Raw genomic sequence first — 111,942 nt, forward strand, 5'->3', positions numbered from 1 at the left:
CGCCGCGAAAAGGTTCAGCCCGTCCGTGAAGCCGTCGATTTCCAGTGGCGCGCGGAACAGCTTGAAGTTCTCGATGCGAAGTCGCTGCAGCTTCATGCGCCGGCTCCGGTGCGCGCAGAACCTTGCAGGTCGAGGATGCGGGCCAGCGTGAGCAGTGCATCGCGCGCCAGTTCCGCATCGGCATCGCCCTGCTGCGCGCGCAGTTCCTGCAAGGCCTCGCCGACGAAGCCGTCGGCATGCAGCGCCTGGATGTCTTCTTCCGTCGGCTCCAGCCGCAGAGCCTCGCCGTCCCACACCAGCGCACGCGCGCGGGCACGGGCAGCATCGAGCGCGGCGCCCAGCCTGTTGTGGCCGCCGAGGTCGCAGGCGCCTTGCGCGCGCAGCTGCAGCACGTCGCCGCTGCCGACGCGCTCCAGCTTCTCCACCAGTTCGTCGATGTCGGAAGGCACCGCGAGCCGAGGCTCCAGTTGCTGCCAGGCGAACTGGCCGGTGCGAATCGGCTCCACCGCCGGCACGGCGCCGGCCTCCGCGATGGTCACGAGCAGCGCCTGCCCCGAATCGTTGGCCCTGAAGCGGTCGGTCTCGGGCGTGCCCGCATACCAGGTGCGCTCGTCGATCTGCCGGGTGCCGTGCCAGTCGCCGAGCGCGAGATAGTCGAGCCGGGCCTGCGCGGCGCGCCCTGCCGCGATGGGATTGGCCGAGTCGATGTCCTCCGACAGGATGCCCTGCACGCAGCCGTGCGCCAGCCCGATGCGCGGCAGCCCTTCCTCGCCCTGCGCGGTGGCAAACCAGTCGGTGAGGTCGCCGTAGGTGTGGCGCTGCGTGAGCGGCGCCGGCAGCAGCGTGAACTTGCCGGCCACCGTGCGAGCCGTGGGCTCCAGGCAGCAGACGACGTTCGGCGCGATGGCGCCCAGCCGCTGCGCGCGGCTCCAGACCGATTCGCTCAGCGCGGAATCGTGGTTGCCCGGAATCAGTAGCCAGGGGCCGGCAAAGCCCTGCATGGCGTTGAACATCCGGCGGACGGTCTTGTCGGACACGGTCTGCAGGTCGAACACGTCGCCCGCGACCAGCACGGCGTCGACCTGGCGTTCGGCGGCGATGCCGGCCAGCAGCTCGACCACCTTGAAGCGCGCCTCGAACAGCGCCGCGGCGTCGTCGGGTTCGAACTGCGAGAACACGCGGCCGATCTGCCAGTCCGCGGTGTGAAGCAAAGAAATCATGCGCGGCCCTCCCTTGCCTCTCGCGTCTTCAGGTCATCTAAAAAACAGCGAGCATCTTAGAGGGCCGGGGACGCGTCGAGCTTCGCCCGGCCCTGGGGGCAGGCGGGCGGCTAGGGCCGGGAGTCGATCCCCGACGCGCACTCTTCCAGCAGCGCGGCCGATTGAGTGACCTGTTCGGCGATCCGGGCACGCAACAGCGGCCAGTCGAGACTGAAGGGGGCAAGCAGGAACCATTGCGTGGTCAGCGCCAGCGCGGTGCCAAGAATGAGGAACATCCACTGCAAGAGTTCCATTGCCGCTCCAGTTCAGAGTGAGGGCGAGAGTCTGCGCATTCCACCGGCGGCGCGATATCACCAATTCGGGGGATGCCTTTCGCCAGAGGGCCGCCCCGCCGCGGTCACCTCGCAGGCAGGTACTGCCGCGGATCGACCGCGTTGCCGCGGTGGCGGATCTCGAAGTGGAGCTTGGCGCGCCCGCCGTCGGCGCCGCCGATCTCGGCGATCTTCTGGCCCTTTTGCACCTGCTGGCCCTGCTTCACCAGCATCGAGCGCACATTGGTATAGACCGACATGTAGGAGCCGCCGTGATCGACCATGAGCACGCTGCCGTAGCCGCGCAGCGTTTCGGTCACGGCCACCTTGCCCGCGCCGATGGACATCACCGGCTCGCCGAGGCTGCCGCCGATGTCGATGCCCTTGTTGCTGCTGCCGTTGAAGCCCGCGATCACCTGGCCCTGCGCGGGCCAGGTCCAGTCGCTTCGCCGCGATGCGGGTGGTGCGGCCGGTTCCGGCTCCGGCACCGCGACCCGGGGCGGCCTCGAACGCTCCGGGCGCTCGGCGCCTGCGCTCCTTGCAGCGGGCGGCTCCGACGATGCGCCGCCCGGCGGAACCACGCGCAGCACCTGCCCCGCCTCGAGCCGATCGGGGTCCTGCAGGTTGTTCCAGCGCGCAACTTCGCCCGGCGAACGCCGCGCCTTTGACGCAATGCGATAGAGCGTGTCGCCCGGCTGGACGACGTACTCGCCCGGTCCCGCCACCGGCGCCTTGGGTGAGGTGGAGCACGCTGCCACCATCAATGCCGCGGTCAGCGCAATGCCCGCGCGCCAGTTCCTTCCTGTCACAACCACTAGCGGATTCCTTCCTTGATGACCTGAATCTCGCGCTCCCCGGTGCTCCGGGGACCGCGTTCGAAGAATCCTGGAAGGCTACCAGCAGCCGCGGGGTGTTCAACCCGCCTCCGGTTCTTCTCCTGCCGTGCGCCTTGCAATGCACATCAACGACAGCGCGCTCGCTGGGGAAGCCGGGTCGCGGCCGGACAGCACATGGCCCATGCGGTATTTCCATTGGGCCCGCCCGAGCTCGCCGGCGAGCGCCTCGGCGCCTATCCGGTGGTTGTGCGGATGCACGCGGACATCGAAGCCCAGCGGCTGCAGCGTGGATTCGAAGAACTCCTTCGTCACGCCGTCGCCGGGCCGGTGATGCACCTCGGTCTTCAGCCCCCACGACTGCTGGCTGCCGGTCTTGTGGAAACCGCGCCCTGTCATGCGGTAGACCCACAGCCGCGCGTCCCACAACAGCCTGGCCAGACCCTTGTAGTCCCATGCCGTCAGCTGGGGATCGTGATCGGTGATCAGGATGCCGTCAGGCTTCACCAGGCGGGCGCCTTCCCGCAGCACCGCTGTCATGTCGTCGCAGTGGTGCAGGGTGGCATTGATGGCCACGATGTCCGCCACGTGCGAGCGGAACGGCGTATGCGCCGCATCCGCCAGCACCGTGGTGTAGCCGAGGCCCGCAGCCAGCTTCAGCGAGCCCGGGGCCACGTCCACGCCGATGAGCAGCCGGGGCTTTCCGCCCAGCGTGGCGAAGACATTGCCAGGCCCGCAACCCAGGTCGATGACGACCTTGTCCGTCCATTCGCCCCCGGCGGCGAGCCAGCGGCTGCGGAAGTGGGCATCGCGGTGACAGAAGTCCAGATATTCCTGCGCCCAGGCCGCATTGCCGAAATATGTGGCATTGGCGGTCAATGCGTCTGAATTGTTCGGGAGAATTGATTTCCAATAGTGTTCGCAAGGCGTCAGGGCAGCATCTGGCAATAGGATTTCGTAAAGCATTTTCGACCTTGGAAAGAATTGATTCGCGCGGAAGCGGGCGCTTCTTTCAGTCTTTTCATATCCAAGGTTTTGTACAGTTATTTTTTATCCGGTTACAGACGGGGTGAATTGATAACAGCCGCCGCCGGGAGGATGTTTCATTTTTCGACAGCAAAGACGCCCCGTTTTTCGCATGACTACAGAGAGCGGACGCGAGACCAACGCGCTCACGCCAGGCCGCCCCATGCAAGGCGCTTTGCTCCGGAAATTCGGCATTTCTCCCCAGGAGTACCCCGCTTCAGCCCCGCCTTTTGGCCTTCGAAAGTGCCTCGCGCACAGGCTTGCGCCCCCTAAATCCCGCATCAGTTACCTCAAACTGGATGATTCGGGTAGTACGTTTTAGAAATAACCATATCCGTTTGTAACCTAACCATAAAGTACCCACATCGGCCGGTAGAAAGCTCCTAGTATGAAGTCACGAAAAGAACACAACAAATGCTCCCTCATTAATTGGGCAAATGGAAATTCCATTTGCCCAATTGCTTCCATTGTATTGCTTCCGGGATATTCAAATGGAAATTCGAAGTATTTCGCAGCCACAGGAAAGCTCTCCGGGTCTCGCCCTGGAAGACCTGTTCGTGCCGCGATGCAAGCCGGAAGGACCGGCCGGAGGCTGCACCGGTTCGCTGGCGCTCGAGCCCGGCTTTGCCCGGCGCTGGAGCCAATGGCTCGCCGCCACCGGCCAGCTGCCGGATGCCCTCTTCGCGGGCGCATGGCTGCTGCTGCAGTCGCGCTGGCTCGGAAGCCTCTGGCCCGTGCTGCACGAGGCGGGCGTTGCCCCGGCGCGCTGCACGACCACCGTCGCGTTCGACGCCACCAAGGCCGCGGGTACCTGGCTGGCTGAACTGGATCTCGCCCGCCGCGCAGCGTCGCAATCACCGCAGCCCATTGCGCCGCCGGACTCGCTCTGGCTGCGCGAAGAGGTCCACGCCGACGCTCCCGTGCGGCTGCGCTTCGACGCCGCTTCGGCATTGCTTCATATAGATGCAGCCGCGGGCTCGATGGACGCCGCCGCAATCGAACAGTTGCTCGCTGCCCTTGCCGACACCGCCCAGGACCTGCTGGAGCATCCCGATGTTGCCCTCGACGACATTCGCACGCTGCCGAGCACCGACCGCGCCGATCAGCTCGCAGCCTGGAACACCGCCCTCGCCCCGGTGGACCCTGTCACCACGGTAACCGGCGTGTTCAGCCGCCAGGCCGCGGCCGCCCCCGATGCCATTGCCATCGCACAAGGCGATGCGCAAATGAGCTATGGCGAACTCGACCGGCGATCCGACGCACTCGCGCGGCGCCTCCAGTGCCTGGGCGTTCGCAGCGGCGACAGCGTAGGCCTGCTGCTCGACCGCTCGATGGCCGCCATCGTGGCCCAGCTCGGCATCCTCAAGGCTGGCGGCGCCTACGTGCCGGTGCCCACCGATTTCCCGCCCGAGCGGATCGCCTACATGCTCGGCGAGGCGCGTGCGCACCACGTGCTCACCATGCAGGCGCACCACCACCTGGTCCCCCCCCACCACGGCGTTTTGCTGCTCGACGAGTACGAAGATAAGACAAATCGAAGTGCATGGAACCCACCGGCGATCGACGCCGAATCGGTGGCCTACGTCATGTACACCTCGGGCTCGACGGGCACGCCCAAGGGCATCGAGATCTGCCACCGGTCGATCCTGCGGCTGGTGGTGGGCGTGGACTACGTCGCGCTCGCTCCGGGCCGTGCCATGCTGCACGCGGCGCCGCTGGGCTTCGACGCGGCCACGCTCGAAATATGGGGTCCGCTGCTCAACGGCGGCTGCTGCGTGGTCCACGAAGAGCGCGTGCCCACCGGAGCCGGCCTCGCGCGCACCATCGCGCGCCACGACGTGCACACGGCATGGCTCACCGCCGCGCTGTTCAACGCCGTGATCGACGACGACCCAGCCCATCTCTCGGGCCTGCGGCACCTGTTCACCGGCGGCGAAGCGCTGTCGGTGCCGCACGTGCGGCGCGCGCTGGCGGCCCTGCCCGGCCTCACGCTGAGCAACGGCTACGGCCCCACCGAGTGCACGACCTTCGCGGCCACGCACCGCATCGCGTCGCCGCTGCCGGAAGACCTGCGTTCGATTCCGCTCGGGCGTCCCATCAAGGACACCGTGCTGCGCGTGCTGAGTCCCTCGATGGCACTGTTGCCGACGGGCTTCGTGGGAGAACTGTGCATCGGCGGCCACGGCCTGGCCCGCGGCTACCTGCGGCAGCCCGCGCTCAATGCCGAACGCTTCGTGCCCGACCCCTTCGGCGGTACGGACGAGCGGCTCTACCGCACCGGCGACCTCGCGCGCTGGCTGCCCGACGGCACCGTGGAGTTCATCGGACGCCGCGACGGCCAGGTGAAGATCCACGGCCACCGCATCGAGACCGGCGAGGTCGAAGCCGCGATCCTCGCCCACCCGGACATCCAGTCCTGCGCCGTGGTCGCGCGGCCCGACGAGAGCGGCCAGCTACGCCTTGTGGCCTATCTCGTCGCGCGCTCGCAGAAGGTTTCGTGGGACGCCCTGCGTGCGCACCTCGCGGCCCGCCTGCCCGCGGCGTTGATTCCCGCCGCCCAGGTATGGCTCGCGCAGTTGCCCGTCACGCCGAACGGCAAGCTCGACCGCAGGGCGCTGCCCGAGCCGGCCGGCGAACGCCCCGAACTCGCCCAGCCCTTCGAGGAAGCGCGCGACACCGTCGAACAGCAGGTGTGCGAGGCCTTCGCCCGCGCACTGCACATCTCGAAGGTCGGGCGCAACGACAACTTCTTCGACCTCGGCGGCGATTCGCTGCTGGTGCTGCAGGTGCTCGCCGACCTGCAGCGCGGCACCGGCCTGCCGTTGTCGACCAACCTTTTCTTCCGCAATCCCACGCCAAAAGCGATAGGTGCGCGGATGCAGCAGGCGGGTGATCTGCCCGCCTCGGCCGCTGTGGTCGTCTCGGAGGATCGACCGACCACAGCGGCCACCCTTGCAGCGCGGCCGGACGCCGGCATTCACGACGCCATCGCCCTGGTTGCCACCGCCGGACGCTTTCCCGGCGCGGCCGACGTCGAGCAGTTCTGGGACAACCTCGTTGCCGGGCGCGACACCATCAGCTTCTTCGACGACGCCACGCTCGACGCCGGCGTGAGCGAGGCCCTGCGCAGCGACCCGTCCTACGTTCGCGCACGCGGTGTGATCGACGGCATCGAGGACTTCGACGCTGCCTTCTTCGGCATCAGTCCGAAGGAAGCGCAGCTGATGGACCCGCAGCAGCGCGTGTTCCTCGAGATCTGCTGGGAATGCCTGGAGCGCGCCGGCTACGTGCCCGATGCCGCGCCGGGCCCGGTCGGCGTGTATGCCGGCATGTACAACGCGACCTACTTCCAGCGCCACGTGAGCACCCGGCCCGACCTCGTGGAGCCGGTCGGCGAATTCCAGGTGATGCTGGCCAACGAGAAGGACTACATCACCACGCGGGTGGCGAACCGGCTCAACCTCACCGGCCCGGCCGTCAGCGTGCATACCGCCTGCTCGACCTCGCTCGTGGCCGTAGCCCACGCCTTCCATGCGCTGCGCACGGGCCAGTGCTATATGGCGCTCGCTGGCGGCGCATCGGTCAACTGCCCGCCGCGCAGCGGCTATCTCTACAACGAGGGCTCGATGCTCTCGCCCGACGGCCGCACGCGCAGCTTCGACGCACAGGCCCGTGGCACGGTCTTCAGCGACGGCGCGGCCGTGGTGCTGCTCAAGCGGCTGGCCGACGCGCAGGCCGATGGCGACACCATCTACGCCGTGCTGCGCAGCGCCTGCGTGAACAACGACGGCGGCTCCAAGGCCAGCTTCACGGCGCCCAGCGTCGACGGGCAGGCGGCGGTGATCCGCGCTGCGCTCGCGGCGGCCGACGTCGATGCACGCAGCATCTCTTACGTGGAGGCTCACGGCACCGCCACGCCGATGGGCGACCCAATCGAGGTCGAGGCGCTGGCCTGTGCCTATGCCGAGCACACCGACGCGCTCGGCTACTGCACGCTCGGCTCGCTCAAGAGCAACGTCGGCCACATGGTCACGGCGGCCGGCGCGGCCGGTCTCATCAAGACGGCACTTGCGCTGCACCACGAACAGATTCCGCCGACCGTGCATTTCAGCGCGCCGAACCCGGCGATCGACTTCGCGCGCACACCCTTCCACGTCACGGCGAGCCTGCAGCCGTGGCCGCGCGCCGACCAGCCGCGCCGCGCAGGCGTCAGTTCCTTCGGCGTCGGCGGCACCAACGCGCACGTGATCGTCGAAGAAGCGCCACCGCGGCAGGCTTCGCCGGCGGCGGCGGGCGACCACGTGCTGCCGCTGTCGGCGCGCTCCGAGGCCGCGCTCGACACAGCCACCGAGCAGCTCGCGGCGCACCTCGAGGCGCACCCCGAACTGCCGCTGGCCGACGTGGCCCACACCCTCGCGGTCGGCCGCAAGGCCCACACCTTCCGCCGCGCGGTGGTGGCCAGCGGAACGGCCGAAGCCATCGCGGCCCTGCGCAGCGCCGACTCGCCCAGCCGCGCCAGCGGCCGCACCGCCTCGCGTGCACCGCAGCTCGTGCTGATGTTCCCCGGGCAGGGCGCGCAGTACGCAGGCATGGGCAAGAACCTCCGCGCGAACGACCCGGTGTTCGCCGCCGCGTTCGACGACTGCATGGCCGCTTTCGACGGGGCGACCGATTTCGACCTGCGCGAGCGCATGTTCTCCGGCGACGCGCAGTCGCTGGTGCCCACGGCCGTCACGCAGCCCGCGATCTTCACGCTCGAATACGCACTCGCGCGGCGGCTGCTGGCGCTGGGCGCGCGGCCGCATGCGCTGATCGGCCACAGCGTCGGCGAATTCGTCGCAGCCGTGCTCGCGGGCGTGATGCGGCTCGAAGACGCCGCCCGGCTCGTGGCCCGCCGCGGTGCGCTCATGCAGGCCCAGCCAGCGGGCGCGATGCTGTCGGTGCGCCTGGGCGCGGCCGAACTGGCCGGCCGGCTCGGCCCGCAGCTGTCGCTCGCCGCCGAGAACGGCCCGGCGGCCTGCGTCGCCGCCGGCCCCTTCGATGCCATCGCGGCGCTGCAGGCGGCGCTGGAAGCGGATGGCATTCCGGCCCGTCCGCTGCAGACCTCGCATGCCTTCCACTCCGCCATGATGGACGCGGCCGTCGAGCCCTTCAAGGCACTGGTCGGCAAGGTGGCGCTGCGTGCGCCGCAGACGCCGATCTACTCGACGCTGACCGGCCAACCGCTCGAAGACACCGAAGCCACCAGCCCGGCCTACTGGGCCCGGCACCTGCGCGAAACCGTGCGCTTCTCGCCAGCCGTACGCTGCGCGATGGCGCAGACGGCAAACCCGCTGTTCGTGGAAGCCGGCCCGCGCAACATGCTTTCCACGCTGGTGCGCCAGCACGGCGCGGGCAGCGTCGTGCCGCTGCTGCACGGCGAGCCGGCCGAAGAGGCTCGCACCCTGCGGCTGGCGTTGGGCCGCCTGTGGACCTGCGGCGCCGAGGTCGAGCTGTCGCGCCTCGCTGCACGCAACGGCGCCCAGCGCGTGTGCCTGCCCACCACGCCGTTCGAGCGCAAGCGCTTCTGGGTCGACATCGCCGCACCCACCCTTCTCCCCCTTTCCACCGCGGCCGCGTCCATCAGCGCCGCCGTCGCGGCCCCTGCCTCTTTCATTCCATCCATTCCCCTGGAGCCGATCGTGACCGCAGCAGCAACGCCCTCGCCTCTTCCCCCTCCCGCCTCGTCCATGGACGCACGCCTGCGCACCCTGTTCGAGGACATCTCCGGCCTCGACATGGCACAGGCGGAGGGACACGCGCCCTTCGGCGAGCTGGGCCTGGATTCGCTCACGCTGACCCAGGCGGCCACGCAGATCAAGAAGCACTTCAAGGTCAACCTCAGCTTCCGCCAGCTGATGGAGAAATACCGCTGCTTCGACTCGCTCTCGGCCTTCCTGCGCGAGAGCCTGCCGCCTGAGGCAGCGCCTGCGCCGGCCGTTGCACCCGCCGTCGTGGCAGCGCCGGTGGAAAGTGCCGTCGCCGTGCCGCAGGCCGCGCCGCGCCAGCCGATGCCCGTGTACATGCCGATGCAAGGGGGTGCCGCGGGCGACGCGCAGTTGTCCCAGCTGATTGCGCAGCAGATGGAACTGATGCGCCAGCAGCTCGCACTGCTGTCGGGTGCGGCGCCGGCCGCGCCGCTGATGACGCTGCAGGCCGTGTCGGTCCAGCCGGTGGCTGCAGTTCCGTCCGAGGAGCCCGCGCAGAAGGAGCCGGTGCGCTACGACGTGTCCAAGGCCTTCGGCGCCATCGCGCGCATCCACACCCAGCGCATGGCCGAACCCAGCGGCCGCCAGAAGGCACGCCTCGCCGCCTTCATCCGGCGCTATGTCGAGCGCACGCGCAAGAGCAAGGACTTCACCGACGCCAACCGCCCCCACATGGCCGACCCGCGCGTGGTCAACGGCTTCCGCCCGATCACGAAGGAGATCACCTACCAGATCGTCATCGAGCGCTCCAAGGGTTCGAAGATGTGGGATCTCGACGGCAACGAATACGTCGACGCGCTCAACGGCTTCGGCATGAACATGTTCGGCTGGCAGCCCGACTTCGTGCAGGAGGCCGTGCGAAGGCAGCTCGACCAGGGCTACGAGATCGGCCCGCAGCACCCGCTGGCGGCCGAGGTCACTGCGCTCATCTGCGAGCTCACGGGCAGCGACCGCGCCGGCCTGTGCAACACCGGCTCCGAAGCCGTGATGGCCGCGCTGCGCATCGCGCGCACCGTCACCGGCCGCAGCACGGTGGTGGTGTTCACCGGCTCCTACCACGGCACCTTCGACGAGGTGCTGGTGCGCGCCGGCAAGGGCGGCAAGGGCCTGTCGGCAGCGCCGGGCGTGATGAGCGGCATGTTCGGCGACATCCGCGTGCTCGACTACGGCACGCCCGAGGCGCTGGCGTTCATCCGCGAGAACGCCGACGACCTGGCCGCCGTGCTGGCCGAGCCGGTGCAGAGCCGCCGCCCCGACTTCCAGCCGCGCGAGTTCCTGCACGAGGTGCGCGACATCACCGCGAAGAGCGGCTGCTGCCTGATCTTCGACGAGGTCATCACCGGTTTTCGCACCGCGCTGGGCGGCGCCCAGGAACTGTTCGGCGTGCGCGCCGACCTTGCCACCTACGGCAAGGTGATCGGCGGGGGCTTCCCGGTCGGTGTGATCGCCGGCAAGCGCGAGTTCATGGACGCGCTCGACGGTGGCGCCTGGCAGTACGGCGACGACTCGATCCCCGGCGTGGGCGTGACCTACTTCGCCGGCACCTTCGTGCGCCATCCGCTCGCGCTCGCCGCGGCCAAGGCCTCGCTCACCCACCTGAAGGAAGCCGGGCCCGCGCTGCAGGCCGGCCTCAATGGCAGCACCGCCGCCATGGCCGCCGAGCTCTCGGGCTGGTGCAGGGAAGTCGGCGCGCCTGTCGAGATCCGCCACTTCGCGTCGCTGTGGCGCGTGAGCTGGCTCGAGGACCACCCGCTGCAGGACCTGTTGTTCGCAATGATGCGCAGCCGCGGCGTGCACATCCTGGACAACTTCCCGTGCTTCCTCACGAGCGCGCACAGCGCCGAGGACATCGCATTCATCCAGAGCGCATTCAAGGAATCGGTCGCCGAGATGCAGGAATCCGGGTTCCTGCCGCGCCGCGCCGTGGCCATCGCCGGCTTCGACGCGCACAAGCCGACCGAGGAAGGCTCGGTGCTGGCCCGCGACATCGACGGCCAGCCCTTCTGGTACGTGCCCGGCGCGCCCACCCCCAGCCAGCACATCTTCAATGGAAAGGCCGCAGCATGAACGCCGTTTTCAAGCCCACCGTCAGCGACGGTGCCATCGAATGCATCATTCCCACGACGGAATCGCAACGCGAAGTCTGGCTCGGCGCAACCCTGAGCACCGAGGCCTCGATGGCCTACAACGAATCGGTCCTGCTGCGCCTGCGCGGCGCGCTGGACGAGGAGGCCCTGGCGCGTGCCATGGACCGGCTGCTCGAACGCCACCAGGCCTTGCGCGCCACGATCTCGCCGGACGGCACATGCATGCTGGTCAGCCATCCGGGTGAGAACGTCCTGACCCGGCAAGACCTGAGCGGGCTCGAGCCTGAAGCCCGTGCGCAGGCACTGCGTTCGGCCCATGGCCAAGCGGTGTGCACGCCCTTTTCGCTCGAACATGGCCCGCTGTTCCGCGCCGTGCTGTACCGCCTCGGCAATGCCGAGCACGAACTCGTGATGTCGGCGCACCACGTGGTCTGCGACGGCTGGTCCTGGGGCGTCATCACCGAGCAGCTGGGCCACCTGTATGCCGAGCAGAGCGGCACCGGGCTGAAGCTCAAGGCGGCACCGCTCTTCTCCGACTTCGCCGCCGAGGAAGCTGCCGCGGCCGCGCATCCCGACATGCAGGCGCACGTGGACTACTGGCTCGGGCGCTTCCCCGGCAACACGCAGCCGGTGCTCGACCTGCCGCTGGACCGCCCGCGCCCGGCCGCACGCACCTTCAATTCGCGCCGCACCGAGCGCCTGCTCGACAAGCGCCTCGTCGGCACCCTGCGCGTGACGAGCACCAAGGCCGGCGCCAGCCTGTTCACCGGACTGCTCAGCGGCTTCGTCGCGACGCTGCACCGCCTCACGGGCCAGGAGGACATCGTCGTGGGCGTGCCGGCGTCGGGCCAGCTCGCGCATGACGTGCCCGGACTGGTCGGCCATTGCGTGAACCTGCTGCCGCTGCGCATCGCCACGCACGCCGGCATGCGCTTCGACGCGCTGATGGACGAATGCAACACCGCCGTGCTCGACGCCTTCGACCACCAGGCGCTCACCTATGGCGCGCTGCTGGGCCAGTTGTCGCTCGAGCGCGACCCGAGCCGGCTGCCGCTGGTGAGCGTGGCGTTCAACGTCGACCCCGACGTGGCGAGCAGCGCCGAGGCGTTCACGAGCCTCGACGTGGCACAGGACACCATCCCCCGCCGCTACGAGAACTTCGAACTGTTCCTGAACCTGCGCCCGCTCGATGGTGGCCTGATGGTGGAGGCGCAGTACAACACCGACCTGTTCGATGACGTCAGCGTACAGCGCTGGCTGGACATGTTCGAGTGCGTGCTGCAGTCGGGCTCGCACAAGCCGGACGAGACGGTCGGCCGGCTCGAAGTGCTGTCCGTCGACGCCGCGCGTTCGCTGATCGCGCTGCAGCCCGCCCGCGTTCCGCTGGTCGGCATGCCGCTGGCGCATGCCGGCTTTGTCGCGCGCGTGCCTCGGCAGCCCGATCGCCCGGCGGTGCGCGACGGTGCGCGAAGCTGCAGTTACGGCGAACTCGATGCGCTGTCGAACCGCATGGCGCGTGCATTGCACGCGCGCGGCGTGGGCCGCGGCCAGCGCGTGGGGCTGTGCCTGGAGCGAAGCATGGAAATGGTCGTGGCGATGCTGGGCATCCTGAAGGCGGGCGCGTCCTACGTGCCGCTCGATCCGGCTTTTCCGCAGGCGCGGCTCGACCACTACGCCAGCGACGCACGGCTCAGCCTGATGCTGACCTCGTCGGACGTCGCCGTGGCGCCGCGCCACTGGTGCGCCGACGCGGGCCAGCGGATCTTCGAGATCGACCGCGACACCTCATGGCGGCAGCTTGCCGGCGAGACCCTGCCGCCGAGCACGGACGACCCGGGGCCCGAAGACGCCTGCTATGTGATCTACACCTCCGGCTCGACCGGCTTGCCCAAGGGCGTCATCGTCCATCATCGGGGCGTGGCGCACCTGCTGCAGTGGATGCAGCGCGAATCGGACGTCGGCCCGGCCGACCGGATCGCCGCCGTCACCACCCTGTCGTTCGACATGGCCATACCCGACCTGCTGCTGCCGCTGGCGGCTGGCGCCGAACTCGTGATGGTGCAGCGCGAGGTCGCGATGGACGGCAATCGCCTGGGACAGGCGCTCGACCAGGAGCAGATCACGCTCCTGCAGGCCACGCCCGGCATGTGGCAGCTCCTGCTCGATGCCCAGTGGGCCGGCGGCGCCCCCGGCTTTCGCGGCTGGACCGGTGGCGAGGCGCTGCGTCCGAGCATGGCGCTGGCGCTGTGCGAACGCATGGAGGGCCTGTGGAACGGCTATGGACCGACCGAGACCACGGTGTACTCCACGGCCTGGCACGTTCGCCCCGAAGAGGTCGCGTCGCGCGGCGTGTCGATCGGCCGGCCGGTCGACAACACCGAGATCTGGATCCTCGATGCCGAACTGCAGCCCTGCCCCATCGGCGTGCCGGGCGAGATCTGCATCGCCGGCGAAGGTGTCTCCCTGGGCTACCTCGATCGTCCAGAGCTGACCGCCGAGCGCTTCGTCACGGTGCGCATCTTCGGCACCGCGAAGAGGGTGTACCGCTCGGGCGACCGCGGCCGCTGGCGCAACGACGGGCTGCTCGATCACCTCGGCCGGCTCGACTTCCAGGTCAAGGTGCGCGGCTACCGCATCGAGCCCGGCGAGATCGAGGTGCGCTGCTGCGAGGTTGCGGGCGTCTCCCGCAGCGTGGTCGTTGCGCGCGAGGACAACCCCGGCGACGTGCGCCTGGTGGCCTACCTTGCCCTGGTGCCGGACGCCGGCTTCGACCTCGATGCGCTGATGGTGCACCTGCGCAAGCACCTGCCGGCCTTCATGCTGCCGCAGCACGTGGTGACGCTCGATGCCCTGCCCACGCTGCCGAACGGCAAGGTCGACCGCGTCTCGCTGCCGCCGCCGCAGGCGGCCGCGCGCGAGGAGGTGCGGCGCGGCGCCGGCCCGTGCAACGACCACGAGCGCAAGGTGCTTGCGATCATGGAGAAGGTGCTGAGCCTGCCGGGCCTCGACATGGACGACAACTTCTTCACCGTGGGCGGCCATTCGCTGCTGGCCGCGCGGCTCACCACGCTGTTGAGCCGCGAGTTCCAGGTCACGCTGCCGCTGCGCTCGCTGTTCGAGTCGCCCACTGCCGGGAAGCTGGCCGCGGCGATCCAGGGCCTGCAGGGCGCGGGCGTCGGGCTGCAGGCTCCCATTGCATGCCGCCCGGAGCGCCGCAGCGCGCCGCTGACGCTTTCGCAGGAGCGCATCCGCTTCATGGAGCAGTTGCACCCGGGCCGCTCGGTCTACAACGCGCCTTCGGCGCAGCGGCTGATCGGGCAGCTCGATGCAGCGCGCTTCGAAGGCGTGCTGCGCGAAGTGATCCGGCGCCAACCCTCGCTGCGCACCCGCATGGACATCGACCAGCAAAGCGGCAAGCCGGTGCAGCTGATCGCGGAGTCCGTGGAATTCGCCCTGCCGCTGGTCGACCTGCGCGGCCTGCCGGCCGACCAGCGCGAGGCCGAGCTGGCCGAGCGCATGCAGGAGCTGGCGGACCGGCCGATCGACATCCACAGCGCGCCGATGATGCACGCGACCCTGTTCCAGGTCGACGACAACGAGCACGTCTTCATGTTCGTGCCGCACCACCTGATCTGGGACGGCTGGTCCTTCGACCTGATGCAGCGCGAACTGGCCGCGCTCTACGACGCCGCCGAGCGCGGCCGTCCGCACAACCTGCCCGCACTCGCCACCACCCACGGGGACTATGCCGAGTGGCTGGAGAAGTGGATGACCGAGCCCGCCTGCGAGGAACAGCTCGCGTTCTGGCGCGGCCGGCTCGAAGGCGCGAAGGCCGTGCGGCCGCCCGTGACCGACATGCCGCGCCGCGCGGGCAAGAGCGGCCAGGGCGGCGCGCACTGGATCAGCATCGACCTGCAAAGCACACAACGGCTGCGCGAGATCGCGCGCGACATGGACGTGACGCTCAGCATGCTGACCTTCGGCGTCTACGCGCTGACCATGGCCCAGGTGACCGGCAACGACGCCATCGTCATCGCCAACCCGGTGCGCGGTCGCCAGCAGGCCGAGACGGAAGACGTCATGGGCTACTTCAACAACGTGCTGCCGGTCTCGCTCGCGGTGGACATGGCGCTGCCGCTGCCCAGCTTCATGCACTACGTGAAGCAGGAGCTGCTGTCGATGATGAACAACCAGCAAGTGCCGTTCGAGCGCCTGATGGCCGAGCCGGGCTATGCGGGGCAGATCAAGACCTCGGGTCCCTACCAGTCGATGTTCTCGTTCCAGGACGCGCGCGAACGCTCGCGCTCCATCGGCAGCCTGCAGACCCGCCAGATGCACGTGATGCAGCATGGCGCCACCGACGACATCGGCGTGTGGCTGATGGACAAGCCGCACGGCCTGGAAGGCGCGCTGATCTACAACGCCGACGTGTACCTGCGCGAGACCGGCGCCCAGATGCGCGAGCGCTACCTCGAGGTGCTGCGCCGCGTCGCGGACCACCCGGGCGCCACGCTCGCGGAGATCGCCAGCACCGAAGGCTCGGCCAGCGCGCTCTACCTGCGCAAGCTGGCCACCGGCGACACGGACAAGGGCGCGCCGGCCGGCGCCGGCCACGGCGACGAGCGCAAGGCCAGGCAAGGCCTGCTCAGCCCCGAGCACGCGCAGCTCGCCCAGATCTGGGCCGGCGTGATCGGCATCGACGTGAGCGAGATCCGCGCCAGCGACAACTTCTTCGACCTCGGCGGCGACTCGCTGCTGGTGCTGCGCGCCGTGCAGCAGGCGGCACAGACGCTGGGGCACCGCGTGGAGCCGCGGCGCTATCTGTTCGAAAACCTCGGGCAGATCGCCTCGTCGGCGCAGGCCGCGCCGCAGGGCGTGCCGTCCGACCTCGCGGAACTGGCCGCCGACACGGCCGCACACGCGCAGCGCGGCGGCCTTTTGGGCGCCCTCGGCAGCTGGCTGCGCAAGGGGTGATCATGGACAACTCCGACTACGCACTTTCCATCGACGCGCCGATCTGCCGGTATGTCGACCTGGACAGCTTCCCTGCGCTTCCTCCCGCGCAGATCCTGTCGGAGGAAGAGTGCGCGCGCGCCGCCAGCTTGCGGTTTCCCATCGACCGCCAGCGTTTCGTGGCCGCACACGTCGCCCTGCGGCAAGCGCTCTGCGAGTACACCGGCCTGCATCACGCTGCACTGCACCTGGCCACCGGCTCGTTCGGCAAGCCCTCGCTGTCGGGCCATACGCGCACCCAGTTCTCGCTGAGCCACAGCCAGGGCCTGGCGCTGGTGGCCATCGGCGGGCGCGGCCCTCTGGGCGCGGACGTCGAACTGCTGCGCGCGGTGCCCGACGCGGCGGTGCTTGCGGCGGAATATTTCACGCAGCGCGAACAGGAAGCGCTGGCCGCCCTGCCCGCGCACGAGCGCGACAAGGCCTTCCTGACCTGCTGGACCCGCAAGGAAGCCTGCCTGAAGGCCATCGGCGTCGGCCTGCTGGTGTCGTCGCAGAGCTTCGAGGTGGGCATTGAACCGGACTGCCGCAACGTCGAGCTGCTGGTGGCCGGCCGCATCCTGCGGCTGGTTCTGGGGCCGGCGCCCACGCGGCTCGACTGCGTGGGCTCGCTCGCCGAATGGCGCCAGACCGAAGCCCGCGCCAGCCGTTCGGGGCGGTTGCTGGAGGCGCACGCATGAGCCGCCGAGCCGTTCTCAAGGCGAATACCGCAGCGCGTAGCGCGGAGGTTATCCAATGACTCGGTTCACGCCACTCATGTTCGGGCCGGCCTCGCGCCAGATCTTCGGCGTGTTCCATCCGGCCGAGGAAGACCGGGCCGAGAACACCGCCGTGCTCCTGTGTCCACCGTTCGGGCAGGAGGGCCTGCGCACCCATCGCTTCTTCAAGGTGCTGGCCGAGCGTCTCTCGCGGAACGGCATCGCCACGCTGCGCTTCGACTTCTATGGCTCGGGCGATTCGCCGGGCGACGAGAACGAGGGCGAACTCGACGGCTGGCGCCGAGACCTGTGCTCGGCGCACGAGGAACTGCGACGCCGCGCGCCGGGCGCTGCCATCGTGTGGGTCGGCGCCCGGCTCGGCGCCACCCTGGCCGTGCTGGCCGCGCGCGGCGGACGCTGCGACCCGGTGCGGCTGGTGCTGTGGGAGCCGGTGATCGACGGGCGCCGCTATGCGCGGCTGCTGCGCGAACAGCACGTGGCCGCCATCGACACCACCTTCTGCATCCCCGACCGGGCCTGGCACCGCAGCCTGGCGCAGGAGCCCGATGCCGTGCCCGAGGAAGCCCTCGGCACGGTGCTCTCGCCCGCGCTGCGCGCGCAGCTGGCGGCGCTGGTTCCCGAATCACTGCCGCTCACGGCGCTGCACGACACGCTGGTACTGGCCGAGCCGGACGACGAACGCACCGCGCAATGGGCCGCCGACCAGCAGTCGCGCCACATGCCGGTTCGCCTTGCGTACTTCCGGCACCAGCTCGACTGGACCTCCGACCCCTACCCCAACAGCGCGATGGTTCCGGCCGACGCGCTCAACCGCCTCCAGGGGGCTCTCCATGAATGACGCGACACAGACACCGGTGTGCTTCGGCCCGGGCGACGCGCTGATGGGCATGCTCACCGCGCCCGCGCAGCAGGCGCCGGGCGACGTCGCCTGCCTCATGTTCAACATGGGCGCCAACCACCGCGTCGGGCCGCGCCGCATCAACGTGAAGCTGGCGCATGTGCTGGCCGCGCGCGGCGTGAGCAGCCTGCGCTTCGACCTCGGCGGCATCGGCGACAGCGATGCGCTCGACACTTCGCCCGATCTGCAGGCCCGTGCCGTGCACAGCCTGCGGGCCGCCATGGACGCCAGCGAACGCATGCTGGGCGCCCGGCAGTTCGTGATCGTCGGCATGTGCTCGGGTGTCGAGCATGCGATGCTGGCAGCCGCGGCCGACCCGCGCGTGGTGGCGCTTTCGCTGTTCGACGGCTTCGCCTTCCCGGAGCGGCGCGCCCGCTGGGAGCGCAACGTGCGCCGCGCGCTGGCCGCGCCCGCGCACCCGTCCTTCCCAGGCAAGGCCAAACGCTGGCTTCAGCGCCACCTCCTGCCCAGCCATTCGACGACGCCGCTGCCGGGCTTCTTCGCGGAGAAGCGCACACCCGAGGTCAATGCAGCCTGGTTCGGCGCCACCCTGCGGCGCCTCGTCGAACGCCAGGTGGCGGTGCAGTTGCTGTATTCGGGGTCGCTGCACGTCTGCGACCACGGCCGCGACCAGCTCGGCGCCTTCGCCCGCCAGCCCTTCACGCAGGCGCTGCAGTACGAATTCATCGCCGAAGCCGACCACACCGTCTGCACGGAACAGGGACAGCGGCTGTTCCTCCAGTCCGTCGGCTAGGGGGCCGCCGACCGCTGCTTCGGCGCAAGCACCGAGCGCCGCAGCCAGAACCGTCCGATGGCGGCTGGCGCCGACCGGGCCATGCCCGCCACCCTGGCCGCGCCCTGACGCACGGCTCAGCCCCTTTCACCCAGTCGTTCCCCATCCACCCACCGTCAACCGGCCGTCAAGGAGATCACCATGCAACGCCCCGATCCAGCGACGCAGACATGCGGCGCACGCGCCCTTCCAGCCAGAGCCCGCGCTCTGGCACCGGCACAGGTCGATGGCCGGCTGCGATGGCTGGGCCTGTGCCTGCTGCTGTCGCTGGGACTGGTCCTGCTCTCCGGCTGCGCGCCGGGCTTCGGCGGCGTGGGACCGCTCGGCTTCACCAGCACCACGGGCGACAGCACCGCCTCGGCCGACAGCGGCAAGGTCATTCCGATCACGCCCGACCTGATCCGCTCGCAGATGGCGCAAAGGCCCAAGACCACGCCCGACGGCATGAAGCGCCTGCTGGCCGCGCCGCCGGTCTACACCATTGGGCCCGGAGACGTGGTCGGCATCATCGTCTACAACCACCCGGAACTGCTGCCCAACGCCGGCGCGGTGATCGCGCAGCAGACCGACCCGACCGGCGTTGCCGTGGCGCCCGGCTTCATCGTCGACGCCAAGGGTGAGATCAGCTTTCCGTTCATTGGGCGTGTCAAGCTGCAGGGCCTGACCGAAAGCGGCGCGTCCGAGCTGGTCGCGCGGCGCATCGGGACCTACATCAAGGAGCCGCAGGTCTCGGTGCGCATCCAGTCGTTCCGCAGCCAGCGCGCCTACGTGCAGGGCGAGGTGCGCACGCCCGGCCTGCAGATCTTCACCGACGTGCCGATGACGCTGTCCGAAGCCATCGGCCGCGCCGGCAGCTTCACGCAGAGCGGCGACCGCTCGCGGGTCACGCTGACGCGCGGCGGCGTCTCGACGGTGATCGACCTGCCGATGCTCCAGTCCATGGGCCTGGACGGCAACAGCATCGCGCTGCGCAACGGCGATGTGGTGAATGTCGGCTCCCGTGACGACAGCCGGGTCTTCGTGATGGGCGAGGTGCGCGGCCCCGGCGCGCTGCTGATGCGCAACAACGGCCGCCTGAGCCTCAACGAGGCGCTGGGCGATGCCGGCGGCCCCGACTTGCTGTCGGCCAGCACGGGGCAGATCTACGTGGTGCGCAACGCGCCCGACAACCTCGACACGCAGCAGATCTTCAACCTCAACGCGAGGAACCCGGCAGCTCTGGCGCTGGCCGACCGCTTCGAGCTGCAGCCGCGCGACGTGGTGTACGTCGACCACGTGCCGCTGGTCACCTGGAACCGCGTCATCAGCCTGATCCTGCCGTCCGCCCAGGTCGTCAACCTCGGCCGCGACACCGCTCGCCGGTAAGCACGCAGCCTCGCCCCGCAACACGAAAAGGTGAACCCCATGAACGCGCGCTGGCAACCTTCGCTTCCCGCACCTGCGGCTTCCCCCATGACGGTGATCGAGACCACGGCCTGGCCCCGGGAGTCCCGGTTCCACGAGTACCTCGACATCCTGATCGACAGCCGCTGGCTGATTGCCTCCATCGCCGCGCTGGCGCTGCTGGTGGGCGTGGGCTACGCGCTGTTCGGCCCGCGCATGTACGAGGCCAACATCCTGATCCAGGTGGAAGACCCCGACCGCTCCGGCGGCAACTTTCCCGGTGACGCCAACGGCGGCGGGGGCATCAGCGTGAAGACGCCGACCGCCGGCGAGACCGAGATCCTGAGATCGCGCATGGTGCTGGGACAGGCGATGGAGAACACGCGGCTGTACATCAGCGCGAAGCCGCGCTACATACCGGTGGTGGGCGAGTTCATCGCTCGGCATTCGAGCCAGCTCTCCAGCCCCGGCGTGCTCGGATATGGCAATTTCGTCTCGGGCACCGAGCGGATCGCCGTCGCGCAGATGGATGTGCCGAGCGCTTTCGAGGGCAAGAAGTTCACGCTGATCGCGGGCAGCGAAGGCAACTACACGCTGACCAACCCGGACCTGGAAACGCCGCTGAAGGGCACGGCCGGCGTGCCGCTGGAGGCCTCCGTGCCCGGCGGCACCCTGCACCTGCTGGTGGGCTCCTTCGAAGCCCGGCCCGGCGGCGCCTTCGAGCTGGTGCGCTACTCGAAGCAGCTCACCCTGCTGGGCCTTCAGAAAGACCTGCGCGTGGTCGAGAAAGGCAAGCAGTCCGGCGTGATTGACGTCAGCCTGCAGGCCCCGAACCGCGCCCAGCTGGCCGACGTGCTCAACGAGATCTCGCGCCTCTACCTGCGCCAGAACATCGACCAGAAGACGGTGCAGGCCGAGCGCGCGCTGGCCTTCCTGGGCACCGAGCTGCCCAAGTTCAAGCAGCAGCTGGAGCAGTCGGAAGACGCCTACAACCAGTACCGCAACCAGAACGGCACCATCAGCCTGGACGACGAGGCCCGCAATGCCCTGTCGCAGAACGTGGACCTGCAGGCCAAGCTGCTCGATGCGAAGCAGAAGCGGCTGGACCTGGCAAGCCGCTTCACCGCCGCGCACCCCGACCTGAAGACGCTGGACGCGCAGATCGCATCGCTCAAGAAGGAGCTCGGCTCGGTTGACGGCCGCATCCGCCGCATGCCCATGCTGCAGCAGAACTCGCTGCGCATGCAGCGCGACATCAAGGTCAACACCGACCTCTACGCCACGCTGCTGAACAGCTCGCTGCAGATGCGGCTGGCCAAGGAAGGCAAGGTTGCCAACGTGCGCGTGCTCGACCTGGCGCTGCTGGCCGAGAAGCCGGTACGGCCGAAGCCGCTGATCGTCGTCGCGCTGGCGCTGGCGGGCGGCCTGTTCCTCGGCGGCGCCGCGGCGATGGCCCGCAAGAACCTGAAGCGCTCCATCGGCAACCCCGGCGACATCGAGGCCGTTACCGGCCTGCAGGTGTACACCTCGATCCCGATGAGCACCCAGCAGCGCGTGCTCGACCGCGCCGTTCGCAAGGGCAAGCCCGGCATCAAGGTGCTGGCGGCGCTGCACGTGGAAGACCCTGCGCTCGAGGGCCTGCGCCGGCTGCGCACTGCGCTGAAGTTCGTGACGATGGGAGCGCCCAACAACCGGGTGCTGATCTCGAGCGCCACGGCCGGCGCGGGCAAGACCTTCGTGTCGTCGAACTTCGCCACGCTGCTGGCCGCGTCGGGCCAGCGCGTGCTGCTGATCGACGCCGACCTGCGCCGCGGCAAGCTGAGCCAGGAGTTCGGCCTGCAGGGCAAGGAGGGCCTGGCCGACGTCATCGCCGGTGGCGTGCCGCTCGAGGACGCCATTCACCAACATGTGCTGCCGCATCTGGACGTGATGGCCGCGGGCACCCTGCGTCCGGACCCCGCCTCCATGATGACCAGCGACACCTTCGCGCACACGCTGTCGACGCTGTCCGCGCGCTACGACATCGTGATCGTCGATGGTCCTCCCGTCCTGCTCGCGTCCGAGACCGCCGCGATGGCGCCGAGCATGGGCACGGTGCTGCTCGTGGCCCGCGCCGACGAGAGCGAGCTCGGCGAGCTGGTGGAAAGCGCCAAGCGGCTGGCTCACGTGGGCGCGGCCTTCCACGGCGCGGTGTTCAACGCGGTCGACGCCTCGAAGCGCCACTCCCGCAGCTACAGCTACGGCTACTACGCCTATGCCCCGACCCGCCGCGAACCCACCTACGCGCTGGACACGGCCGACACCGTCATGCCCAAGCGCATCCAGCCGGAGCACGCAGAATCATGAACACGCTGCGATCGACATCCTCCACCGGCCGAAGCGCCGGTGGCACGGCGGCCAACACGGCCGCATACGGGCCGCTGGGCGGAACGCCCTCGCTGCGCCGCGCCAAGCGTGCGGCCGACATCCTGATGGCCGGCTCGTTCTTCCTGTTCTTCGGCTGGGCCTACGCGCTCATCTGGCTGGGCGTGCTCTACACCTCGGGCGGCCCGGCCATCTACATGCAGCCGCGCTACGGCAAGGACGGCCGCGTCTTCAAGTTCTACAAGTTCCGCTCGATGGTGGCCAATGCCGACGCGGTGCTGGCACGCCACCTGCGCGACAACGAGGCCGCGCGGCGCGAATGGGCCATGTACCAGAAGCTGCAGAACGACCCGCGCATCACCCGCTTCGGTGCCTTCCTTCGCAAGTACAGCATCGACGAGTTCCCGCAGTTCTGGAACGTGCTCAAGGGCGACATGAGCATGGTGGGCCCGCGCCCCTGCATGTTCGCGCAGAAGGACCTGTATGGCGAGTACTGGGACCACTACCGCGCCGTGCGCCCGGGCATCACGGGCCTGTGGCAGATCAGCGGGCGCAACGAGATCAGCTACCGCCGGCGCGCGGCGATGGACGCGGAATACGTGGCCCATCTGTCGCTGTGGCGCGACTTCGTGATCCTGCTGAAGACCTTCGGCGTGGTCGCCGGCGCACGCGGGTCCCGGTAGCCGGCTTCGATTCCGTCTCCCTTGAACTTCATCAACCCCTTCACGAAAGCTCATATGCGAATCTTTGTTGCAGGTCATCGCGGCTTGGTGGGTCAGGCGACGGCAAGGCGGCTGCGCGAACTGGGCCACGACGTGGTGACACGAACCCACAGCGAACTCGACCTCCTCGACCAGGCGGCAGTGGCCCGTTTCTTCGCGACGGAGCAGATCGACCAGGTCTACCTGGCAGCCGCCAAGGTCGGCGGCATCCACGCCAACATGACCTACCCCGCGCAGTTCATCTACGAGAACCTGACGATCGCCACCAACGTCACGCACCAGGCCTTCGTGTCGGGCGTGAAGCGGCTGCTGTTCCTCGGCTCCAGCTGCATCTACCCGCGCATGGCCGAGCAGCCGATCCGCGAGGAGTACCTGCTCAACGGCAAGCTCGAACCCACCAACGAGCCCTATGCGATCGCCAAGATCGCGGGCCTCAAGCTGTGCGAGAGCTACAACCGCCAGTACGGGGCCAGCCACGGCATCGACTACCGCAGCGTGATGCCGACCAACCTGTACGGCCCCGGCGACAACTACCACCTGGAGAACAGCCACGTGGTGCCGGCGCTGATCCAGCGCTTCCACCTGGCCAAGATCAGCAACGCGCCCAGCGTGCTGATCTGGGGCAGCGGGCGCGCACGGCGCGAGTTCCTGTACGTCGACGACATGGTCGAAGGCTGCCTCGAGGTGATGAACCTGTCGCGCGCCGACTACGACCGGCAGACCGACGCGATGCGCGGGCACATCAACCTCGGCACCGGCGAAGACGTGTCGATCGCCGAGCTCACCGAGCTGATCAGCGAAGTCGTGGGCTACACCGGCAGCATCCGCTACGACCTCGCGCAGCCCGACGGCGCGCCGAGAAAGCTGCTGGACGTGTCGCGCGCCGCCAGCCTCGGCTGGCACGCGACCGTGCCGCTGGCAGAGGGGCTTCGCCGCACCTACGCCGACTACCAGAAGGCGCCCCGGCCACTCGAGGAAAGCAACCCGGTCCAGGCGCACGTGCACGCCTGAACCGTTCCAACCCATCCATCGACCCACCCACGGCAGGCCCGCCATGCGAACCCTCTCCTTCTGGTCCGGCATCGTCTGCGCCATGCTGTGCGGCCTGGTCGATCCGGTGTGGGGCTATGCGGCGGTGTTCGCGCTGTCGCTGATCCAGCTCTCGATGTTGGGCTCCTCCGGCGGCAGCGTGTTCCTGCTGATCCACTACGCGACGATCCTCACCTACTTCTCGATCGCGCCGGCGATGCAGATCTCGCAGGACGTCGAGTTCTGGGAGGCCGGCGTCATGCGCACGGACGCGTACACCCAGGCGCTGATGCTCCTGTTGCTGTACATGGCCGGCGTGGAGGCCGCGCGGCTGGGCGTGCCCGACGCGCCCGAGCACCTGCCGGGTGGTCACGACCGGCGGCTGGTCGGCGTGGCCCACCCCCTTCTTCTGTTGCTGAGCTGCTCGCTGGCCGCCTTCGCCTCGCTGTTCATCAGGCCCGAACTCAACTTCGTGGCGCGCGGCGTCGTGGGCGGTGCCAGCGGTGAAGACAACGTGCCGATCGACTACATCTTCTATTCCACGCTGCCCAAGCTGGTGGTTCTGCTGTGCTTCGTGGCGCTGGCCATCCACGCGGTGCGCCGCCGCACGCTGTGGTCGTGGTGCGCGGCGGGCCTGGCGTTCGGCCTGGCGCTGGCCGCGGCCAACCCGGTGAACACGGCGCGGCAGGTCCTGCTGATCGGGCTGCTGCCGCTGCTCATCCATGGGCTGGGGCGCGGCCGGCGCTGGCTGCTCGCAGGAGTGATCTTCGGTTCCATCGCCGGCCTGGGCCCGGTGCTGAACCTGATCTCGCGCGGCAGCATGTGGGGCGAGGAGCTCACGACCTTCCCGTTCAGCCAGGACTTCGACGCCATGTTCGTTGTCGCGGGCATTCTGGAGCGCGCGCCCATTCCGGACCTCGGCTGGGGCCGCTACCTGCTCTCGGCGTTCTCTTTCTTCCTGCCGCGCGACCTGAAAATGTTTCCCGACTTCGACCCGCTCGGCTGGTCGGCCATCCTCGGCAACTTCTCCCAGAGCAACCTGTCGCTGCCGCCCTTCACCACGGCGTACTTCGACTTCGGCCTGGCGGGGCCGGCGCTGTTCGGCTTTGCGATCTCGGCGGGCTTTCGCATGGTCGACCGCGCCATCGATCCGAACCGGCCGCTGTCGGGCGCCTACCTGTCGGCGCTGGTGCTGCTCGCGGCCTACGTGCCGTTCATGCGCGGCCCGATCCTGGGCTGGGGTCCGTTCGCGGCTTCGGGCCTGATCGCCGCTCTCATTGCCGGCGCCCTGAGTTCCCGCGCCCGCCGCCCGCTCCCGCGCGCCGTGCGGCATGGCCTTCCGAGTGCATGAAGAGGGGCATCGCCATGGCCACCTACCTCTACTACGACACCGTGCGGCTCAACAAGGCGGCCGGCGGCGTGCTCAATGTGTCCGAGGTGCTGCTTCGCCACATGCGGCTGTCGCAGGACGACCGGGTCGAACCGGTCAGCGAGCGGCATCCGCGCCTGTTCGCCCTGGCGCAGCGCCTGAAGATCAGCCGCTTCATCCTCGACACGCTGCTCTACAACTTCCACTGCCTGCGCACGCTGTTGACGGGGGAGCGGCTGTACTCACTCTTTCCCAACTACTTCCTGCCGGTCACGCTTTTCGGGCGGCACCGCAATTCGATCGTCATCGTCCACGACCTGCAGTACAAGGCCTACCCGCAGTACTTCAAGCGCAGCAAGCGCCTCTTCCTGGACTGGAGCCTGTGGCGCGCGGCACGCAGCGCGGCGGACGTGGTCTTCATCAGCCGCAGCAGCCAGCGCGACTTCGAGCGCCACTTCGGCCGCTGCGAGCATTCGACAGTCATCTTCAACCCGGTGGACGCGCCCCGGGTCGCCGCGACGCCCGCCGCGACGCCGAACGAGCGCTACCTCATCGCCGCCTACCACTACTACCCGCACAAGAACTTCGGCGGCATCCTCACGCTGTTCGAGCGCATGCGGCGCGCCGGCCTCGTCGACTACCTCGACATCACCGGCAACGGCGCGGCCGAGGTCGAGCGCATGGTGGCCGCGCTGGCGCCCGAGGTGCGCGGCTTCGTGCGGCACCGGGGGCTGGTGTCGCGCGACGAACTGCTGCGGCTCTACCAGGGCGCCACCGCTTTCATCTCGCTGTCCACCTTCGAGGGCTTCAACCTCTCGGCGGCCGAAGCGGCGACGCTGGGCGTGCCGCTGCTGCTGTCGGACATTCCGGTGCACCGCGAGTTGTTCGAGGGCTACGGCTTCTTCGTGGGGAGCGCTTCCAGCGACCCCTTCCGGCTCGCCAAGCACCTTGCCCACCACGAACGCACGCATCCGGTATGGGCGCATGCCGCCGCCTGCGCGCCCGCCACCATCGCGGGCCGCTACCTGATGCTCAAGCGCGGCACGCTGTCGCTCGCCAGGGCCATGCCATGACGAAGCGGCCGCTCCGCGCCATGCGATTTCTCGCGGCGCTGCTGTCGTTCCAGCTGGCGGCACTGCCGCTGGCCGGCCGTGCGCAGCCTGCGGGCGGCCCGGTGCCGGGCTTCGGCGTGATGGTGCATTACCTGCCCGACAAGCAGTCGATCAGCGAGATCGGGCGCTTCGACGTCGAAGCCTTCGCGTCGGCACTGGCGGACATGCGCGCCTCGCACCTGATCCTGACGCTCGGGCAGAACAACGGCCAGTACATCGCGCCCAATGCCGCGCTCGAAGCGCTCTGCCCGGCCAGCGCAGGCAACCGTTCGCCGCGCGACCTGCCGATGGAAATCGGCCAGGCGCTTCGCAGCCGCGGCATTGCGCTGATCCTCTACCTGCCGTTCCGCGCGCCGCAGGGCGACCGCGCGCTGATGGAATGCCTGGGCGACGTGTCCGAACAGGAGCCGCCGCCCGCGCGCTTCATCGCCGCCTGGTCGAGCGTGATCCGCGACTGGTCGGAACGCTACGGCTCGCTCGTGAGCGGCTGGTGGTTCGACGGCACCTACAACACGAAGGGCATCACGCCGGCCGGCTGGGAGCTGCTGTGCAGCGCAGCCCGCGCGGGCGGGGGCAACCGCTGGCTGGCCTTCAACGCGGGGGAAGGCGCGGAGCACTTCAGCGCGAAATCGGCGCCCTGCCAGAACCTGATGGCCGGCGAGTACATGCAGCCGCCCGCGCGTCTCTCGGCCCCGCCGTCGGAGCTGGCGCTCCACGTGCTCACGCCGCTGAGTGCCTCGTGGGGCCGCGAGGCGCCGGCGCGCTTCTCGGCCACGCAGCTGCGCAACTGGATCTCGGAAGCGGCCGCCGCGCGCGGCCTCTTCACGCTGGACATGCCCGTCGATGCCACCGGCCGTTTTCTTCCCGCGCATGTCGCGCTGATGAAGAGCGTCACGGCGCGCACCCCCTGAATTCAACGAGTGCTGTCACATCCCCTCACCCCTCAAACAAGAGCCATGAATCCATCCTTGCCCTTCATCGTCGTGGAAGACCGCCAGAACAAGACGCTCGCGCTGTGCCGCGAATCGGCCGCGCTGGCCGGCGAGCCGCTTCTCGTGCTCTCAAGCACCGACGCCGGCCCGGCCTACGAACGCTTCTGCCGGTCGTACGTGCATCTGTCGAGCAACTCGCCCGAGTTCGAGAAGATCTGCTTCCGGCGCTACTTTCTTCTAGCGCGGTTTCTGGAATCCAACCCGGAAGTGCGCGAGTTCACGCTGATCGACAGCGACGTGCTGCTCTTCCAGGGGGCCGGGCCGCATGTCGCCCGGCTCGCGGGCAAGGCCGATTTCTCGGGTTCCTGCATGCAGACCTCGGACGGCTGGAACCACTGCCAGATCTCGCCGCACGTGAGCTACTGGACCGCGAACGGCCTGCGCCAGTTCGTGGCCTACGTGCTCGACTGCTACGCCACCCCGTCGGGACGCAGGAAGCTGCGCGAGATTGCCGCGCGCTTTGCCGCGCGAGGCGTGCGCGGCGGCGTGTCGGACATGACACTGCTCTACCTCTGGGCCCACGCCACGGGCAACGACGCGCCCATCAACCGCGTGCTCGACGGCACCGTCATCGACCACAACATCAACGGCATGCACAACCAGCTGCAGCGGGAGTTCAAGGTCCTGGGCGGCGCCAAGCGCATCGCGTACCGCGAGGGCAAGGCCTGGCTGACGAGCACGACCGGCGACATGACGCGCGTGGTGGCGCTGCACTTCCAGGGCAGCGCCAAGATGGCCATGCCCTACGCACTGCGCGGCCACACGTACGCCGTGGCGGTCGTGACCTTCGTGCTGCAGATGGCACGCCGCGCCAGGAACAATGCGTTCCGGGCCGCGGCGTTCGCGCGCCGGGTCTTCGACCCGCGCCGCGCGCCCCGCGCCTCGGCCAGCAAGCAACCGTGAACCGGCCTGCGCCATGAAGCACTTCAGCCCGCAACTCGCACTGCCCGGCGCCCGCATGGCCTGGCTTTCGGGCGTGGGCGCGCTGGCTTCGCGGCTGTATGTGTACCTGTCGGGTTTCCTGGCCATCTTCCTGATGGCGGCGAGCATTTCCCCGGCGCGCTTCGGCGAGTACTCCATCTACCAGTCGGTCATGGAAGTGGCGCTGGTCGTGGGCACGCTGGGCAGCTCGCTGCTGTTCTCGCGCAATGCGGCCACCGTACCGCCGGGCGTCACGCGCGGCGACGTGGTGCGCACGCTGGCCATCGGGCTGCCGCTGGCCGCGATGCTGGCGACCGTGATCCTCGCGGTGCAGCACATGCCGGTGGGCGACGCGCCCTTCCTGCTCGTGATTGCCACGCTGGCGGTCTTCGCATTCAACAGCCTGCGCCTCTCGTTCAGCCGCGGCCTCGGCCACGCAGGGCTGCTCAACCTGGAGACCGGCATCCGCTCGACCATCCTGGTCGCCGGCGTGGGCCTCTGCGTGGCGGTGCGCTTCGAGCTGGGCGTGGCGCACCTGCTGCTCATCAACCTGTTCGCCGTGGTGGTGGTTCGCCTGGCCATCGGCCTGCCGGGCAACGGAGCGGCGCCACCGGCCGGGCGGGCTGCGCTCGGGCTGGCGTCGCAGGCCGGCGCAACGATGTACTCGCTGCTCATGTTCCTGCTGCGCAAATCGGACCTGCTCATCGTGGCGTACTTCATGCCGCTCGGCTACGTGGGGGCCTTCAAGATCGCCTTCCTGCTGGCCGAGGCGCCGTCGCAGTTCGTGCAGGCTTTTCTCGTGACGAAGACACCCGCGATGCTGGAGACGGATGCGCACAACTTCTCCGCGGAAAAGCTGCGCCTCGCGAAGTATTCCTTCCTGCTGGGCTGCGGGCTCTTCGTCGGGCTAGCCGCCCTCATCTCGGTGGCTGCGCCGCTGCTCAAGCTGGGCAACGAGGCGCGCTCCATCTTCCTGTGCATTGCGCCGTACTTCCTGCTGCGCACCTACACGATCCATCACGAAATGGTGCTCTCGCTGAAGACCTCGATGGGGTCGCTCGGCCGGTGGGCGCTGCTGGAGGTTGCCCTGCGGCTGGCGTCCTACGTCGCGGTGGCGGCGATGTTTCCGGGCAAGCCGCACTACGTGTTCTTCATCGCCTGTGCGACCGACCTCGCGCTGTACGAAACACGCATGCGCCTGCATCTCGGCTTCTTCCCCCTGCTGCGCCTGCTGGCGCGGAGGCAGGCATCGTGAAGATCCTCCTCTACTCGATGAACTTCGCGCCCGAGCTGGCCGGCATCGGCAAGTACTCGGGCGAGATGGCTGAGTGGCTGCACGGCCGCGGACACGAGGTGCGGGTGATTGCGTCGCCGCCCTTCTTTCCGCAATGGTCGGTGTTCGAGGGCTACTCGGCGTGGAGCTGGCGCAAGACTGGCTGGAACGGTGTCACGGTCTGGCGCGCGCCCACCTGGGTACCGTCGAAGCCCCGTGCGCTGGGGCGCATCGGGCACCTGCTGTCCTTCACGCTGTCGAGCATTCCGTCACTGCTGGCGCAACTGCGCTGGAAGCCCGACGTGGTGTTCGTCGTGGAACCGCCCATTTCCTGCACGCCGGCCGCCCTGTGCTTTGCGAAGCTGCTCGGCATCCGGTCGTGGCTGCACATCCAGGACTACGAGGTGGACGCGGCATTTGACCTCGGCTGGGTGCGCGGCGAACGGGTGCGGCGCTTCGCGCTGGCGGCCGAGCGCTGGCTCATGCAGCGGTTCGACCGGGTCTCGAGCATCTCGTCCACGATGTGCGCCAAGGCCCTGGAAAAAGGCGTGGACGAGGCCCCACTGGTGCTGTTTCCGAACTGGGTCGACGTGGAGGCCATCCAGCCTGTCGCAAGGCCGGCGGTGGCCGAAGGTGTGCCGCCGCAGGGCTATCGGGCCGAGCTGAACATTCCGGCCGACGCAGTGGTGGTGCTCTATGCGGGCAGCCTCGGCAGCAAGCAGGGCATCGAGCTGCTGGCCGAGGCGGCGCGCCTGCTGATCTGCTCTCACGGCATCCACTTCGTGTTCTGCGGCAACGGACCGAGCCGCGCCTCGCTGATGGACGCCTGCGTCCGGCTGACCAACACGCATTTTCTCGACCTGCAGCCGGCCGAGCGATTCAACGAACTGCTGGGCATGGCCGACATCCACGTGCTGCCCCAGCGCGCCGATGCCGCGGACCTCGTCATGCCGTCGAAGCTCGGCGGCATGTTCGCGAGCGGCCGCGCCGTGATCGTCACCGCGCACGCCGGCACCGCGCTCAGCGAGGCCGTATGGGGCCGCGGCGTGGTGGTCGAGCCTGGCGACGCGGCAGCGCTGGCCGATGCCATCGAACAGCTCTCCATGTCGCCCGCGACGCGCGATCTGCTGGGCTCGGCCGGCCGCCGCTTCGCGGAGGAAGAGCTGGACCGCGACACCATCCTGCTGCGCCTCGAAGAGGAACTGCAGCGCTGCATCGCGCGCTGACGAAACGCGCCGCACACCAGGACCACGACCATGCGCGCACCCAGAATTCTCGTGACCGGCGGCGCCGGATTCATCGGCAGCCATACCTGCGTGGCGCTGATCGCGGCGGGCTACCTGCCGGTGGTGCTCGACACGCTCGTCAACAGCGACGCGCGTTCGCTGCAGCGGGTGGCGTGCATCACGGGCGTCGAGCCCGTCCTCGTGTGCGGCGACGTGCGCGACGCGGTGGCGCTCGACCGGGTGTTCGCGGCGTACGACGTCGCAGCGGTGGTGCATCTCGCCGGCCTGAAGGCGGTCGGCGAATCGATGGCCGACCCGGTGAGCTACTACGACGTCAACCTCGCCGGCACGCTGGCGCTGGTGCAGGCCATGGACCGGACCGGCGTGCGCACGCTGGTGTTTTCCTCGTCGGCCACGGTGTACGGCGACTCGCAGCCCTCGCCGATCGCGGAAAGCGCGCCGTACGCTGCGGTGAACCCCTACGGCCGCACCAAGGCAATGGTGGAAAGCATGCTGGCCGACCTGGCTCGGGCCGACGCGCGCTGGAGCATCGCCTGCCTGCGCTACTTCAACCCCATCGGCGCGCACGAAAGCGGGCTGCTCGGCGAGCGGCCGCACGGGCCGCCCAACAACCTGATGCCCTACATTGCGCAGGTCGCGGCCGGCCAGTGCGAATGCCTGGTGGTGCATGGCGCCGACTACGACACCGTCGACGGCACCGGCGTGCGCGACTACGTGCACGTGATGGACGTGGCCGAGGGCCACGTGGCCCGCCGGCCCGGCATTCTCATGGCCAACCTCGGCACCGGCCGCGGCGCGTCGGTGCTGGAGGTGGTGTCGGCCTTCGAGCCCGCGAGCGGCCGCCGCATCGCGCTGCGCATCGGGCCGCGCCGACCAGGAGACGCACCCGCCTACTGGGCCGATGCGCGCGGCGCCTGGCAGGCCTTCGGCTGGCGCGCGCGCCGCGACCTCGACCAGATGTGCGCGGACAGCTGGCGCTGGCAGGCCGCGAATCCGCATGGTTTCGACGACCCGGCACCGGCCCATGCCTCGGGCCTGCCGCGCTTCCAGGACAACACCAGCACGAGCATCAACTCCAAACCGGGACACAGCCATGCCTGAAAACGCATCCTCATCTCCTGGCGAGCAGGCCGCTGGCCGCTCGGGGTATCCACCGGGTGTCTGCGCGCCCGCCGCGCCGCTATGGCCCGGCTTCCTGAGGGGGCAGGAAAACGCGCCGGTGCGCGTGCTGCTCGTTGACGACGACGAGTTCATGCGCCGGGTCATCGCGCAGGAACTGCTGTCGGACCTGCGCATCCAGCTCGAAGGCCAGGCCGGCAGCCTGCGCGACGGCCGCCGGCTGCTCGTCACGCACGAGTTCGACGTGTTGATGGTCGACCTGCGGTTGGGCGACGGCAGCGGCTTCGAGCTGATCCAGGAGGCCCGCGAACTCCACCGCGCGGGAGAGATCATCGTGATTTCCGCGATGGAGGACGAGGCGCACGTGCTGCATGCCTTCGAACTGGGCGCCACCGGCTACCTGCTGAAGGACGCCTGGCTGCAGAGCTTTTCCCAGGCCGTGCTGCAGGTGGTCAACGGTGGCGCGGCCATCACGCCGCGGCTGGCGCGGCGGCTGCTCTCGCGACTGATCCATCGGCCCGGCAACATGCCGCCGTCGGTGGAGCCGCCCGCGCGCGAGGCGACACTGACGGCCCGCGAGTGCGAGATCCTGCGCTGCGTGGCGCGCGGCCACGTCACCGACGAGATCGGCACCAAGCTCGGCATCTCGGGCCAGACCGTCAACGCGCACATCAAGAACATCTACAAGAAACTGCACGTGCATTCGCGTGCGCAGGCCGTGAGCTACGCGGCGTACTCAGGGCTGATCTGAAGCCCTCGTCCCACTCCCTCAAAAAGAAACGCAGGCAGGCCATCATGACAACCCCTCTCATCCATCCCGTGGTTCTGTGCGGCGGCAGCGGCACGCGGCTGTGGCCGCTGTCGCGCAAGGCGCTGCCCAAGCAGTTCGCGCCGCTGGTCGGCGGCAAGAGCCTGCTGCACCTCACGCTCGAACGACTGTCGGTGCTGAACCGCGACATCACCTGCATCACGTCGGAAGACCATCGCTTCCTGGTGAAGGAAACGCTGGAGAACGCCAATGCCACGGGCCGGCAGATCCTGGAGCCGGTGGCGCGCAACACCGCCGCGGCCATGGCCTCGGCCGCGCTGCTGGCCGATCCCGGCGACCTGCTGCTGTTCGCGCCGGCCGACCACCACATTCCAGACACCGCGCTGTTCGCCCGCACCGTGCGCACCGGCGTCAAGGCAGCACTGGCCGGCAAGATCGTCACCTTCGGCGTGGTGCCGAGTTTTCCGAGCACCGCCTACGGCTACATCGAGGCCGGCGAGCCCTCGGCCGACGGGCGCAGCCAGGCCGTCGCGCGCTTTGTGGAAAAGCCGACGGCGGCGGTGGCCGAAACACTGATCCTGCACGGCGGCTACAGCTGGAACGCGGGCATCTTCCTCGTGCAGGCGCGCACGCTGGTCGCGGCGCTGCGCGAGCACGCGCCCGACATCCTCCTGGCCTGCGAACATGCCACCGCCGCGGTGGCTGCCGACGGCAGCTTTCTGCGGCTGGAGCCCGTTGCCTTCGAGGGCTGCCGCGCCGACAGCATCGACTACGCCGTGCTCGAAAAGCACAAGGACATCGCGGTCGTGAAATTCGAAGGCGCCTGGAGCGACGTCGGCAGCTGGAACGCGGTTGCCAGCCTGCATCCGGCGGACGATGCGGGCAACCGCCTGAGCGGCAAGGCCAGCGCGCTGAATTCGCGCAACACCTTCATCCACGCGCCGCACCGGCCGGTGGTGGCGCTGGGCACCGAAGACCTGATCATCGTGGACACGCCCGACGCCGTGCTGGTGGCCGGCGTGGGCTGCGCCGAGCAGGTGGCTGACGTCGTGCGCAAGCTCGTGCGGGAAGGCTGCGCCGAGGCCACCCAGCACCGCCGCGTGGTGCGGCCCTGGGGCGCGTACGACAGCATCGACCTGGGCGAGCGCTTCCAGGTCAAGCGCCTGACCGTCAAGCCCGGCGGCAAGCTGTCGCTGCAGATGCACCACCACCGCGCGGAGCACTGGATCGTCGTGCAGGGCACGGCGCGGGCCACCTGCAACGGCGAAGTCACGCTGGTGCGAGAGAACGAATCGATCTACCTGCCCTCGGGAGCGATCCACCGGCTGGAGAACCCGGGCAAGACCGTGCTCGAGGTGATCGAGGTGCAGACCGGCGGCTACCTGGGCGAGGACGACATCGTGCGCTTCGACGACACCTACGGCCGCTGCGGGCCGGCCAGGATACTGGCGGACGCGTCGGCCGGATCGGGCGCGACCGCGGTGCTGCAGGCGCCCGTGGACCACTGAATTTCCGCGTTCAGCCGAATCCGAATGTCATCGGGGCAGGTACGGCGTGATGTTCTTCAGCGCATTGGCAACGTAGGCTTCCTTCTCGCCCACGGGGGCGACGTAGTGAAGCGCCGCGGTGGCGGCTTCGAGCCCCTCGGTGCGGGCGATGATCCAGCCGGCCAGATAGGGAGAAGCAAGGCAGCCGCCCGCGGTGGCGACATTGCCGCGCGCATAAAAGGGCTGGTTCAGCACTTCCACCCCCGCCTCCTGCACCCACGGCTTGGTGGTCAGGTCGGTGCAGGCCGGCACGCTGCCCACGAGGCCCAGCTTTGCCAGGATCAACGTGCCCGAGCACTGGGCCGCGATCAGCTGGCGCGCCGGATCGAGCGCGAGGCGCCCCATCAGCTCGGGACTGGCGACGACATCGCGCGTCCGGATGCCGCTGCCGACGACGACCGCATCCGCATGGCGCGCGTCTTCGAGCAGGGACTGCGCACGAACAGTCACGCCGTTCATCGACGTGACTTCCGCCGTCGGGCAGCACAGGCTCACGCGCCAGTCCGGCTTCTTGATCCGGTTGAGGACGCCGAGCGCGATGAGCGAATCAAGTTCATTGAAGCCGTCGAAGGTAAGGATCGCGATGTGCATGGTGTCCGTGGAGTTCGTGCGTTGGAAGAAGGGGCGCGCCCATCGTAGGAGAGACGATCAATACAATCAAAAAATTGTCATGGATACATCCCGCGATGGCCGAAGCCCGCTACAAGCAACTGGTCGATCAACTCGCTGCCGAGATCCGCGCGGGGCGCCTGCAGCCCGGCACCCGCCTGCCCACGCACCGGCGGCTGGCCGAACGCCACGGGCTGGCGCTGGTCACTGCATCGCGCGTCTATGCGGAGCTCGAGGCCATGGGGCTGGTCAGCGGCGAGGTCGGCCGCGGCACCTTCGTGCGCGAGACCGTGCGGCCTCGCGGACTGGGTATCGACCAGCAGGCCGTGGCCGCGGGCCTGGTGGACCTGAACTTCAACTACCCCTCGCTGCCCGGACAGGCCGAGCTGCTGCGCGGCGCATTGCGCCAGCTTGCCGCCGGCGGCGAACTGGAAGCGATGCTGCGCTATGCGCCCCATGGCGGCCGGATGCACGAACGCGCCCGCGTTGCGCGGCACCTCGAGTCGCGCGGGCTGGCGGCCGAACCGTCGAGGGTGCTGATCGTCGACGGCGCGCAGCACGGGTTGGCAGTGACGGTCATGGCGCTGCTGCAGCCGGGCGACGTGATCGCGGTCGATGCCCTCACCTACCCGGGCTTCAAGGTGCTCGCCGAGGCGCAGCGGCTGGAGCTGGCACCCATTCCGGCATCCGGCCAGGGACCCGACCTTGACGCGCTGGAGCGCCTGTGCACGCAGCGCCGCGTGCGGGCCGTCTACACCATGCCGACCTTGCACAACCCGCTCGGCTGGGTGATGAGTGCGAGCCGGCGCCGCCGCCTGGCCGCCATCGCGCGGCGGCACGGCCTGCTCGTCATCGAAGACGCGGCCTACGCCTTTCTGGCCGACGACCCGCCCCCCCCGCTGGCAACGCTGGCACCGGAGACGACCGTGTACGTCTCGGGCTTGTCCAAGAGCGTGGCGACCGGGCTGCGCGTGGGCTTCGTCGTAGCCCCGGAAGCCTGGGTGCCGAAGATCGAACGGTCGATCCGGGCCACGACCTGGTGCAACCCCGGCGTGACCACGGCAATCGCCTGCGCGTGGCTGGAGGACGGCACCGTCGGCCGGCTCGAATCCGAGAAACGGCACGACGCCGCGACGCGGCAGGCCATTGCCGGCGACGCGCTCGCCGGGCTGCGCTGCGTGCGCCACCCGGCGTCGTACTTCGTCTGGCTGCCCTTGCCGGAAGAAACGCGCGCCGACCGCGTCGCGGCGGCGCTGATGCGCGATGGCGTGTCGGTGTCGACGGCCGAGCCTTTTTCCGCCTCGCAGCACGTGCCGCATGCGCTGCGGCTGGCGCTCGGCTCCGTCGGGTTGGACAGCCTGCGCAGTGCATTGCGGACGGTGCGCCGGGTGATTGCGGAACAGTCCTTCTGAGAGTGCCTGCAGAGGCGACACGGCCGTTTCATCGGGGGTGTCCATGCCGGCGAGTGGTGACGAGGAGCCATCGCAAGCTATATTGCCTGCTCCCCAACCTGAGAGAAATCACCATGGCAAAAGCCTACTGGGTCAGTGCATACCGTGCTATCAAGGACGCCGACAAACTTGCGGCCTACGCAAAGCTGGCCGGCCCGGCAATCACCGCCGGTGGCGGACGCTTTCTGGCGCGAGGGCTGCCGGCCCAGGTCTACGAATTCGGACTGGCCCAGCGCACCGTGTTGGTCGAATTCGACAGCATCGATCATGCAAGATCCGTTCATGACAGCCCCGACTACCAAGCGGCGCTGGCTGCACTGGGCGACGGTGCCGAACGGGATCTGCGGATCATCGAAGGGGTGTGAGCAATCCCCGGCAAGGCGGGCGCGGAATGCGCGAATTTTCTTCTGGAGGACCGATGAACTACCAAGGCAGCTGTCACTGTGGCCGGATCGCTTTCGAAGTCGAGGGCGACATCCAAGGGGCAATGGCATGCAACTGCTCGATGTGCCAGCGCAAGGGGTCGTTGTTGTGGTTCGTGCCGCACGACCGGCTCAGGCTGAAGACGCCAGCCGAGGACATGAGCAACTACATGTTCAACAAGCACGTGATCTCGCATCGCTTCTGCCCGGTCTGCGGCATCCATCCCTTCGGCGAAGGCACCGATCCCAAGGGCAACAAGATGGCGGCCATCAACATCCGCTGCCTCGAGGGCATCGACCTTGAGGCGGTGCCGGTACAGCATTTCGACGGACGTTCGAAGTAAACCCGGTCCCTTGCTGCAACTCCGTCAAAGCCATTCGCACTCACAACAGGAGCGAGGGATGGAAAAGGGTGCAATCTCAGTGAGCAGAGCGGAACTGGGCGACGTTGCAGATCTTCTCGCCATCCTGAACGGCGCTACCCAATACAAAGTCGAGCGGGGGCTACATCCACGGCCTCGCCGTCGAAAGTAGCGTTCACGGACAAGGCATAGGTGCGATGGTTATCGAGTGGGCGCGGCACCAAACCTTCCTGCAAGGGCGGCAGTTCCTTCGGCTGGACTGCAGCGCCAGGAACGCCGGTCTCTGCAGGTACTACGAGCGGCAGGGGTTCATTCAAGTCGGTCAACGGGTTCTGCAAAGCGGCTACATAGCGGCGCTATACCAGTGCGAAGCGTCTCACTGCTGAGAAATGCCTGGTTCACCCGAGCGTTCTTTTGCTGGCGAGCGCAAGGGCGGCACGGATGCGGCTGCGGCTGCGGCTGCGGCGCGCAAAGAATGACGCGACTCATCGAGCTGCCGAAGGCAGTTGCTTTACTTCTTCGCCGACGCTAAAAGCCATCAGGTCCTGGCCGACGACGAGCGGCCCGTTGTACGTCTTGCGCGTCTGCTCGATCAGCGCGTCCACCGTCGGACGAGGGAATTTGGTGTCGGACAGGAACACCAGGTGGCTGTAGACCGCCAGCTTTGGCTTCGCTGCGGTGAAGACCGCACCCGCATCGGCTGGTGTGACGTGGTGGGCAACGATGGCCTGGAAGCCTTGGTTCGAAGCGAGGGCTTGCTCGTTGACCATGCACACTTCGTGAATCAGCAGATCCACGCCGGTGGCGAACTTCACGAGATTGTCGCTGCGCCGCGTGTCGCCTGAGATCAACACGGAGTGGCCGTTGTAGTCGATCCGGTAGCCATAGGCCGGCTTGATCTTGTCGCCATGGTCGACCTCGAACGCCGTGACCCTGACCCCGCCATGCTCGAACACCGCGACACCGTTGCCGCTGAACTCGCGAGCATCGATCCGCGCAGCGTCGGCCGAGAGATGCTCGTCGGCGACCCGGGTTGTCACGTCGTCGGCGTAAGCGGCCTCCAAGCCCCGGGCCAGGGGTAGCACCCCGCTCGGGCCGATCAGCCTCAGAGGCTGTTTGCGTCGACCGTAGGGGGTGTCGATCCAACCGGTGAGCCAGATGTCGGGCAGGCCGACGGTATGGTCCGAGTGGTAGTGGGTAAGGAAGACCGCATCGAGCTTGCCAATTGGTACCCCAGCCTGCCACAGGCGGATTGATGAGCCGCGACCGGCGTCGAACAGGAGGTTCTGCCCGCCTGCGGTAACCAGAGTGCTCATGGAAAAGCGCTCAGGGCTGGGGTTGGGCGAGCCGGTACCGAGCAAAGTAACCTTTATCTCGCCATCGTCGGCGTAAGTCCAACCGGTGAAAAGCAAGGCCAAGGCGACCAGAAGGGCGCGGAAGAGAGGGCTCATGGAGAACATCCTGATATGCGAATGGGGGAGTAGTCCGGCGCTGCGGTGCCGACGTCCGGGCCGCGACGGGCAGGACGTTCAGGTGTCGCGTTTCGTCCTAGATGCGAAATATATAGTTAGTTTATATAACTACTTTTGATGAGGTCATGAGCGTTTTCACCTATAACGCCAACATCGATGCATGCGCACCGATGACCCGCTGCGAGGCGCAGCGATCGTTCATCCATGCGGTGAGCGGAGGTGATGCCTTCGTTGCCCGCTCCGCAACGCGCGCGTCACCAACCGTGGAACCGTCCCCAGGTCTTCAGCGCGCCCTCTTCCGACAGCGCGTGATATTCGGGAAACTGCGCGCCCGTCGCGCAGGCGTGGTTCGGCAGAATGCGCAACCGCGTGCCGATGGGAAAGCGCGCCGCGATGTCCGCGTCCGGCGCGCCTTCGCGCGAAAGGATGCCGTGCTCCTGGTTGGCACCGCTGAGCACGTAGCCATCCAGCACCTTGCCGTCGATACCGCAGACCTGCCCGTAACCGAAGTCGCGCTTCTGCTTCTGCGTGCCGCGGTCGCGGCTCATGGCCATCCAGCCCGCGTCGACGATGGCCCAGCCCTTTTCGGCCTGGTGGCCAATCACCGTGGTGAGCACGCTCAAGGCAATGTCGGCCTCGGTGCACACGCCGACGTTGCGCATCACGAGGTCGAAGAACACGTACACGCCGGCCCGCACCTCGGTCACGCCATCGAGCGCCTGAGCCATCAGCGCCGTGGGCGTGGAGCCGACGCTGACCACGGGACATGGCAGGCCCGCGCCGCGCAGACGCTGTGCGGCGCGCACGCAGCCCGAGCGCTCCTGTTCGGCCATCGCCCTCAGGGCTTCTGGCGTGTCCAGCTCGTAGCTGGAGCCGGCATGGGTCATCACGCCGCCAAGGCGCATGCCGCCGTCGTGCAGCGCGTGTGCCACGTCGAGCAGCGCGTCTTCCTCGGGGCGGATGCCGCTGCGGTGGCCGTCGGTGTCGACCTCGATCAGCACGTCGAACACTTCGCCGTTCGCGCGGCCGAACGCGGCAATCGCCCGCGCCGATTCCACGCTGTCGGTGATGATGCCGAGCGCACAGCCTCGCCGGCGCAGGTCCAGCGCATACGGCAGCCGGTGCGGCGCCATGCCGACGGCATAGAGGATGTCGGTGAAGCCCCCGGCGAGGAACTGCTCGGCCTCCTTCAGCGTGGAAACGGTGATGCCCTGCGCGCCCGCGCCGCACTGCGCCTTGGCAACGTCGATGCATTTGCTGGTCTTCACGTGCGGGCGAAAGCGCACGCCGAGTTCGTTCATGCGCTGCTGCATGCGCGCGATGTTGTGCTGCATGCGCGCCTGTTCGATGAGGGCGGCAGGTGTGTCGATGGTGGAAAGGGTACTCATGGCCACCGACTGTACGTTTCAAGGCCGTGCCTGTGCTTCAATGCACGGTCATCAATCGTTAAGCAGAAGTTAATGATCCAGATCGAGGACATGCAGCTCGCCGCCGCCCTTTTGCGCGAACCCTCACTGAGCGCGGCGGCCCGCGCGCTCGACGTGACGCCGCCCGCGCTGTCGATGCGGCTGCGCAAGCTCGAAGCCGCGCTGGGCCTGTCGCTAGCCACCCGCACCGCACGGCGGCTGAGCCTCACGCCAGAAGGCGAACGCTTCGCGCGCGAGGCCGCCGCGCTGCTCGGGCAGATCGAGGGCCTGCGCGAATCAATGCAGCGTGACGACCGGCGGCTCACCGGCGCGCTGCGCATCGCCGCGCCCTTCGGCTACGGCCGGCAGTACATCGCGCCGATGCTGGCGCGCTTCGCCCGGCTGCATCCGGGGCTGCGCGTGCAGCTCGACCTGCGCGAAACCCCGTGGCCCGACCGGCACGACGCCGACGCGGTGATCCACATCGGCACGGTGCGCGATTCTTCATGGGTGGCGCGCACGCTGAGCGCCAACGAGCGCTGGCTGTGCGCGAGCCCGGACTACCTGCGCCTGCACGGCGTGCCGCGTGCACCGCGCGATGTGCTGGCGCACGGCTGCATCTGCATCCGGGAGAACGACGAAGACGTGACGCTGTGGCACGTGCGTCCGTCCAAAGGCGCAGCGGGGTCATCGGGCAAGCGGTCGGCCGCGCGGGAAACGCTGCGCATCTCGCCCGCCTACGTCACCAACGACGGCGGCGTGGCCCGGCAATGGGCCGAGCAAGGCATGGGCCTCGTGCTGCGTTCCGAATGGGACGCGGCCGACGCCGTCGCGCGCGGCACGCTGGTGCGCGTGCTGGCCGACTGGCAGTTCGACAGTGCACCGGTCACGCTGCTGGTACCGAGCCGCAAGGGCCGCACGGCGCGCGTGCAGGCCGTCGTCGGGTTCCTGGTCGAGAGCTTCGGGGATGCGGGAAAGCAGCTGGGCGCATAGCGATAGCCGGATTCGTCCACTGCCGCCCGCAACAGGACTACGATGTTTTGCGGCCGCCTTGCCGCCGCTGTCCAACCAACAACCTGAAGGAGACCGATCCCATGTCCAACCATGTCTACAAATCGCTCGAACTGACGGGCTCCTCGCCGACGGGCATCGAAGATGCCGTGCAGGTGGCCATCGCCAAGGCGCACGAGACGGTGCGCAATATCCAGTGGTTCACCGTGACCGAGACACGTGGGCATGTGGTCGACGGCAAGGTGGCGCACTGGCAGGTGACGTTGAAGATCGGCTTCACGCTGGAGTGAAGCGACGGACGCGGGGCGGCACGCTGCGCAGGCCCGCTAGCGCAAGTACCCCAGGTCCCGCAGGTCGGAGCGCACGGCCGAGCGATCCACCCCTTGTATCGGCAGGCTCACGAGCAGTTCCAGCCGGCGGCGCAGCGAGAACAGCATCTGGATCGCGTCGTGCGCGATCTTGTCGAGGTCGCTGCCATCGGCCACGTCCGGGTAGGCCCACAACGCCGCGTCGGGCTGGCCTGGCCATGGCGGCTGGCGGGATTCGGTGGTCGCATCCAGCGTGATGACGAAGTCTGCCGCCGCTGCATTCGCGCGCACCAGTTCGTCCCAGCTGCGCGGCGGCCGCAGCGGCACGGGGATGCTCGTGCTCTTCAATGCGGCGACGGCTGCGGGATGGAACTCGCGGGCGACCTGCCCGGGTTGACCGCAGGAAAATGCCGAGAACCGCTTCGGGTCCAGGTGCGCGAGGCACGCTTCGGCCAGGATGCTGCGTAATGAATTTCGTCGCGAGACGAAGATCACGCCGATACGTTTTTGCATGGAACCTTGACTATAGCCAAGCGCGCTGAATCCGTCCTGACCACCGCACTGCACAACGGCCGGCGAACGGTGCAGACTTGGGGGCATGGACAAGCATTTTCTGAACCCGCTTTTCGCGCCCGCCTCCATCGTGGCCTTCGTCGGCCACGCCGACGATCCGGGCGGCCAGACTCCGGCGGGCCACACGCTGCGCGAGGCCTTTCGCACCGACCGCTTCGACGGCACATTGCGCTTTCTGGACGTGCGCACCAAGGGCACGCTCGAAGAGTTGGCCCAGACCCATGCCGACCTCGCACTGATCGCGCTGGCGCCGCGCGACGTGGCGGCCGCGCTTGAAATCGCAGGGCGCATCGGCTGCACGGCGGCAGCGGTTCTTTCGAGCGGCATCGGCGCGGACCAGGCGGCTCAGTGGCGCAAGATCGCGCAGCGCGAAGGGGTGCATCTGCTGGGGCCGAACTCGCTGGGTTTCCAGCGGCCGCTGCTGCATCTGAATGCGAGTGCAGCCGGTCCGCTGGCCAGGCCGGGGCCGCTCGCACTGGTGTCGCAATCGGGTGCGCTCACGGCCTCGATGCTCGACTGGGCGCGGCAGAACGGCGTCGGTTTTTCCAGCGTGGTGTCGCTGGGCCCGCACACCTCTGTCGACATTCCGCAGGTGCTCGACTTCCTCGCCAACGACCAGGCCACGCACAGCATCATCGTGTACCTCGAAGGTATTGCCGACGCGCGCCGCTTCATGAGCGCGCTGCGCTCGGCCTCGCATGCCAAGCCGGTGGTGGTGCTCAAGGCCGGCCGCAAGCCCGCGGGCAACGAGGCCGCGCAGACACACAGCGCGGCCATCGTGGGCAGCGACGACGTGTTCGATTCCGCCTTGCGCCGCGCGGGCGCCGTGCGCGTGCGTTCCTTCGTCGAACTGTTCTCGGCCGCCAAGTGCCTGGCCTCGCGCTACCGCCCCGTGGGCAAGCGGCTTGCGGTGGTCACCAACGGCGGCGGCCCCGGTGTGCTGGCGGCCGACTGGATCAACGAGATCGGGCTCGACCTGGGCAAGCTCTCCGCGCCCGCGCAGAAAGTGCTGCAGCCCGCCCTGCCCCCGCTCGCCTCGCTGGCCGACCTGATCGACCTTTCTGAAGAGGCCCTGCCCGCGCACTACCGCGCCGCCATCGACGCAGCCTCGGCCGACAGCCAGGTCGACGGCGTGCTCGCCATCTTCTCGCCCAAGGCCGGCGCCGACGCGGCCGCCACCGCGAAAGCACTGGCGGACATTCCGCGGCCGATGAACAAGCCGCTGCTGGCCTGCTGGATGGGCGACTCTTCCGTCGGCAAGGCGCGCTCGGTGCTGGCCGAGGCAACCATCCCGAGCTTTCGCACGCCAGAGGCCGCGGTGGGCGCCTTCGGCAACATCGCGGCCTTCTACCAGAACCAGCAGTTGCTGCAGCAGACGCCGCCGCCGCTGTCGGCGCTGGCCAAGCCCGACATCGAGGGCGCGCGCCTGCTGATCGAAAGCGTGCTGGCCGAGCGGCGCCGTGTGTTGACGGAGATGGAATCGAAGTCGCTGCTGTCGTCCTTCCACATTCCGATCACGCGCACGATGCTCGCGCGCAGCGCCAGCGAGGCGATGATGATCGCGACGCAGCTTGGCTTTCCGGTGGCGCTGAAGATCGATTCGCCCGACATCCCGCACAAGTCGGACGTCGAGGGCGTCGCGCTCAACGTGATGAACGGCACCGGCGCGCGCGACACCTACATCGAGATGATGGAGCGCGTAGCCCGCCTCGCGCCCGAGGCGCGCATCAACGGCGTGACCGTGCAGAAGATGGTGCGGGCGCGGCGCGGCCGCGAGATTTACGTGGGCATGGTGACCGACGAACCCTTCGGCCCGGTCATCGTCTTCGGTGCGGGAGGCACCATGATCGAGCTGCTGAACGACCGCGCAATGGAGCTGCCGCCGCTCAACCAGTTTCTCGCGCACCGGCTCATCGAGCGCTCGCGCGTGGCGCAGACGCTGGGTGAATGGCGCGGCGCGAGTGCCGTGAACATGGAAGCGATCGAAGACGTGCTGCTGCGCGTGTCTGAAATGGTGTGCGAGCTGCCCGAGCTGCGCGAGATGGACATCAACCCGATCATCGTGGACGAGTCGGGCGCGGTGTCTGTCGATGCGCGCATCGTGATCGGCAGCAGCACGCAGGCGGCGGCGGGCCACCTGGGCAACGGCTACCAGCACCTGGCGATCATGCCGTACCCCGCGCGCTACCGGCGCGAGTGGCCCCTGCCGGGCACCGGCGGCGGCACCTACATCGTGCGGCCGGTACACCCCAACGACGCCCAGATGCTGCAGGCGCTGGTGCAGGGCCTGTCACCCGAGAGCCGCTGGTTCCGCTTCGTCTCGCGCTTCCACGAACTGCCGCCGTCGATGCTGTCGCGCTTCACGCTGATCGACTACGACCGCGAGATGGCGCTGGTGGCGGTGATGCTGGAGCGCAGCGTGTCGCCCGAAGGCACCGTGCTCGAGAGCGAGCACATCGTGGGGGTGTCGCGCTACGTCACCAACCCCGACCAGACCAGCTGCGAGTTCTCGCTGGTGGTGGCCGACGAGTTCAGCGGCAAGGGCATCGGCTCGCGGCTGATGGAAAGCATCATCGACGTGGCGCGCGACAAGGGCCTCGCGGAAATCGACGGGCTGGTGCTGGCCAACAACCCCGACATGCTGAAGCTGGTGCGGCGGCTGGGCTTCACGGTGAAGCCCTTCCCCGAGGACCCGGACTTCAAGCTCGTGACTTACATGCTGTAGGGCTCGCCTTCTCTTGAAAAAAACGGGCCGAAGGCCCGTTGAAAAGTCGCCCGTCGAATTGCAGAAAGCGCAACCCGACTCCGACTCACCTCGAACTCAATGCCTCAGGGTCTCCCCTCTCTCTCCATCCTCCAGTTCAAAGCGCCCGCCAACCGAGTTCCGGCGCGATGCGGCCAGACAAGTCGGTCAGGATCTGTTCGTATTCCGCACCGCTGAAGTTGTAGGGCAGCTCCACACGCAATTCGCTCACATGCGGCAGCACCGGGTCGTGCCGCAGGCGCTCCAGGATTTCGTCGGAGGTACCCACGAGGTCGCCCGCGAACAGCGTGCGCCGCTCGCCCTGCGGCGTCAGCGTGCGTTCGACGCGGCCGGCCGCAAACTCGCGGTAGCGCTTGCGCGTGGCGGCATCGGCGCCATCGAGCGGCACGATCACGCGGCCCAGCGCCACCCTGCCCCTGCGCCCATCCGCTTCGCTGGCGCGATAGCGCTCGACGAGGCCCAGCTGCGCCTGCAAAAAGTCGTCGGTGGTCTCGCCCGACAGCACATTGCCCAGCAGCAGGTTGAATGCATTGCGTCCCGCCCACTCGACCGAGCGCAGCGAACCGCCGCCGTACCAGAGCCGGTCGGTCAAGCCCTGTGGGTACGGTTGAATGCGCGGCCGCACGCGACCGCCGGCCGACTCGACAAAAGTCTGCTCATCGCCAAGCAGCGTGTCCTCCAGGTTGGCCTTGAGCCGCCCGACGCGCTTGTGCGTGAAGTCGATGGTGTTCGGCGCCGCGTCGTAGAAGCGGTTGCCCAAGAGCGCGCCATGCTGCGGCGCGCCCGCGCTCAGGCCCACCTGCAGCCGGCCGCGCGAGAGCACGTCGACCGTGGCGAGGTCTTCGGCAAGCCGGAACGGATTCTCGTAGCCCATCTGGATCACTGCCGCGCCCAGCTCGATGCGACGCGCACGCTGCGTTGCGGCGGCCAGGAAGGTCGCGGCCGACGACACGCCGCGCTCCAGGTGCCGCTGCCGCACCCATGCACCGTTGAAGCCGAGCTTCTCGCCGAATTCGAAGAGCTTCAGCGCGGCTTCGAGTCCGGTGTGCGGATCGCCCTCGGCGTAGTTGCCGGGCGTGAGGAATGCAAGATGGCGGATGCTCATGGCGCGAACTTCGGCAAACCGGGCGGGTTGGTCTCCGACTTCGGCAAGGCTTCTTCCACGAGGCTCCAGCGCGCCAGGGCCTTGGCGTAGGTGCCGTTGCGGATCAGGCCATTGGCCGCGGTGGTCAGCGCCACCGCGAGGCCGCTGCCCTTGCGCGTGGCAATGGCCACGTCCGACTTCAGCGGCCAGCCCGCGTTGACCGTTCCGACCAACCGGATCTGCCCGTTCCTCGCAGCCTCATAGGCCTGCGGCGCATTCGGATTGAAGTTGGCATCGACCCGCTTGGTGACCACCGCCAGCGTGCGCGTCACATCATCGTCGTAGTACTGGATCTCGACGGGCTTCAAACCCGCCGCAACGTTCTGCCGGTTCCACTCGAGCAGGATGCGCTCCTGGTTGGTGCCGGCGCCGGTCGTCAGCTTGAGGCCCGCCACGTCCTTCGGCTCCTTGATCGACTTGATCGCGCTGTCGGTGCGCACATAGAAGCCATGCAGGCCGAGGCGGTAGGTCGAGAAGTCGAACTTCTCCTTGCGCTGCTCGGTCACGCCCACGTTGGAGATCACCGCGTCGTACTTACCCGAGCTCAGGCCCAGCGGCCAGTCGGCCCAGGCGATGGGCTGCAGGTCGAGCTTCAGGCCCAGCGCATCGGCGATGAGCAGCGCGAAGTCGGCGTCGAAGCCGACGACCGTCTTCGCGTCGGTGGCGTAGGTCGAGATGGGTGGGGCGAACGGCGCAATGGCGACGGTCAGCACGCCTTCTTTCACGAATCTGAAGCTCGGTGGAATGGCATTGACGGCTTCCGCGTCCTTGCCGGCGCGCAGACGGCTGCGCTGTTCGGGGCTGAAGTCGAACTTGTCGGCAGCCTGCACCGCGCCGGCAACCAGCGCGAGTGCGACGAAGCTGCGGGCGATCCAGGCGCCCGGTGCGTACTTGAAAGTCATGCCCATCGCTCAGTTCTTCGGCAGGCCTGGCGGATTGGTGCGCGAGGCCTCGATGGCTTCGGAATTCAGGTTCCAGCGCGAAAGCGCCTTGGCGTAGTTGCCGTTCCTGATCTGCGCGTTCAGTGCGAGCGTGATGGCGTCCGCAATGCCCGAGCCCTTGCGTGAAGTGACTGCAATCTCGGCGTTCTGCGGCCAGCCGCCGGAGAACACACCTGCGAGCTTCGTCTTGCCGTCGCGCGCCTCATAGGCCGCGATGGCGTTCGGGCCCACGTACGCATCGGCGCGGCCCGACTGGATCGCCAGCCGCTGCACCACATCGTCGTCGTAGTACTGGATCTCGACCGGCTTCAGCCCGGCCGCCACGTTCTGCTTGTTCCAGCGCAGCAGGATCTGCTCCTGGTTGGTGCTGGCCGACACGATCACCTTCAGACCCGCGATGTCCTTCGGCTCCTTGATGGCGCCAAGCTTGCTGTCGGACTTCACGTAGATGCCGATCTGGTCGTTGCGGTAAGTGGAGAAGTCGAACTTCTCCTTGCGCTCTTCGGTCACTGTCACGTTGGACACCACCACGTCGAACTTGCCCGACTGCAGGCCCAGCGGCCAATCGGCCCAGGCGGTGGACACCAGCTCCAGCTTGCGGCCGAGGCTGTCGGCCACCAGCTGGGCGATGTCGGGGGCGTTGCCCACGGGCGTCTTCGTGTCGGTCGCATAGGCCGCGAACGGCAGGCGGCCGGTGGTCGTGCCGACGACGAGCACGCCCTCCTTCTGGAACTTGAAGTCCTTCGCGAGCTTGACGGCCTCGTCGAGCTTCTGCGCGCGCGGCCGGCCGGCCTGCTCGGGGCTCAGGTCGGCGGCGGGTTGCGCCAGGGCAGCCAGGGGCAGCAACGTCGCCAGAAGAGCGGACAGGATGTTTCGTCGATGGGTCATGAAGAGCGATGCAGTAGAGAAAGAAAAGGATGAGGAATCAAAGAACCTTGGCCAGGAACTCGGCCGTGCGCGGATGCTCCGGCGCGTTGAACACCTTGTCGGGCGTGCCGGTTTCGAGAATGCGGCCGCGCTCCATGAAGACGATGGTGTCGGCCACCTCGCGCGCAAAACCGATCTCGTGCGTCACGATGACCAGCGTGGTGCCCGAGCGCGCCAGCTCCTTGATGACGGCCAGCACCTCGCCCACAAGCTCGGGGTCGAGCGCCGAGGTGGGCTCGTCGAACAGCAGCACCTTGGGCTTGAGCGCGAGCGCGCGCGCGATGGCCACGCGCTGCTGCTGGCCGCCGGAAAGCTGGCGCGGATAGGCATGCGTCTTGTCGCCCAGGCCCACGCGCCCCAGCAGCTCGGAGGCCAGTGCCTCGGCTTCGGCGCGCGGCAGGCCGCGCACCGACACCGGCGCCTCGACGATGTTCTCCAGCACCGTGAGGTGCGGGAACAGGTTGAAGTTCTGGAACACCATGCCCACATCAACGCGGCGCTTGAGGATTTCCTTCTCGTGCAGCTCGTAGAGCGTGTCCGCGTCGCGGCGGTAGCCGATGAGTTCGCCGTCGATGGCAATGAAGCCGTCGTCCACGCGCTCCAGGTGATTGATGACCCGCAGCAGCGTCGACTTGCCCGAGCCCGACTGGCCGAGGATGACCGTCACGCTGCCCTGACCCACGGTGAGCGTCACGTCGTCGAGTACCTTGAGCGTGCCGAAGCTCTTCGAAACGCCGTGGATCGTGACCTCGCCGCCCTGCGTGAGCGGATCGGTCCAGCGCGGCACCTGCGCGGGGGCGTCGGCGGCGACCGGCGCTCCGGTCACGGGTGCCACGGTCGGCGCCTTCGATCGCCACAGGCCGCGCACCACGCCACCGAGCCACGAACGCGGCGGATGGCGCAGCGCGCCGCGCGAAAAATACCGCTCGATGTAGTGCTGCGCCACCGACAGCACCGTGAGGATGATGAGGTACCACACCGTCGCCACCATCAGCAGCGGAATCACTTCGAGGTTGCGCCGGTAGATGATCTGGATCGTGTAGAACAGCTCGGGCAGCGCCAGGATGTAGAGGTTCGACGTGCCCTTGGCCAGCCCGATGATGTCGTTGAAGGCCGTCGGCAAGATCGTGCGCATCGCCTGCGGCAGCACGATACGCAGCGACTGCCTTCCGCGCGACAGCCCCAGTGCAGCCGCCGCTTCGAGCTGCCCCTGCTCCACCGAAAGGATGCCGCCGCGCACGATCTCCGAGGCAAAGGCCGCCTGGTTCAGCGTGAGGCCCACCAGTGCCGCCACGAACGGGCTGATCAGCTGCGTGGTCGGGTACGAGAAGAAGGTGACGTCGGTGCCCGGAATGCCCAGCGCTACGGTCTCGTAGAGGTAGCCGAGGTTGTTGATGATCAGCAGCAGCACGATCACCGGAATCGACCGGAAGATCCACGTGAACACCCATGACAGCCGCGCCAGCAGCGGCGAGCGGGAGACGCGTGCCAGCGCCAGCCCGGTGCCGAAAAAGAAGCCGAGCAACGCGCCCAGCGCCGTCAGCAGCAGCGTGCGGCCCAGCCCTTCGAGCACCGGCTGCGCAAAGAACCATTCGGCGAACACGCCCCAGCCCCAGCGCGGGTTGGTGAGCGTCGAATGCAGCACGATGCCGATGACCGCCACGGCAAAGATGGTGCCGGCCGTGCGGGCCGGGTACTTCGCCGGCACGACGCGGAAGTGCGAGTAGTCGCCCTTGGCGGGTGCTGGCGCTGCTGCCGCGCGCGGCGGTTGAGGCGCGCGAACGGGCGCAGGGCTGCGCGGCTCGCTGCCGGCGTCGAGGACGGTCGTGTTCATCGCTGTACCGCCTCGGCTCGTTGCGCGGCCGGACGGCCGTGATGGCGCTCCGTGTCCAGGTGCTTCTCGAAAGGCAGCTTGCGCGGCGTTTCGGGGTCGATGGGCGGATCGAACAGCGCCGTGTAGCCATGGCCGAGGTACAGGCCCACGGCCTCGGGCTGGCGAAAGCCCGTCGTCAGGTAGATGCGCTCGTAGCCCTGCCGCAGCACCTGCGCCTCCAGCTCGGCAAGCACCTTGCTGGCCAGACCCTGCCGCCGCAGTGGGCCGTGCGTCCACACGCGCTTGAGTTCCGCCGTGCGCTCGTCATGCCGCATGAAGGCGCCACCGCCGATGGCGATGCCGTCCCGCAGCAGCAGCACGAAGTTGCCGCCGTGCGACGGCGCAAACACCTCGGCCGGATAGCGGTCTATCTCGCGCGGCGCGCCGGGCTCGCGCAGCACGTCGCCATAGCGGCTGTCGTACTCGAACGAAAGGCCTTCGAGCAACGGCTTCGCGCGCGGGTCGAGCGGCGTGGTGTAGAGGAAGTGTTCGTTCATGCGGTTCGTCTCCGTCTCCTTGTAGTTCTTTCCCATCAGGCGACCTTCTTTTTCGCGGCGGGCGCGTCGTCTTGCGCGGCGTAGCGGCTCGCCTTGCGTGGCAGTCCCAGGTGGTCGCGCAGGGTGACGCCAGGCAGTTCTCGCTGGTAGCGCCCGCGCGCCTCCAGCACCGGAATCACGAACTCGATGAAGTCGTCCAGGCCCTGCCCCAGCACCGGGAAACCGAGGATGAAGCCATCGGCCGCGCCCTCGTCCACCCAGCGGATGATCTCGTCGGCGATGCGCTCGCCGGTGCCTACAAACTGCGTGCGCGGCGTGGCCACTTCGAGCGCCACTTCGCGCAAGGTCTGGCCATTGGCCTTCGCGTTGGCCTTGATGCGGTCGGTGGTCGAGCGAAAACTGTTGCGGCCGATTTCGCCCAGCTCGGGGAACGGCGCGTCCAGCGGGTACTGGCCGAAGTCGTGATGGTCGAAGAAGCGACCCAGGTAGGCCAGCGCCTCCTCCACCGTCAGCAGCTCGCGGATGGCGCGGTACTTGGCCTCGGCTTCTTCCTCGGTGGCCGCGACCACGGGACCGATGCCGGGGAATATCTTCACGTCGTCGGCCTGACGGCCCTGCGCGACCGCGCTGGCCTTCACCTGCCGCAGGAAGCTGCGCGTGTCTTCCAGCGACGGTGAATGCGTGAACACCGCATCCGCATACTTGCCCGCGAGACCGACACCCGCGTCCGACGATCCAGCCTGGAAAATCACCGGCTGGCCCTGCGGCGAGCGCTGGATGTTCAGCGGGCCCGATACCTGGAAGAAGCGCCCCTTGTGGTCCAGCGTGTGGAGCTTCTCGCGCTCGAAGAACTGCCCGGTCTCGCGGTTGCGCGCGAAGGCATCGTCGTCCCAGCTGTCCCACAGGCCCTGCGTGACGGCAAGGTACTCGTCGGCGATCTCGTAGCGCAGTGCGTGCTCGGGGTGGCTGCGGCTGTAGTTCTTCGCGCTGCCTTCGAGCGGGGTGGTCACCACGTTCCAGCCCGCGCGGCCGCCGCTGATCAGGTCGAGCGAGGCGAACTGGCGCGCCACCGTGAACGGGTCGCTGTACGAGCTGGAAACGGTACCCGCGAGGCCGATCTTCGAGGTCACGGTGGCGAGCGCCGAAAGAATCGAGATCGGCTCGAAGCGGTTGAGGAAATGCGGGATCGACTTCTCGTTGATGTAGAGCCCGTCTGCCACGAATGCGAAGGCGATGCCGGCCGCTTCGGCCTTCTGCGCGGTGCGCACGAAAAAGTCGAGGTTGACGCTGGCGTCGGCCGGCCCGCCCGGATGCTTCCATGAATTCATGTGGCTGCCGGCACCCTGCAGCATGACGCCGAACTTGATGTTGCTCATGACGATCGTTCTTGTGAGGTTGAAGGAAAGGCTCAGGCCAGCGCCGGTTCGCGCGCCTTGGCAAGCAGTTCGACGCAGGCGTGGCGCTCGGCGAAACCGGCCACGGGGATGTCTATGACGAACTCCTCGATGCCGTAGCGCTCGCTCAACGCGTCGAGCGCGTCGCGCACCTCTTCGCCGGAACCTGCGATCACATGCGGGCGGCGTTCTTCGGTGCGGTAGTCGCTCACGCCGGCCTGCCGCGCAAACTCGGCGGCCGCCTCGAGGCTCGGCAGGTTGACGCTCTGGCCCGTGGGCAGGTGCACGCGAAAGCTGCGCAGCGCACCGACAAGCTCCGCGGCCTTCTCGTGCGTCTCGGCCGCGAAGGCGAAGAGCGCGAGCAGCGGCGCGCGGCCCGTCTCGGCGCGGTAGGCCTCGATCGATTGCGCAAGATTCACCGGGTCGCCGTTGAAATGCCCCGCATAGACAAAGTCCCAGCCGAGGCGCGCCGCCAGCACCGCACTTTCAGGACTGCCGCCGAGCAGCACGCGCTGCGGCAGCTGCGGGGGATTGGGCGTGGCCACCACGCCGGCCAGCGCATGGCCGGAGGCAATGCCATCGTGCAGGAAGGCATCGAGCTCGGCCAGGCGCAGCCCGAAGTCCTCGCCCTTCGCCTTCACCGGATCGTGCAGCCATTGCAGCGCCTTGCTCGTCAGCGGCAGGCCGCCGGGCGCCTTGCCGATGCCCAGGTCCACGCGCCCCGGTGCCAGCGAAGCCAACACGCGGAAGGTCTCGGCCACCTTGAACGGGCTGTAGTGCTGCAGCATGACGCCACCCGTGCCCACGCGGATTCGCGAGGTCTTCGCGAGCACGTGCGCTGCCAGCACCTCGGGGGCGGAGCCCGCGTAGTTCCTGTTGCCGTGATGCTCGGCGAGCCAGTAGCGGTGGTAGCCCAGCCGCTCCGCGCTTTGCGCGAGCGCAATGGTGTGCCGGAACGCTTGAGCGGCGTCGGCGCCTTCTGGGATCAGGCTCTTGTCGAGCAGGGACAGCGAGTAGGACACGGTGTGCGGCGAAAGACGCCTCGGAAAGAATTGATGCAAATTCTCCGAGGCATCGCGCGCACCGTTTGCGCTGAATTCCTATATCGATATTTGCTGAATGCTCAGTCGCGCACTTGGGACAGGATCGATTGCGCGGCCTCATGCGCGCTGAGGGTTGCGGTGTCGATGACGAGGCGTTGGGTGGTCCAGGGCGCGTAGTCGTGGCGCTGCACGGACGCCCACATCGGCGGCACGAGGCCCGGCACGTCGACGCTGCGCTGCTCGACGCGGCGCCGATGTTCGGCGATCTCGCGCGCGATGGTGGTCTTGCCCGTGCCCGGCAGACCGCCCAGGACGATCAGCATCTTCTCTTGTCTCCAGGTTCATGGCCCTGGCGCCAAGTTCACCACGAATGCGGCAGCAGGGCCAGCACCGCGGCCGCATGCAGCCGCCGCAGCGCCCGCACAGGCACATAGCCGTGTGGTGCCCGGCGCGCCACTTCGCGTGCCGAGCGCGGCGGAATGCGCCAGGCATTGGCTGTCAGGGCAAGAACTTTGCGGCCCTGGGCCGACGGAGAAAGATGAAAGGTACGCAGCGGCATGGCAATGGTCGAACGAACGCTTCGGCCGATTCTGCGCGGTGCCACCGCCTTTCCAAAGACGGATTCCAAGTTACCTGATGAGGTTCGCGATGGAGGGGCTCAGGCGAAGTCGGTCGATGGCGTCTCCCAGGGATTGCATATGCGTGCGCGGCTTTCTTCGTTGGGTGGCTTCGCCCGCCAATCCTGAGCGGGCTGTGGTTCGGGTTCGGACGTGGGGCGAGCCGGTAGAGTTGCACCGTTCCATCGCACAGCTTTTCTCCCGAATGAAAAACCTCACCATTGCCCCCGCCACGCCTGAAGAAATCCGCTCTGGCGAGCTCGGCCTCAAGCTGCGCCACTACAACTATGGCTTCGTCGGCGAGTACCCCGAACAGCAGTACATCCGCCTCAACGCAAGGGACGAGAACGGGCGTCTCCTCGGTGGCCTGCGCGGCTTCGTGTTTCTCTACTGGCTCAACATCGAAGTGCTCTTCGTCGAAGAAGACGCGCGAGGCTCGGGCCTTGGCACCCGCCTGCTGGCCGAGGCCGAGCAGCAAGCCATCGCGCTGGGCGCGAAGAACGCAAAGCTGGACACCTTCGAGTGGCAGGCGCGCCCGTTCTACCTGAAGCACGGCTACGAGGAGTACGCCCGCATCGACGATTACGCACCCGGCTTCTACCTGGCGTACATGAAGAAGTCGCTGCTGCGCTGAAGCGGCCTACTTCGGCGCCGGCTTCCCAGCCCCGACCGCATGGCTCTCCAGTCCTTCCTTCGGCAACAGCAACGCCAGCGCGACCACACCCAGGCTCACGGCCAGCATTGCCACGAAGGTGAGATGCAGCGAACCGCCCAGCGCCAGGCGAATGCCCGCGTCGTTGGCCTCCGAACCCTGCACCCCCTGCAGCAGCAGGCGCAGCTGGTCGTCGGTGAACATCGGGCTGCCATCCCCGCGCGTCAGCCCGAAATTGAAGACTGCGCCGAAGAAGGCCGCGCCCAGCGCACTGCCGAGGTTGCGGGAGAACACGTTCGACGCCGTGGCGATGCCGCGCTGCGCAAGATCGACGCCTTCCTGGATCAGGATCAGCGAGCTCAGGCTCATCACGCCCATGCCCAGGCCGATGACGAAGGAGCCGATGGCGGGCAGCACCGGCGAGCTGCCTGACGCGAGCAGGACGAAGGCCGAGGTGCCCACCGGAATCAGCGCTGCACCGACCACCACCATGCGCCACAGGCCGATGCGATGGAAGGTGCGCGAGGTCAGCGTCGCGCCGATGGGCCAGCCGAGCATCACCATCGTGAGCGTGAGGCCGGCCGTGACCGACGAGCGCTCGAGCACCACCTGCACGTACATCGGCAGGAAGGTCGTGATGCCGATCAGCACCATGCCGGCCAGCATTGCCGCGCCGTTGACGGCGGCGATCATCCGCGCGCCCCAGAGCTTCAGCGACACCATCGGGTCGGTGGCACGGCGCTCCTGCGCGATGAACAGCACGAGCGTGACGACGAACAACCCGGCCCACGCGAGCGCCACGCCCGAATTGCCGACGCCGAATTCCGTCAGCGCGATCATCAGCGCCGCGATGCCGATGGTGAACAGCACCGCGCCCACCATGTCGATGGACGAGCGGCGCACCGTCGGCGCTTCGTGCAGGAAGAGCCAGAAGCCAGCCGCGGCCGCCAGGCCGATGGGCACGTTGACCCAGAAGATCCAGGCCCAAGACAGCTTCTGCACGATCAGTGCGCCGATCATCGGCCCCACCACAGCCGACACGGCCCAGACGCTCGCAAGCCAGCCCTGCACCTTGCCGCGTTCGCGCACCGGATAGAGATCGCCCACGATGGTGAGCGCCACCGGCTGGATGGCGCCCGCGCCGATGCCCTGGATGAGCCGGAAGCAGATCATGGCCGGCATCGACCACGCGAAACCCGCCAGCACCGACCCGAGGACGAAGACGGCGATGCCTACGAACATGATGGGCTTGCGGCCGTACAGGTCCGAGAGCTTGCCGAACACCACAGTCATCGCGGTCTGCGCCAGCAGGAAGGAGGCGAACACCCAGCTGTACAGATGCAGTCCGCCCAGTTCGGAGGCGATCTGCGGCATGACGGTGGAGACGATGGTGGCTTCGATGGCCACCATCGCCATGGAGGCCATGATCGAGGCGATGACGAGGGGGCGGTTTGTTGTTCTGTTGGTGGAAGTCATGAGCCGTGCATGCTATAGACGGCTTGAGCCCTTGTCCGGCGCTCAAGCTCTAGGGGCTTCCGAACGAGGTGCCGTCGTAGATATAGCGGCGCGACCACGGCAGCGTGTTCGCCGGCCGCCCTGCCTTGCGGCCCACGACCTGGTAGATGGCCACGTCGTCGTTCTCGAAGGCATAGGCGCAGCCCGCGAGGTAGATGCGCCAGATACGGAATTTTTCTTCGTCGACGAACGCGCGCGCCTTCTCGCTGTTGGCTTCGTAGGCGTCGCTCCAGCAGCGCAGCGTGCGCACATAGTGGCGGCGCAGGTTCTCCACGTCGAAGGCTTCGAGGCCGCCCTGCTGCATGGCCTGCAGCGCGAGGCTGATGTGCGGCAGCTCGCCGTTGGGGAACACGTAGCGGTCGATGAAGTCGCCGCCGCCGTACGACATGCCGCCGCCGGCGGGGTCGGACGAGGTGATGCCGTGGTTCATCACCACGCCGTCGTCTGCAAGCAGCTCCTGCACGCGCCTGAAGTACGCAGGCAGGTTCCTGCGGCCCACGTGCTCGAACATGCCGACGCTGGTGATGCGGTCGAACCGGCCGGTCACGTCGCGGTAGTCCTGCAGGCGGATCTCGATGCGGTCCTGCAGGCCGGCGGCCTTCACGCGTTCGGTCGCCAGCTCCAGCTGGTTCCGAGAGAGCGTCACCCCCACGCAGCGCGCGCCGAACTTCTGCGCCGCACGGATCGCCAGAGCGCCCCAGCCGCAGCCGATGTCGAGCAGCGTCTGGCCCGGCTTCAGTTCGATCTTGGTGAGGATGTGGTCTATCTTCTTCAGTTGCGCAGTGGCCAAGTCCTCGTCGCCGTTCTCGAAGTAGGCGCATGAATAGACCATGTTCGGATCGAGCCACAGCCGATAGAACTCGTTGGAGACGTCGTAGTGGTACTGGACGGACTTCCTGTCCGACGACCTCGTGTGCGCGAAATGGCGCGCCATGTTCCGCAGCGCCCCGCCGTGCTTGTCGATCGACGTCCTGGCAAGGCCGTAGGCGATGTCGATGACGTCGCTGAGCTTGCCCTCGATGTCGATCTTGCTCTTGACGTAGGCCTCGCCGAGGTTGTCGAGCGTGGGGTGCAGCATCAGCGGCAGCGCGGCGGGCGTCTTCACGTGCAGCGTGACCGAGGGCCCGCTGAAGGTGCCGAAGTCGTAGGACTGGCCGTCCCACAAGGTAAGCCGCACAGGCAGGTTGGCGCGTTCGCGGACCACGTCGCTCCATCGTGCCAGCTTCTTTTGCCAAAGCATGCATTACTCCGTGTTGCTGCAGCGAACAAAACAATAGCGAAATTCCGCGAAACCTGCATGGCAGGGGCAACGCGCGAAACCGCGGCAGGTGCTATCGGGCGCCGCCCGTCCTATCGGCGTGGGCATCGCCTCCGGGCGCGTCGCTCGCCTCGACGAAGATCCGCCTGATCATGGGGAAGCGCGCGCGCACCTGCTTCTCGATCGCCGCGATGGCATCGGCCGCGTCCCCGGTGGGCGTGTCGTCCTTGAAGTCGACATCGACGACCACGAGCACCTCGTCGGGGCCGACGTACATCGAAAGCACTCGGCCCACGCCTTCCACGCTGGGCTGCTCCATCACCACCGCACGGATCGCCTTTGCGGTTTCCGGGCGCACGCCCTCCCCGATCAGCAGCCCGCGCGACTGCGCGATGAGCAACACTGCCACGCCCGCGAGCAGCACGCCGATGACGACCGAGGCCACGCCGTCGAGCACCGGCATGTCCAGTGCATGGCTGGACCAGATGCCCAGCGCGGCCACCGCCAGTCCCACCAGCGCGGCCGAGTCTTCGGCCAGCACGGTATAGGTGGTCGGGTCCTTGCTGCGGTCGAGCGCCTCCCAGAACGGCACGCCGCGGGCCTGCGCGCGGAACTGCCTCAATGCGACGAGGAAGCTCGTGCCCTCGAACAGCGCCGCCGCCGCAAGCACCACGTAATTCGATGTCGGGTCGCGCATCGGCTCGGGCTGGCGGATGTGCTGGATGCCTTCGTAGAACGACACGCCGCCGCCCAGCCCGAAGATCAGCACCGCGACGATGAGACTCCAGAAGTACAGCTCCTTGCCGTGCCCGAACGGGTGCTCGGCGGTCGCGGGCCGCTTGCTCAGGCGCAGGCCCACCAGCAGCAGCACGCCGTTGAAGGTGTCGACTGCCGAGTGGATGCCTTCCGACAGCATGGCCGAGCTGCCGGTGATGCCCGCGACGATGAACTTGGTGACCGCGATCGCCACGTTGGCGCCGATGGCGCCATAGATGGCGATCTTCGAATCAGCCATGCGGCGGCGCGCCGGCCATGCAGCCCGTCCGGTTCACGCAGCCTCCATCGAGGCCGCCCCCATCGCGTCGTTGCCCGCCTCGCCGAGCCAGCGGCGCTTGTCGCGCAGCGGCGGCGCGCCGAACATGCGGCCGTACTCGCGTGCGAATTGCGACGGGCTTTCGTAGCCCACGTTGTGCGCGGCGCTCGCCACGTCGGCGCCGGCGATCAGCATCTGCCGGCGCGCCTCCTGCAGGCGCAGCTGCTTCTGGTACTGCAGCGGGCTCATCGCGGTGACGGCCTTGAAGTGGTGATGGAACGACGACACGCTCATGTGCACCGCCCGCGCCATGTCTTCCACCCGCAGCGACTGCGCGTAGTTGACGCGCAGCGCGCTGATGGCTTTCGCGATGCGCTGGGTGTGGCTGTCCTGCAGCGCGATCTGCCGCAGCCGCGCGCCCTCGCCGTTGACCAGCAGGCGGTACATGATCTCGCGCTTGATGAGCGGCGCCATGATCGGCACGTCTTCCGGCGTATCGAGCAGCCGCAGCAGGCGCAGCACGGGTTCGAGCACCGGCATGGCGATGCGGTTGACGTACATGCCGCGCGAGGCTGGCGCATTGGCCTTGGCGGGCAGCTTCTCGTCGCCGATGAGCTCGCCGATTTCGTCGAGGGCCAGTTCCAGCCGCACGCCGAGGTAAGGCTCCTTCTCGCTCGTCACGCACACCTGGCCGCACACCGGCAGGTCGACCGAGGTGACGAGGTAGTGCATCGGGTCGTACACGTAGATGTCGTCGCCCACGATGATCCGCTTGGAACCCTGCGCGATCAGGCCCAGCGCCGGAGACGCGAAGGCGTGCTTGGGGCCTTCGGGCTTGCTGATGCAGAACACCTGCAGGCCGGGCACGGCGGTGATGACGGTGCCGTCCTGCCCGCGCGTGATGTGCTCGATCAGCGCCACCAGTTCCTTGCGGGCTTCGTCGAGTTCGGGCTCCAGCGGCATCGGCTGGGCGATGACGGCGGCGATTTCGGGTGTTTCGTCGGACATGTTCGAGGCCTTGTCATGGTTGGGGGCCAAAGGGGCGGCCACCATGGAGGAATGAGCGGTTCGAAGCTTAGCGCTCCTCCATCGGATTCGCACGCGCCACGCGGGAGGTCTGGAGAATCAGGCAAATACTTTGCAGGAACGCACTCGCCATGGGCCAGGCGCCGGCGGGATACTTTTCCGCAGTCGCCCGGGCTTGTCGGCCCCTTTCGGCGCCTGCCTCCAACGCAAAGGAACCTCTCCATGCAATACCGCAAATTCGGCCGCACCGGCCTCCTGGTTTCCGAACTGTGCCTCGGCACCATGACCTTCGGCGGCTCCTCCGGCATCTGGGGCCAGATCGGCAACCTGCAGCAGTCGGAGGCCGAAGGGCTGGTCGGCCGCGCGCTCGACGCCGGCATCAACTTCATCGACACGGCGGACGTGTACTCCGAAGGGCAGTCGGAAGTCATCACCGGCCAGGCGCTGAAGAACCTCAAGGTGCCGCGCGACAGTTTCGTGCTGGCCACCAAGGTGCTCGGCGAAACCGGCAGCAGGGGCGTCAACTCCGCGGGCGCCTCGCGCTTCCACATCATGGACGGTGTCAAGGCCAGCCTGCAGCGCCTGCAGCTCGACCACATCGACCTGTACCAGATCCACGGCTTCGACCCCATCACGCCCATCGAGGAAACCGTGCACGCGCTCGACAACCTCGTGCGCCAGGGCCACGTGCGCTACGTGGGCGTGTCGAACTGGGCGGCCTGGCAGATCGCGAAGGCGCTGGGCATCGCCGAGCGCGACCGGCTCGCGCGCTTCGAGTCGCTGCAGGCCTACTACACCATCGCCGGGCGCGACCTGGAACGCGAGCTGGCGCCCATGCTGCGCAGCGAAAACGTCGGCCTGATGGTCTGGAGCCCGCTCGCGGGCGGCCTGCTGAGCGGCAAGTACGGCCGCGACACGCAGGCGGAAAAAGGCAGCCGCCGCACCACCTTCGACTTTCCGCCGGTGAACGTCGAGCGCGCCTACGACTGCATCGACGTGATGCGCCAGCTGGCCGAAGCGCGCAAGGTTTCGGTCGCGCAGATCGCGCTGGCGTGGCTGCTGCACCAGCAGGTGGTGACCAGCGTGATCGTCGGTGCCAAGCGCGCCGAGCAGCTGGACGACAACATCGCCGCCACGGCCATCAAGCTCACGGGCGACGAGCTGGCCGCGCTGGACAAGGTGAGCGCGCTGCCGGCCGAGTACCCGGGCTGGATGCTGGAGCGCCAGGGCGGCGTGCGAGCCAAGCGGCTCGTCGAATCAGGCCAGCGCGGCTGATTCCTCCGCCGCGGCACGGCGCGCGGCATGGGCCGCCGTCGCGCGCAGTGCACGCAAGTCGATGTGGCGCGCGGCCTGCGCGGCGCCGGGTTGCTGCAGATGCGGCACCACGCCGAGCAGCGGCGCGCCCAGCCGGGCACGCAGCGCCTGCAGGTTGGCTTGCGGCGCCAGCATCGAGGGATCGACAACGCTCGCCACCCAGCCCGCCAGCACGAGGCCCCGCGCGCGAACCGCCTCGGCGCTCAGCAGCGCATGGTTGAGGCAACCCAGCCGCAGGCCGACCACGAGGATCACGGGCAGGCCCAGCGCCACGGCGAGGTCGGCGCTGTCGAGGTCGTCGCCGAACGGCACGCAGAAGCCACCGACGCCTTCGACCACCACGGCATCGGCGCGCGCCGAGAGTTCCGCGAAGGCCGAGAGCATCGGCCGCAGCGTGATGTGCACGCCCTCTTCCCTGGCCGCCAGGTGCGGCGACATCGGCGCGCGCAGCAGGTACGGGCTGCGCAGCGCCAGTGGCGCGTCGACGTTGCCGGCCGCGCGCAGCTGCTCCACGTCTTCGTTGCGCCATTCGCCGTCGCGTTCTTCGAGCCCTGCGGCCACCGGCTTCATGCCGACCGCGCGCAGGCCGGAGCCGGCCAGCAGGCTCAGCATGGCGCTGCTGACCAGCGTCTTGCCGATGCCCGTGTCGGTGCCGGTGACGAACCAGTTCATGCGGCCTCCTTCCAGGGCTGCGCCAGCGCATCGCCCAATGCATCGACGAGCCGGGCGACGTCGGCTTCGCCGTGGCTGGCCGACAGCGCGATGCGCAGCCGCGCGGTGCCGGCGGGCACGGTCGGCGGGCGGATCGCGCCGACGCGCAGGCCGCGCGCATCGAGCTGCGCCATGGTGCGCATCGCGCGCGCGTTGTCGCCGACGATCAGCGGCTGGATCGCGGTGGGCGACTCGGGCAGCCATGCGCTGCCGTCCGCTGGCAGCACGGCGGTCAGGCCCCGGCGCAATTGCGCGATGCGTTCCCGCAGCCGTGAACGGCGTTCGGCGCCCTCCTCGCCCTCGATCAGCGCCAGGCTCGCGAGCAGCGCGTGCGCGATGGCCGGCGGTGCGGCCGTGGTGAAGATGTACGGCCGCGCGCGCTGCACCAGGTAGTCGACGACGGTGCGATGCGCCGCCACGAAGGCGCCCGACACGCCCGCGGCCTTGCCCAGCGTGCCGATCAGCACCAGCCGCTCCGAGCGCAAGCCCATGGCTTCGAGCACGCCGCGCCCCGTGGCGCCGAGCACGCCGAAGCCGTGCGCGTCGTCGATCACCAGCCAGGCATCGTGCCGCTCGGCCAGCGCGAGCAGTTCGGCCACGGGTGCGATGTGGCCGTCCATGCTGAACACTGCATCGCTGACGATGAGCTTCACGGGCGCGTCGCAGGCGGCGAGCTGCGCGTCGAGCGCGGCCACGCCGCAGTGCGGATAGCGCTCGACGCGCGCCTTGGCCAGCCGGGCGCCGTCGATCAGCGAGGCATGGTTGAGTGCTTCCGAGAAGATGACCGCCTCGGCGCCGCCGAGCGCCGACAGCACGGCGAGGTTGGCCATGTAGCCCGTGCAGAAGAACAGGCTCCGCGCTTCGGGGATGAAAGGTGCCATCCACTCGGCGAGCCGCTCCTCGAGCTGCGCGTGGGCGCGCGAGTGGCCAAGGATCAGGTGCGAACCACCGCTGCCCGTGCCGTACAGCGCGGCGCCTTCGGCCCATGCCTTCGCCAACGCGGGGTGCGCGGCAAGACCGAGGTAGTCGTTGCTGCTGAAGCCGAGCATGGTGCGCGGCGCGGTGGCGCCGGCCAGCGTGAGGATCTGCTCGGGCGCGCAGGCGGTTTCGGCGATCTGCCGGCGGCGGCGCAGCGACTGCGCGTCGAGCGCGTGGATCTCGCCCTGCAGGCGGTCAAGCAAGCGCGACATCGCGGGCTCCTTCTTCCTGGTTCGTGGCCATGACGGCTTTCAGCGTGGCCAGCGTGCCGTCGACCAGCTGATCGATCTCGCCGTCGCCGATCGTGTACGGCGGCATGAGGTACACGGTGTTGCCGATCGGCCGCATCAGCAGCCCGTGCGCGCGCGCCGCCAGGTGAAAGCGTTCGGCGAAACGCGCGCCCGGCTCGCGCACGTCGAAGGCCGTGATCATTCCGCGCTGCCGCAGATGATCGACCGCCTGCCCTGCAAGCCCGCCGCGCAAGTGCCGCAGCAGGCGCGCGGCACGGCCGCGGTTGCATTGCAGCGCATCCTCGCTCTCGAAAAGATCCAGCGTGGCAATTGCCGCGCGGCAGGCCAGTGCATTGCCGGTGTAGGAATGCGAATGCAGGAAGCTGCGCACCGCGTCGTCGTCGACGAAGCCTTCGTAGATGGCGTCGCGCGTTATCACCAGCGCCAGCGGCAGGTAGCCGCCGCTGATGCCTTTCGACAGGCACAGGAAGTCGGGCCAGATGCCGGCCTGCTCGCACGCGAAGAAGCTGCCGGTGCGCCCGCAGCCCACCGCGATCTCGTCGGCGATGAGGTGCACCCCATGGCGATCGCACAGGGCGCGCAGCCGACGCAGATACTCGGGGTCGTGCATCGCCATGCCGGTGGCGCATTGCACCAGCGGCTCGACGATCACTGCGGCGATGGTGTCGTGCTGCTCGGCCAGCAGCGCTTCGAGCTCGGCGGCGGCGCGGCGCGCGACGGCGGCCGCGTCCTCGCCGGGCCGGGCGTTGCGCGCATCCGGCGAGGCGACGAGGTGTGCATCAGCGAGCAAGGGCGCATAGGCATCGCGGAACACCGGCACGTCGGTCACGTGCAAGGCGCCCAGGGTCTCGCCGTGGTAGCCCCGCTTCAGCGCCACGAAGCGCCGCTTTCCGCCGCGCCCGGCGTTGCGCCAGGCATGAAAGCTCATCTTCAGCGCGATCTCCACGGCCGAGGCGCCGTCGGACGCGTAGAAGCAATGGCCGAGCGCGTGGCCCGTCAGCGCGGACAGGCGCTCGGCCAGTTCCACCGCCGGCGCGTGCGTGCAGCCCGCGAGCATCACGTGCGACAGCTTGTCGAGCTGGTCCTTGAGCGCGGCGTTGATCGCCGGATGCGCATGGCCGAAGAGGTTGACCCACCACGAGCTGGTGGCATCCATGTAGCGGCGGCCTTCGGCGTCGAAGAGCCACACGCCGTCGCCGCGCGCAATGGGCAGCGGCGGCACCGCTTCGAGGCGGATGCTCTGCGTACAGGGATGCCAGACATGGCGCCGGCTGCGTTGCTGCCAGCGTGCATTGGCATCGGAGCCAGGGGAAGAAGCTGTGGTGATGGGCACTCGCGCGGTCCTTTCGTGAAGGGCAAGGCGCGGGATCGTATCGACGCGTCGAAGGCGCGGCAAACGACGAAAACGGCGGCGGAATGACGCCGGTTGCCCGATGTTGGACGGCATAGAAGCCGCGTTCGGCGCAGCGTCGCCGAACAAGCCGGCAACCCGCGTCCACCGCCGGGTGGCGGGAAATCGCAAGTCGTCCGGCTGGCGCCAGAAACAGGTCAGGAATGTCCGGTTTTCGCGGCTTCCCGAGGAGAAATCCGATTTTCGGACATGCCCGATGGCTGGTTTCAGGAGGCCGCGGAACTCGCACGTTCAGGCCGGGTTCCTCTTCACCCCGCTCAGCCGCGCTTTTCGGCGTTGCGCTTGCGCGTGGCGGCGGCCTTCTTCGCCGAGGCCGAGCGTTCGGCCGCGGTGCGATGGGCGGCGGCAGCGCCGCCCAGGCGCCCGCCCTTGCGCGAGGGGCCGTGGTTCTCCGCCTTGCCGCGGCCGGAACCCGACTTCTTGCCGCCGCCTGTCTCGGCGTTCACCGTGGCCCAGGCGCGGCGCTCGGCCTCGCCCTTGCCCACACCGCGGTGCTCGTAGCCCTCTTCGATGTGTTCGGCCTTTCGCTTCTGCTTGTCCGTGTAGGACGACTTGTCGCCTCTTGGCATGGCATTGCTCCTGCGGGTTGAGAAGCCCCCCATGCTGGGCGCACGGCGCGCGCAAGGGGTAAGAAGACGCACGCGCTGCGCGTCAGCGAAGTCTGTCTTCCACCCCATGGCGTGCGTCGACCGGCTGCCGCGCGGCTTGGACGACGCACGGGGTCGGTCCGTTCCCACAGGCATCCTCCATCGGCCGCAGGACAAACGGATGTCTTGTCCACCCCTACCCAGGAAGCCCCATGACGAGCCACAGGCAGCACCCGAAACACAACCCCGACGCCATCACCACCGACGAACACGACACCGTGCCCACGCAGCACAACAAGGCGGGCAATCAGCCCGCCACGCCAAGGAACGAGCCGCGCCGCACGCCGGAAAGCCGGCACGACCGCGAGAGTCACGTCGGCGCAGGCAACCAGCTGCAGGCGCGCCGCGGCGGCGGCACGCGATGACGGCCGCGATCACGGCCCAGGCGATCTTCTTCGCGTGCGCAGCGTGATCGAATAGCGCAATGCCTCGGTCGGCGCGATGGCGTGCTGCCACGCCCACCGTGCCGGACCGCGCAGCATGTAGATCGAGCGCGGCTCGACAAGAAACTCCAGCGTGCTCGGTCGCGAGGCCGCCGCGCCGGGCGCATACGGCCTGAACTGCATGACTGCATCGCCGAGCAGCGAGATGCCGACGATGTCCTCGAAGTCCGGTACGTCGCGGTGCCAGCCGAGCGGCGTGCCAGGCCGGTATTCGGCGATGAGCATGTGGGTGAGGTCTTCGGGCGCGAGGCCGGCCCATGTGGCCGCCTTGGCCCGCAGCGGGTGCAATGCCTCGGGCAGCGGCGGGCCGGGCTTGAGGCGGTTGGTGTCGAAGTCGTAGCTGCCGCCGAAGCTGGTGCCGCGCCGCCGCGCCGTGTATTCCTTGTAGCGCATCTCCCTGAGCGGCAGGCCCTGGACGATGTGCAGCAACGCCGCCTCTTCTTCGGGCGACAGGAACCCGCTTTCATAGCGCAGCCCCTCGATGGCGGCCACGGGCGCCTCGCCGAAGAGGTCAGGCTGGCCGGCGTGTTCGAGGCGTCTAGCTGCGCGCATCTTCTTCATCGCCTCCGCCCAGTTGCACATGCCACCAGCGCGGCAGCAGCTCCCGGATTTCTGCACGCGCGAAGCGGTCGTCGAGCAGGTGCAGCACGCCACGGTCCTGTTCGGTGCGGATCACGCGGCCGGCCGCCTGCACCACCTTCTGCAGGCCCGGGTACAGGTAGGTGTACTCGTAGCCCTTGCCGAAGCGCGTCTGCATGCGCTCGCGCGTGATCTCGTTGAGTTCGTTGTACTGCGGCAGGCCCAGGCTGGCCACGAAGGCGCCGATCAGGCGGCTTCCCGGCAGGTCGATGCCCTCGCCGAACGCGCCGCCGAGCACCGCAAAGCCGATGCCTTGCCCGCCCTCCTCGAAGCGCGCGATGAAGCCGTGGCGGTCGGCCTCGCGCATGCCGCGCGTCTGCGCCCACACCGGCACGCCAGGATGCCGCAGCGAGAAGGCGGCGCAGGCTTTCTCGAGGTAGTCGAAGCTGCTGAAGAAGGCCAGGTAGTTGCCGGGCAGCCGCTCGAACTGCGCGCCGATGATGTCCGCCACGTTGCGCAGCGACCCCGCACGGTCGCGGAAGCGCGTCGACACATGCATCGCCACCTCGACGCGCAGCTGCTGGCTGTTGAAGGGCGAAGCCACGTCGAGCAGCGCGGTGCCTTCGGGCAGGCCGAGCGCATCGCGGTAGAACTCGAAGGGCGACAGCGTGCCCGAGAAGCAGGTGACCGACACCGCATCGCCGAAGCGCGCCTCCAGGAATGGCGCCGGCACGAGGTTGCGAATGGCGAGGCCGCGATCCTGCTGCGCCGCACCCAGCGTGCGCTCGAACACCGAGTGGTCGCCGAAGGCCTCGGCCAGCCGGGCGAAGTGCAGCGCGTCGAAGAAGAAGCGCTGCAGCGGCCCCTGCGAAGCATCGGGCGTGGCGGCGAAGTACTCGGCCATGGCGGTGTTGGCAGCCTGCAGGGTGCGCAGGAAGCGCTCGGGAATCTCGTCGCCGGTTTCGTAGTCGGCCACCTGGGCCTGCTGCACCGTGTCCCATTCGCGGAACAGCCGGGCCAGCGGATCGCGCAGCGCGGCCGGCGCGACTCGGTGCGCCTCTTCGAGCGCCGCGCCTTCGAGCTGCGCGGTGTACATGCCGCGCGAGCGCTCCAGCAGGTTGTGGGCCTCGTCCACCAGCACGGCCACGCGCCAGTCGGCGTCACGCATGGTGGCGTAGAGGAAGGCGCTGCTGTCGAAGTAATAGTTGTAGTCGCCGACGATGGCGTCGGCCCAGTGCGCCATTTCCTGCGCGAGGAAATAGGGACACACCTCGTGCACGAGCGCGATGTGGCGCAAGGCTTCGCGGTCGAGCCACGCCACCTGCGCGGCCTGCTCGCGTGCGGCTGGCAGGCGGTCGTAGAAGCCCCTGGCGAGCGGGCAGGCATCGCCGTGGCAGGCGCGGTCGGGGTATTCGCAGACCTTCTCGCGGGCGGCGAGTTCGAGCACGCGCAGCCGGCCCTGGCCCTGCCCCCTGTCGAGCACGCGCAGCGCGTCGAGCGCCACCGGGCGGCCGGAGGTCTTGGCGGTGAGGAAGAACACCTTGTCGATCCTGCGCGCGGCGCGGGCCTTGAGCAGCGGGAAGATGGTGGCCAGCGTCTTGCCGATGCCCGTGGGTGCCTGCGTCATGAGGCAGCGCCCGCCCATGGCCGCGCGGTAGACGGCCTCGGCCAGTTCGCGCTGGCCCGTGCGGAAGTTGCGGTGCGGAAATTCGAGCCGGGCCAATGTTTCGTCGAGCGCGGCGCGGTGGCCGGCTTCACTCGCGGCCCAGGCGCTGTAGCGCCCGCACAGCAGTTCGAAGTGCTCCCGCAGCGCTTCGCGGGTGTGATGCTCTTCGAGCACCGTCTCGTCGCCGGTGGCGAGGTCGAGGTACACCAGCGCCACCGTCATTTCGTCGTGGCCGTCCAGCTCGCACAGCATCCAGCCGTAGGTGCGGGCCTGCGCCCAGTGCAGCGCGCGGTGGTTGCCACGGATGGCGTCGAAGTCGCCGCGGAAGGTTTTTATCTCTTCGACGCGGGCCTTGCGCGCTTCATAACCGTCGGCCCGGCCGCGCACCCGGACCGCACCGCAAGTGGCTTCGAGCCCGACTTCGCAGGCGTAGTGCTCGGGATCGCGCCGGTGCTGCACCAGGGCGTGGCCTGCCATGCCTTCGAGCGCGCTGGGCGCGGGCACGAACCGCAGGTCGAGGTCGCCCGCCTTCGCACCGAAGGCGCACAGGGCCTTGACGGAAACGACATGTGCGGCAACGGTGGCCGCGTCATTCTGCGGGTTGGAGGGTGTGGCGCCCATCTGGCAATGCTGTATGAATTCACAGTATAGCCACAGGGGTGCCGACGATGAGGCTTCCTCGCGCACGTCAAAATTGCGACGGGTCCTTCTCCGACAGGGCTCCCCCGATTTATCGGCAAGACTCGATAGGTTTTGCTTACAAATGCGCCTGATGAAAACTCCCACCGCGATCGACCCCGACGACTTCGAGCGTCTGCTGAGCCGCAACCTCAAGCTCCCGCTGATCGGCGGCGTGTTCGGTGCGGTGGTGTTCGTCGGGCTGATCCTCTTCCTGCTGTCGACCATCGGCTGGGTCGAGCACACCGACCGCGTCACCCGTGTCGCCAGCGAGCTGCAGCACCAGAGCGTCGACATGGAGACCGGCATGCGCGGCTTCCTTCTCACAGGCGACGACGCCTTCCTGGAGCCCTACCAGAGCGCCCTGCCCCGCATCAACGGCGACACGGCCACGCTGCGCAAGCTGGTGTCGGACAACCGCCAGCAGGTGGAACGCGTCGACCGCATCGCCGCCATCCAGAGCAACTGGAACGAGCTGGCCGCCCAGCTGATCGCCGCGCGCCGTGCCGGCCCGGCCCCCCAGCTCGAGGTGCGCCTGGGCCAGGGCAAGCGGCTGGCCGACGCCATGCGCGCCGAGTTCACGGCGTTCATGGAAACCGAGCGGGCCCTGCGCTTCCAGCGCAACAACGACGCCAACCGCACCGCATGGTGGGTGGTCGGCCTGTTCCTCTTGTTCACGCTGGTCATCACCGGGCTGGCGGCCTACTTCGGGCGGCGCCAGCTGGTGCTGCTGTCCGACAGCTACGACGTGGTGCTGAAGGAGCAGGCCGAGCACGCGGACAGGCTCGCCCAGGAGGCCTGGCTGCGCAGCGCGCAGACCGAGCTCGTGGGAGAGCTGGTAGGCGAACTCAGCGCACCGGACATGGGCCGCAAGATCCTCGCGTTCTTCTCGCGCTACCTGGGCACGTCGGTCGGCGCGATGTATGTGCGCGAGCGCCACGGTCCGCTGCGTCGGGCGGCGAGCTATGGCTTTTCGAGCTCGGCCGAGGCGATGCCGCAGGTCTTTTCCCCCACCGAGAGCCTGGTGGGCCAGGCCGCGGCCGAGCGGCGCCGCATGCTGCTCGACCCGGTCGATGCCGACTACCTGAAGGTCAATTCGGGCCTGGGCGAGATGTCGCCCAAGGCCGTGCTGCTGGTGCCCGTTGCCAGCGCCGGCATGGTCAACGGCGTGGTCGAGCTCGGCCTGCCCGGCACGCTGGACGAGCGCGGCAGCCAGCTGATCGACACGGTGGCCGACGACATCGGCAGCTCGCTGGCGGCGGCGCGCTACCGCGAGCAGCTGCAGGACGTTCTTGCCCAGACCCAGCAGCTCAACGAGGAACTTCAGGTGCAGCAGGAAGAACTGCGCACCGCCAACGAAGAGCTCGAAGAACAGTCGCGCGCCCTGCATGCCTCGCAGGCCATGCTGGAGAACCAGCAGGCCGAACTGGAGCAGACCAACAGCCAGCTCTCCGAACGCACCGAGGCGCTGGACCAGCGCAACACCGCGCTGCGCCGCGTGCAGCGCGACCTGGAGGACCGCGCCGACGAGCTGCAGCGCGCCAGCCGCTACAAGTCGGAGTTCCTCGCCAACATGTCGCACGAGCTGCGCACGCCGCTCAACAGCGCGCTCATCCTCGCCAAGCTGCTGGGCGACAACCCGCAGGGCAACCTCACGCTGGAGCAGGTGAAGTTCGCGGAGTCGATCTACTCGTCGGGCAACGACCTGCTGGTGCTGATCAACGACATCCTCGACATCGCGAAGGTCGAGGCCGGCAAGCTCGAAGTGGTGCCCGAAGACGTCGCGCTCGCCAAGCTGGCCCGCAGCCTGGAGAGCACCTTCGGCCCGCTGGCGATGCAGAAGAACCTGGGCTTCCGGCTCGAGGTGCGGCCCGACGCGCCAGCCTCGCTGGTCACCGACCGGCACCGGGTCGAGCAGATCCTCAAGAACCTGCTGTCGAACGCGCTCAAGTTCACCGACAGCGGCGAAGTGGCGCTGGTCGTTTCGCCGACGTCGGACGGTGGCGCCGCCTTCGCGGTCTCCGACTCGGGCATCGGCATCGATGCGCAGCAGCACGAGCTGATCTTCGAGGCCTTCCGCCAGGCCGACGGCACCACCAGCCGGCGCTACGGCGGCACCGGGCTGGGCCTGTCGATCTCGCGCGACCTCACGCAGCTGCTGGGCGGCACGCTCACGGTGCAGAGCGAGCCGGGCCGGGGCAGCACCTTCACGCTGCAACTGCCGGCGAAGGCGCCGCAGGCTTCGCCGGGGCTGCCGCAACAGTCGTCGTCGGTCTACACGCCCCGGCCTGCACCTGCACCGTCCGTGCCTTCCGCTGCGCCGCCGGCGCCAAAGCCCCCTCCCCCGGTGCCCGCACCGCAGTTCGCCGACGACCGCAGCCTCCCGCGCGACCAGGTGCGCCGCGTGCTCGTGATCGAGGACGAGCCGCAGTTCGCGCACATCCTCTACGACCTGGCGCACGAGCTGGGCTACCGCTGCCTGGTGGCGCATGGCGCGGCCGACGGCTTCGAGCTGGCCACGCAGTTCCTGCCCGACGCGATCCTGCTCGACATGCGCCTGCCCGACAGCACCGGGCTCGGCCTGCTGCAGCGGCTGAAAGACTCGCCGCACACGCGCCACATTCCGATCCACGTGGTGTCCGCCGCCGAGAACGCGCAGAGCGCGGCGCTGCAGATGGGCGCCATCGGCTATGCGCTGAAGCCGGCCACGCGCGACGAGCTGAGGAAGGTGTTCGGCCGGCTGGAGGAAAAGCTCACGCAGAAGGTCAAGGTCGTGCTGCTGGTGGAAGACGACGAGCTGCAGCGCGAGAGCGTCATCCGGCTCATCGGCGACGAGGACATCGAGATCGTTGCCGTCGGCTCCGGCGAGGAAGCGCTGGAGCTGCTGCGCACCCGCGTGTTCGACTGCATGATCACCGACCTGAAGCTGCCCGACATGCAGGGCAGCGAGCTGCTCAAGGCCATGGCAGCTGAAGAGATCGTGTCGTTCCCGCCGGTCATCGTCTACACCGGGCGCAACCTTACGCGCGACGAAGAAGCCGAGCTGCAGCGCTATTCGCGCTCGATCATCATCAAGGGCGCCCGCTCGCCGGAGCGCCTGCTCGACGAGGTGACGCTGTTCCTGCACAAGGTGGAGGCAGAGCTGTCCAGCGAGCGCCGGGGCATGCTGAAGACGGCGCGCGGGCGCGACCGCATCTTCGAGGGCCGCACCATCCTGCTGGTGGATGACGACGTGCGCAACATCTTCGCGCTGACCAGCGCGCTGGAGCAACGCGGCGCCATCGTGGAGATCGGCCGCAACGGCCGCGAGGCGCTGGAGCGGCTCGACCAGGTCAGCGAGATCGACCTCGTGCTGATGGACGTGATGATGCCGGAGATGGACGGCCTCGAAGCCACGCGCCGCCTGCGCGGCGACCCGCGCTTCGAGAAGATGCCGGTGATCGCCATCACCGCCAAGGCCACCAAGGACGACCGCGAGCAATGCCTGGCTGCCGGCGCCAACGACTACCTCGCCAAGCCGGTGGACCTGGAACGCCTGTTCTCGCTGCTGCGCGTGTGGATGCCGAAGATGGAGCGCCTGTGACCACACGCCCCGGCACATCGCAGGCTGCGCAGACGCCGCCGCTGCACCCGCTGAGCGACACGGAGATCGAGCTGCGCCTGCTGATGGAAGCCATTTACCTGAAGTACAGCTACGACTTCCGCAACTACACCGTGGCCTCGCAGAAGCGCCGCGTGCTGCATGCGCTCGAGCAACTCGGGCTGCCGAGCATCTCGGCGCTGCAGGAACGGGTGCTGCGCGAGCCATTGCTGTTCGGCCGGCTGCTGCAGTTCCTGACGATCCCGGTGAGCGAGATGTTCCGCGACCCGGCCTACTTCCTGGCCTTGCGCGAGCATGTGGTGCCGATCCTGCACACCTACCCTTCCGTCAAGGTCTGGGTGGCGGGTTGCAGCACGGGCGAGGAAGTGTTCTCGCTGGCCATCCTGCTGCGCGAGGAAGGCCTGCTCTCGCGCACGCAGATCTACGCCACCGACATCAACCCCGCTTCGCTGGAGAAGGCGCGGCTGGGCATCTTTCCGCTGGAGGCGATCCGCGGCTACACCGCAAACTATCAGCGCGCGGGCGGACGCAGCGCGTTCTCCGACTACTACACCGCCGCCTACGACGCCGCGCGCTTCGACCCTTCGCTGTGCGCCGACGTGATCTTTGCCGACCACAGCCTGGCCACCGACAGCGTGTTCGCCGAAACCCAGCTGGTGTCGTGCCGCAACGTGCTGATCTACTTCAACCGGGAGCTGCAGGACAGGGCGCTGGGCCTGTTCCACGAGTCGCTGTCGCATCGCGGCTTTCTCGGGCTGGGCTCGAAGGAAAGCATCGACTTCTCGGGCTACTCCAACCGTTTCGACACGCATGCGCGTGCCGAGCGCATCTACCGCAAGGCCACATGAACCGCCACCTTCGCTCACCCGTTCGCAAGCGCGTGGACGCCGTGGTGCTCGGCGCCTCGGCCGGCGGCATCGATGCGCTCTCCGCGCTGCTGCACGGCCTGCCCGCTGGTTGGCATATTCCGATGGCGGTGGTCCTTCACCTGCCCGAGGGGCACGAGAGCCACCTCGCCGAGATCTTCGCGCAGCGCCTGCCTATTCCGGTGCACGAGGCCGCCGACAAGATGCCGCTGGCGGCCGGCAGCCTTTACTTCGCGCCGCCCGGCTATCACCTGTCGATCGAGCGCGAGCGCACCTTCTCGCTGAGCTGCGAGCCGCCGGTGCTGTTCTCGCGGCCGTCCATCGACGTGCTGATGGCCTCCGCCGCCGACGCCTACGGCCCTGCCCTCGCCGGCTTTCTGCTGACCGGCGCGAACGAAGACGGCGCCGAGGGCCTGCGCCGCATCCATCTGGCCGGTGGACTTACCGCCGTCCAGGAACCGAAAGAAGCACAGATTCCCACCATGCCCCAAGCCGCCATAGCGCGCCACGCTCCCGACTACGTGCTTCCCCTGCGCGAACTGCGCAACTTGCTGCTTCAACTGGAGGCCGCCCATGAACATTGACGTCCAGAGCAAGCTGCTCATCGTCGATGACCTGCCGGAAAACCTGCTGGCGCTGGAGGCGCTGATCCGCGCGCCGGGGCGCATCGTGTACCGCGCCGCCTCGGCCGACGCCGCTCTCGCGCTGCTGCTGGAGCATGAATTCGCGCTCGCCATCGTCGATGTGCAGATGCCGGGCATGAACGGCTTCGAGCTGGCCGAGCTGATGCGCGGCACCGAGCGCACGCGGCACATTCCCATCATCTTCGTGAGCGCGGCCGGGCGCGAGCTGAACTACGCCTTCCAGGGCTACGAGAGCGGCGCGGTCGACTTCCTGCACAAGCCGCTGGACCCGCATGCGGTGGTCAGCAAGGTGCACGTGTTCGTCGACCTGTACCGGCACCGCAAGGCGCTGCGGCACGAGATGGAATCGCTCGCTGCCGCGCACCGCAAGCAGGAAGAGCTGGTGCAGCAGCTTCAGCAGACGCAGCACGAACTGGAGCGCGCTGTGCGCATGCGCGACGACTTCATGTCGATGGTGTCGCACGAGCTGCGCACGCCGCTCAACACGCTGTACCTCGAGGCGCAGCTGCGGCAGCTGCACCTGTCCAAGGGCAATCTCGCCAACTTTGCGCCCGAGCGGCTGCCCGCGATGATCGAGCGCGACCAGCGGCAGATCCGCAACATGGTGCGGCTGATCGACGACATGCTCGACGTCACGCGCATGCGGCGCGACGCGCTGTCGATCAAGACCGAGCCGGTCGACCTGGCCGCGCTGGCGCGCGCAGTGGTGGAGAACCTGCGCCAGCAGGCCGAAGCCGCGGGCTCGGCCATCACGCTGATTGCGCCCGCCGAACTGCACGGCGTGTGGGACGAGTTCCGCATCGAACAGGTGCTGACCAACCTGCTGACCAATGCCCTGCGCTACGGCGGCGGCAAGCCGGTCGAGATGGTGGTGCAGCAGATGGGAGGCACCGCCCGGGTGGCCGTGCGCGACCAGGGCATCGGCATTGCGCCCGAAGACCAGGAGCGCATCTTCAAGCAGTTCGAGCGCACCAAGGACAGCCGCAAGCACGCGGCCGGGCTGGGCCTGGGCCTGTACATCACGCACAAGATCGTGAGCCTGCATGGCGGACAGATCGGAGTGGAAAGCGCGCCGGGCGAAGGCTCGCGCTTCGTGGTCGACCTGCCGCTCGAGCCGCCGGCCATACTTCCCTCTTCAACCTGAAGGAAAGAAACCCCTCGTGAACGTGCTGATCGTCGACGACAACAAGGCAGCGGCCGACCTGCTACAGGAACTGCTGGGCCTGTTCGGCCACACCGCGCGCTGCACCTACACGGCGCAGCAGGCGCTGGACACGGCCGCCGCCGAGAGCTTCGATGCCGCGCTCATCGACCTCACGCTGCCCGATTTCCCGGGCACCGAGGTGGCGCGGCGGCTGCGCGCCAGCACCACCCAAGGCACGCCGAAGCTGTTGATCGCGATCTCGGGTTTTTCGGCGGAGGACACGGGCGGCGAGGCGGCCGAAGGGCTGTTCGACCACCACCTGCAGAAGCCGATCGACATCGACAGGCTCGGCGGCCTCCTGGCGCAGGGCTGAGCGCGGCCGGCAGCCGGCTAGTGGTAAACCACTATCGGTAAATTGGTGAACCACTTTTAGACTGGCTCACCACATGGCGACCATTCACGAACTCCCCCGCCTGCCTGCGACCGAGCCGGATTCCGACCGCTCCTACCAGAAGCTCGCGGCCAGCATCGCCGCCCTCATCACCGAAGGCGAATTCAAGGTGGGCGACCGCCTGCCATCCGAGCGCGCACTGGCCGACCGCTTCGGCGTGAGCCGCACGCTGGTGCGCGAGGCCATCATCGTGCTGGAGATCCAGGGCAACGTCGAAGTGCGCGGCGGCTCGGGCATCTATGTCTGTGCGCCGGCACCCGGTGCAGTGGCGCCGGCCTCGGCCTACACCCTGTCGCCCGGTCCGGGCCCCTTCGAGCTGCTGCGCGCGCGCTGCCTGATCGAGGCCGAGATCGCGGCGGTGGCCGCCGAGAGCCGCAAGGACAGCGACCTCGACCGCATCTACAGCGCGCTGGCCGAGATGCGCGAGAACATGCACGACAAGGAGGCCAACGAGGCGGCCGACCGCCTGTTCCACCTGCGCATTGCCGAGTCGACCGGCAACAGCGTGCTGCTGCAGATGGTGACCGCGGTGTGGGACCACACCAAGGCCCCGATCTGGTCGCAGCTGGAGGCCCACTTTCATACCCCGGCGTTGCGCCGCGCGTCACAGGACGATCACCAGCGCGTGTTCACCGCCCTGCTGGAGCGCGATGCAGACGCGGCCCGCAAGGCCATGCGCGCGCACATCGAGCGCGTGATCAGCGAATTCGCGCAAGCCTGGCGCTGAGCAGGCACCCGGCGTCCGGCCTGCCGGCCGGCGCCACCCGAACCACGGAGACAAGACCATGAGATCCACCGTCCTTCGGCGATGCCGCATCGCCGCGCATTGCTTCGCCCTGACATTGCTGGCCGCTACCGCGGGTGGCGCGTCCGCCCAGCCGGCGCCCGGCGCCAGTCCACGCATCGACGCCATCCGCAAGGCCGGCGAACTGCGCGTGGGCGTGCTGCAGAACGCCCCCTGGCTGATGGAAAACACCACCGGCCAGGGCGAACCGTGGAGCGGCCCGGCCTGGCTGCTGGCCACCGAATATGCGCGGCAGCTCGGCGTGAAGCTGCGCACCGTGCCGGTGTCGCACGAAACCAAGGTGCCGGTGCTCGCGGCCAACCAGGTCGACATGACCATCAGCCCCCTGGGCGAAACGCCCGAGCGGCTCAAGGTGGTCGACTTCGTCATCTACTCCGCCACCAGCGTGTGCATGTTCGGTCGCGCCGACAACGCGAAGCTGGCCAAGGCCGCCTCTGTGGACGACCTCAACCAGCCCGACGTGACGATCGCCTATTTCACCGGCGGCGCCGAGGAAGGCTGGGTCAAGGAGCGCTTCCCGAAGGCGAAGCTGCGCGCCGTCGCCAGTTCGGGCGCCACCGCCCCCATCGAGGAAATCATGGCGCGCCGCGCCGACGCCGCGCCGATCAACCGCGTGCCATGGGTCGGCCTGCAGCAGAAGGTCAAGGGACTGGCCGTGCTGCCGAAGGACAACAACTGCCAGTCGAGCACCGAGAAGGCCTCGCCCGTCGGGCTCGCGGTGGACAAGAACCAGCCGGCGTACCTGAACTGGCTGCGCGAGGTCGCCAAGGCGCAGAAGGCGCGCCTGGACGCGGACGAGGCCCGCATCGTCGGCACGCTCAAGTGAGCATGAATCCCAGCAACATCAGGAGACAGACAGCATGACGAAGATCAAGACCTTCCTGGCGCGCGCATCGCGCGGTGCCGTGTTCGCTGCAGCACTCGCGGCCCTGGGCTCGACGGCCCTGGCGCAGACCCCGCCCGCGCCGGGTGCCAGCCCCCGCATCGACGCCATCCGCAAGGCCGGCGTGCTGCGCGTCGGCGTGGTCAACAACCCGCCCTGGCTGGTGCAGAACACCAGCGGCGACGGCGAAGACTGGGCCGGCCCGTCGTGGATGCTGGGCAAGGAATTCGCCAAGCTGCTCGGCGTGAAGATGATGCCGGTGGCGGTGAGCCACGAAACCAAGGTGCCGGCGCTGGTGGCCAACCAGATGGACATCATGATCGGCCCGCTGAACCAGACGGCCGAGCGCGCGAAGATCATCGACTTCGTCACCTTCTCCAGCACCGGCGTGTGCATGTTCGGACGCGCCGACAACCCGAAGTTCACCGGCGCGAAGACGCTCGAGGACTTCAACAGGCCCGAAGTCACCATCGCCTATTTCTCGGGTGCCGGCGAAGAGCCGCTGGTGCGCCAGCAGTTCCCGAAGGCCAAGCTGCGCGGGGTGGCCAATTCAGGCTCGGTCGCGCCCATCGAGGAAGTGATGGCCGGGCGCTCCGACGTGGCGCCGCTCAACCGCATGCTGTGGCCCAACATCAGCAAGAAGGTGAAGGGGCTGGCCGCGTTCCCGAAGGAAAACGACTGCCAGGACAGCAAGATCTTCGAGATCCAGTCCGGCATGGGCGTGGCCAAGGAACAGCAGGTGTACCTCGACTGGCTGCGATCGGTGGCGCAGCGCATGCAGCCCGCGCTGACCGCGGAAGAGCGGCGCATGACGCAGAACCTCAAGTAAGTCGAGCGCCTTCGGGCGCTTCCTCCACCTCCCATCGAAGTCTTTCGGGCCGCCGCCATCAGAGTGGCCCGCGGGGACTCCCTTGCCCATCATTTCGAGATCTTCACCATGTTGAATTGCCAGATCCACGGTGCCCGCGACCTGCGCGTGGAAGACGTGCCCACGGAAACGCTCTCGCCCACGCAGGTGCGCGTCGGCGTCAAGGCCGTGGGCATCTGCGGCTCCGACCTGCACTACTACCAGCACGGCCGCGTCGGCGACTTCCTGATCCGCGCCCCGCTCACGCCGGGCCATGAAGCCTCGGGCCAGGTGCTGGAAGTGGGCGCGCAAGTGACCTCGGTGCGCGCCGGCGACCGCGTGGCGCTCAACCCCTCGCGCACCTGCGGCCACTGCCGCTTCTGCCGCATGGGTGCTTCCAACCACTGCGAGAACGTGCACTTCTTCGGCAGCGCGAGCAAGTGGCCCCACATGCAGGGCGCGATGCGCGAGCAGGTGGTGGTGGAAGCGAGCCAGTGCGTGCCCGTACCCGACGGCCTGTCGTTCGAACTGGCCGCCTTCGGCGAGCCGCTGGCGGTGGCGCTGCATGCGGTGCAGGAGGCCGGCTCGCTGCTGGGCAAGACAGTGATGGTGATCGGCACCGGCCCCATCGGGGCCCTGATCCTCATGGCCGCGAAGCTGGCGGGCGCGAGCCGGCTGATCGCAGTGGACATCCAGGACCAGACGCTGGCCGCCTGCACCCGCGTGGGCGCCACGCAGACCATCAACGCCGCGAAGGACCCGGCGGCACTGGACGCGCTGGCCGAGGGCAAGGGCCAGGTCGACGTGAGCTTCGAGGTGTCGGGCAACTACGCAGGGCTGGCCAACTGCATCCGCCTCACGCGCCCGCGCGGCACCGTCGTGCAGGTGGGCACACTCAACGGCAGCAGCGAGGGCTGCCCGTTCAACCAGGTCATGGTGAAGAGCCTCACCTATGTGGGCACCTTCCGCTTCATCGGCGAGTACGCATGGGCGGTCGACTACCTGAGCCGCGGCGTGCTCGACGTGTCGCCGCTGCTGACCGACGCACTGCCGGTGTCGCGCGTGCACGAGGCCTTCGCGCTGGCCGCCGACCGGCAGCGCGCCATGAAGGTGATGGTCACGTTCTGAAGAACGTGCCCGCCCTTCCCTTCATCACCTCACGGGGATTCTTCCCATGAACTTCGATTTCTCGCCGATCGCGGACAACTGGCGCTTCTTCGCCAGCGGCCTGGGCATGACCGTGCTGCTGAGCATCGTCAGCGCGGCCACGAGCCTGCTGGCCGGGCTCGTGATTGCGCTGTTGCGCCTGTACGGCCCGCGCTGGCTGCGGCCGCTGCTGGTCTTCTACATCGACTCGATGCGCGCCATTCCGGTGCTGGTGGTGCTGATCTGGATCTACTTCGCATTTCCGATCATCGCGAACGTGACCTTCCCGCCCTTCTGGGCGGCGCTGGTCGCGCTCACGCTGCACATCGCGGCCTACGCGGCGGAGGTGATCCGCGCAGGCATCGAGTCGATCCGGCCGGGCCAGACGCGCGCCGCACTGGCGCTGGGCATGTCGGGCGCGCAGATTTTGCGCAAGGTGCTGCTGCCGCAGGCCATCGTGCGGATGCTGCCGGCCTTCGGTTCGATCCTCACCATCGCGATCAAGGACACGGCCATCGCCACCGTGATCGCGGTGCCCGAGCTGATGCACCGCGCCGAAACCGTGGCCGGCCAGAGCTACCGGCCGGTGGAGGTGTTCACCGCGGTGATGGTGGCGTACTTCTGCATCCTGTTTCCCGTCACGCGGGGCGTGGACCGGCTCTATCGCCGCTTCGCGCACCTTGGCCGCTCGTAGGAAAGACACAGCCATGACATTCGATTGGTCCGTGATCTGGACGCACCGCGCCGCGCTGCTCGAAGGCGCCGCCCTCACCGTGGGCCTGACCGTGCTCACGATGCTGCTGGCAGTGCCCGGCGGCATCGTGCTCGCGCTGATGCGCCTGTCGCCCAACAAGCTGCTGCAGTCGGTTTCGCTCGGCTTCGTGGAGTTCTTCCGCAACCTGCCACTGATCCTCGTCATCTACTGGGCCTTCTACGTGATGCCCATGGCCTTCGACGTGCAGTTCTCGGCCATCACCACCGCGCTCGTGGCGCTGGTGCTGAACGTCGCGGCCTACAACGCCGAGACCTTCCGCGCAGGCATCAACTCGATCCGCAAGGGGCAGATGGAGGCCGCGCTCGCCATGGGCATGTCGCGCCGCCAGGCGATGTTCAAGGTGGTGATCCCGCAGGCCGCGCGCCGCATCCTGCCGGTGATCGCGAGCACCTGGATCTCGCTGTTCAAGGACACCTCGCTGGTCTCGGTCATCGCCGTCAGCGAGCTGGCCTACACCTCGATGCAGATTCGTGCGCAGACCTTCCGCGTACTGGAGATGCTCACCGCCATGGCCGTCATCTACTGGCTCATGGGCTACCCGCAAGCCAAGCTGGTGGACTGGATCCACCGCAAATACGGAGTCAAGGAATGAACGCAACCACCCCAACCGCTCTTTCCCCGGCGCGCAAGAACGCCGACCAGCCGCCCGTGCTGGTGTACGAGAACGTCCGCAAGCTGTACGGCGACTTCGTGGCGCTGCGCGGCGTGTCGCTGCAGGTGCACAAGGGCGAGGTGATGTGCCTGATCGGTCCCTCGGGCTCGGGCAAGTCCACGCTGCTTCGCTGCACCAACGCGCTGGAGACCATCGACGGCGGGCGCGTGCTGGTCGACGGCGTGGCGCTGCCCTCGCAGGAGTCGCAGGTGCGCAAGGTGCGCCAGCGCATGGGCATGGTGTTCCAGAGCTTCGAGCTGTTCCCGCACAAGTCGGCGCTCGACAACGTGGCGATGGGCCCGGTCACAGTGCTGGGCATGCCCGAGGACAAGGCCCGCGCCCGCGCGATGGTGCTGCTGGAAAAGGTGGGCCTGGCGAACAAGGCCGGCAACTTCCCGGCCAACCTCTCGGGCGGCCAGCAGCAGCGCGTGGCCATTGCCCGCGCGCTGGCGATGGAGCCCGAGGTGATGCTGTTCGACGAGCCCACCTCGGCGCTCGACCCCGAGACCGTCGGCGAAGTGCTGAGCGTGATGCAGAAGCTCGCGCAGGAAGGCATGACCATGATCGTGGTGACGCACGAGATGGGCTTCGCGCGGCGCGTGGCCGACTGGGTGGTGGTGTTCGAAGCCGGCGCCATCATCGAACAGGGCCCGCCCACGCAGATCTTCGACAACCCGACGGTGGAGCGCACCCGCGACTTCCTCGGTCACCTCGGCTGGAACGGCTGAACCACTCACCCCCTGAAGCCACGCATCATGAAAATCACCAACGCGCGCGTCATCGTCTGCAGCCCCGGGCGCAACTTCGTCACCCTCAAGATCGAAACCGACGAGGGCCTCACCGGCATCGGCGATGCCACGCTCAACGGACGCGAGCTGGCCGTGGCGGCCTACCTCACCGAGCACGTCATTCCCTGCCTGATCGGGCGCGACGCGCAGCAGATCGAGGACATCTGGCAATACCTCTACAAGGGCGCCTACTGGCGCCGCGGCCCGGTCACCATGACCGCCATCGCCGCGGTCGACACCGCGCTGTGGGACATCAAGGCCAAGGCCGCGAACATGCCGCTGTACCAGCTGCTCGGCGGCAAGAGCCGCACCGGCGTGATGGTGTACGGCCACGCCAACGGCCGCGACATCGAACAGACGGTGGACGAGGTGCTTCGCTACAGGGACGAAGGCTACCTGGCCATCCGCGCGCAGAGCGGCGTGCCGGGCCTGGAAAAGGTGTACGGCGTGGGCCGCGGCACCATGTTCTACGAGCCGGCCGACGCTGACCTGCCCAGCGAGCACGACTGGTCGACCGCCAAGTACCTGGAGCACACGCCGAAGCTCTTCGACGCAGTGCGTAGCGCCGTGGGCCCCGACATCCACCTGCTGCACGACGTGCACCATCGCCTGACGCCCATCGAGGCCGGGCGGCTGGGCAAGTCGCTCGAACCCTTCAACCTGTTCTGGATGGAAGACGCCACGCCGGCCGAGAACCAGGAAGCCTTCAGGCTCATCCGCCAGCACACGACCACGCCGCTGGCCGTGGGTGAGATCTTCAACAGCATCTGGGACTGCAAGGACCTGATCGAAAACCAGCTGATCGACTTCATCCGCACCACGGTGGTCCACGCGGGCGGCATCACCCAGCTGCGCCGCATCGCCGACCTGGCTTCGCTCTACCAGGTGCGCACCGGCTGCCATGGCGCGACCGACCTGTCGCCGGCTTGCATGGGCGCGGCGCTGCACTTCGACATGTGGGTGCCCAACTTCGGCATCCAGGAATACATGCGCCACACCGATGAAACCGATGCAGTGTTCCCTCATGCCTACAGCTTCGCCAACGGCATGCTGCATCCAGGCGAGGCACCGGGCCATGGCGTGGGCATCGACGAGAAGCTCGCCGCCAAGTACCCGTACCAGCGCGCCTACCTGCCGGTGAACCGGCTTCAGCACGACGGCACGCTGTGGAACTGGTGAACGGGGAAAGCGCCATGGCACGTCTGCATCCCGGCACCCTGCCCTCGCTGCCCGCCGACGTGGCAAAACCGCGCTATGTGCGCGATGCGCTGCAGGCCGGCATCGTCCACCTCGGCGTGGGCGCCTTCCATCGCGCGCACCTTGCGGTCGTCAACGAGGCCGCGCTGCATGCCAGCGGCGACCTGCGCTGGGGCACGGTGGGCGTGTCGCTGCGCGCGGCCGATACGCGCGATGCGCTGCAGCCGCAAGGCGGCCTCTACACGCTGGCACTGCGCGATGCGGCCGACGACGGCAGCCCGCGCGAGGCGCTGCAGGTGGTGGGCAACCTGCTCGACGTGCTCGTGGCGCCGGAAGACCCGCTGGCCGTGCTCGAACGCCTCGCCCATCCGGACACGCGCATCGTCACCCTGACGATCACCGAGAAGGGCTACCACCACGACCCGGCCACCGGCGCGCTGCGGCTGGACGACGCCGGCATCGTGCACGACCTCGCGCACCCGCAAGCGCCGCGCACGATGCCCGGCTTCGTCGTGCACGCGCTGAACCTGCGCCGCCAGCGCGGGCTGCCGCCCGTGACGCTGCTGTCCTGCGACAACCTGCCCGCGAACGGCGACACGCTGCGCGGCATCGTGCTGGCCTTTGCGCAGCAGGTCGACGGCGCATTGCACGGCTGGATCGGGGCGCACTGCACCTTCCCCAATTCGATGGTCGATCGCATCGTGCCGCGCACCACCGACGCCGATCGCGAACGCATCTCCGCGCGCCTCGGCGCCGAAGATGCATGGCCGGTGATCGGCGAGCCCTTTCTCGAATGGGTGGTGGAAGACCGCTTCGCCAACGGGCGCCCCGGCTGGGCCGCGGGAGGCGCGCGCTTCGTCGAGCATGCGGAACCCTTCGAGCGGCTGAAGCTGCGCATGGTCAACGGCAGCCATTCGGCGCTCGCCTACCTGGGTACGATGGCGGGCTTTCGCACGGTGGACCGCGCGATGGCGGAGCCGGCCTTGCGCAACTTCATCGATGCGTTGATGCGCGAAGAGATCGCCCCCACGCTGCCGGCCATGCAGGGCCTCGACCTGGACAGCTATCGCGCGCGGCTGCTGCAGCGCTTCTCGAATCCCGCGCTACAGCACCAGACGAAGCAGATCGCAATGGACGGCTCGCAGAAGCTGCCGCAGCGCCTGCTCGGCACCGTGCGCGACCGGCTCGCTGCCGGACAGCCCATCGACCGGCTCGCGCTCGCCATCGCCGCATGGATTCACTACCTGCGCGGCGTGGACGAGACCGGTGCCACGCACGACATACAAGACCCTCTCGCCGAAGCACTGGCCCACCGGCTCGTGCAAGCCGACGCGGCACCGTCGGTGCAGGAGCGCGTTGCCTTCTTCGCGGGGTTCGCGCCAGTCTTCGGCGAGCTCGGCGGTGAACCGCGCTTCGTCGCGGCAGTGGCGCGCCAACTGGCCGTGCTCGAGACGCGCGGCGTGCTTGGTTCCCTGGCCGTCTTCGACACGACGGCCAGCGGCTGACGTCCGGCTCTGCGGCGGCGCCTCAACGCTTCTTGCGGCGCCCCTTGTAGGCGGGCATGGCCTCGTAGCGATAAACGCGGAATCCGTCCTTCTGCATGAAGCTGACCGGCTCCCAGCCGCGTGCCAGCGCGCAGTCGGTGATCTGCGCCATCTGCACGCCCAGGTAGTCCTGCAGGCTGTCGGCCACAGCGAGTTCGAATTTCTTCAGTTCGCGGTCCAGCGATTCCACCGCCGCAATGGCGGCCTCGACGCGGGTGAAGGGACGCACATGCGTCATCCCCTTGCTGCTCGCCGCAGTGCGCTCCTTCGCGGGATGTTCCGCGCTGAAATTCACGCTGGCTCCGCCTTCCATGCCGTTGAGGCCACCGATGGCACCCATGCTGCTCATTGCGTTCATGCCACGACCCGGCTCGCGCAGCCGGCCTCGAACTGTTCCACCATGTTCCTCGCTCCTACGGCGTTTCAGCGCCGGTCGAGCGATACAAGGCAAGCAGCATGCCCTGCGAAAAACTGCTGGCGGGCATCCAAAAACCAGCGCCTTCGCCGCACAAATGTGTACTTGCGTGACTTTTTGGTCACTTCCCAAAACAAAATTGGCATGCCAGTGGGCATGCCATGCTTCATCAAGCCCTGAGGCAGCGGCCGCGCAGCGTCAACGCGCGATCTCCCGGCGCGACAGCATCACGTCGCCGCTGTTGGTGTTGAAGGCGATGGTCGGCGCGCTGACATCGCTGAGCGGCGCGCCCAGCCCGATCTCTCCGCGCCCGTGCAGCACGCATTCCTCGCGCCGCAGGGCGATCTCGGTGCTCGGTCCGCCGTTGCCATGGAAGCGCACCCAGGTGCCATAGGTGCTGACGTCGATCAGCACACAGCTGCCCTGTCGCAACTCGATGCGCGCATGCAGCCGCGAGACGCGGGGATCGTTGACCACGAACTGGGCGTCATTGACGCGCCCGAGATGGATCGGGAGTTCTTCGGTACGGAACATCGAACGAACGTCGAGCCAGGCCAGTTCGATCTGGCCGAACGTGGAGTCCGGCATCCGCAGCGGAGCGAGCGCCGCAGGCACGGTGAGGAAGCTCGTCACCTCCTCCTGCCAATCGATACGGTGCACCACGGACATCTCGCTGCGGCCGCGGATGTTGATGAGGCCCAGGTCGCGGTGTTGCACCGTGCCTTCGCGCAATTGCGAGATGACCGCGTCAGTCACCCAGATCTGGCCGGGACCGGCCAGGTCGCTCAGGCGCGAGGCCAGGTTGACGGCGTCGCCGTAGCAGTCGCCCTCGACCTCGACCACCTCGCCGCTGGCCACGCCGATCTGCAGCGCCATGCGCAACGGCACAGGCCACGCGAGCAGCCGCTTCTGGTGATAGCGCTGCAGCTCGACGACAGCGTGCGTGGCGGCTGCACCACTGGAGAAGATGGCGAACACGCCGTCTCCGAGCGACTTCACCACTCGGCCGCCATGCGCCTGGCACACGCCGCCGATCCATTGCGTCAGCCGCGTCACGGTTTCCGTGGCCCGCGCATTCCCCATGGCCTCGAAGACTCTCGTACTCCCCGTCAAGTCCGCGAATACGACTGTGGAATTGACACCCATATTGTTGTGATTCTCGATTTTTCTATCGCAGGTTGTGAACGTTCAGGCTCTCTACCTTCCTCCGCAAACAGCTCTCCTGGCTATATCCATCGCGCACAAAAAGAAACGGCGTGCGCTCTCTTCGTGTTGACCACTGGGTATACCCCGTTGGGCACGGAGCAGACATACCAAGGGTCTTTTGGCCGCTTGTAGTACTTTTGAAAACAAAACACAACGACGGCGAAAAACACTAAGCCAAGGGTGTTGTTTACAAACAAGAAACATCGTTTCAGATCTTGTGGAACTCCTGACTGAGGCTTAAGGTAGCGGCCGTCCTGGCTTCCCACACGCATCCCGTCCATGCTTCTCCGCCTCCTTCGCCTGCTGAACGTACCCGGCTCCGGATCCCGCCAGGCGACGGAGAGCCAGCTGGGGCGCATTCGCACTGCGATGCTGTCGGTGCTCCAGGGCCATGGCGGCCACTCGGTGCAGCGCGTCAGCCAACGCGTGCGCTTCGCGGCCGACGTCGAGGCACTCTGGTACCTGCGACAGGACGTGATGATGGCGCTGAGCGCCATCGATGGCGAAACCGCCGCCCGCCGCCAGATGAAAGCCATCAACAGCATGTTCAAGGGCGGATTGCCGGGCTCGATGGGGCCTCGTGCGCACCAGCGCTTTACCAGCAACAACAGCTGAAGCTGCGGCGGCCCTTCGGGGCCGTTTTTCTTTTTTCGATTTCTTCTCCCTGCCCGTGGTCAATGGGCGTGTTGATGATCATGTTCGTGGTGGTGCCCGTGCGCCGACGCGTGCAAGTGGCCCCAGACGAGGAAGACGTCGCGCCCTTGCGCCGCCATCGACACCTTCGCGCCCACCGGCAGCAGCACCTTCGTGGGCACGTGGCCGAACGGCAGGCCCGCCAGCACCGGCACCTTGAGCGAAGCGCGCAGCCGGTCGATCACCGTGTCCAGGCCAAAGCCGCGGTCGTAGCCCGGCACCTTGCGGATACCCGTGAACTGCCCGAACACGATGGCACGCTGGCGCGCCAGCACGCCGGCCATCTTCAACTGGTCGAGCATGCGTTCGATGCGGTACGGATGCTCGTTGGTGTCCTCGATGAAGAGCACTCCCTTGTCGACCGCGGGAAAGTACGGCGTGCCGAGCAGGCTGGCCAGCACGCAGAGGTTGCCACCCCACAGCACCGCGTCCTGCACCGGCTTGAACTTCAGGTCGGCATCGCGCGCCGGCATGCGCCAGCCGGTGCCTTCGCCCTGCCCGCTCACGAGGTCGTCGAAGCAGGCTTCCATGATGTCGTCAGGACCGGCCTCGGCGCCGAAGTCTTCGCCGAGCGCAGGGCCCGACCAGCTCACGGCGCCGGTCTTGGCCAGCAGCGCGCTCTGCAGCGCGGTGAAGTCGCTGCAGCCGACGAACTCGGTGCCCTTGCCGATCGCCTTGGCCACGGCCTTGTAGGGAATGGCATCCAGGATGCGCGTGAGGCCGTAGCCGCCGCGCGCGATGAGCGCGACGTCGGCACCGCTTGCTGCGGCGCGCGAAATCGCGGCGAGCCGCGTGGCGTCGTCGCCCGCGAAGCGTTGGTACGCCGAGAGTGCCGCCTCGTCGATTTCGACTTCATGGCCCAGCGCCTGGAGCCGCTTGACGCCGCGCCGGAACGCGGCCTTGTCGCGGACCGCGCTGGCGGGGGAATAGATATAGATGTGTTTGCTCACGTGTTCGAGTATCCCATTGCGTTTCGCGCCTGCAGCACGAACGTTCGAGCTTGCGCCGGCGCAGGTCCCGAGGACGTGGCGATGGGGCCGAGCGCGCGCAGCGCGGCTTCGTAGCCCCGATCGGGGAAAGGTGCGCGCCATGCGCCCCCGATTTGCTCGCCGCCGTCGGGCACGAGCAGCATCGCCGCGAAACGGCCGGGCGCCGCGGCCTGCAGCAGCGCGGCCAGGTCGGTCGCGGCCGCGCTGTGCGCAAGCACCATCGCGCCGGGCTGCATGCGATCCAGCCATTCGAGCAGCACGTCGCGGTGCCATTCAAGGCGATGCGGCGCTTCGCGCTTGGGCTTGTCGCTCTTGCCGAAACCGATCAGGTCGGGCACGAGCGTGCGCAGCCCGGGCAGGCCCACGAGCTGCCGGAAGAAGTAGCCCCATTCGCCCGGGCCGTGCAGGCACAGGCAGCAGGCTGCTTCGCCTTCACCGCCTTCACCGCCTTCATCGACGTAGTGCATGCGCCAGCCCTGCTGGCTCGGCAGGTCCTGCACGTAGTGCGGCGCGAAGGCGTAGCCGGCCAGCGCGTCGAAGCGTTCCTGCGGCGTGCGCAGCGCGTCGTCGCGCAAGGGTTCGGCCTGCGCGCGCGCGGCGCTCCGGCGCTGCTGGAAGAAGGCCTGCAGCACCGCGGCGCACTCCTGCGCCAGCACCCCGCCCTGCACCAGCGTGCGATGGTTCAGCCGAGGTTCGGCGAAGAGATCGAGCACCGAACCGGCTGCACCGGTCTTGGGATCGGTCGCGCCGTACACGACGCGCGCCAGCCGCGAATGCAGCATCGCCCCCGAGCACATCGCGCACGGTTCCAGCGTGACGAACAGCTCGCAGCCATCGAGCCGGTAGTTGCCGAGCGCTGCGGCACCGGCGCGCAACGCGTTGATCTCGGCATGCGCGCTCGGATCGTGCTGTGCGACCGGCGTGTTGCGGCCTGTCGCGATCAGCTGGCCGTCCTTGACCAGCACAGCGCCGACGGGCACTTCGCCAGCCTCGGCGGCAAGCTGCGCCTCGGCGAGCGCGAGCGCCATCCAGTGCACGTCGCCCGGCATCGGTGCGGGATTGGCCTCAGTTGTCATCCGGCATCTGGCGCGCCTTGGTCGCCGCGTCGAGCGCTTCCTTGACCTGCCGCTGCACCTGTTGCGCATTCACAGGCGCTTCGCCTGCTGGTGCAGCAACGCCGGGCACGGCCGGCCGCGAAGAAGAAGCCATGCTCGTCATCTGCTTCTTCGCAACCAGCCCGGCGATCACGAGTGCCAGCACGAGGCCGATGAGTCCGAGTCCGCGCATCTCAGCGTTCCTGCGCCACGGGCGCATCGGCCGTCATGCCGAGCCGGCCCATCCACACGGCAAGCGCCTGCTCGTCCGGCGTGCCCGCGCTGTAGACCGCGTGCATCGCGGCATGCGACTCGCGGCGGTGCTGGTTGAGCTTGACCTTGCATTGCAGCGCCGTCACGCGCAACTCGAAGCCCGTGATGCCGGCCAGCATCTTGAGCTGGAATTCCTCGCCCAGGTCGCGCCACTGCTGCGCATAGGCGGGCTCGTGGTCGCCGATGAGTTTCTTGAGCAGCGCGTCCTTGTCCGCGGACTCCTCGATCAGCCGGGCCTCGACGGTGCAGTGCACGGCCAGGTAGTTCCAGGTCGGCACGCGGGCCAGGTCAGGGTACACCGAAGGTGACAGGTACGAATGCGGACCGAGGAAGATGACGACCGCCTTGGGTCGCGCCTGCAGGTAGCGCCAGTGCGGATTGGGCTTGGCGCAATGCCCCAGCAGCACCAGTTCGTCGCCTCCGCGCGGCTCGGCCACGAGCGGCAGGTGCGTGACGTACGGCAACCCGTCGTCGTCGTTCGAGATCAGGCTCGCGAACGGGTGCGAGCGCATCAGCTCCAGCGCGATGGCCGGGTCCTTGGCATTGAACTGCGGGGGCATGTACATGGGCGTTTTTCCTCGTGGCGAGGCCCGATTGTCCCCGAGCCGCCCCTATCTTGTACGCGGCGCCTCCAGCAGTTTCACCATCGCGGTGTAGCCGCGCGCCTTGGCCAGCTGCAGCGGCGTGTTGCCCTGGCGGTCGGTCAGCTTGAGGCTGGCGCCGGCATCGATCAGCGCGGCCAGCGTGCGCTGATGGCGCGGGCCGCCGTCGCCGAGCACGATGGATTCGATCACGGCCGTCCAGTGCAGGTTGTTGACGTGGTCGAGCGGCGCACCCGCCGCGATCAGCCGCCGCACCACCTCGTCGTGCCCGAGGTGCGCGGCCGCGATCAGCGCGGTGCCGTCGTAGCGGCTCGTGGTCTGCCCGGCCTTGGCGCCGAGCGACAGCAGCAGGGAAAGCGTCGGCGTGTCATCGGCCACCGACGCGATGGTGACGGCGTCGTAGCGGTCGTCGTCGAGCAGGTCAAGGTTGGCGCCGGCCTTGGCCAGCAGCTTGATCGCCTCGCGCTGCCGCGCATGCGTGGCAACATGCAGCGGCGTGCGGCCGCGCGTGTCGCGCGCATCGAGGTTGGCGCCCGCGGCGGCCAGCGCCTTCAGCTTCTGCAGGTCGCCATGCCATGCAGCCTGGTGCAGTCCCTCGTAGGCCAGCACCTCCGCTGCCAGCGGCGGCACCTGGGCGAGCGCTCTGATCGGCACGCCCAACCCGAGCGCGATCGCCAGCACACCCGGCCAGATGCCGCGCGCCTTCATCAGAGCAGGCCCTTGACCTTTTCCAGCGCCGCGTTGGCGCACTGGTCGTCGAGATGGCCGCCGGGTGCGCCGCCCACACCGACCGCGCCGATCACTTCATTGCCCGACTTGACCGGCACGCCGCCGCCCAGCAGCAGGAAGCCCGGCAGGTAGACCAGATTGGCCGCACCTGCGTTCTTCTGCGCGCCTTCCATCATGGCCTGCGTCGGGCTCTTGGCCGAGGCCGAGGTCCAGGCCTTGCGCTCGCTCGAAGCCAGCGTGTGCGGGCCAGCGTTGTCGGCGCGCTGCACGGCACGCACGGTGCCGGCGCGGTCGACCACGGTGGCCGCCACGTTGTAGCCGTTGGCCGCGCAGGCGGCCACGGCTTCGGCCGCGATCTGGTTGGCCAGCGCGAGCGAGATGTTCTTTTCGGTGCGCACGGCCGAAGCCGCGGGTGCGGGCGTCTGGGCCTGGACCGCGGAAGCGGCAAGCAGGACGGCGAGGCCGCCGAGGCGAAGGATGGAATGCATTGTTCGTTTTCTCCAGTGGATGCGGGTGGTTGCGCCGGCTGTTGCCGACGGCTGCGCCACTGTAGAAAACCCGGCGCGCAACGGCCATTCGTACGGCTACGCGCGGTGCTCCGTAGTTCTACGGAGCGCTGTCCACCAGCACGGCGTAGCGCCGGATCAATTGCGCGAGCGAATCGCAGCCGAGCTTGGCGAACAGGTTGGCGCGGTGCGTCTCGACCGTGCGCGGCGACAGCGCGAGCGTGCGCGCGATCTCCTTGTTGGTCAGCCCCTGCACGATGAAGGCGAGCACCTCGCGCTCGCGCTCCGACAGCTGAGCCACCCGCTCGCGCGCGGCGTTGTCCGCCTGCGAGCGTTCGCGCGAGCGCACGTGCTGCCGCACGGCCTGCTGCAGCGCTTCGAGCAATTGCTCGTCGTCCACCGGCTTTTCGAGAAACTCGGCCGCGCCGGCCTTGAAGGCGCGGCGGCACATCTCGACCGTGCCGTGGCCGGTCAGCATGATCACGGGCTGGTCGACGCCCTGCGCCACCAGACGGTCGAGCACCGTCAGGCCACTGATACCGGGCATGCGCACGTCGAGCACGATGGCGCCGACACTCGCGCGGTCGAACCCGTCGATAAAGGCCTGCGGGTCGGCCCAGGCCTGAACGCGCAGGCCGACCGTACCGATCAGCAGCGACAGGCTGTCGCGCACCGCCTGGTCGTCGTCGATCAGGTGGACCAGCGGAGATTGCGGTGGATGGATGCTCGGCGTGTTCATGGGGACGGTGCGACCAGCGGCAGCAAAAGAGTGAAGCGCGCGCCGCGCGGCGAGGCGTTGGCTGCGCTCAGGCTGCCGCCCATGCCGCTGGCCAGGGTTTCGCTGAGGCTCAGGCCGAGGCCCAGTCCGCCTTCGCGCGTGCTGAAAAAGGGCTCGAAGAGGCGCGGCAGGGCCTCGGGGGCGATGCCGCGTCCGTTGTCGGTCACGGTCAGCACGCCCTCCTGCCCATTGCGGCCGACCGAGACGACGAGGCGCCGCTCGGCCGCCGGCACGAGCTCGAGCGCCTGAAGCGCGTTCATCAGCAGGTTGTGCACGATCTGCTCGAGGGCCACGGCCTCGGCCTGCACGCGCACCGGCGCCTGCGCGGTGGCGTCGAACTGCGCGTTGATCGTGTGCTTCGCGAACTCCGGCGCCAGCAGGTGCATGGCGCTGCGCACCACCTCCTGCAGCACCAGCGGCTTCGCGTCGCCCGCGGCCTCTGGACGCTCGATGACGCGGCGCAGGCGTCCCACCACGCTGGCCGCGCGGCGCGCCTGCTCGACGGCCTGCCCCATCGCGTCGCGCGCCGTGGCCAGGTCCGGTGGCTCGTCGTCGAGCAAACGGCGCGCGGCCTGCGCGTTGGCCAGCACCGCCGTGAGGGGCTGGTTGAGTTCGTGCGCCAGCCCGGCAGACAGTTCGCCCAGCGCATTGAGCCGCGCGACCTGCCCAAGCCGCAGCAGCTCTTCGGCCCGCCGCCGCGCCACGCGCTGGCGCTGCGCGGCCCACAGGCCCACCAGCAGCGCAGCCGCGGCCACGGCCCAGCCAGCGATGCCGCGCCACGGCAACTCGCCCCATCCCACCTGCCGCTCGGCCACGAGCTCGAAGGGTTGGCTCGGCGAGGCCAGCGCCTTGGTCAGCCCGAAGCGCCATCCGTTCGTGGCCGGTGCACCGGGTTGCAGCACGAGTTGCTGCCCGTCGCGCTGCAGGCTCACCCTCACGGGGCTGCGCTGCGGGTTCATCGGCCAGTCGCGCCACGGCACGGAGCCGGCCAGGTCGACGTCGAGTGCGTAGCTGAACGGCGTGGCGCCGATGACGAGCACATAGCGGCCATGAGCCAGGTCGAGCGCGGCCAGTTCGGGGCGCTGCAGGCTACGCGAACGCGCCTCGGCCGCGGCCAGTGCGCCGGCCTGCGCGCCGTCTGCCCAGGGCTCGTCGCGGTCGCGCCGCTGCACGCGCAGGATGGACGAATACACCGAAGGCAGGCGCTGCTCCGGATGGTCCGCGCCGGTGCTGGGCTCCAGCAGCGCGAGCGTGGCCAGCACGGCGTCGTACTGCACCATCTGCTGGCTCATGAGCCGGTGCGCGATGCGCACATCGGTCTCGAAGTCCTGGTGCACCTGCGCCAGTTCGGCGCGCGCGAGCCACACCGCGCCAGCGGCGGTGAGCACCAGCCATGCCAGCCACCAACCACCCTGCGTGCGCAACCACTGTTTCATGGCGCGGATTGTGCCCGGCGCGGCGAGCCTGTCCGGGGTTGGCCGAGAATGCGGGCCCAGACATGGCTGACGTACAGGACTCTCTTTTTCCCGATCTTCCGCGCCCTGAAGAGGCGTCAGCGGCCGCGCCGGCGCCCGCCAAGGCGGAAGCCGAACCGCCCGCGAAGAAGAAATCGCGCACCGGCACGGTCGAGCCCGCCCCCACCGATCCGGCACTGGTCGAGCTGGCCGCTGCGCTGCCGCCCAAGCTGCGGCTCGGCACCTCGTCGTGGAGCTATCCGGGCTGGGCCAACCTGGTTTGGGATGGCGAATATGCCGAGACCGTGCTGTCGAAGAACGGCCTCTCCGCGCTGGCGAAGCACCCGCTGTTTCGCACCGTGAGCCTGGACCGCAATTTCTACCGCGCCCTCACCGCCAGCCAGTACGCACGCTACGCGGCAATGGTGCCGGACGACTTCCGCTTCGTGGTGAAGGCGCCGAGCCTCGTGACCGACGCCACCGTGCGCGACGAAAGCGGCCGCGGCATGCAGGCCAACCCCGTGTTCCTCAGCGCCGAGATCGCGCGGCAGGAGTTCGTGCTGCCCGCGCTCGAAGGGCTGGGCCATCGCATCGGCGCGCTGGTGTTCCAGCTGAGCCCGATTCCCGGCCACCTGCTGGCCGACCAGCCCACGCTGCTGGCGCGCATCGCCGAGATGCTCGACTCGCTGTCCGACCTCGCATCGGTCGCGCCCGATGCGGTGATCGCCGTCGAAGTGCGCGACCCGCAGCTGCTGAACCCCGCCTTCGCCGAGATGCTGCGCAGCGTGCGTGCCACCTTCTGCATGGGCCTGCACGCCAAGATGCCCCCCATCGAGGAGCAGTTGCCGATGCTGCGTGCGCTGTGGCCCGGTCCGCTGGTGTGCCGCTGGAACCTGCACCGCCGCCATGGCCGCTTCGGCTACGAGGACGCAGAAAAGCTCTACGGCCCCTTCGACAAGATCGTCGATCCCGATCCCGAGACGCGCGCGGCGCTGGCCAAGGTGATCGCGGGAACCACGCGCGCGGGCCAGAACGCTTTCGTCACCGTGAGCAACAACGCAGAAGGCTGCGCGCCGCTGACCATCGCCCAACTGGCACGCGACCTCATCGGCCTGCCGTCGCGCTAGCCGATGTACTGCTTGGCGGCGACCGTCATCTCGACTTCGACCGTCGCATTCTTCGGCAGTGCATACACGCCGACCGCCGTGCGCACGTGCACGCCGGCCTCGCCGAACACACGGTGCAAGAGGTCGGAAGCGGCATCGGCCACTTCGCTCTGCTGCGTGAAGTCGGCCGTGCATTGCACGAACACGCCCACGCGCAAGACCTTCTCGATGGCATCGAGCGAACCGAAGGCCCTGCGCAGCAGCGCCAGGCTGCGCAGCGTGCAGATCTGCGCGCCTTCGCGGGCCTTGTCGAGCGACACTGTGTCGCCGACGCGGCCGGTGACCACCACCGTGGTGCCCACGCGCGGCACCTGGCCGCTGAGGTAGACCGTGCGGCCGTCGCGCACGAGCGGCACGTAGTGGCCGCCGGCAATGATCTCGCCGTCGAAGCTGTGGCCCAGCTCCGCGGCAATCTGGTCGGCGATCTGGTCCCGGGTCTTTTCTGCTGTCATGGCGCTTCCGTGAAAGGGAGGTTCATTGTCGCCAGCCCTCTCACCGCGCAACAGATACAGAGACTGCAGATCAGCGGCAGAACAGATCAGCCCTCGAACGCGAGAAACACCCGCCCGCCCTCGATCTTCACCGGATAGCTGCGCAGGTCTTCGGTGAGCGGCGCGCACATCGCCTTGCCCGTGCGCACGTCGAAGCGCCCCTGGTGCAGCGGGCATTCGATTTCGTGGCCCTCGAGAAAACCATCGCACAGCCGCGCATGGCCGTGCGTGCAGATGTTGTCCGTGGCGTGAATGCCGTCCTCGGTGCCGTAGAGGGCGATGTCGCGCCCCTGCACCTCGATGCCCACCACGTCGTCGGAGGGAATGTCGTCGACGGCCGCGGCGTCGACCCAGGTCATGGTGCTCATGGTCGCTTTCAGATGGGATAGATGATGGAGTTCGGGATCATTTCGCTGTCGAACACGCACAGGCGCGACGCGAACTTCAGGCCTTCAGGTGTGGGCACCACGGTGTCGATGTAGCGGCCGACGTTGAACACCGTCGAAGGCCCGTCGAGCTTGGTGCGGAACACCGCGTAGTTGGCCTCGCTGTGGATCGTGCCGTCTTCGTCGACCTTGTGCACCAGTGGCAGGCCAACGACGTGGCGCTGGTAGTACGGATCGTGGAACAGCGTCTCCTTGATGCCGTAGACCCGGTCTTCCAGCATGCCCCGGCTCTCGAACGAGAGCGTGGCCAGGGGCAGATTGCGCTCGTGGTTTTCACGCGGCTGAAGGCGGTAGCTGCATTGCTCCGTGAAGAACGCGGGCCACAGGTCCCAGTGACCGGAATCGACCGCATGGGCATAGGCCGCATAGAGGCGCGAGAGCTCCAGGTAGGCGTTGGCGTCGAGGTTCTTCATGCTTCCATCACCTCGCGCCAGTAGCGGTACATGCCGCGAATCAGTGTCTCCGTCACCATGTGGTCGGTGTTCTCCACCTCGCGCCCGCCGAGTTCGGCCAGCGTGCGATGGAAGGGCTTCTGCTCGAAGCCTTCCTGCGAGAACTCGATGACTTCGCCGTCATCGGCCGAGACGAAACCCGCGGGGCCGAACAGGTTGGCCTGGCGCAGTCGCCGTTGCGTCATCTCCTCTGTGTCGTCCTCGAAGCCGAAATGCGTCCAGACGAAATCGAAGGCCTCGTGTCCCACGGGCTGGATGTGCCGGGTCGAGACGCTGTTGACCTGCTGCTGGAGGATCAGGCTGGGGAACAGCGTCATCATCACCGCGGTCGGCCCGCCCCACCAGGGCTCGGGCACGATGTCGAGAAAGCGCGGGTCCTTCAGCTGCATGCTCTCCTTGAAGCTCGACACCTGCGTGACCTGGGCCGCCTTGCCGCCGGTGCCGCGCGTGGAGATCATCGCGGCGTGGCGGCCGTGCGCGTCCATCTTCAGTTCCGACCTGTTGTCGGCGCGCCAGAGCCCGAAGGTCACGAACCAGGTGTGCAGCAGGCCCGGGTGGTACGGGTCCTTGATGTTCTCCTGCATCAGCTTCCAGTTGCCTGGAATGCGCTGGCGGCTGTAGCCGAGGATGGTGAGCTTGCGGCCGTCGAACAGGCGGTCGAAGTAATGCAGGATGTCGGGCCCGAGAAAGTCCTCGAGCGACTCGATGCCGTGGTCGAACGATGCGAACACCACGCCGCCGCGCGAGGCCACCTTGAGCCTGGTCAGGCCGTGCTCCTCGGTCTTGAAGTCGGCCGGCATGCCGCCGTTGACCTTGCCGTCCTGCTTCACGCCGCGGCGGAATGGCACGCCCTGCAGGTCGCCCTTGAGCGTGTAGTTCCACTGGTGGTAGGGGCAGACGAACTCCTTGCGGTTGCCATGGCGCTCGCGGCAGAACTGCATGCCGCGATGCGCGCAGACGTTCTCGAAGACGTGGATCACGCCCTCTTCGTCGCGCGACATGACGACCGAACGCTCGCCGATGGCAGTGCGCTTGAAATCGCCGGGGTTCGGAATCTCGGCTTCCAGACCGACGTAGCACCAGTGCTTTTCGTAGAAGAAGCGCTGCAGCTCCTTCTTGTGCAGCGCCTCGTCGGTATAGGCCATGAAGGGAATGCGACTGCTCTTTTCGCTTTCCCATTTCAATTCGATAGGGAACACGGTTTGCGTGGTCATCGCGGGTCTCCTTTTTTCTCGTGGTTTCTTGCTTCAGATGCCTTGCAGGTAGAAGGCATCGGCGTGGATCTGCTCGGTCGCGAGGCCGCGGCCACGCACCAGCTGGGTCACGGCCTCGACCATCGGCGGCGAGCCGCACAGGTAGGCGCGCCAGCCATCGAGGTTGCCCGGCCAGTCGGCGCGGATGGCATCGGTGATGAGGCCCACGCGCTGGTTGTTCCTCGCGGGGCCGGTGACGACCACCACGTGCACATTCAGCCCCGGATGCTGCGCCTGCAGTTCGCGCAGCTCGCCCAGGCCGTAGACGTCGGCATCGGAGCGCACGCCCAGGTAGAGGTGGACAGGCTGTGTCAGCCCGGTCGCTACGGCGCCGCGCACGATCGAGAGGATGGGCGCCAGCCCCGTGCCGCCCGCCGCGCAGAGCATGGGCCCGCGGTGTTTGGTGCGCAGGTAGGCGGTACCCAGCGGCCCGCTCACGCGCACCGAATCGCCAACGCGCAGCTGCTCGAAGATGTGCGCCGTGACCCGCCCGCCGGGCACCCTGCGCACGTGGAATTCAAGCTCGGCGTCGCGGCTCAGTCCGGCCATGGAATACGGCCGCGCCAGATCAGGCGCGAACTGCAGCTGCGCATACTGCCCCGGGGAAAACTCCAGCGGCTTGTTCGGCTTGAGGCGCAGGCGGCGGATGTCGTGCGTGAGCACGTCGATGCCGGTGACCGTCGCCTTCAGGATGCGCGCCGGATGCACCACCACTTCGTCGGGCTCCGGAATCTCGATGGCGCAGCTTTCGGTCAGCGTGCTCTGGCAGGCCAGCACGTAGCGCTCGCCCTGCCCGTCCGGTCGGATCGCGTCCTGGCCGCCGTCAAGCAGCTGGCCCGACACTACTTTGCAGCGGCAGGTGCCGCAGCGTCCCGACATGCAGCTGTACGACACCGGCACATGGTGTTCCCGCAGCACTTCGAGCAGGTTCGCGCCGGGGCGAACCTCGAGGGTGCGGGCAAGGGGGTGAATGTGAAGGTCCATCGTGGGGTTCTCTTGCGCCGGTGTGGATCCGGCTTGTCTCCGGGACCGATGATGCTTGGCCCCTGTCGATTGACCAATAGAATTTGGTGAATCATCTGCATCACTGTGCTGAATAAAGGTGCGCCATGCAACTCAAGGACATCGACCTCAACCTGCTGCTGGTGTTCGACCGCATGCTGGCCGAAAAGCGCGTGTCGGCCGTGGCTGAATCACTCGGGCTTTCGCAGCCGGCCATCAGCAATGCCTTGGCGCGGCTGCGCAAGCTGCTGGGCGACGAACTGTTCCTGCGCACCGCGCGCGGCATGGAGCCCACGCCCTTCGCGCTGCAGTTGGCCGAGCCGGTGGCCTACGCCATGGGCGCGCTGCACACGGCGCTCAACCAGCAGGTGGTGTTCGACCCCGCCACGAGCACGCGCGGATTCACGCTCGCCATGACAGACATCGGCGAGATCTACTTCACGCCGAGGCTGATGGAGGCGCTGTCGGTGGCGGCGCCGGGCGTGACGATCAGCACGCTGCGCAACAACACCGCGACCAACCTGCGCGACGAGTTGGAGGCCGGCCACGTCGACATCGCCATCGGCCTGCTGCCGCAGCTGAAAGCGGGCGTGTTCCAGCGCCGGCTGTTCCTGCAGCGGTACGTGTGCCTGTTCTCGAACGCGCATCCGCTCGCGCACAAGCGCAGCGTTTCGCTCAAGGACTTCAGCGCGGCCGACCACGTGCAGGTGCTGGCTGCCGGCACCGGCCACGGCAAGGCAGACGACGTGATGGCGGCACAGGGCATCCAGCGGCGCATCCGGCTCAAGGTGCCGCACTTCGTGGCCATCGGCCACATCCTGCGATCGAGCAAGATGATCGCGACCGTGCCCGAACGACTCGCACAGAGCATCGCCGAGCCGTTCGGACTGGTCTGGCGCCCACATCCGGTGGCGCTGCCGCAAATCGCGATCAACCTGTTCTGGCACGCGAAGGCGCATCGCGATCCGGGCAACCAGTGGCTGCGCGGGCTGTTGTTCGACAACTTCGCCGATGGTGACTAGATGAGGCCTCTGTTTTCGCGCGCTTGATTTGCGTCGCGCTCGTGGCTACCGCCAGGTCGGCGATGGTCACGTCCTCCGTCTCGCCCGAACGGTGCGACACCACCGCTGAGTAGCCCGAATGTTCGGCCAAGGCGATGGCTGCCAGCGTCTCTTGCCTAGAGTTGTGCGACGTGAAGCAGGTTGGTGGTTCCCGCCTTGCCGAAGGGCATGCCGGCCGCGATGACGATCGCGTCGCCCGCGCGTCCGTAGCCTTCGGCCTGCGTCGTGCTGCGTCCTGTCGAGACCATCTCGTCGACGTTCTTCACGTCGCCGTTCAGGTGGACGGTGTGCACGCCCCAGGCGAGCGCCAGGCGGCGCGCGATGTCGCGATTCGGCGTAAGGCTCAGCACCGGCGCCTTCGGTCGCTCGCGCGCCGCCCGCAGGCTGGTCCAGCCCGAGCGCGTGTAGGTCACCATCGCTACCACCGGCAGCAATGCCGCCACCTGCCGCAATGACGCGCAAATGGCGTCGGCGACCGTCGGGTCGCGGGCGTCCAGCGAGGCATCGAGCACGTCGCGGTAGTGCGGGTCGCGCTCGACCTCCGTGATGATGCGGTCCATCGTCGCCACCGCCTCGATCGGGTAGTGGCCGGAGGCCGATTCGGCCGACAGCATCACCGCGTCTGCGCCGTCGTAGACGGCAGTGGCCACGTCCGACGCCTCAGCACGCGTTGGCACGGGCGACTGGGTCATCGATTCGAGCATCTGCGTGGCGACAATCACCGGCTTGCCGGCGCGCCGGCATTCGCGCACGATGCGTTTCTGGATGCGCGGCACCTGCTCCGCCGGCAGTTCCACGCCGAGGTCGCCGCGCGCAACCATCACGGCGTCGCACAGCGCGACGACGGCGGCCAGCGACTCGATCGCGGCGGGCTTCTCGAGCTTGGCCATCACGCCCGCGCGGCCCTGCACGATCTCGCGCAGTTCCTGCATGTCCTCCGGGCGCTGCACGAACGACAGCGCGACCCAGTCGACGCCGAGCGTCAACCCGAAGTCGAGATCGCGCCGGTCCTTATCAGTCAACGCCGAGATCGGGAGCAGCACGTCGGGCACGTTGACCCCCTTGCGTTCCGACAGGGCGCCACCGGCGATGACGCGCGTGGCCGCGAAGTCGGTTCCGCAGGCCTCGACGCGCAGGCGGATCTTGCCGTCGTCGATCAGCAGGTCGGTGTCCGGTTTCAGCGCGGCGAAGATCTCCGGATGCGGCAAGCTCACGCGCCGCTCATCGCCCGGCGCGGGATCGAGGTCGAGGCGGAACGCGGCGCCCGCCCCCAGGCGGATCGGACCGGCGGCGAAGGTGCCGACGCGCAGCTTCGGCCCTTGCAGGTCGAGCAGCACGCCGAGCGGCCGGCCGGTCTCGAGCTCGACGCGGCGGATGAGTTCCAGCCGTTCCTGGTGCTGGGCGTGGGTACCGTGGCTGAAGTTCAGGCGGAAGACGTCAGCGCCGGCGTCGAACAGGGCGCGGATGGTGGCGAGGTCGGAGCTCGCGGGGCCGAGCGTGGCGACGATCTTGGCGTGGCGAAGGCGGCGCATGGTGTCCTCGGAGGTGTTACCAGACCACTCACAAGCCGCGTGCGCCCGACGCGAGGAAGCCGCCATCGACTGGCATCGCGATGCCCGTCACGTAGCGCGCGTCTTCCGACACCAGGTACACCACGGCCGAAGCGATTTCGCCGCAGGTGCCGTACCGGTTCATCGGGATCGCCTTCGAGTACTCGGCCCGGAACTGCGCGGTATGCAGCACCTGCGTCATTGGCGTGTCGACGGGACCCGGTGCCACCGCATTGGCGGTGATGCCGTGCTCGGCCAGTTCCACGGCCATCTGCCGCGTCAGCGCGATGACGGCACCCTTGGACGTGCCGTAGGCCGTGCGCCCGCTGCCCACGGCGCGCATACCAGCGACAGAGGCGATGTTGACAATACGGCCCCAGCCCTGCTTCACCATCAGACGTGCCGCCGCCTGCGCGCACAGCAGCGTGCCGGTCACGTTGACGTTCATCGTCGCGACGAAGTTGTCGAGCGGGAAGTCGATGAAGGGGAAGACCTTCGCGATGCCGGCAGAGTTGACGAGGATGTCGCAGCGCCCGTGCTCGCGCTCGACCTGCTCGAACGCAGTGGCGATGGCCTCGGGCTTGCCGACGTCCAGCCGCAGCGCACTGGCCCGGCCGCCGGCAGCGCTGAGTTCGCGCGCCGTCGCCGTCGCCGCATCGACATCGAGGTCGGCCACGAGGACGTGGTGGCCGAGGGCCGCCAGGCGGGCGCACACCTCCGCGCCGATGCCCTTGGCGCCGCCGGTGACGAGCGCGACGCGTGATTCGGAATTGGTAGTCATGTCGGGTACCGATAAGAAGGGTTCAAAGGAAGCCGATCGAGATCCACGGCACCGCCGCGACGATCACGAGGCCGACGAACAAGGCCAGCATGTAGGCGCCGATCGGCCGGATGCCGGCATCGGGGTTGACGCGGCCGATCGCGCAGGCGGCGTAGTAGCCCACACCGAAGGGCGGCGCGAACAGGCCGAGGCCCATCGCGAGGATGACCACCATCGAGTAGTGCACCTCGTGGATGCCCACCGCCCGGGCGATCGGAAACAGCAGCGGGCCGAACAGCACGATGGCGGGGATGCCCTCGAGCACGCTGCCCAGCACGATGAAGGCGACGATCGACACCGCCATGAAGCCAGCGGCACCGCCGGGAAGCGCGCGCATCGCCTGGCTCAGCGTGTTCGAGAAGCCCGATTGCGTCAGTCCCCAGGCCATCGCGGTGGCCGCACCAATGATCAGCAGGATCGAGCCCGACAGGCTGGCGGTGTCCACGAGCATCGGATAGACCCGCTTCCAGTCGAACTGCCGGTAGATCAGCAGGCCGGCGAGCACGCCGTAGGCGATGCCGATGGTCGAGACCTCTGTGGCAGTCGCGACACCTTCCACCACAGCGGCGCGGATGATGAACGGCAGCGCGATGGCCGGGAGCGCAATCAGAAACGCCCGACCGATTTCACGCCGGCTGGCGCGCTGCACGCCGCTCAGGTCTTCACGCCGATAACGGGCCCACACCACCGCCATCAGCGTTACGGCCAGCACAAGGCCTGGCAGCAGGCCGCCGGTGAACAACGCGGCGATCGACACGCCGGTGACCGAGCCGATCGTGATCAGCACAATGGACGGCGGAATGGTCTCGGTCTGCGCCCCGGTGGCCGACAGCAGCGCGACCAGGTCGCCTTCCTTGGCGCCGCGCTTCTTCATCTCGGGGAACAGCACCGGTGCCACGGCCGCCATGTCGGCCGCCTTCGAACCCGAGATGCCGGAGACAAGGTACATCGCGCCGAGCAACACGTAGTGCAGACCCCCGCGCACGTGACCCAGCAGGCTGGCGAGGAAGGCCACCATCGCACGCGCCATCCCGGTCATCTCGATCAGCTGGCCGAGAAAGACGAACAGCGGCACCGACAGCAGGATCAGGTGGCTGACGCCTTCATCCATGCGACCGACGACGATCAGAACGGGCGTGTTCGTCGTCAACATCACATAGCCAAGCGTTGCAAGGCCAAAGGCGAAGGCAATCGGCACGCCGGCGAACACCGCCCCAGCGACGACGATCACGAAGAAGACCACCAGATTGGCGTTGCCGAGTTGTCGCCACACCGGCTGAAGCAGCGTCATCAAGACCATGATGGCGACGACCAGCCCGACGGCTGCCGCCACCTGGCGGGGCCGGCCCACAGCGGCCAGCCGCAAAATGGCCAGCAGTGCCATCGCCCCGAAGCCGGTGGCCATCGCGGCCACGCGCCAGGAGTTCTGCAGGTCCAGCGCCGGCGTGCGCATCATCGCCTCCTCCACCGCGTACTCATACGCATGCGGCAGCACGAGGAGCAGGAACGCCAGCGCCGCGGCGGTGGCGAGCACGTCGAGGAAGGCGCGCATTTCGGGCGCGAGCTTGCCCACCACGGCCGTCATGCGCATGTGCTCGCCGCGCTGGAAGGCGACCGCAGAGCCCAGCATCGCCAGCCACAGGAAGAGGATCGAGGCGACCTCGTCTGACCAGATCAACGGGTGGTGGAACACGTAGCGCGCGACCACGCCGGCCAGAAGCACGGCGATTTCGGCGGCCACCAGCAGCGCAACGGGCAGGCCGAGCAGGCGGCCCAGCCCTTGATGGGCGCGCTGCGCCCAGGCTGCGACGACGCCGCGCTGCAGGTCGTCTTCGGACATTGGGGCGGCGTGCATGTCGGTCAGCCCAGCTTGCCGGTGTGCTTCTCGAGCAAAGCCCAGGCCTCATCGCCATACTTCTTCTTCCACTCGGTGTAGAAGCCCGATGCAATAAGCCGCTCCCGAAAAGGCCCGACCTTCGGGTCGTTGAAGGTCAGCCCCTTGGACGCCAGCTCGGGCCGTAGCGAGGCGTCGAGCTTCGCGCCATCGGCGCGCATGTCGAGCGCGGCCTGGTTCAGGTGCTTGGCAATGATGGGCCGCGCCTTCTCGGGGATGCGGTCCCAGACCTTTTGGTTCGTCATGCACCAATAGCCATCCCACATATGGTTGGTCATGGAGCAGTACTTTTGCACCTCGTAGAGCTTCGCGATCGAGATGATCGCCAAAGGGTTCTCCTGACCATCGACCACCTTCGTCTGCAGAGACGAATAGGTCTCCGCGAAGTTGATGGAAGCGGGTGCGGCGCCGAGGTGCTTGAACAGCGAGGTCCACAGAGGGCTCACCGGCACGCGAATCTTCAGGCCCTTGAGGTCGTCGGGCGTGTTGATCGGCCGCACGCTGTTGGTGATCTGCCGGAAGCCGGAGCTCCACACGGTGTCCATCGCCATCAGGCCGACCTTGGGAAACTGCGCGCGCAGGAACTTGCCGAGATCGCCGTCCAGCGCCTTGTGGACGGCCTCGTCGTTCGCCCAAGCGAATCCCAGGCCCCACATCGAGGAGACGGGCACGAGCTGCGACAGCACGTTCACGCCGGAGACGGTGAAGAACTCGAGCCCGCCGGCGCGCAGCTGCGAGAGCATGTCGGCGTCGTTGCCGAGTTGGTTGTTCGGGAAGACGTTGATCTGGACCTGGCCCCCCGTGTCTTTCAGGATGCGCTCGGCGGCCTCCATCGCACGCACGTTGAGTGGATGCGTCGCCGGCAGGTTAGTCCCGAACTTGTAGGTAAATTCGGCTGCGCGAGCGAAGCGCGGCAGCACCAATGCCGGTGCACTGATCAGTGCGGCACCGGTCACGAGGGCGCGGCGGCGGTCAATCGAAGTCATGGTTGAGTCTCCTGTTGTTTATGGAAGTGAGGGGCGAGCGTCGGCCGTACCACGCAGCGCCTTGACGAAGTAGTCGGGCTGGCCCATCTGGCCGCCCTTGAGCGCAATTTCGAGCTGTGCCAGATGCGGCTCGCGCGAGATGGCGCGGCACAGCGGTGCACCTGGTGCCAGGCGAGCGACGACACGCAGCGCCTGCGGTGCCAGTCGCTGCGTGACATGGCTGGAGGTATCGCCGCCCGACAGCAGCAGGCGCTTCAGGGGATGCGCGCGCAGCAGCGCATCGACGAGGTCGCCGAAGCGGTGCCCTAGCAGGCGGCCGCCTTCATGGCGGGACTGCTCTCGGCTCATGCCTTGCTCTGCGAGCGCGGACAGCATCGCTTCGATGCGCGGGTCCTTCGGGCCGCGCGCGCTGTGCAGCATCACGCTGTGGCCGGCGCGCAGCGCCAGCAAGGCTTGTTCGACGAGGCGGGCGAGTTCCGCCGCGGGGTCGTTCGCGGCGACCAACGCGGCGGCGTCCACCGGCAACTCGACGAAGCCCGCGTCAACGGCCGCGTCGATCTGCAACGCGCTCAGCGGCGAAGCGCTGCCTGAGACCGCCAGTACCTGGGGGACGCCGTCGAAGCGGTCATGCGTGGTCGGGATGGCCGGCAGGGCGCCGGTCTCGCGCCACCACTGCGTCAGCGCGTACTCGAGACCCGAACCGCCGATGCAGAACAAGGGCGTCTGGCGGCCCTGAGCCAGACCAGCGAGCAGCCGGCCGGTCTCGGTCAGGTGCTCGGTCGTGGTGCCGTCCAGCAGCACCGCGCCGCCCGACGTGGCGTCGACCACGCGCTGCAGCTCGCCCGCCATCGCAGCGCGGTCGAGTGCGAGCTGCGGCAGCGTGAAGCCGGTGACGGGCATCGCGGTCTGCGCTCCGAGGTGGCGCGCCAGGTCCGCCTCGTGCATCGGCGTCACGGGATGCACGCTCATGATCGGGTGGCGATCGATGCGATGCACACGGCCGTCGGTGCCGGAGCGCGCAAACAGATTGCCGAAGGCGCAGTAGCGGCCGAGCGCCGGGGTGGCGGCCACGATGGGAATCGCGATGTCACCGAAGGCCGTGCGCGACAGGTCCATTACCCGCCCGATGCTGCCAATGGCCGGCGAGCTGTCGAAGGTCGAGCAGACCTTGTAGTGCACCAGCGGCACAGGCAGGCAGGACATCGCTGCGAGCACGGGTGCGAGCTGCGCGTCCATCTCGGCCGGCGACATCGCGCGGCTCGCGCCCGCCACGCCGATCGCGTCGAACGGTCCGAACTCGAGCAGCGTCTGCTCGTCGGGCACGTCAAGGAACAGCGCGCAGTTCAGACCGGCAAAGGCCATTACCTCGAGCGCATCGGTGGACCCGGTGAAATCGTCACCATAGAAGGCGAGCTTCATGCGAGCCTCTACAGATTGCCGAAATGAACCAGCGCGCGTTGCAGCGCGGGGTGCGATTCGGCGTAGCGGTCCAGGCTGACGCCGGCCACGGCCGCCTCCCAGCCTTCACGCATGCTGGCCATGCCGGCGGCGATGCCGTCGGGGTGGCCGATGATTCCGCCGCCCGCGAGGTGCATCAGGTCGACCGCACCCAGCGCGCCGTACAGGTCGGGTGCGAGGCCGGCCCACTGGCCGGATGAAAACACCGGCAGCAGCGGCTGCAGACCGGCCCAGGGCGTCAGGCAGGCCTTCGCGGAGGCGATCACCGAGTCGTCCGGCTCCCAGAACTTGCTGCGAATGCCGTTGACGTGCAGCTGATCCACGCCCGCCAGGCGCCAGAGCTTCTGGTAGGCCTGGAACGAGAAGCCGAGCCCGCCATGGCGCGTGAACGCGCCCCAGCCGTTGCGATGGCCATGGATTGGCAACTGCGAGTGGCGGCGGAGGTGTTCGACGGCGCTGAATCCGACCCAGTTGATGCTCACCATCACGCAGCTGCCGCCTGCGGTGAGCACAGCGTCGTGGCGGCGCAGCATCTCGTCGACCGAACCTGAGATGTTGATCGCGTACATCGGCATGCGACCGAGGCGATCGGCATGGCGCTGCAACACCGGCATGACGGCCCGCAGGCGCCCGTCGAACGGCGCGTACGGCGGGTCGGCGATCAGTTCGTCGTCCTTGATGAAGTCGATGCCGGCTGCACAGAGGCTGTCGACCAGTTCGGCTGTCTGTGCGGGCGTGAGGCCGATGCTCGGCTTGATGATGGTGCCGATCAACGGCCGGCCGTGGACTCCGGCGAGACGCCGGGTGCCGGGGATGCCGAAGGCGGGGCCGGCGAACTGCGCGGCGTAGTCAGGGGCGAGATCGAGGTCGAGCAGGCGCAGGCCGGTGACTTCACCGAGCTCGTACAGGTTGCCCGCGATGGTGGCCAGCAGGCTCGACAGATTGGCACCGACGTTGGCTACGGGGAACGCGATCTCAATCTCCGCGCGGTGGAAGACGCCGCCGTGCGGATGCCGATCGACATAGGCGCTCGGAAGCGTCGGCTGAAGCCCGGGGGTGAGCGGCTTGATGCCGACGATCCGCGCGCGGGAGCGCTCTTTCAGTTCATCGGTCTCGCCGGGCAGCGAGAGGAAGGTGCCGCTGGACTGTTCACCGGCGATCACCTGCGCGATCTTTTCGGAGGCGACCGAGCTTTCGACGAAATAGCGGGCGGTGAACTCTTGACGCGGGCCGATGTGGTTCATGTGGCTGTGAGCTTATGTCTTTGATGGATCAAAGAATATGCGTCCCATCCGAGTGAAGCAAACGATATAATTTCTAAATGCTGTGATGAAATCTCACAATACGCACGGGTTGACCCTAAGCCGGGAGAGCACACATGAACTCGCCACTTCGCTTGTCGCTGAATGCCTTGCGTGCCTTCGAAGCGACGGCGCGCCTGCGCAGCTTCAGCGCGGCGGCCGCGGAGCTGTCGGTCACGCACGGCGCCGTGAGCCGACACATCCGCATGCTGGAGGACTCGGTGGGGCTAGCCCTGCTGAAACGCAACGCGCAAGGCGCCGTGCCGACGTTGGAAGGTCAGCGACTGGCTGATGGGCTTTCCACGGCCTTCAGCCTGATTCAGTCGAGCGTGGAACAACTGACGCCGGGGCCGCTGACCTTGGCGTGTTCGGAGTCGATCATGATGTATTGGCTCCTGCCTCGACTGAACCGCTTCAAGGACGCCCATCCGGAGATCGAGCTTCGCTTCAACATGAGCCACGGCCCGGTCGACTTTACGCGCGACAACGTCAGCGTGGCAATCCGCCTGTCGTCGATCGAGGCGCCCAAGGATGCCGCGCGAGCCGACGTGGCGCCCGAGTGGGTGGGACCGGTGTGTTCACCGGAGTACCTCCGCAAGACGCGCATCGAGTCGATGAGCGATTTGGCACGCGCCCGGCTCATGGCTTCGCGCACAAGGCCGAGCGCCTGGGACGACTGGGCTCGTTGCACTACTCAGGCTGACATGGAGTTGCGCGTCGATGAGTCGTTCGACCACTTCTATCTGCTGATCCAAGGAGCGCGCTGCGGACTGGGACTCGCCAACGTGCCGCGGATGCTTGTGCGTGATGACCTGACCAGCGGCACGCTCGTTGCGCCGCTAGGCTTCGTGCGCGGCCCCAACCGGCTTTCGATCTGGATTGCGCCTCACCTCAGTCGCCGGCCGGATGCGGTCAAGCTGGTCGACTGGCTGCACGACGAACTGCGGGCGACAGAGCCTTGACTCGGCGTACTTCACTACGCATTGGTGTCGATCGCGGTAAGCATGTCGACGCTTCTAAGAGCCAGTGTTTCGATAACGCAAGCGCGCAAGCGATAGTCCCCGAAGGGACCTGATTTCACTCCCACTCGATCGTCGCCGGCGGCTTGCTCGACACGTCGTACGTCACGCGGTTGATGCCACGCACCTCGTTGATGATCCGCCCCGACACCTTCTTGAGCAGCGCGTAGGGCAGCTCTGCCCAGTCGGCGGTCATGAAGTCACTGGTCTGCACGGCGCGAAGCGCCACCACGTAGTCATAGGTGCGACCGTCGCCCATCACGCCCACGCTCTTCACTGGCAGGAACACGGTAAAAGCCTGGCTCGTGAGGTCGTACCAGGTCTTGCCCGTTTCGGCGTCGGTGAAGTTTCGCAGCTCTTCGATGAAGATCGCGTCGGCGCGGCGCAGCAGGTCGGCGTATTCCTTCTTCACTTCACCGAGGATGCGCACGCCCAAGCCCGGGCCGGGGAACGGATGGCGATACACCATCTCGGGCGGCAGGCCGAGCGCCACGCCGAGTTCGCGCACTTCGTCCTTGAACAGGTCGCGCAGCGGTTCGAGCAGCTTCAGGCCCAACTGCTCGGGCAGGCCGCCCACGTTGTGATGGCTCTTGATGGTGACGGCCTTCTTGCTCTTGGCGCCGCCCGACTCGATGACGTCGGGGTAGATGGTGCCCTGCGCGAGGAAGGTCGCGCCCTTGTGGCCGCCATCGCCGGCCTTGAGCTTGGCGGCTTCCTGCTTGAACACGGTGACGAACTCGCCGCCGATGATCTTGCGCTTGGCTTCGGGGTCGCTCACGCCGGCGAGCTTGCCGAGGAACAGGTCGCTGGCATCCACGCGAATCACCTTCGCATGCAGCTTGCCTTCGAACATCTCCATGACCATGTCGCCCTCGTTCAGGCGCAGAAGGCCGTGGTCGACGAACACGCAGGTGAGCTGGTCGCCGATGGCGCGGTGGATCAGCGCAGCGGCCACGCTCGAATCGACGCCGCCTGAGAGGCCAAGGATGACTTCTTCATCGCCCACCTGCTCGCGGATCTTCTCGACCGCTTCAGCGATGTGATCACGCATGACCCAGTCGGGCTTGGCTTCGCAGATGCCGAGCACGAAGCGCTCGATGATCGCCTTGCCCTGCACCGTGTGCGTCACTTCGGGGTGGAACTGCAGCGCGTAGTAGCGGCGCGCCTCGTCGGCCATGCCGGCGATGGGGCAGCTGTCGGTGCTGGCCATGAGCTTGAAGCCCGGAGGCAGTTCGGTGACCTTGTCGCCATGGCTCATCCACACGTTGAGCATGCCGTGGCCTTCGGGCGTGGTGAAGTCCGAGATGTCTTTCAGCAGCGCGGTGTGGCCATGGGCGCGCACGGCCGCAAAGCCGAACTCGCGCTTGTGGCCGCCTTCGACCTTGCCGCCGAGCTGATGCGCCATGGTCTGCATGCCGTAGCAGATGCCGAACACGGGCACGCCGAGGTCGAATACGGCTTGCGGGCACTTGTCGGTGGTTTCTTCGTACACGCTGGCATGGCTGCCCGACAGGATCACGCCCTTGAGATGGCCGTCGGCCGCGTATTCGCGCACCCATTCGTCGGTGACGTCGCAGGGATGCACCTCGCTGAGCACATGGGCTTCGCGCACGCGGCGTGCAATCAGTTGCGTGACTTGCGAGCCGAAGTCGAGGATGAGGATCTTGTCGTGTTGCATGGGCGTTGGGACTCAGAGCGTTGAAATGTCGAACAGCTTCACGCCCGCCTGGGGCGCTGCCTGGATGAGTTGCTCGTCGAAGGTGGCGAGCGGGAGATTGAGCGACTTGGCGAGCCAGAGGTAGCCGGCGTCGTAGAGCGACACGCCAACGTCGATGGCCACGGCGAGCACGGCCTTGTGCTGTGCGGGCGCGAGTTCGTGCAGTTCGACGCGGTGACGGATGGCGTCGAGCACGCTCCACAGCCCTTCGACTGCCGACGTCGGAATGCGGCCGCTGCGCACGCCGTTGGCGAGGATGTTGGCGCACTCCCATTGCCAGGCATTCGGTGCCTGCGGCTCGACCTCGTCGCGGCGGATGGCGGCGTAGAGCTTGCGGGTGTGTTCGCTGGCCATGTCGGGCAGCAGCCAGGCGGAGGTCACCGAGGCGTCCATGACGAAGGCTGTCACGATTGGCGCCCTTCGTCGAGCAATACGCGCAGTGGCAGACCCGGCTGGATGGCGGCGTGCAGCGCATCGATCTGCCCGAGTTCGCGCTCGATCTGCTCGTCGGTAATGACCGGCTTGCGGCGCACCGGCAGCATGCGCACGACTTCCTTGCCGTGGCGGGTGATGCGAACCTCCTCGCCCTTTTCGACCAGGTCGATCAGGGCCGAGAAGTTGTTCTTGGCTTCAGCGATGCCGATGGATTGCATTTGGGCCAGAAAATCTGAATCTGGCCCAAATTCTAAACTCAGCCTGGCCCGATTTTCAAGGTCTGGCCAGAATGAGCTTATTCAGCGCGGTAGTTCGGCGCTTCCTTCGTGATCTGCACGTCGTGGACGTGGCTCTCGCGAATGCCGGCCGTGGTGATCTCGACGAATTCGGCCTTGTTCTGCATGTCCGCGATGGTGGCGCAGCCGCAATAGCCCATGCTGGCACGCACGCCGCCGGCCATCTGGTAGACGATGGAGACGATCGAGCCCTTATAGGGCACGCGGCCTTCGATGCCCTCGGGCACGAGCTTGTCGGTGTTCGGGTTGCCGGTGGTCGACTCCTGGAAGTACCGATCGGCACTGCCCTGCTGCATCGCACCGATGGAGCCCATGCCGCGGTAGCTCTTGTAACTGCGGCCCTGGTACAGCACGATTTCGCCCGGCGCCTCTTCGGTACCGGCGAACATGCTGCCCATCATCACGGTGCTGGCGCCGGCCGCGATGGCCTTGGCGATGTCGCCCGAGTAGCGCACGCCGCCATCGGAGATCAGCGGAATGCCCGTGCCTTGCAGTGCGGTGGCGACGCTGTCGACCGCCATGATCTGCGGCACGCCCACGCCGGCCACGATGCGGGTGGTGCAGATGGAGCCAGGGCCGATGCCGACCTTGACCGCGTCGGCGCCAGCGTCGGCCAGTGCGCGCGCGGCATCGCCGGTGGCGATGTTGCCGCCGATGACGTCGACCTGCGGATAGTTCTTCTTGACCCATCGCACGCGCTCGATCACGCCGGCGCTGTGGCCATGCGCGGTGTCGACCACGATGGCGTCGACGCCGGCCTTCACGAGAGCTTCGACGCGCTCTTCGGTGCCGTCACCCACACCGACCGCCGCGCCCACGCGCAGGCGACCGTTGGCGTCGCGTGCGGCGTTGGGGAAGCTGGTCTGCTTGGTGATGTCCTTGACGGTGATCAGGCCCTTGAGCTCCCAGTCGCCGTTGATGACCAGCAGGCGTTCGAGCTTGTGCTTGTTCAGCAGCGCCTTGGCCTCGGCCAGCGTGGTGCCGTCGGGCACGGTGATGAGCCGGTCGCGCTGCGTCATGATTTCGCTGACGGGCACGTCGTAGCGGTTCTCGAAGCGCAGGTCGCGTCCCGTGACGATGCCGACCACCTTGCCGGCGTCGACCACCGGGAAGCCCGAGATGCCGAGCTGGTCGGACAGCGCCATCACCTGGCGCACCGAGTGCGTCGGCGTGATCACCACGGGGTCGCGCAGCACGCCCGACTCGTAGCGCTTCACGCGGGCCACTTCGGCGGCCTGCTGTTGCGCGGTGAGGTTCTTGTGCACGATCCCGATACCGCCCTCCTGCGCGATGGCGATCGCGAGGCGGGCTTCAGTCACGGTGTCCATGGCCGCCGAGACGAGCGGCAGGTTCAGCGTGATGTTGCGGGAGAATTTGGTGGCGAGAGAGGTGTCCTTGGGCAGGACCTGGGAGAACGCTGGCACCAACAACACGTCGTCGAAGGTGAGCGCTTTGCCGAGAAGGCGCATGGGTGAAGCTCCAAAAGATGGATTGTAACGAGGCCCCCGACCTGTTTGCCGGGCCGGGCTTTTTCGAAGCGTTGCAAAACCACCCACCCCGCATGTTGCAAAAAGTAAGGCCCGGCTAAACTTCAGGGATGAAATTCGTGCACTGGCTTGTACTGGGATGTGTCGTTGCGCTGCCGCTGTCGGCGAGCGCGCAATGGCAATGGGTCGACAAGAACGGCAAGAAGGTCTTCAGCGATCAGGCGCCACCGCCCGATGTGCCGGAGAAGAACATCCTGCGCCGCGTGGGTCCGCCGCCGGTGCCGCGCGCGAATCCCAACGTCGATGCATCGCCCGTCGAAGGCGCGAATGCGGAGGCTGGTGCACCTGCCAAGACGGCGGGCACGCCGAAGCCCACCGGCGTCGACAAGGAACTCGAGGAAAAGACCAAGAAGGCCGAGGCCGAGGAAAAAGCCAAGCGGGCTGCGGAAGAAGCCAAGGTTGCGAAGGCCAAGGCCGACAACTGCGCGCTCGCGCGCCAGGGCAAGGCCACGGTCGACAGCGGCATCCGCATTGCCAAGGTCAATGCGCAGGGCGAGCGCGAGATCATGGACGACGCTGCGCGCGCCGCCGAGCAGAAGCGCCTTCAGACGGTCATCAACAGCGACTGCAAGTAACTGGCGCTCAGTAGCCGGCCTTGCCGCCCTTGCGGCGATTCGCAAACAGGCCTGTGCCCCGAGCACCCTGGCGCTGGAACCGCTCCCGGCGCGCCACCTTGGGGTCCACCTTGAGGGGACGGCACAGCTCGATGCGGTCGCCGTCCTTCAGGGCCTGCTCCCACTCGACCACCTTGCCCCAGATGCCCGGGGTCATGGCGTGCCGCCAATCCAGATCCGGAAAGCGCAGGGAAAGGTCGCTGGCCCTGACCGCATCGGCCAGCGTCGTGTCGGGTGCGAGCCGCAGGACCTGCTCGAACACCTCGCGCGCTGCCGGCGAGCAGCTGAGCGTGACCTCGATGATCATCAGGACGAGCCGTAGACCTGCTCGGCGCGCTTGACGAACGCCTCGACCAGGCTGGAGGCGATGGTGTCGAACACCGGCCCCACCAGTGCCTGCAGGGCGAAGTTACTGAAGCCGTAGCTCATGTGCAGCTCGACGCGGCAGGCGCGCTCGCCTTGCTCGCCCACGGGCACGAACTTCCATTTGCCATCGAGGTTGGAGAATGGCCCGTCGACCAGCTTCAGCTGTACCTCGCGCCCCGGCACGTGCGTGTTGCGGGTCGTGAAGCTCTGGTGCAAACCGGCGAATGCCAGACCGACTTCGGCCGTCATGCCGGCCTCGTCCTGCTCGAGAATGCGGGCCTTGTCGCACCACGGAAGAAACTGCGGATACCTCGCCACATCGGTGACGAGCGCATACATCTCTTCGGCGCTGTACCAGATGAGGACGGACTTGTTGACTGTTTTCATAGAATCGGCACAGCGTGCGCGACGGATTGTATTGAAGCCATGCAGCCCCCACATTCCCGAGTCATGGCCACAAAGAAACAAGACACCTCCTCCCGCATCGCCGACAACAAGAAGGCCGCGTACAACTATTTC

The 111,942-nt window shown here is 68.0% G+C and carries 104 protein-coding genes and 1 pseudogene (2 of these 105 only partly in view); 49 read left to right on the forward strand and 56 right to left on the reverse strand.

Going from position 1 to position 111,942, the window contains the following annotated elements:
• The 5 genes from ACEN9N_RS10010 to ACEN9N_RS10030 all read right to left on the reverse strand — a co-directional run.
• On the reverse strand, positions 1-96 hold the 5' end (the start) of the coding sequence (locus ACEN9N_RS10010) for an AAA family ATPase (protein WP_495655989.1). Its footprint begins 2,541 nt before the window's first position; the window shows 96 of its 2,637 coding nt (coding positions 1-96); the start codon lies at positions 94-96; its stop codon lies off the left edge, out of view.
• On the reverse strand, positions 93-1,220 hold the full coding sequence (locus tag ACEN9N_RS10015; RefSeq protein ID WP_495655990.1) for a metallophosphoesterase family protein: 1,128 nt from the start codon (positions 1,218-1,220) through the stop codon (positions 93-95). Before ACEN9N_RS10015 ends, ACEN9N_RS10010 begins: the two co-directional genes overlap by 4 nt.
• A gap of 110 nt (positions 1,221-1,330) precedes the next feature.
• Positions 1,331-1,513 carry a hypothetical protein gene (locus ACEN9N_RS10020; RefSeq protein WP_413311839.1) on the reverse strand — a complete coding sequence of 61 codons (183 nt, stop codon included), beginning with the start codon at positions 1,511-1,513 and terminating at the stop codon, positions 1,331-1,333.
• Positions 1,514-1,617: 104 nt separating this feature from the next.
• A complete protein-coding gene (locus ACEN9N_RS10025; RefSeq protein WP_495655991.1) occupies positions 1,618-2,346 on the reverse strand; it encodes a peptidoglycan DD-metalloendopeptidase family protein in 729 nt (242 codons plus the stop codon).
• 99 nt (positions 2,347-2,445) lie between these two features.
• Positions 2,446-3,243 carry a class I SAM-dependent methyltransferase gene (locus ACEN9N_RS10030; RefSeq protein WP_413311836.1) on the reverse strand — a complete coding sequence of 266 codons (798 nt, stop codon included), beginning with the start codon at positions 3,241-3,243 and terminating at the stop codon, positions 2,446-2,448.
• Between the two features lie 638 nt (positions 3,244-3,881).
• Here ACEN9N_RS10030 and ACEN9N_RS10035 point away from each other — a divergent pair.
• The 18 genes from ACEN9N_RS10035 to ACEN9N_RS10120 all read left to right on the forward strand — a co-directional run bounded on the left by ACEN9N_RS10035 (position 3,882) and on the right by ACEN9N_RS10120 (position 34,452).
• Entirely contained in the window at positions 3,882-11,204 is a 7,323-nt protein-coding gene (locus tag ACEN9N_RS10035; protein ID WP_495655992.1) for an amino acid adenylation domain-containing protein, read from the forward strand.
• Positions 11,201-16,198 carry a non-ribosomal peptide synthetase gene (locus ACEN9N_RS10040; RefSeq protein WP_413311833.1) on the forward strand — a complete coding sequence of 1,666 codons (4,998 nt, stop codon included), beginning with the start codon at positions 11,201-11,203 and terminating at the stop codon, positions 16,196-16,198. The genes ACEN9N_RS10035 and ACEN9N_RS10040 overlap by 4 nt, the downstream gene beginning before the upstream one ends.
• 2 nt (positions 16,199-16,200) lie before the next feature.
• Positions 16,201-16,914 (forward strand): 4'-phosphopantetheinyl transferase family protein, encoded by a 714-nt coding sequence (locus ACEN9N_RS10045; RefSeq protein WP_495655993.1) that lies wholly within the window; start codon positions 16,201-16,203, stop codon positions 16,912-16,914.
• 55 nt (positions 16,915-16,969) lie between these two features.
• Complete coding sequence (locus ACEN9N_RS10050; protein ID WP_007832123.1) at positions 16,970-17,791, forward strand: serine aminopeptidase domain-containing protein; 822 nt, start codon at positions 16,970-16,972, stop codon at positions 17,789-17,791.
• Positions 17,784-18,605, forward strand: coding sequence for an alpha/beta hydrolase family protein (locus ACEN9N_RS10055; RefSeq protein ID WP_495655994.1), 822 nt, complete (start codon positions 17,784-17,786; stop codon positions 18,603-18,605). The genes ACEN9N_RS10050 and ACEN9N_RS10055 overlap by 8 nt, the downstream gene beginning before the upstream one ends.
• A gap of 180 nt (positions 18,606-18,785) precedes the next feature.
• Positions 18,786-20,009 (forward strand): polysaccharide biosynthesis/export family protein, encoded by a 1,224-nt coding sequence (locus tag ACEN9N_RS10060; protein WP_007832127.1) that lies wholly within the window; start codon positions 18,786-18,788, stop codon positions 20,007-20,009.
• A gap of 39 nt (positions 20,010-20,048) precedes the next feature.
• Positions 20,049-22,373 (forward strand): polysaccharide biosynthesis tyrosine autokinase, encoded by a 2,325-nt coding sequence (locus tag ACEN9N_RS10065; protein ID WP_495655995.1) that lies wholly within the window; start codon positions 20,049-20,051, stop codon positions 22,371-22,373.
• A complete protein-coding gene (locus tag ACEN9N_RS10070) occupies positions 22,370-23,074 on the forward strand; it encodes a sugar transferase (protein WP_413311828.1) in 705 nt (234 codons plus the stop codon). The genes ACEN9N_RS10065 and ACEN9N_RS10070 overlap by 4 nt, the downstream gene beginning before the upstream one ends.
• 54 nt (positions 23,075-23,128) lie before the next feature.
• The gene (locus ACEN9N_RS10075; protein WP_042673190.1) at positions 23,129-24,124 is read left to right on the forward strand and encodes a GDP-L-fucose synthase family protein; all 996 of its coding nucleotides are present in this window, start codon (positions 23,129-23,131) and stop codon (positions 24,122-24,124) included.
• A 43-nt stretch (positions 24,125-24,167) separates the two neighbouring features.
• Complete coding sequence (locus ACEN9N_RS10080) at positions 24,168-25,493, forward strand: hypothetical protein (RefSeq protein ID WP_495655996.1); 1,326 nt, start codon at positions 24,168-24,170, stop codon at positions 25,491-25,493.
• Positions 25,494-25,507: 14 nt separating this feature from the next.
• Positions 25,508-26,584, forward strand: a complete 1,077-nt coding sequence (locus tag ACEN9N_RS10085; RefSeq protein WP_413311826.1) for a glycosyltransferase — start codon at positions 25,508-25,510, stop codon at positions 26,582-26,584.
• Positions 26,585-26,604: 20 nt separating this feature from the next.
• Positions 26,605-27,534 (forward strand): hypothetical protein, encoded by a 930-nt coding sequence (locus tag ACEN9N_RS10090; RefSeq protein ID WP_413311825.1) that lies wholly within the window; start codon positions 26,605-26,607, stop codon positions 27,532-27,534.
• 45 nt (positions 27,535-27,579) lie between these two features.
• Entirely contained in the window at positions 27,580-28,518 is a 939-nt protein-coding gene (locus ACEN9N_RS10095; protein WP_495655997.1) for a hypothetical protein, read from the forward strand.
• A 13-nt stretch (positions 28,519-28,531) separates the two neighbouring features.
• On the forward strand, positions 28,532-29,791 hold the full coding sequence (locus tag ACEN9N_RS10100) for an MATE family efflux transporter (protein ID WP_413311822.1): 1,260 nt from the start codon (positions 28,532-28,534) through the stop codon (positions 29,789-29,791).
• Positions 29,788-31,035, forward strand: a complete 1,248-nt coding sequence (locus tag ACEN9N_RS10105; RefSeq protein WP_495655998.1) for a glycosyltransferase WbuB — start codon at positions 29,788-29,790, stop codon at positions 31,033-31,035. The genes ACEN9N_RS10100 and ACEN9N_RS10105 overlap by 4 nt, the downstream gene beginning before the upstream one ends.
• A gap of 30 nt (positions 31,036-31,065) precedes the next feature.
• Positions 31,066-32,157: a UDP-glucose 4-epimerase GalE gene (gene galE / locus ACEN9N_RS10110; protein WP_495655999.1), complete on the forward strand. Its 1,092-nt coding sequence runs from the start codon at positions 31,066-31,068 to the stop codon at positions 32,155-32,157.
• Positions 32,150-32,926: a LuxR C-terminal-related transcriptional regulator gene (locus ACEN9N_RS10115; protein WP_007832138.1), complete on the forward strand. Its 777-nt coding sequence runs from the start codon at positions 32,150-32,152 to the stop codon at positions 32,924-32,926. Before galE ends, ACEN9N_RS10115 begins: the two co-directional genes overlap by 8 nt.
• A 44-nt stretch (positions 32,927-32,970) precedes the next feature.
• Entirely contained in the window at positions 32,971-34,452 is a 1,482-nt protein-coding gene (locus ACEN9N_RS10120; RefSeq protein ID WP_413311816.1) for a mannose-1-phosphate guanylyltransferase/mannose-6-phosphate isomerase, read from the forward strand.
• Between the two features lie 27 nt (positions 34,453-34,479).
• Here the strand turns inward: ACEN9N_RS10120 and ACEN9N_RS10125 are convergent, their stop codons facing one another.
• Positions 34,480-35,082: a DJ-1/PfpI family protein gene (locus ACEN9N_RS10125; protein ID WP_413311814.1), complete on the reverse strand. Its 603-nt coding sequence runs from the start codon at positions 35,080-35,082 to the stop codon at positions 34,480-34,482.
• 95 nt (positions 35,083-35,177) lie between these two features.
• Here ACEN9N_RS10125 and ACEN9N_RS10130 point away from each other — a divergent pair, with 95 nt between their 5' ends.
• The 4 genes from ACEN9N_RS10130 (at position 35,178) to ACEN9N_RS10145 (ending at position 37,721) form a co-directional block, all read left to right on the forward strand.
• Positions 35,178-36,512, forward strand: coding sequence for an aminotransferase-like domain-containing protein (locus ACEN9N_RS10130; protein ID WP_495656000.1), 1,335 nt, complete (start codon positions 35,178-35,180; stop codon positions 36,510-36,512).
• Positions 36,513-36,625: 113 nt separating this feature from the next.
• Positions 36,626-36,916, forward strand: coding sequence for a DUF1330 domain-containing protein (locus ACEN9N_RS10135; protein ID WP_056596913.1), 291 nt, complete (start codon positions 36,626-36,628; stop codon positions 36,914-36,916).
• A 53-nt stretch (positions 36,917-36,969) separates the two neighbouring features.
• Positions 36,970-37,317, forward strand: a complete 348-nt coding sequence (locus tag ACEN9N_RS10140) for a GFA family protein (RefSeq protein WP_413311811.1) — start codon at positions 36,970-36,972, stop codon at positions 37,315-37,317.
• A 206-nt stretch (positions 37,318-37,523) separates the two neighbouring features.
• Positions 37,524-37,721 carry a GNAT family N-acetyltransferase gene (locus tag ACEN9N_RS10145; protein WP_495656368.1) on the forward strand — a complete coding sequence of 66 codons (198 nt, stop codon included), beginning with the start codon at positions 37,524-37,526 and terminating at the stop codon, positions 37,719-37,721.
• Between the two features lie 99 nt (positions 37,722-37,820).
• Here the strand turns inward: ACEN9N_RS10145 and ACEN9N_RS10150 are convergent, their stop codons facing one another.
• Both ACEN9N_RS10150 and ACEN9N_RS10155 read right to left on the reverse strand, forming a co-directional pair.
• The gene (locus ACEN9N_RS10150) at positions 37,821-38,786 is read right to left on the reverse strand and encodes an MBL fold metallo-hydrolase (RefSeq protein WP_413311808.1); all 966 of its coding nucleotides are present in this window, start codon (positions 38,784-38,786) and stop codon (positions 37,821-37,823) included.
• A 275-nt stretch (positions 38,787-39,061) separates the two neighbouring features.
• Positions 39,062-40,195, reverse strand: a complete 1,134-nt coding sequence (locus tag ACEN9N_RS10155; protein ID WP_495656001.1) for a DSD1 family PLP-dependent enzyme — start codon at positions 40,193-40,195, stop codon at positions 39,062-39,064.
• Between the two features lie 72 nt (positions 40,196-40,267).
• Between ACEN9N_RS10155 and ACEN9N_RS10160 the strand changes: the two genes are divergently transcribed.
• Together ACEN9N_RS10160 and ACEN9N_RS10165 are read left to right on the forward strand one after the other, a co-directional pair.
• A complete protein-coding gene (locus ACEN9N_RS10160) occupies positions 40,268-41,206 on the forward strand; it encodes a LysR family transcriptional regulator (RefSeq protein WP_495656002.1) in 939 nt (312 codons plus the stop codon).
• Between the two features lie 101 nt (positions 41,207-41,307).
• A complete protein-coding gene (locus ACEN9N_RS10165) occupies positions 41,308-41,514 on the forward strand; it encodes a dodecin (RefSeq protein WP_007832149.1) in 207 nt (68 codons plus the stop codon).
• 36 nt (positions 41,515-41,550) lie between these two features.
• On the opposite strand, the gene ACEN9N_RS10170 is transcribed toward ACEN9N_RS10165, so the two are convergent.
• Entirely contained in the window at positions 41,551-42,045 is a 495-nt protein-coding gene (locus ACEN9N_RS10170) for an arsenate reductase/protein-tyrosine-phosphatase family protein (protein ID WP_495656003.1), read from the reverse strand.
• A gap of 85 nt (positions 42,046-42,130) precedes the next feature.
• Between ACEN9N_RS10170 and ACEN9N_RS10175 the strand changes: the two genes are divergently transcribed.
• A complete protein-coding gene (locus ACEN9N_RS10175) occupies positions 42,131-44,830 on the forward strand; it encodes a bifunctional acetate--CoA ligase family protein/GNAT family N-acetyltransferase (RefSeq protein WP_495656004.1) in 2,700 nt (899 codons plus the stop codon).
• 136 nt (positions 44,831-44,966) lie between these two features.
• Here ACEN9N_RS10175 and ACEN9N_RS10180 read toward each other — a convergent pair whose 3' ends face one another.
• The 9 genes from ACEN9N_RS10180 to ACEN9N_RS10220 form a co-directional block, all read right to left on the reverse strand.
• Positions 44,967-45,974, reverse strand: coding sequence for an LLM class flavin-dependent oxidoreductase (locus ACEN9N_RS10180; protein WP_495656005.1), 1,008 nt, complete (start codon positions 45,972-45,974; stop codon positions 44,967-44,969).
• The gene (locus tag ACEN9N_RS10185; protein ID WP_495656006.1) at positions 45,971-46,915 is read right to left on the reverse strand and encodes an ABC transporter substrate-binding protein; all 945 of its coding nucleotides are present in this window, start codon (positions 46,913-46,915) and stop codon (positions 45,971-45,973) included. Before ACEN9N_RS10185 ends, ACEN9N_RS10180 begins: the two co-directional genes overlap by 4 nt.
• 9 nt (positions 46,916-46,924) lie before the next feature.
• Positions 46,925-47,842 (reverse strand): ABC transporter substrate-binding protein, encoded by a 918-nt coding sequence (locus ACEN9N_RS10190; RefSeq protein ID WP_413311795.1) that lies wholly within the window; start codon positions 47,840-47,842, stop codon positions 46,925-46,927.
• 37 nt (positions 47,843-47,879) lie between these two features.
• Positions 47,880-49,715 carry an amino acid ABC transporter permease/ATP-binding protein gene (locus ACEN9N_RS10195; protein WP_495656007.1) on the reverse strand — a complete coding sequence of 612 codons (1,836 nt, stop codon included), beginning with the start codon at positions 49,713-49,715 and terminating at the stop codon, positions 47,880-47,882.
• Positions 49,712-50,251, reverse strand: a complete 540-nt coding sequence (locus tag ACEN9N_RS10200; protein ID WP_495656008.1) for a GNAT family N-acetyltransferase — start codon at positions 50,249-50,251, stop codon at positions 49,712-49,714. The genes ACEN9N_RS10195 and ACEN9N_RS10200 overlap by 4 nt, the downstream gene beginning before the upstream one ends.
• A gap of 35 nt (positions 50,252-50,286) precedes the next feature.
• Positions 50,287-51,627, reverse strand: a complete 1,341-nt coding sequence (locus ACEN9N_RS10205) for an LLM class flavin-dependent oxidoreductase (protein ID WP_413311789.1) — start codon at positions 51,625-51,627, stop codon at positions 50,287-50,289.
• Positions 51,628-51,659: 32 nt separating this feature from the next.
• A complete protein-coding gene (locus ACEN9N_RS10210) occupies positions 51,660-52,667 on the reverse strand; it encodes an LLM class flavin-dependent oxidoreductase (protein WP_413311787.1) in 1,008 nt (335 codons plus the stop codon).
• A 101-nt stretch (positions 52,668-52,768) separates the two neighbouring features.
• On the reverse strand, positions 52,769-53,011 hold the full coding sequence (locus ACEN9N_RS10215) for an AAA family ATPase (RefSeq protein WP_495656009.1): 243 nt from the start codon (positions 53,009-53,011) through the stop codon (positions 52,769-52,771).
• Positions 53,012-53,049: 38 nt separating this feature from the next.
• On the reverse strand, positions 53,050-53,247 hold the full coding sequence (locus ACEN9N_RS10220; RefSeq protein ID WP_495656010.1) for a hypothetical protein: 198 nt from the start codon (positions 53,245-53,247) through the stop codon (positions 53,050-53,052).
• Between ACEN9N_RS10220 and ACEN9N_RS10225 the strand changes: the two genes are divergently transcribed.
• Complete coding sequence (locus tag ACEN9N_RS10225) at positions 53,246-53,434, forward strand: hypothetical protein (protein WP_495656011.1); 189 nt, start codon at positions 53,246-53,248, stop codon at positions 53,432-53,434. The two genes, ACEN9N_RS10220 and ACEN9N_RS10225, sit on opposite strands and share 2 nt — an antisense overlap.
• 76 nt (positions 53,435-53,510) lie before the next feature.
• Positions 53,511-53,939, forward strand: a complete 429-nt coding sequence (locus ACEN9N_RS10230; protein ID WP_007832174.1) for a GNAT family N-acetyltransferase — start codon at positions 53,511-53,513, stop codon at positions 53,937-53,939.
• 6 nt (positions 53,940-53,945) lie between these two features.
• On the opposite strand, the gene ACEN9N_RS10235 is transcribed toward ACEN9N_RS10230, so the two are convergent.
• From ACEN9N_RS10235 to ACEN9N_RS10250, 4 genes are all read right to left on the reverse strand, one after another.
• On the reverse strand, positions 53,946-55,433 hold the full coding sequence (locus ACEN9N_RS10235; protein WP_495656012.1) for an MFS transporter: 1,488 nt from the start codon (positions 55,431-55,433) through the stop codon (positions 53,946-53,948).
• Positions 55,434-55,482: 49 nt separating this feature from the next.
• Positions 55,483-56,712: a class I SAM-dependent methyltransferase gene (locus ACEN9N_RS10240; protein WP_007832176.1), complete on the reverse strand. Its 1,230-nt coding sequence runs from the start codon at positions 56,710-56,712 to the stop codon at positions 55,483-55,485.
• A 91-nt stretch (positions 56,713-56,803) separates the two neighbouring features.
• Positions 56,804-57,745, reverse strand: a complete 942-nt coding sequence (locus tag ACEN9N_RS10245; protein WP_495656013.1) for a cation diffusion facilitator family transporter — start codon at positions 57,743-57,745, stop codon at positions 56,804-56,806.
• Between the two features lie 33 nt (positions 57,746-57,778).
• Positions 57,779-58,771 (reverse strand): AraC family transcriptional regulator, encoded by a 993-nt coding sequence (locus ACEN9N_RS10250; protein ID WP_042673222.1) that lies wholly within the window; start codon positions 58,769-58,771, stop codon positions 57,779-57,781.
• Between the two features lie 240 nt (positions 58,772-59,011).
• Here ACEN9N_RS10250 and ACEN9N_RS10255 point away from each other — a divergent pair, with 240 nt between their 5' ends.
• Entirely contained in the window at positions 59,012-60,064 is a 1,053-nt protein-coding gene (locus ACEN9N_RS10255; protein WP_495656014.1) for an aldo/keto reductase, read from the forward strand.
• Here the strand turns inward: ACEN9N_RS10255 and bioD are convergent.
• The 4 genes from bioD to ACEN9N_RS10275 all read right to left on the reverse strand — a co-directional run bounded on the left by bioD (position 60,047) and on the right by ACEN9N_RS10275 (position 64,023).
• Positions 60,047-60,775, reverse strand: coding sequence for a dethiobiotin synthase (gene bioD / locus ACEN9N_RS10260; protein ID WP_413311778.1), 729 nt, complete (start codon positions 60,773-60,775; stop codon positions 60,047-60,049). The two genes, ACEN9N_RS10255 and bioD, sit on opposite strands and share 18 nt — an antisense overlap.
• Positions 60,772-62,004: an 8-amino-7-oxononanoate synthase gene (gene bioF / locus ACEN9N_RS10265; RefSeq protein ID WP_495656015.1), complete on the reverse strand. Its 1,233-nt coding sequence runs from the start codon at positions 62,002-62,004 to the stop codon at positions 60,772-60,774. The genes bioD and bioF overlap by 4 nt, the downstream gene beginning before the upstream one ends.
• Positions 61,988-63,376, reverse strand: coding sequence for an adenosylmethionine--8-amino-7-oxononanoate transaminase (locus ACEN9N_RS10270; protein ID WP_495656016.1), 1,389 nt, complete (start codon positions 63,374-63,376; stop codon positions 61,988-61,990). Before ACEN9N_RS10270 ends, bioF begins: the two co-directional genes overlap by 17 nt.
• Positions 63,377-63,711: 335 nt before the next feature.
• The gene (locus ACEN9N_RS10275; protein WP_413311772.1) at positions 63,712-64,023 is read right to left on the reverse strand and encodes a plasmid stabilization protein; all 312 of its coding nucleotides are present in this window, start codon (positions 64,021-64,023) and stop codon (positions 63,712-63,714) included.
• 230 nt (positions 64,024-64,253) lie between these two features.
• Here ACEN9N_RS10275 and ACEN9N_RS10280 point away from each other — a divergent pair, with 230 nt between their 5' ends.
• Positions 64,254-64,466, forward strand: a complete 213-nt coding sequence (locus ACEN9N_RS10280) for a hypothetical protein (protein WP_007832184.1) — start codon at positions 64,254-64,256, stop codon at positions 64,464-64,466.
• Positions 64,467-64,475: 9 nt separating this feature from the next.
• Here ACEN9N_RS10280 and ACEN9N_RS10285 read toward each other — a convergent pair whose 3' ends face one another.
• Together ACEN9N_RS10285 and ACEN9N_RS10290 are read right to left on the reverse strand one after the other, a co-directional pair.
• Positions 64,476-65,096, reverse strand: coding sequence for an alpha-ketoglutarate-dependent dioxygenase AlkB (locus ACEN9N_RS10285; RefSeq protein WP_495656017.1), 621 nt, complete (start codon positions 65,094-65,096; stop codon positions 64,476-64,478).
• Positions 65,083-67,410, reverse strand: coding sequence for an ATP-dependent DNA helicase (locus ACEN9N_RS10290; RefSeq protein ID WP_007832187.1), 2,328 nt, complete (start codon positions 67,408-67,410; stop codon positions 65,083-65,085). Before ACEN9N_RS10290 ends, ACEN9N_RS10285 begins: the two co-directional genes overlap by 14 nt.
• Positions 67,411-67,561: 151 nt before the next feature.
• Between ACEN9N_RS10290 and ACEN9N_RS10295 the strand changes: the two genes are divergently transcribed.
• The 14 genes from ACEN9N_RS10295 (at position 67,562) to ACEN9N_RS10360 (ending at position 82,771) form a co-directional block, all read left to right on the forward strand.
• Positions 67,562-71,050 (forward strand): response regulator, encoded by a 3,489-nt coding sequence (locus tag ACEN9N_RS10295; RefSeq protein WP_495656018.1) that lies wholly within the window; start codon positions 67,562-67,564, stop codon positions 71,048-71,050.
• Between the two features lie 83 nt (positions 71,051-71,133).
• Entirely contained in the window at positions 71,134-71,916 is a 783-nt protein-coding gene (locus ACEN9N_RS10300; RefSeq protein ID WP_495656369.1) for a CheR family methyltransferase, read from the forward strand.
• A complete protein-coding gene (locus ACEN9N_RS10305) occupies positions 71,913-72,518 on the forward strand; it encodes a chemotaxis protein CheB (protein WP_413311761.1) in 606 nt (201 codons plus the stop codon). The genes ACEN9N_RS10300 and ACEN9N_RS10305 overlap by 4 nt, the downstream gene beginning before the upstream one ends.
• Positions 72,508-73,722 (forward strand): hybrid sensor histidine kinase/response regulator, encoded by a 1,215-nt coding sequence (locus tag ACEN9N_RS10310; protein ID WP_007832193.1) that lies wholly within the window; start codon positions 72,508-72,510, stop codon positions 73,720-73,722. Before ACEN9N_RS10305 ends, ACEN9N_RS10310 begins: the two co-directional genes overlap by 11 nt.
• Positions 73,723-73,738: 16 nt before the next feature.
• Positions 73,739-74,095, forward strand: coding sequence for a response regulator (locus tag ACEN9N_RS10315; RefSeq protein ID WP_413311758.1), 357 nt, complete (start codon positions 73,739-73,741; stop codon positions 74,093-74,095).
• Between the two features lie 73 nt (positions 74,096-74,168).
• Entirely contained in the window at positions 74,169-74,900 is a 732-nt protein-coding gene (locus ACEN9N_RS10320) for a FadR/GntR family transcriptional regulator (protein ID WP_007832199.1), read from the forward strand.
• Between the two features lie 58 nt (positions 74,901-74,958).
• The gene (locus ACEN9N_RS10325) at positions 74,959-75,804 is read left to right on the forward strand and encodes a substrate-binding periplasmic protein (protein ID WP_413311756.1); all 846 of its coding nucleotides are present in this window, start codon (positions 74,959-74,961) and stop codon (positions 75,802-75,804) included.
• Positions 75,805-75,838: 34 nt separating this feature from the next.
• Entirely contained in the window at positions 75,839-76,690 is an 852-nt protein-coding gene (locus ACEN9N_RS10330) for a transporter substrate-binding domain-containing protein (RefSeq protein WP_413311754.1), read from the forward strand.
• A gap of 108 nt (positions 76,691-76,798) precedes the next feature.
• The gene (locus ACEN9N_RS10335) at positions 76,799-77,836 is read left to right on the forward strand and encodes an L-idonate 5-dehydrogenase (protein WP_413311752.1); all 1,038 of its coding nucleotides are present in this window, start codon (positions 76,799-76,801) and stop codon (positions 77,834-77,836) included.
• Between the two features lie 46 nt (positions 77,837-77,882).
• A complete protein-coding gene (locus tag ACEN9N_RS10340; RefSeq protein WP_495656019.1) occupies positions 77,883-78,548 on the forward strand; it encodes an amino acid ABC transporter permease in 666 nt (221 codons plus the stop codon).
• Positions 78,549-78,561: 13 nt separating this feature from the next.
• Positions 78,562-79,221, forward strand: a complete 660-nt coding sequence (locus ACEN9N_RS10345) for an amino acid ABC transporter permease (protein WP_413311751.1) — start codon at positions 78,562-78,564, stop codon at positions 79,219-79,221.
• The gene (locus tag ACEN9N_RS10350) at positions 79,218-80,009 is read left to right on the forward strand and encodes an amino acid ABC transporter ATP-binding protein (protein WP_082572215.1); all 792 of its coding nucleotides are present in this window, start codon (positions 79,218-79,220) and stop codon (positions 80,007-80,009) included. Before ACEN9N_RS10345 ends, ACEN9N_RS10350 begins: the two co-directional genes overlap by 4 nt.
• A 27-nt stretch (positions 80,010-80,036) precedes the next feature.
• Positions 80,037-81,248: a D-mannonate dehydratase ManD gene (manD, locus tag ACEN9N_RS10355; RefSeq protein ID WP_495656020.1), complete on the forward strand. Its 1,212-nt coding sequence runs from the start codon at positions 80,037-80,039 to the stop codon at positions 81,246-81,248.
• Between the two features lie 14 nt (positions 81,249-81,262).
• Entirely contained in the window at positions 81,263-82,771 is a 1,509-nt protein-coding gene (locus ACEN9N_RS10360) for a mannitol dehydrogenase family protein (protein WP_495656021.1), read from the forward strand.
• A gap of 22 nt (positions 82,772-82,793) precedes the next feature.
• On the opposite strand, the gene ACEN9N_RS10365 is transcribed toward ACEN9N_RS10360, so the two are convergent.
• Both ACEN9N_RS10365 and ACEN9N_RS10370 read right to left on the reverse strand, forming a co-directional pair.
• Positions 82,794-83,168: a hypothetical protein gene (locus ACEN9N_RS10365; RefSeq protein ID WP_413311746.1), complete on the reverse strand. Its 375-nt coding sequence runs from the start codon at positions 83,166-83,168 to the stop codon at positions 82,794-82,796.
• Positions 83,169-83,423: 255 nt separating this feature from the next.
• On the reverse strand, positions 83,424-84,371 hold the full coding sequence (locus tag ACEN9N_RS10370; RefSeq protein WP_007832214.1) for an adenylate/guanylate cyclase domain-containing protein: 948 nt from the start codon (positions 84,369-84,371) through the stop codon (positions 83,424-83,426).
• 339 nt (positions 84,372-84,710) lie between these two features.
• Between ACEN9N_RS10370 and ACEN9N_RS10375 the strand changes: the two genes are divergently transcribed.
• Entirely contained in the window at positions 84,711-85,046 is a 336-nt protein-coding gene (locus ACEN9N_RS10375; protein ID WP_007832215.1) for a hypothetical protein, read from the forward strand.
• Positions 85,047-85,105: 59 nt separating this feature from the next.
• Here ACEN9N_RS10375 and ACEN9N_RS10380 read toward each other — a convergent pair whose 3' ends face one another.
• From ACEN9N_RS10380 to ACEN9N_RS10415, 8 genes are all read right to left on the reverse strand, one after another.
• On the reverse strand, positions 85,106-86,074 hold the full coding sequence (locus ACEN9N_RS10380) for an LD-carboxypeptidase (RefSeq protein ID WP_495656022.1): 969 nt from the start codon (positions 86,072-86,074) through the stop codon (positions 85,106-85,108).
• Entirely contained in the window at positions 86,071-87,189 is a 1,119-nt protein-coding gene (tadA, locus tag ACEN9N_RS10385) for a tRNA adenosine(34) deaminase TadA (protein ID WP_495656023.1), read from the reverse strand. Before tadA ends, ACEN9N_RS10380 begins: the two co-directional genes overlap by 4 nt.
• A complete protein-coding gene (locus ACEN9N_RS10390) occupies positions 87,179-87,400 on the reverse strand; it encodes a hypothetical protein (protein WP_413311741.1) in 222 nt (73 codons plus the stop codon). The genes tadA and ACEN9N_RS10390 overlap by 11 nt, the downstream gene beginning before the upstream one ends.
• A gap of 1 nt (position 87,401) precedes the next feature.
• Positions 87,402-88,046 (reverse strand): FMN-binding negative transcriptional regulator, encoded by a 645-nt coding sequence (locus tag ACEN9N_RS10395; RefSeq protein ID WP_495656024.1) that lies wholly within the window; start codon positions 88,044-88,046, stop codon positions 87,402-87,404.
• A 45-nt stretch (positions 88,047-88,091) separates the two neighbouring features.
• A complete protein-coding gene (locus ACEN9N_RS10400; protein ID WP_495656025.1) occupies positions 88,092-88,790 on the reverse strand; it encodes an ankyrin repeat domain-containing protein in 699 nt (232 codons plus the stop codon).
• Positions 88,790-89,299 carry a GlcG/HbpS family heme-binding protein gene (locus ACEN9N_RS10405; protein WP_007832221.1) on the reverse strand — a complete coding sequence of 170 codons (510 nt, stop codon included), beginning with the start codon at positions 89,297-89,299 and terminating at the stop codon, positions 88,790-88,792. The genes ACEN9N_RS10400 and ACEN9N_RS10405 overlap by 1 nt, the downstream gene beginning before the upstream one ends.
• Before the next feature lie 118 nt (positions 89,300-89,417).
• Positions 89,418-90,056: a response regulator transcription factor gene (locus tag ACEN9N_RS10410; protein ID WP_007832222.1), complete on the reverse strand. Its 639-nt coding sequence runs from the start codon at positions 90,054-90,056 to the stop codon at positions 89,418-89,420.
• Positions 90,053-91,531 carry a sensor histidine kinase gene (locus ACEN9N_RS10415; RefSeq protein ID WP_495656026.1) on the reverse strand — a complete coding sequence of 493 codons (1,479 nt, stop codon included), beginning with the start codon at positions 91,529-91,531 and terminating at the stop codon, positions 90,053-90,055. Before ACEN9N_RS10415 ends, ACEN9N_RS10410 begins: the two co-directional genes overlap by 4 nt.
• A 62-nt stretch (positions 91,532-91,593) precedes the next feature.
• Between ACEN9N_RS10415 and ACEN9N_RS10420 the strand changes: the two genes are divergently transcribed.
• The gene (locus tag ACEN9N_RS10420; RefSeq protein WP_495656027.1) at positions 91,594-92,676 is read left to right on the forward strand and encodes a DUF72 domain-containing protein; all 1,083 of its coding nucleotides are present in this window, start codon (positions 91,594-91,596) and stop codon (positions 92,674-92,676) included.
• On the opposite strand, the gene ACEN9N_RS10425 is transcribed toward ACEN9N_RS10420, so the two are convergent.
• From ACEN9N_RS10425 to ACEN9N_RS10445, 5 genes are all read right to left on the reverse strand, one after another.
• The gene (locus ACEN9N_RS10425) at positions 92,673-93,167 is read right to left on the reverse strand and encodes a RidA family protein (protein ID WP_495656028.1); all 495 of its coding nucleotides are present in this window, start codon (positions 93,165-93,167) and stop codon (positions 92,673-92,675) included. The two genes, ACEN9N_RS10420 and ACEN9N_RS10425, sit on opposite strands and share 4 nt — an antisense overlap.
• 86 nt (positions 93,168-93,253) lie before the next feature.
• A complete protein-coding gene (locus ACEN9N_RS10430; protein ID WP_007832227.1) occupies positions 93,254-93,574 on the reverse strand; it encodes a non-heme iron oxygenase ferredoxin subunit in 321 nt (106 codons plus the stop codon).
• An 8-nt stretch (positions 93,575-93,582) separates the two neighbouring features.
• Positions 93,583-94,065 carry an aromatic-ring-hydroxylating dioxygenase subunit beta gene (locus ACEN9N_RS10435; protein WP_007832229.1) on the reverse strand — a complete coding sequence of 161 codons (483 nt, stop codon included), beginning with the start codon at positions 94,063-94,065 and terminating at the stop codon, positions 93,583-93,585.
• Positions 94,062-95,318, reverse strand: a complete 1,257-nt coding sequence (locus ACEN9N_RS10440; RefSeq protein WP_413311730.1) for an aromatic ring-hydroxylating dioxygenase subunit alpha — start codon at positions 95,316-95,318, stop codon at positions 94,062-94,064. Before ACEN9N_RS10440 ends, ACEN9N_RS10435 begins: the two co-directional genes overlap by 4 nt.
• Positions 95,319-95,351: 33 nt before the next feature.
• On the reverse strand, positions 95,352-96,341 hold the full coding sequence (locus tag ACEN9N_RS10445; protein WP_413311728.1) for a 2Fe-2S iron-sulfur cluster-binding protein: 990 nt from the start codon (positions 96,339-96,341) through the stop codon (positions 95,352-95,354).
• Positions 96,342-96,466: 125 nt separating this feature from the next.
• On the opposite strand from ACEN9N_RS10445, the gene ACEN9N_RS10450 reads away from it, so the two are divergent.
• The gene (locus ACEN9N_RS10450; RefSeq protein ID WP_413311726.1) at positions 96,467-97,381 is read left to right on the forward strand and encodes a LysR family transcriptional regulator; all 915 of its coding nucleotides are present in this window, start codon (positions 96,467-96,469) and stop codon (positions 97,379-97,381) included.
• Between the two features lies 1 nt (position 97,382).
• Here ACEN9N_RS10450 and eno read toward each other — a convergent pair.
• From eno to ACEN9N_RS10485, 7 genes and pseudogenes are all read right to left on the reverse strand, one after another.
• Positions 97,383-97,532, reverse strand: a pseudogene (gene eno / locus ACEN9N_RS10455) (phosphopyruvate hydratase); the annotation flags it as partial.
• A gap of 4 nt (positions 97,533-97,536) precedes the next feature.
• Complete coding sequence (gene pyk / locus ACEN9N_RS10460; RefSeq protein ID WP_495656029.1) at positions 97,537-98,952, reverse strand: pyruvate kinase; 1,416 nt, start codon at positions 98,950-98,952, stop codon at positions 97,537-97,539.
• A gap of 28 nt (positions 98,953-98,980) precedes the next feature.
• Positions 98,981-99,751, reverse strand: coding sequence for an SDR family NAD(P)-dependent oxidoreductase (locus tag ACEN9N_RS10465; RefSeq protein WP_413311722.1), 771 nt, complete (start codon positions 99,749-99,751; stop codon positions 98,981-98,983).
• Positions 99,752-99,773: 22 nt separating this feature from the next.
• Positions 99,774-101,645, reverse strand: coding sequence for a TRAP transporter large permease (locus ACEN9N_RS10470; RefSeq protein WP_413311720.1), 1,872 nt, complete (start codon positions 101,643-101,645; stop codon positions 99,774-99,776).
• Between the two features lie 5 nt (positions 101,646-101,650).
• On the reverse strand, positions 101,651-102,670 hold the full coding sequence (locus ACEN9N_RS10475) for a TRAP transporter substrate-binding protein (RefSeq protein WP_495656030.1): 1,020 nt from the start codon (positions 102,668-102,670) through the stop codon (positions 101,651-101,653).
• A gap of 18 nt (positions 102,671-102,688) precedes the next feature.
• The gene (locus ACEN9N_RS10480) at positions 102,689-104,089 is read right to left on the reverse strand and encodes a four-carbon acid sugar kinase family protein (RefSeq protein WP_495656031.1); all 1,401 of its coding nucleotides are present in this window, start codon (positions 104,087-104,089) and stop codon (positions 102,689-102,691) included.
• Positions 104,090-104,097: 8 nt separating this feature from the next.
• Positions 104,098-105,372, reverse strand: coding sequence for a ribulose-bisphosphate carboxylase large subunit family protein (locus tag ACEN9N_RS10485; RefSeq protein ID WP_495656032.1), 1,275 nt, complete (start codon positions 105,370-105,372; stop codon positions 104,098-104,100).
• Positions 105,373-105,506: 134 nt separating this feature from the next.
• On the opposite strand from ACEN9N_RS10485, the gene ACEN9N_RS10490 reads away from it, so the two are divergent.
• Positions 105,507-106,391, forward strand: a complete 885-nt coding sequence (locus ACEN9N_RS10490) for a LysR substrate-binding domain-containing protein (protein ID WP_495656033.1) — start codon at positions 105,507-105,509, stop codon at positions 106,389-106,391.
• A 115-nt stretch (positions 106,392-106,506) separates the two neighbouring features.
• Here ACEN9N_RS10490 and guaA read toward each other — a convergent pair whose 3' ends face one another.
• From guaA to guaB, 4 genes are all read right to left on the reverse strand, one after another.
• Positions 106,507-108,126, reverse strand: coding sequence for a glutamine-hydrolyzing GMP synthase (gene guaA / locus ACEN9N_RS10495; protein WP_007832237.1), 1,620 nt, complete (start codon positions 108,124-108,126; stop codon positions 106,507-106,509).
• 12 nt (positions 108,127-108,138) lie between these two features.
• Positions 108,139-108,558, reverse strand: a complete 420-nt coding sequence (locus ACEN9N_RS10500; RefSeq protein WP_413311999.1) for a type II toxin-antitoxin system VapC family toxin — start codon at positions 108,556-108,558, stop codon at positions 108,139-108,141.
• Positions 108,559-108,569: 11 nt separating this feature from the next.
• Positions 108,570-108,818 carry a type II toxin-antitoxin system Phd/YefM family antitoxin gene (locus tag ACEN9N_RS10505; RefSeq protein ID WP_413311708.1) on the reverse strand — a complete coding sequence of 83 codons (249 nt, stop codon included), beginning with the start codon at positions 108,816-108,818 and terminating at the stop codon, positions 108,570-108,572.
• A gap of 77 nt (positions 108,819-108,895) precedes the next feature.
• Entirely contained in the window at positions 108,896-110,365 is a 1,470-nt protein-coding gene (guaB, locus tag ACEN9N_RS10510; protein ID WP_007832241.1) for an IMP dehydrogenase, read from the reverse strand.
• 128 nt (positions 110,366-110,493) lie between these two features.
• Between guaB and ACEN9N_RS10515 the strand changes: the two genes are divergently transcribed.
• Positions 110,494-111,018, forward strand: coding sequence for a DUF4124 domain-containing protein (locus ACEN9N_RS10515; RefSeq protein WP_495656034.1), 525 nt, complete (start codon positions 110,494-110,496; stop codon positions 111,016-111,018).
• A gap of 7 nt (positions 111,019-111,025) precedes the next feature.
• Here ACEN9N_RS10515 and ACEN9N_RS10520 read toward each other — a convergent pair whose 3' ends face one another.
• Together ACEN9N_RS10520 and ACEN9N_RS10525 are read right to left on the reverse strand one after the other, a co-directional pair.
• Positions 111,026-111,364: an RnfH family protein gene (locus ACEN9N_RS10520; protein WP_007832243.1), complete on the reverse strand. Its 339-nt coding sequence runs from the start codon at positions 111,362-111,364 to the stop codon at positions 111,026-111,028.
• The gene (locus tag ACEN9N_RS10525; RefSeq protein WP_007832245.1) at positions 111,364-111,810 is read right to left on the reverse strand and encodes a type II toxin-antitoxin system RatA family toxin; all 447 of its coding nucleotides are present in this window, start codon (positions 111,808-111,810) and stop codon (positions 111,364-111,366) included. The genes ACEN9N_RS10520 and ACEN9N_RS10525 overlap by 1 nt, the downstream gene beginning before the upstream one ends.
• A 63-nt stretch (positions 111,811-111,873) precedes the next feature.
• Here ACEN9N_RS10525 and smpB point away from each other — a divergent pair, with 63 nt between their 5' ends.
• A protein-coding gene (gene smpB / locus ACEN9N_RS10530; RefSeq protein ID WP_007832247.1) for an SsrA-binding protein SmpB crosses the window boundary here: on the forward strand, positions 111,874-111,942 show its 5' portion. It continues 408 nt past the right edge of the window; 69 of the gene's 477 nt are visible here — the first part of the coding sequence; it begins with the start codon at positions 111,874-111,876; the stop codon falls past the right edge of the window.

The sequence above is a fragment of the Variovorax sp. Varisp46 genome (assembly GCF_059491885.1).

Coding starts and splice junctions, on each gene's coding strand:
- ACEN9N_RS10480 (WP_495656031.1), bottom strand. CDS start 104,089: ATGAAGCTCGCCTTCTATGGTGACGATTTCACCGGGTCCACCGATGCG.
- ACEN9N_RS10245 (WP_495656013.1), bottom strand. CDS start 57,745: ATGGCTGATTCGAAGATCGCCATCTATGGCGCCATCGGCGCCAACGTG.
- ACEN9N_RS10365 (WP_413311746.1), bottom strand. CDS start 83,168: ATGAACGCAATGAGCAGCATGGGTGCCATCGGTGGCCTCAACGGCATG.
- ACEN9N_RS10195 (WP_495656007.1), bottom strand. CDS start 49,715: ATGAACACGACCGTCCTCGACGCCGGCAGCGAGCCGCGCAGCCCTGCG.
- ACEN9N_RS10250 (WP_042673222.1), bottom strand. CDS start 58,771: ATGTCCGACGAAACACCCGAAATCGCCGCCGTCATCGCCCAGCCGATG.
- ACEN9N_RS10020 (WP_413311839.1), bottom strand. CDS start 1,513: ATGGAACTCTTGCAGTGGATGTTCCTCATTCTTGGCACCGCGCTGGCG.
- ACEN9N_RS10075 (WP_042673190.1), top strand. CDS start 23,129: ATGCGAATCTTTGTTGCAGGTCATCGCGGCTTGGTGGGTCAGGCGACG.
- ACEN9N_RS10435 (WP_007832229.1), bottom strand. CDS start 94,065: ATGAAGAACCTCGACGCCAACGCCTACCTGGAGCTCTCGCGCCTCTAT.
- ACEN9N_RS10080 (WP_495655996.1), top strand. CDS start 24,168: ATGCGAACCCTCTCCTTCTGGTCCGGCATCGTCTGCGCCATGCTGTGC.
- ACEN9N_RS10470 (WP_413311720.1), bottom strand. CDS start 101,645: ATGCACGCCGCCCCAATGTCCGAAGACGACCTGCAGCGCGGCGTCGTC.
- tadA (WP_495656023.1), bottom strand. CDS start 87,189: ATGACAACTGAGGCCAATCCCGCACCGATGCCGGGCGACGTGCACTGG.
- ACEN9N_RS10170 (WP_495656003.1), bottom strand. CDS start 42,045: ATGCAAAAACGTATCGGCGTGATCTTCGTCTCGCGACGAAATTCATTA.
- ACEN9N_RS10180 (WP_495656005.1), bottom strand. CDS start 45,974: ATGAGCATCCGCCATCTTGCATTCCTCACGCCCGGCAACTACGCCGAG.
- bioF (WP_495656015.1), bottom strand. CDS start 62,004: ATGTCGCGCTTGCTTGACCGCCTGCAGGGCGAGATCCACGCGCTCGAC.
- ACEN9N_RS10520 (WP_007832243.1), bottom strand. CDS start 111,364: ATGATCATCGAGGTCACGCTCAGCTGCTCGCCGGCAGCGCGCGAGGTG.
- ACEN9N_RS10205 (WP_413311789.1), bottom strand. CDS start 51,627: ATGAGCAACATCAAGTTCGGCGTCATGCTGCAGGGTGCCGGCAGCCAC.
- ACEN9N_RS10190 (WP_413311795.1), bottom strand. CDS start 47,842: ATGACCCATCGACGAAACATCCTGTCCGCTCTTCTGGCGACGTTGCTG.
- ACEN9N_RS10345 (WP_413311751.1), top strand. CDS start 78,562: ATGACATTCGATTGGTCCGTGATCTGGACGCACCGCGCCGCGCTGCTC.
- ACEN9N_RS10165 (WP_007832149.1), top strand. CDS start 41,308: ATGTCCAACCATGTCTACAAATCGCTCGAACTGACGGGCTCCTCGCCG.
- ACEN9N_RS10255 (WP_495656014.1), top strand. CDS start 59,012: ATGCAATACCGCAAATTCGGCCGCACCGGCCTCCTGGTTTCCGAACTG.
- ACEN9N_RS10065 (WP_495655995.1), top strand. CDS start 20,049: ATGAACGCGCGCTGGCAACCTTCGCTTCCCGCACCTGCGGCTTCCCCC.
- ACEN9N_RS10295 (WP_495656018.1), top strand. CDS start 67,562: ATGAAAACTCCCACCGCGATCGACCCCGACGACTTCGAGCGTCTGCTG.
- ACEN9N_RS10525 (WP_007832245.1), bottom strand. CDS start 111,810: ATGAAAACAGTCAACAAGTCCGTCCTCATCTGGTACAGCGCCGAAGAG.
- ACEN9N_RS10475 (WP_495656030.1), bottom strand. CDS start 102,670: ATGACTTCGATTGACCGCCGCCGCGCCCTCGTGACCGGTGCCGCACTG.
- ACEN9N_RS10275 (WP_413311772.1), bottom strand. CDS start 64,023: ATGCCAAGAGGCGACAAGTCGTCCTACACGGACAAGCAGAAGCGAAAG.
- manD (WP_495656020.1), top strand. CDS start 80,037: ATGAAAATCACCAACGCGCGCGTCATCGTCTGCAGCCCCGGGCGCAAC.
- ACEN9N_RS10035 (WP_495655992.1), top strand. CDS start 3,882: ATGGAAATTCGAAGTATTTCGCAGCCACAGGAAAGCTCTCCGGGTCTC.
- ACEN9N_RS10415 (WP_495656026.1), bottom strand. CDS start 91,531: ATGAAACAGTGGTTGCGCACGCAGGGTGGTTGGTGGCTGGCATGGCTG.
- ACEN9N_RS10400 (WP_495656025.1), bottom strand. CDS start 88,790: ATGAAGGCGCGCGGCATCTGGCCGGGTGTGCTGGCGATCGCGCTCGGG.
- galE (WP_495655999.1), top strand. CDS start 31,066: ATGCGCGCACCCAGAATTCTCGTGACCGGCGGCGCCGGATTCATCGGC.
- ACEN9N_RS10125 (WP_413311814.1), bottom strand. CDS start 35,082: ATGCACATCGCGATCCTTACCTTCGACGGCTTCAATGAACTTGATTCG.
- ACEN9N_RS10450 (WP_413311726.1), top strand. CDS start 96,467: ATGCAACTCAAGGACATCGACCTCAACCTGCTGCTGGTGTTCGACCGC.
- ACEN9N_RS10390 (WP_413311741.1), bottom strand. CDS start 87,400: ATGCGCGGACTCGGACTCATCGGCCTCGTGCTGGCACTCGTGATCGCC.
- ACEN9N_RS10290 (WP_007832187.1), bottom strand. CDS start 67,410: ATGGGCGCCACACCCTCCAACCCGCAGAATGACGCGGCCACCGTTGCC.
- ACEN9N_RS10420 (WP_495656027.1), top strand. CDS start 91,594: ATGGCTGACGTACAGGACTCTCTTTTTCCCGATCTTCCGCGCCCTGAA.
- ACEN9N_RS10360 (WP_495656021.1), top strand. CDS start 81,263: ATGGCACGTCTGCATCCCGGCACCCTGCCCTCGCTGCCCGCCGACGTG.
- ACEN9N_RS10320 (WP_007832199.1), top strand. CDS start 74,169: ATGGCGACCATTCACGAACTCCCCCGCCTGCCTGCGACCGAGCCGGAT.
- ACEN9N_RS10235 (WP_495656012.1), bottom strand. CDS start 55,433: ATGACTTCCACCAACAGAACAACAAACCGCCCCCTCGTCATCGCCTCG.
- ACEN9N_RS10200 (WP_495656008.1), bottom strand. CDS start 50,251: ATGAACGAACACTTCCTCTACACCACGCCGCTCGACCCGCGCGCGAAG.
- ACEN9N_RS10215 (WP_495656009.1), bottom strand. CDS start 53,011: ATGCTGATCGTCCTGGGCGGTCTGCCGGGCACGGGCAAGACCACCATC.
- ACEN9N_RS10505 (WP_413311708.1), bottom strand. CDS start 108,818: ATGCAATCCATCGGCATCGCTGAAGCCAAGAACAACTTCTCGGCCCTG.
- ACEN9N_RS10310 (WP_007832193.1), top strand. CDS start 72,508: ATGAACATTGACGTCCAGAGCAAGCTGCTCATCGTCGATGACCTGCCG.
- ACEN9N_RS10350 (WP_082572215.1), top strand. CDS start 79,218: ATGAACGCAACCACCCCAACCGCTCTTTCCCCGGCGCGCAAGAACGCC.
- ACEN9N_RS10440 (WP_413311730.1), bottom strand. CDS start 95,318: ATGACCACGCAAACCGTGTTCCCTATCGAATTGAAATGGGAAAGCGAA.
- ACEN9N_RS10370 (WP_007832214.1), bottom strand. CDS start 84,371: ATGGGTGTCAATTCCACAGTCGTATTCGCGGACTTGACGGGGAGTACG.
- ACEN9N_RS10135 (WP_056596913.1), top strand. CDS start 36,626: ATGGCAAAAGCCTACTGGGTCAGTGCATACCGTGCTATCAAGGACGCC.
- ACEN9N_RS10325 (WP_413311756.1), top strand. CDS start 74,959: ATGAGATCCACCGTCCTTCGGCGATGCCGCATCGCCGCGCATTGCTTC.
- ACEN9N_RS10335 (WP_413311752.1), top strand. CDS start 76,799: ATGTTGAATTGCCAGATCCACGGTGCCCGCGACCTGCGCGTGGAAGAC.
- ACEN9N_RS10070 (WP_413311828.1), top strand. CDS start 22,370: ATGAACACGCTGCGATCGACATCCTCCACCGGCCGAAGCGCCGGTGGC.
- ACEN9N_RS10375 (WP_007832215.1), top strand. CDS start 84,711: ATGCTTCTCCGCCTCCTTCGCCTGCTGAACGTACCCGGCTCCGGATCC.
- ACEN9N_RS10230 (WP_007832174.1), top strand. CDS start 53,511: ATGAAAAACCTCACCATTGCCCCCGCCACGCCTGAAGAAATCCGCTCT.
- ACEN9N_RS10445 (WP_413311728.1), bottom strand. CDS start 96,341: ATGGACCTTCACATTCACCCCCTTGCCCGCACCCTCGAGGTTCGCCCC.
- ACEN9N_RS10160 (WP_495656002.1), top strand. CDS start 40,268: ATGATCCAGATCGAGGACATGCAGCTCGCCGCCGCCCTTTTGCGCGAA.
- ACEN9N_RS10115 (WP_007832138.1), top strand. CDS start 32,150: ATGCCTGAAAACGCATCCTCATCTCCTGGCGAGCAGGCCGCTGGCCGC.
- ACEN9N_RS10405 (WP_007832221.1), bottom strand. CDS start 89,299: ATGCATTCCATCCTTCGCCTCGGCGGCCTCGCCGTCCTGCTTGCCGCT.
- ACEN9N_RS10285 (WP_495656017.1), bottom strand. CDS start 65,096: ATGCGCGCAGCTAGACGCCTCGAACACGCCGGCCAGCCTGACCTCTTC.
- ACEN9N_RS10085 (WP_413311826.1), top strand. CDS start 25,508: ATGGCCACCTACCTCTACTACGACACCGTGCGGCTCAACAAGGCGGCC.
- ACEN9N_RS10040 (WP_413311833.1), top strand. CDS start 11,201: ATGAACGCCGTTTTCAAGCCCACCGTCAGCGACGGTGCCATCGAATGC.
- ACEN9N_RS10100 (WP_413311822.1), top strand. CDS start 28,532: ATGAAGCACTTCAGCCCGCAACTCGCACTGCCCGGCGCCCGCATGGCC.
- ACEN9N_RS10155 (WP_495656001.1), bottom strand. CDS start 40,195: ATGAGTACCCTTTCCACCATCGACACACCTGCCGCCCTCATCGAACAG.
- ACEN9N_RS10060 (WP_007832127.1), top strand. CDS start 18,786: ATGCAACGCCCCGATCCAGCGACGCAGACATGCGGCGCACGCGCCCTT.
- ACEN9N_RS10225 (WP_495656011.1), top strand. CDS start 53,246: ATGGCAATGGTCGAACGAACGCTTCGGCCGATTCTGCGCGGTGCCACC.
- guaB (WP_007832241.1), bottom strand. CDS start 110,365: ATGCGCCTTCTCGGCAAAGCGCTCACCTTCGACGACGTGTTGTTGGTG.
- pyk (WP_495656029.1), bottom strand. CDS start 98,952: ATGCGCCGCCTTCGCCACGCCAAGATCGTCGCCACGCTCGGCCCCGCG.
- ACEN9N_RS10185 (WP_495656006.1), bottom strand. CDS start 46,915: ATGACTTTCAAGTACGCACCGGGCGCCTGGATCGCCCGCAGCTTCGTC.
- ACEN9N_RS10090 (WP_413311825.1), top strand. CDS start 26,605: ATGCGATTTCTCGCGGCGCTGCTGTCGTTCCAGCTGGCGGCACTGCCG.
- ACEN9N_RS10050 (WP_007832123.1), top strand. CDS start 16,970: ATGACTCGGTTCACGCCACTCATGTTCGGGCCGGCCTCGCGCCAGATC.
- ACEN9N_RS10410 (WP_007832222.1), bottom strand. CDS start 90,056: ATGAACACGCCGAGCATCCATCCACCGCAATCTCCGCTGGTCCACCTG.
- ACEN9N_RS10120 (WP_413311816.1), top strand. CDS start 32,971: ATGACAACCCCTCTCATCCATCCCGTGGTTCTGTGCGGCGGCAGCGGC.
- ACEN9N_RS10045 (WP_495655993.1), top strand. CDS start 16,201: ATGGACAACTCCGACTACGCACTTTCCATCGACGCGCCGATCTGCCGG.
- ACEN9N_RS10490 (WP_495656033.1), top strand. CDS start 105,507: ATGAACTCGCCACTTCGCTTGTCGCTGAATGCCTTGCGTGCCTTCGAA.
- ACEN9N_RS10140 (WP_413311811.1), top strand. CDS start 36,970: ATGAACTACCAAGGCAGCTGTCACTGTGGCCGGATCGCTTTCGAAGTC.
- ACEN9N_RS10465 (WP_413311722.1), bottom strand. CDS start 99,751: ATGACTACCAATTCCGAATCACGCGTCGCGCTCGTCACCGGCGGCGCC.
- bioD (WP_413311778.1), bottom strand. CDS start 60,775: ATGAACTGGTTCGTCACCGGCACCGACACGGGCATCGGCAAGACGCTG.
- ACEN9N_RS10300 (WP_495656369.1), top strand. CDS start 71,134: ATGGAAGCCATTTACCTGAAGTACAGCTACGACTTCCGCAACTACACC.
- ACEN9N_RS10150 (WP_413311808.1), bottom strand. CDS start 38,786: ATGAGCCCTCTCTTCCGCGCCCTTCTGGTCGCCTTGGCCTTGCTTTTC.
- ACEN9N_RS10280 (WP_007832184.1), top strand. CDS start 64,254: ATGACGAGCCACAGGCAGCACCCGAAACACAACCCCGACGCCATCACC.
- ACEN9N_RS10220 (WP_495656010.1), bottom strand. CDS start 53,247: ATGCCGCTGCGTACCTTTCATCTTTCTCCGTCGGCCCAGGGCCGCAAA.
- ACEN9N_RS10430 (WP_007832227.1), bottom strand. CDS start 93,574: ATGAGCACCATGACCTGGGTCGACGCCGCGGCCGTCGACGACATTCCC.
- ACEN9N_RS10500 (WP_413311999.1), bottom strand. CDS start 108,558: ATGGACGCCTCGGTGACCTCCGCCTGGCTGCTGCCCGACATGGCCAGC.
- guaA (WP_007832237.1), bottom strand. CDS start 108,126: ATGCAACACGACAAGATCCTCATCCTCGACTTCGGCTCGCAAGTCACG.
- ACEN9N_RS10305 (WP_413311761.1), top strand. CDS start 71,913: ATGAACCGCCACCTTCGCTCACCCGTTCGCAAGCGCGTGGACGCCGTG.
- ACEN9N_RS10015 (WP_495655990.1), bottom strand. CDS start 1,220: ATGATTTCTTTGCTTCACACCGCGGACTGGCAGATCGGCCGCGTGTTC.
- ACEN9N_RS10330 (WP_413311754.1), top strand. CDS start 75,839: ATGACGAAGATCAAGACCTTCCTGGCGCGCGCATCGCGCGGTGCCGTG.
- ACEN9N_RS10130 (WP_495656000.1), top strand. CDS start 35,178: ATGGCCGAAGCCCGCTACAAGCAACTGGTCGATCAACTCGCTGCCGAG.
- ACEN9N_RS10425 (WP_495656028.1), bottom strand. CDS start 93,167: ATGACAGCAGAAAAGACCCGGGACCAGATCGCCGACCAGATTGCCGCG.
- ACEN9N_RS10095 (WP_495655997.1), top strand. CDS start 27,580: ATGAATCCATCCTTGCCCTTCATCGTCGTGGAAGACCGCCAGAACAAG.
- ACEN9N_RS10240 (WP_007832176.1), bottom strand. CDS start 56,712: ATGCTTTGGCAAAAGAAGCTGGCACGATGGAGCGACGTGGTCCGCGAA.
- ACEN9N_RS10485 (WP_495656032.1), bottom strand. CDS start 105,372: ATGAACCACATCGGCCCGCGTCAAGAGTTCACCGCCCGCTATTTCGTC.
- ACEN9N_RS10055 (WP_495655994.1), top strand. CDS start 17,784: ATGAATGACGCGACACAGACACCGGTGTGCTTCGGCCCGGGCGACGCG.
- ACEN9N_RS10175 (WP_495656004.1), top strand. CDS start 42,131: ATGGACAAGCATTTTCTGAACCCGCTTTTCGCGCCCGCCTCCATCGTG.
- ACEN9N_RS10395 (WP_495656024.1), bottom strand. CDS start 88,046: ATGTACATGCCCCCGCAGTTCAATGCCAAGGACCCGGCCATCGCGCTG.
- ACEN9N_RS10515 (WP_495656034.1), top strand. CDS start 110,494: ATGAAATTCGTGCACTGGCTTGTACTGGGATGTGTCGTTGCGCTGCCG.
- ACEN9N_RS10340 (WP_495656019.1), top strand. CDS start 77,883: ATGAACTTCGATTTCTCGCCGATCGCGGACAACTGGCGCTTCTTCGCC.